Origin of the sequence: Nocardiopsis sp. N85, assembly GCF_028882275.1 — a bacterium.
GTDB lineage: Bacteria > Actinomycetota > Actinomycetes > Streptosporangiales > Streptosporangiaceae > Nocardiopsis > Nocardiopsis lambiniae.
Map to the genome: position 1 here is coordinate 1 of NZ_JARBUT010000025.1, position 91,643 is coordinate 91,643.

Consider the following 91,643-nt stretch of genomic DNA (forward strand, 5'->3'; position numbering starts at 1 on the left):
GGCTTCCAGGACGCGCTGTTCAAGCTGCGTCTGCCCTACGCCTCCCGGAGCGCCGTGGAGTTCCTTAGCTAACAACTTCTATAAATTTTTGGAACTCTATCAAATTTCTTTGCTTTTTTAGTGGGCTGTCAAGTTAGGATAAGTATCCTAATGCCACTTTTGGCGTCTCATTAAAGTTAGGAAAATGGCAATGGGCGATGAGGGTCGGGGTAAATCACCCAGGGGCCAAGTAAATCCTATTCGAAAGGAGGAGAGTAAGCGAGGATCGGAGCGCGTGGAGGGCGCACGGAAGGTTCTACCGGCGACGGCTGCGCCACCTCCTATCGTTCCCAAAAAGACGAAAAGCAAGTCGGAAGACGGAGAGGAAAAATAAGCCGTGCCAGGAACCCCCACTGCTGTATTGATATTTATTCTCCTCGTAGTTCCAGGTATCGTATTCGTCTTAAGGAAAGAGGCGCTGCATCCGACTGAAGAAAAATCAGCATTTCGAGATATGGCGACCATAGCGCTGGTTAGCGTTGTCGTAAACAGCTTGATGTTCTCAATATTGATGCTAGCGGGGTTGCTTTTTTCTGGATTGGCGGCAGCGGTAAATTCTCTATTCCTAGACCCCGGGGGGTATGCATCCGATAACTTTTCGCTCCTGTGGTGGTGGTGCGTTGGTCTGATGTTGGTGTCGATTGTGATTGCTTTTTTTGCGGGCGGCATGGACAGCTATGCCGCGAGAAAACGCATATGGTGGCGATGGACACGGGGGCCATATGACGCGTCTTCGTCAATTTGGTCAAGAGTTTTTCGCCAGCATCGCGACAATGGCTCCGTGGGGGACGTAAAGTACTTTGTTGATTGTATTATGGTGAACGGGTTTTATTATCGGGGCATCTGCGAGTTCTACAATCCCGGACTTGATGAAACTGGGGATCGCGACATACTTCTTCAGTCGCCGCTCGAAGTAAAGTACTCAGACTCGGATTGCTTTATCAAATTTCGAGATGAGGCGCAAGTGATTCTGAGTTCAAGGAATATTATTTCTATTCATGTGACGGCCATTTTCGGAGAAAGTGAAATAGCTCTTGCTTCAGATTTAGACGAGAGTGGAACCGAGGGGGAGGTGGAGAGGGAGGGGTAGGTTGGATTTGGTGTTGGATTTTCTATTTAATTTCTTGATTTCTTGCTGTACTTACTCCAAAGGGCCTGAATTTAAAAGATTCAGGCCCTGGGTTTGTTATTTCCTATCGGTTGTTTATTTTCTCTGTGCGAGCGTCGTCGGCGTCTTCCCAGGCGCGGTCCATGGACCGCTTGAGGACTTCGACGTGGTCGAGGACGGGTTCCACCCCGAAAGAACGCAGCAGAAGTGCCGCCGCGTGTTCCGGGGCCGGGTCGGTCTGGTTGATCGGCCGGACGCCCTCCTCACGGAGCAGCTCGCGGACCTGCCGGAGCAGGCGGTCACGGTCGTAGGTCTGGTACATGGTCACGCCTCCCAGGTCTTCCCGGTGAGCCTCTCATACACCTCGATGTAGCGGGCGCGGGTGGCCTCGACGATCTCGTCCGGGATCTCCGGGCCCGGGGGAGTGCGGTCCCAGTCGGTGATGGTGCTGGACCAGTCCCGCACGAACTGCTTGTCGAAGGCGTGCTGCGGCCGCCCCGGCTGCCAGTCGTCTGCCGGCCAGAACCGGGACGAGTCCGAGGTGAGCACCTCATCGGCCAGCATCAGCGTGCCGTCGGCGGCCCGGCCGAACTCCAGCTTGGTGTCGGCGATGATGATGCCGCGCTCGGCCGCGATCTCGGCCCCGCGCTTGTACACCTCCAGAGTGACCTCCCGCAGGTGGTCGGCGGTCTCTTTGCCGATCTCCTGGACGACGTCGTCGAAGGTGATGAACTCGTCGTGCCCCTCGGTCGCCTTGGTCGTCGGGGTGAAGATCGGCTCAGGGAGCTTGGACGCCTCAACGAGCCCCTGCGGCAGGCGGATGCCGGAGACGGTGCCCTGCTTCTCGTACTCCTTCAGCCCCAGCCCCGCCAGGTAGCCGCGGGCGATCCACTCCACAGGGAGCATGGTGAGCTTGCGGCAGCGCACCGCGCGCCCCGCCCACTCCTCCGGGATGTTGGTTGCGGAGACAACGTGGTTGGGCACCACGTCCGCGAGCTGGTCGAACCACCACAGCGAGAGCTGGGTGAGGATCTTGCCCTTGTCCGGGACGGGGGTGGGCAGGACGACGTCGTAGACGCTCACCCGGTCGGAGGCGACCAGGATGAGGTCGTCGCCGTCCGCGTAGACGTCGCGCACCTTGCCCGAGTGCACCAGTTCCATTTCGCTCCCTACCTGGAGATCTCGTAGTTGTAGGTGGACCACCGGCGGGCGATCGACACGGACTGCCCGAACTCGATCACCTCGCCGCCGGCCTCGTACACCCAGTTCTGCTTGCGCAGCACGGGGGACCCCAGCGGGATGCGCAGGGCCTCGGAGTCCTCGTCCCCGGCGATGTCGGCGCGGACCTGGTCCTTGCCAGAGACCGCAGTGAGGGAAGAAGTCTCCTCGATGTACTTCGGGGTGCCCTGGGGAAGCCGTTCGGCCACCAGAAGCAGGGGGGAGGTCTCGGCCAGCTCGCCCTTGAACCAGGAGGTGCTGGCGGAGGAAGGGACGTCGTCTCGGAAGGTGACCCGGCGGCGCCGGATGGCCTGGGATCCCTTCGGAGCGTTCAGGGCCTCGGCGATTTCGTCCGGGGCCTCGACCAGTTCGGCGACCTGGATCTCGGCGCGCTCGTTGGCCGGGTAGATCTTGCCGCCGATGCTTCGGACGACGCGGTCCTTGGCGCTGGCGGCAGAGTTCCCGAGTGACACGACGGTGCCGACGCCGGGCACACTCCGCACCAGGCCTTCGGCCTTGAGAGCCCCCATGGCCTTGGTCGCCGTTGCCAGGGAGATGCCCCACTTGGCGCTGATCTCACGGACCGAGTCGACCCTGTCTTCGTCCTTGAGGGTCCCGGACTCGATCTCGGCGCGGATGTGCTTGACGACCTGCATGTACGGCGGGTCGGGGCGGTGAATCTCGGGGGACACGGTGTCTCCTTCGCTGACGAACACGAACAGTGTACTAGTACATAACGGGCGCAAGCCTGTGAGCTGCCACTCTTCCTGCCTGTGGCTTCCGTGAAAGTAAGACTATGCGATCTGTACTAGTACACCGCAGAGCGGCGTGCTATAACAGTGTCACGGCGGTTCACCGCAACCGCCGACCGGAGACGGAAGACCGGTGTCCAGGGGTGATCCCTGCTCACCGTGAGGCCGCCCCGGGCCGGCTCCCCACCTGGTGATCGGGGGTCCTCCTTCCTCAATAGCGCGCACGCCCCGACCCCATCCCGAGCTTCCAAGGGACGGCGAACGGCACCGGCCACGGCACCCAGACCTCGTGCTCCGCCTTCACCAGGGCGGTACGGAATGGCCGCATCCTCCGCACCCCTGGGGTGCCCGTCCGGTCCTCACTCTGCTGGCACAACGCGGCGGATCGAGGACTGGGCGGGGACCACCCGGGTCCACTCCCACACCTTCCACAACACGGAGGAAACCCATGTCGAACACGTTGCCCGTGGGCGCCGACTACGCCCGCCGGATGCTCGCCGAGGACCTGGCCGCCGGTCGCATCACCGACGCCGAGGCCGCCGTGATCGAACGCCGGCTCGACGCCGACCAGGCGCAGATGCTCTCCGGCCTGCGCCCCGACCTGAACCGCTGACCCGCCGGCGCCTGTCCGGCCCTGGACACCCGCTGCCGCCCGTCCTGCGGTGGCGCGGCACTCGGGGCCGGGTGGGGACCGACCGGTCCGCCACCCTCCACTCCACAAGGAGACCCACCCATGCGCCGCTTCTTCGACGCCGTCCTGCTCTTGGTCGGTACCGGCCTGCTGATCGCCGGGATCCTCACCTACCCGAACGTGCCGTTGGCCGTCCTGGCCGGGGCCCTGGTGATCGGCGTGCTCCTGGTCCTGCCCACCCCGAACCGCACCACCAAGGCCACACCGGTGCGCGGAACCGACCGGGTCGGTGCCGGCCGATGACGCCTCTCACCCTGCTGGTCGCGTTCACCGCGCTGGGGTTGGCCGCCACTGCGGCCGCCCTGGCGTGGGGCCTCATCCGCCTATTGGCCCTGAACCCGCGGCAGGACCTCGACGCGATCGCGACCGTCCGCCGACTGCGCACCCGCCCCACCAACCGCACTCGCTGACCTGCCGGTGCCCGTGCGCTCCCACCACCCCGCGGGGTGGGTGGGGAGCGGGCGGGGACCACCTGGTCCACCCCACCTCTACCGAGGAGAACCGATGGTCATGGACGCGCTGGCCAAGATCCGCGAGTGGCTCGATGAGCCCTCCACAGGCATCAGCGACCGGTATATGACGGCCGAACAGCAGGCCGAGGCGGCCCGGATCCGCCAGGAGTTGGCCGATCTGGAAGAGCGCAGGAAGCACTACGGAGAGAGCGTCCGCAGCCCCTGGTACGTCCGGAAGCTCGCCTACCTCAACGACGAACTCGACTACGTGCTCGAACGGGGCCACTACGAGCGCTGACCCCGTGTGCTGCCGGTGCCGCCCCTCGGGGCGGTGTCGGGACCACACGGTCCCCACCCGACCGGACCGGAGCCCACCCACCGTCGGCCCCGGGCACGCTCACCGTGCCCGGGGCCGCACTGATTCCTGGAGCCCTTATGACGAACACCCCGACCATCTGCGAGGCCCCTTTGGTCGACCCGTGGCTGGAGTTGCTGGCCGAGCTGGGAGCCCAGAACCTACCTGGCGAGGACGGCATGGAACGGGCTGCACGTGAGGCCGCTCGCTCCGACATCCTCGACACCCTGTTGGAGACCCGGGCGATCGCCCACCCCACCCTGGCTAGCCCGATCACCGCCCATCCGGACGGGATCCGTACCGGTGTGGAGGAGACATCGGCCGCCATCCACGACCTGGTGAACACCCACGCGGCCTTGGCCGCCGCCCTGATCGAGGAGCACGACGTGAGGGCGAGGGCGGCATGAACCACACCCACACCACCGCCGCCGCGCCGACCTGCTGCGGAACGCCGATGACCTGGGAGACCTGGCTCGGAGCGTGGCTGTGCGCGATCTGTGAGGCCCGCGGATGAACGACCGACCTTCACCGCCCGAGCCGCGTATGACCGACGCCGCCTTCCACGCCGCCACCTGCTCGGCGTGCAAGAAGGGCCTGGCCTGCAAGACAGCCGACATGATCGGCGGTCGCTGAACCCGCACAGAAAGGAAGGCCCCGCATGGACTTCGAGAAGGCGATCTCTGGCTTCGGTCTGTTCGTCCTGGCCCCGGCCGTGCTCATCGCCATCGTGCTGATGACCGTCCACGGCGGATGACCGCATCTCACCATCGGAGACGACGAGGCCCCCGGCACCAGGAATGCCGGGGGTCTCGCCTGTTCCCACCCAATCACACACCCGAGCTTTGAAGGGAGGCGCATGATGCGCCCGATCCGATGGGGCAAGGAGCAGACCTCCAACGCCCCCGAACCCGACACCACCATCCCCTCCCCGCTACCGACCGCGCCCGTCCCCGAACCGGACGACCCCACCACGCCCCCACCGGCTCCGACCCCGAAGCGAGCGGCCACGCGTTCGACCCGGCCGCCTGTCTCCCGCATGGCCGCGTTCGCCGCGTGGGCCACCCCGACCCGGTTGATCGTCGGTGCGGCCGCGATCCCGTCGGTGTTGTCGCTGATCTGGACCGCGACCTCGGTCGCGGACATGATCACCATCGGCGCCCCGATCGTCCCGCTGGCCGTCGGTGTCGTGCTGGATCTGGCCCTGGTCGGCGGGGTGCTGATCGCCTGGGTCGCCCCTGAGATCCGCCGCACCGCGAGCAACGCCTCCTGGATCCTGGCCGCCATCGCCGCCGCCGCGATCGGCTACCACCACTGGGGCCAGGAGGCCGTGATCTTCGCGGTGGTTCCGCTGATCAGCAAGCTGTTGTGGCACCTGGCCTTGGCCGCTCGCACCGCTTGGGAGCAGCGCCGCGACGCCGCAGCCCGCGCCCTGGCCGAACAGGAGGCCGCCGAGCGCCGTAAGGCCGAGCAGACCGCCCGGGACGCCGAGCAGGCGACCTTGGCAGAGGCCGAGCGGGCACGCGAGCGCGCCGAGGCACTGTCCACGGACCTGACCGAGGCAGAGGAGGCCGAGCACGCCGAACTACGGCGCAAGGCCCGCCGTATCCGGGCCCGGGCCGAGGCCGAGCGGGAGGTCATCCAGGCCGAGGCCGAAGCCGACCGCATCCGCCAGGAGGCCACCGCCGAAGCCGAGCGCGTCCGCCAGGAGACCGAACACCGGATGCGCCAGGACGCGATCCGCCGCCGGGTGGACGAGGAGATGGCGATCCAGAAGGCCGACGCCGACCTGCTCAAGCAGCGCTTCGCCCTGGAGCGCGAACTGCGGCTGATCCGCCCCTATGAGCTGACCGACGCCGATCCCGCCGCGCGGGTGCCCGACGACGTCTCCGCACTCACCCCGACCGGTGGCCCCACCACCGGGTTCGACGGGTTCGGCGATCGGAACGGGCACCCCTCGGTGAGCGAGGCCGAACGCAACCGCTGTCTGGTCGACGACGCCCGCCAGGCCCTGCTCGCCGATGACCGTGAGGTCACCATCGGCGCGCTGGCCCGCCACACCGGGCTGAGCGAGCGCACCGTGGGCCGCCACCTCAAGGCCCTGACCGACCCGTCCTGACCCCGCCACCCCGGCACCCCGGCACCTTCCCCGACCTGGAGGTGCCGGGGTGCCGCCCTGCCCTGATCGGCGGGTGCCACAGCCCACCGGACCTTCGGGTGCCGGTGGGCTGTGGCACCACTCCGACCGGCGCCGCGCGAACCATCGCCACCTCGCCCGCGGGGTGAAGTGGTGCCGCGCGAACCGGCCCTCGGTGCCGTACCCGCCCGCCCCCTTCAGTGAAGGAGAAGCGATCCCACGAACACGACGATGCCCCCGCGCCCCACCCGGCGCGGGCGTTCACCTCAATCGGTCGGGCCGCCGCCCTTGATGGACGGCGGCCCGACCCGCTCTCCGAAGGAGGCTCTGCGTGTCCCGTTTCCTTGACCGCGATGGGTCCCGTTACGGGATCCCGACCTACCCCCGCAACCTCGCTCCTGCCGGACTGGCCACCCGCACGCAGCTCCGCTCGATGGGGTTGCGCCCCGGTGGCCAAGAGCCCGTCGCCCAGCTGATGTGGCGATCCACCTGCGGTGGATCCCGCGACGGGACTCGGGTCGCCTACCTGTACCGGGTCGACCTGGCACTGCCGGTGCGGCCCATGACTCCCGCCAAGCAGGCCGCCCTGGACAAGGCCATGCAGGCGCGGCGGACCTGCTGTGACTGCGGCCTCGAACACCCCTACTGCCTGCCCACTTCGCTGGGGCGCACCTGCCCGCCCGGGGTCGGATGCGCCACCACTGTCGACCTGGCCGCGTAGGCCGGAACGGAGAACACCGTGAACCCGAAGAAGAAGCCCCTGATGATCGCGACCGTCGCCGCCTGTGTGCTGTTGGGCGGAGCGGTCCTGGTCGGGGCCGGCGACCTGGTCGTCTACCCCCTGGCCTTGGCGGCCGTGGCCTCCGTCGGTGGCTTGATCTACCTCGCCCGCACCGTCGGGCGCTGACCTCTGACCCAACGACACCCCGGGCCTGCCGCCCGGGGTGGAAAGGACCCCATCCCATGGACGCCTTCCTGGCCGCCGTCATGTTCGGGGCCGCCTGGTGGATCAACAAGCAACACTTCAGGAAGTCCGGCTTGATCGCCCTGGTGGTCGCGTTCGGCGGCTCGATGCTGCTCTACCGGTCCCCGGCCTCCCAGACCCTGCTCGGGTGGGCCAATGACACCCTTGTCGGCTCCCTGACCGGAATGGTCGGCGGCATGCTCGGCGACCCGCTGCCCACCACCGTGGTCTGGGCGGTGATCTGCATCGCCGGATTCGCCGTGACCATCGTGGACCTGTGGAAGAACCACAACTACAACGGGGCCGCCATCTTCGCTCTGGTCATCACCCCGATCGCCGCCCACGGAGCCGGATCCGGTGCCCTGCCCGCCCTGATCGACGGCCTGCACACCGGCGGCGCCGGTCTGGTCGCCGGCATCGTCGGCGGCGTCGTCGGATCCTGACCGGTCCATCCACCTTCTTCCATCGTCTGCGGGGGCCGTCCGGCATGCCCGGCCGGCCCCAGCACCCGACCTCTTCCCAGGAGTGACCCGTGTCAGAGACCACCCGCACCCACCGGCACCTGCGGGTCGTGCCCGACGACCCCACCGAGGACATCCCCACCGGGGTGACCTGGGACGCCGACACCGACCCCACCGCCTCCGCCGATCAGGAGTCGCCGTCCGCTCCCGGCACTCCGCTGGAGGCCACCTACGTCTACACCGACACCGAACCCGATGGAGCCCTCACCCCTGCCCAGGCCACCAAGGCCGATCTCACCGACCGGCTCAAGGCGTCGATCTCCGCCACGCACACCTACGCCCTGTTCGCCTGGTCGCGCCGGTGGGAGACCTCCATGGGCTACGTCATGGACCCCGCCCTGCGTCAAGAGATGATCGACGCCGCCGACGAGGACTTGGACCAGCGCCGCCGTCAGGCCGCGAAGAAGGCCAAGAAGGCACTGACCCCCGAGGACCAGCGCGCCACCAAGCGCACCCTGGAACGGCTGGAGCGCCGCACCGTCTCGGAGCTGGAGGTCGACGCCCGCGTGCTGCGGGCTCGCGCCGCCCGGCTCGCGGGCCGGTGCGCGATCCCCGCCGCGGTCATCGTCGGCCCCGTCCTGTTGGCCGCGTCCGGGGTGTGGGCCGGCCTGCTGATCTGGCCCCTCTCCTGGGGATGGCTCGCCCTTCAGGGGCGGGCCCTGGCCCGCGCGGAAGCGGTCATCACCGCCACCCCGGTCGACGACCGGACCCTTCCCGCCACCCCGGCACCTACCCCGGCACCCCGGGCAGCACGAGGCCCGAGTCCGGCGAAGGTCCTCGGCGCGACTCCGGCGGAGACAGCCGTCATCCAACGCCTGGACCCCGCCTACTGGGCCGCGAACGCGCGCGAGCGCGGCCTGGACGGCCTGGAGCCGGACACGCCGACCTTGGGCGTCACCGGGATCTCGGTCCGGATGCGGCTCGGCGGCAAGTGGACCCCCGCCACGTTGCGCGCCAAGTCCGACACCCTCAAGGCCATGCTCGCCCTCCCCGAGGGAGCCGGAGTGCAGGTCATGCCCGGCGAGACCGGCGATCTCGCGGTGGTGCGCATCCGCACCCGTACCCCTGACATCGACGTGGCCTGGAACCCCGACCGGGTCGGGATCGGGATCGTGCCCGAGACCGGTCGAGTCGTGGACCTGAACGCCTACGGTCATCGCGTGGTCGCCGGGGTCACCGGTGCGGGCAAGAGCACCGGCATGCGTCCCTGGATGGCGTCGGTCGTGCTCAACCCCTTGGCCGCGCTGGTCTTCGTGGACCCAAAGGGACAGGAGGCCGGGCTGTGGGAACACTGCGCCCGCACCGTCAAGGGCGTGGGGCCGAGCGGGTACGCCCGCATGTACGTCGTGATCAACGAGGTCGTCGACGAACTCCAGTGGCGCCAGGAACACGCCGAGGGCACCGACTGGGTGCCGACCGAAGACCACCCCGAGCTGGTCCTGGCCATCGACGAGGGCGCCGCCCTGGTACGGATGTCCAAGGAGAAGGAGTACCGCGACGTCCTGACCAAGATCGAGTACATCGCCTCACAGGGGCGCGCGGGCAAGGTGTGGATCCACTGGGCCACCCAGTACCCGACCAAGGAAGGAGGCATCCCCGCCCAGGTCGTCGAGAACATCGTGGCCCGCCTGGCCCTGCACACCGCCAGCCCGCAGGCCGACCGGGTGGTCTTCGACGAGCAGGCCACCGCGACCGGGTGGACACCCTCCGAACTGGACCTTCCGGGATGGGGGATGCTCCGGGTGGGCCCCAAGGACGTCCCCGAGCACATTCGGCTCTGGTATGCCACCGACGCCCAGGTCCAGGCCCTGCCCGCCCGCACCCCTTGGAACCGCCCGGACTCCTCCCGCACCGATCCGGCACCTGAGTCGGGCGAGGCCGGCGGGGGCGGGAACTGGATCGGCGCCCAGGGCGCCGTCATCGACATGCTCCGCCGTCAGGGACCGCGGACCCTGGCCCAGATCGACGCCGAACTCGACTTCTCCAAGTCGATGATCGACCGCGCACTCAAGGAACTTCAGGCCGCCGGCAGGGTCGCCAAGACCGGCGGCTACGGCTCCGCCTGGAAAGCACTGTGAGTGACCACGATGGGGAACTTCCACTTGTCCACCCGACAGGCGACCCCTCCCTCTCACGCACAGTGAACAGCGAAAACGCCACCGGGTCGGTGTGCGCCCCGATGCAGTGGACGAGTGGACATCCGCCACGTATTCGCAGTTCAGGGCGATGGAATTCGGTGGACTTCCCCGGTGGGAAAGCGAGTGGAAGTCCACCGATGAAATCCACCTCGGTGGACATCACCGAACGTCACGAAATCCGGGGGTGCGGCGAAGCTCGCCGCACCCCCGGAACCTTCGTCCGCCGGGCGCTGGCCCGGCCCTCGCACCCGGTGTGCGGGGGCCGGGGGACCGCCCGGTCCACCCTCCACCCCACACGGAAGGACTCCCTCCCATGAACACCAGTGGCCGCCCGATGACCGTCGCCCGCCTGCGGGCCGTGCTCGACTCCATGCACGACGACACCCAGATCACCAACGCCTTCGGGATGTCCCTCACGAGCGCTGTTCCCTACGACGACGTCTTGGGACTGGCCTTCGAGCCGCTCCACAGCGGGGCGATCAGCAACGCCATCCACGCCACCGGCCCCGTGTCCGGGGTGATGCAGGTCGGCGACTTCCACGGCGATCTGCACATGTGACCCCTGCCCTGAAGCGGTCCGCCCGTAGCGCGGGCCGTCTGCCCTGACACACGTGAGGGGCACCCGCCGACCCATACACGGCAGGTGCCCCTCCTGTGTTTCTACCACCGAAGGGGATCCCACTCATGAGCGGCACCACGAAAGCGACGCGCACCACCACACTCTCCGGGGCGGCCGGGCACCTGGCCGAACAGATCGGCTGGATCGCCTCCCACCTGCCCACCCGCCCCGCCATCCCGATCCTGACCGGGATGCGCCTACAGACCACCGACGACGGGTGGGTCAACGCCCACGGCACCGACCACCGCGTGTGGGCCGTGGCCGACCTGGACACCGACACCGACGGTCCCCTCGACGTGGTGGTCCCCGGGCGGCTGCTCGCCTCCCTGTTGGTCACCCTGCCCCGCCACCTCATCGTCACGCTCGCCATCGACCCCGACCAGGTCCGCATCGCCTGCGGGCCCACCCGTGCCAGCATCCGCACCCTGCCCGCCGAGGACTACCCCGAAGCCCCGGCCTGGCCCGAGCCGGTCGGTGTCCTGGACGCCACCCACCTGGCCGAAGCCGCTTCCCGCATCGTCGGGGCGGCCACCACCGACGAATCCCTGCCCATGTTGCAGGGCATCCACCTCACCTTGGCCGCACAGGGCGCGATGCTGGCCGCCACCGACCGGTACCGGTTCGCCGTCGCGACCGCCCCCTGGACACCGACCCTGGACGGCGAGGAACGGGAACGCACCGCCCTGGTCCCCGCCCGCACGCTCCACCAGGCCGCCAAAGCGCTCGCCCGAAGCGAGACGGTCACCGTGGGCCTGAACGAGAAGGGCGACATGATCGGCCTGTCCGGTGACGGCCGTCGCATCACGACCACGCTGATCGACCACGAGTTCCCCACCTGGGAGCGCACGCGCAAGCTGCTGCCCGAGACGGACGTGGAGGTCGACGCCGACATCACCGACCTGATCGAGTCGGTCAAACGGGTCTCGCTGTTCGCCGAATCCGCCACCCCGGTCCGCATCACCATCACCGAGCCCGGCCTGGTCGTGCGCGCCGGCACCGACGAGATCGCCGCCGCAGCCGCCGACGTGGACGCCCGTGTGGAGGCCGACCACGAGCTGGTCATCGCAATGAACCCGACCTTCCTGGCCGAAGCGCTCACCTCTCTGCCCGGCAGCCGGGTCCGGTTCAGCATCGGCCCCGCCGACCGGGCGGTCCTGATCCGGCCCGCCGATGAGGAGGAGACGGGCCTGATGTGGATGCTCATGCCCGTGCGGCAATGACCCTCCGGGCGCGCTCTGCCCACCAGCCCACCCCTTTGGATCGGGTGGTCTGGTGTGCGGAGGGTCCGACTGGACCGCAACAGTCCACCCCGAGCCAGGAGAGAAAGACGTGCGCGGCGAGTACGCCGAGACCGCCGATGAGGTCTTCGTGCCTGCGGCCTACCCCGACCCCAGTGTGTACAGCGCCCATGTCCTGGAACAGCGCGGAGACCGGGTGCTCATCTGCTGGATCAGCTACCCGAGGACCGGTTCCACTCAGGAGGTGAGCGCCGATTGGGTGTTCACCACCATGGCCGCCGCCCGCGCGGCCCACTGAACTGGGACGGGCTCGGAACCGCATCGGTCCCGAGCCCGCCTCGTGCAGGGCTCTCCCGGGATGTCCTTGGCCGGACCTGGGCGGGCCCTTTGACTCCCTACAGCGAAGGAGCACCACCAGTATGAACGCCGAACTGATCGAGGGCTTGCGCAACCAGGCCGAGGGCTACACCGCCCCCACGGCCGCCGTGGAACTGCTCATCGACCACGACGTGTGGCTGCGCCGCCCCGACTTCGTGAACCGGTACGTCCACCAGGTCCCCGCCTCGGAGTTGTTCGAGCCCGACCGGCCCCTCGCGCACATCGACTGGGACAAGGTCGCCAAAGCCCTGAACCGGCAGGCCTTCCCCGCGTCCTCCTCCGAGATCGCCATGCTGCGCATCGCCGCCTCCCTGGCCGAGGACCACCCGGTCAAGCTCCGGGACGCTTTGGTCGGCATGGACGCGACCACCACCACGGCGGTGCTCACCGCGATCGCCGCCGTCACCGGCCACCGCGACCGCATCACTCTCACCCTGACCGCCCGTAACCGGCCCGACTGGCTCTGACCAGGATGCTTGGAAGCGGCCTGAACCGGCGCAAGTCAACTTTGCAACATTCCCCTGGGGGCCTTCAGGCATCGAGAACCCGTGGGGAAGGATGGCACTCATCCATAAGCCGAGCACGACCGAGGGGAACGAGGCGCGGGATGTCGCAGCCACTACGTGACACGGACATTCGCGAGGTGTTGACCGCAGACCTCAACGCCCGCTACGCCGGTGACTCTCAGACCCTGATCAGGCATGAACTGGGGTTGTGCGCTGGAGAGCGTCGGGTGGACCTCGCTGTGATCAACGGTGAAATGGTCGGCTATGAGATCAAGAGCGATGTTGATCGGCTTGATCGGCTGCCAGAGCAAGCAGAGGCTTATGGGAAGGTCTTCGATCGCATGGTGATCGTGACCACGGATCGCTACCTGGCCGATGCCGTTGCCATGCTCCCAACCTGGTGGGAAGTGCTGTGCATCCGACAAGGTCAGAAGGGAGTGTCGTCGGAGCAGGTGCGAGCCGGTAAGCCGAACAAGGGGCAGGACCCCTTCGCGCTCGCCCAACTGCTCTGGCGTGAAGAGGCCCTGGAGGAGCTCAGGAGCCGTGGTCTTGCCCGGGGGCTGTCGAAGAAGAGGCGCTGGATCATCTGGCAGCACCTCGCGCAGGCAGTGCCCGTAGCAGAGCTCGGAGACGTGGTTCGCAGGCGGCTTAAGGCTCGCCGAGAGTGGCCAGTCGATGTTTGACCACCTCAATATGGCGGGACCTGCCCAGCGCCACCCATTTCGCAGCGTTCCCCAAGCCTTCATAAGTTCGGGCACCCCTGGAAATCATCTTGTCAGCCCATGAGAAGTTCTCGCCTTCCCAACGAGGATCGTTCACTATCGATTGGCAGATTTCGTAGAAAGGGGAGTTCTCCTGCTCTCGGTGAGCTTTCTTACGATGGATGATCCACTCTTGCCCTCGCGCGTACCGAAGGTTGGGTAGAGACCTCCAAGGTCCGGCCCCTGATGCAAGCGCAGGGTGGTTGGTGGCGTAGTCCCCGTAGTGCAGTTCGATTTCCTGGGGGGAGTGCGAGGAAACCGCGCGCCATAGGCTCACTTCGTGCCTCGTGAGCCGGTGCTCATGGTCGACCTTGAAGCCGGAGATCGAGGCGGGAAAAGCACCCGAAAGCAGGGTCACGCTTCTCCACCTGCGGCGCGCGGCCCACTCCACCGCTAGGCGGGCGCTGGGTGTGACGCGCTCGACCTCTCGCTCGGAATCCACCTCGCCGTAGTCCAACACGAGGTCGACCTCCCCAGGATCCGCCCCGAGGTTACTCAGGAGCAAGGGGACTTCGGACTCGGCTTCTGCCACATCGGGGTCTGATTCAGAGGAGCCCAAACGCAGCAGGTACCCGCTCTGGTACTTCTCGTTGAGCCGTTGGAAGACATCCAGACTGGCGTAGCCATCGCCGTAGCGGATGACGGGGACCACGGAGATGGTCCACGGGGGAAGCAGCGAGTCCGAGAACTCCCCCCCGAGCCGAAGAATCTCCTCGACCTCTGAAAGCGCCTCGCTTCCTCCGGGGCCTCCGTCCACGGCGACTGTGGTGCCGCTAGGGAGCTTCTTCAGATTCTTCCCTAACTTCTGACTTCCTCCTTCTTCTGCTCCCACTACTTCCAGAAGAGGGAAGACAGATTGAAAGTTGGAGAGGTTCCACAAGGCTTCCATCTCGCCCAGTTTCCCTTTGAGGGCAGGAACGTATTTAAGCAAGAAAGACTCCCATTCCTTCGGAAGAGATATTTCCCCTTTCGATGTTTCCATTGAGTTGCCAGAGAGGTCTAGGGAGGCCCCGACACGGGTCTCTGGCGAAAGAGACACATGAGTGTCACCTTGCCGGTGATTGAAAAACGAGAGAGGTACTGACCATGCCCGGAAACTTTGCCCTAACCGACTACGCCTTGGCCGCCGCGCGTCGAGGCTGGCCCGTCTTCCCCCTCACCCCCAACAGCAAGAAACCCCCACTCGTGCGGGATTGGGAGAAGGCGGCGACCACCGAGCCCGACCGGATTCGCGCCTGGTGGCGGCAGTGGCCGAACGCTAACTACGGCATCGCCACCGGCCCCGCGGGCCTGGTCGTGGTCGACCTCGATGTCCCCAAACCCGGGCAGGCCCCGCCCTCGAAATGGGCGCTGCCCGGTGTGCGCGAGGGGGCCGATGTGCTGGCGGTCCTGGCCGAACAAGCCACAGAGCCACTGCCGCTGGACACCTTCACCGTCCGCACCCGCCGTGGTGGCACCCACCTGTACTTCACCCACCCCGACGGACCCCGGTTGGGCAACACCAGTGGCGACCAAGGGGCGGGTCTCGGGTGGTTGATCGACACCCGCGCCCACGGCGGATACGTCGTCGGGCCCGGCTGTCCCGTCACCGCCCCCGACGGCAACGGCACATACGAGGTCACTCACCGCGAAGACCCCGAGCCACTGCCCTGGTGGATTCATAGGCGCCTGCTTCGCAGGCCCGATTCCCCGGATCGGTTGACCACCCGAGCGAACACCACCCCGGGGCCCGTGACCGGCGACCTGTCCGGGGTCCTCACCGACGACCGCAGGCGTGCCGCGTACGCGCGGGCCGCGATCAAGGGGGAGCTGGCCAGGGTTCGGGACGCCCTACCCGGAACCCGCAACGAGAACCTCTACATCGCCGCCGTCAGCCTCGGACAACTCGCCCGCGAAGGCCTGCTCGATGCCGTCTGGGTCGCCGACGCGCTGCGCAACGCCGCCCAGGAGGCCAACGCCGCCGGTGACCCCAACCCCGTGCGGGAGATCGACGCCACGATCCGCTCCGGCCTCGCCAAGGGCCTGCGAGAGCCCCGCCGCACCAAGCCACGACCAGGAAGGACGGCCGCTTAGATGAGCGGGAACAGCGACGAGAAGAGGCCCTCCCAGGCCACGCTGCTGATCGAGATGGCCGACCGGCACGTCGACGTCGTGGCCGGGGCCGACGGCAAGATCTACGCCGTTCGACGAGGCGGGCCCCGGATCGCGTTCCCGCTACTGCGCAAGGACGGCCTGCGCCCCCAGTTGGCCCGCCGCTACTACGACGAACACCACTCCGTCCCCTCCCAATCGGCGCTCACCGACGCCATCTCGGTACTGGAAGGGAGGGCGATGGACCAGGACCCACAGGACATCCACCTACGGTTGGCCACCCACCGAGCCGAGAGCGGAGCCCAGGTCGTGGTGATCGACCTGGGCACCCCCGACGGAAGGTGCGTGGTCGCCGGCCCCGACGGCTGGCACATCACCGACCAGAGTCCAGTGCTGTTCCGCCGCACCAAACTGACCAGCCCCATGTCCGAACCCGGACCGGCCGGACAGACCGACCGCGGACTGGCCGCCCTGCGCGGTCTGCTCAACGTGGACGAACCCTCCTTCCGGCTCATCGTCGGATGGATGGTGGCCGGGTTGATGCCCGACCTGCCCCACCCGATCCTGGGAGGCAAAGGAGAGCAGGGCACCGGCAAGTCCACCGCGCTGGAGATGCTGATCAACCTGCTCGATCCCTCACCGGCCGCGCTACGGTCCCTGCCTCGGGACATCAAGACCTGGGCCACCGTCGCCTCTGCCTCGTGGGCGGTGTGCCTGGACAACGTGTCCACCATCCCGATGTGGCTGTCGGACACGCTGTGCAAGGCGGTCACCGGTGACGGTTTGGTGGATCGGGCCCTGTACTCCGATGACGATGTGTCCGTCCTCAGTTTCCGACGGTTGATCGCACTGACCTCGATCGACACCGGCGCCCTGGCCTCGGACCTGTCCGAGCGGATGCTGACGGTTGAGTTCCTGCCCATCAAGAAGGAACAGCGCCGACCCCACAACGAGATCGCCGCCGCCTACGCCCGAGACGCGCCCGCCATCCGAGCCGCCCTGCTGGATCTGCTGTGCCGGGTGCTGGCCGAGCTACCCAGCACGCACCTGGCCGAGTTGCCCCGCATGGCCGACTTCGCGCGCATCCTCGGGGCCTTGGACACGGTCATGGGGTGGAACACCCTGGACACCTACCTGACCGCCTCCCAGGTGACCACCGCCGACCTGCTGGACGCCAAGCCGTTCACAAGCGCGGTGGCCGACTTCGTCGATGAGCAGGGGGAGTGGACGGGGTCCATCAGTCAGCTCTTGGACCTGCTCGCCGCCCCGGACCCGCGTCCCCGCTCCTGGCCGGTGGACGCCACCCGCGCCTCCGGTCAGCTCAAACGGGATGCCCCGGTGTTGCGCAGCATCGGCATCACCGTGACCGAGGCCGGGCGCTCCCAGGACCGCCACCGCCGCCAGCTCTACACCTTCACCGCCCACACCCTCGACCGGGAGCCTCCGCACACCGAACCGGCCCTCGCCGCAGCAGTGAACAGCGCAAACGCTCTCTTCTCCGCCTTTGGCACCGGTTCCGGCGGTGCGGAGGCTACGAACACAGACTCCGCAGCCTCCGCTCTAGCCTCCTTGCAAAACCCCAGTTCACGCGGGATGGCGGAGACTGCGGGGTCTGCGGAGGCTGTCTTCACCCAACTCTCTAATCAGGCCCCCGCCTCGATGGAGGAAGGCCCGTGCGTGCGCTGCCGGGCCGCGTTCCGCCGGTTCGAGGTCACCGATCACCCGAAGGTGTGTACCTCGTGTGCCCGGCACGCCAGACGTACCTGAACCCGTCCATGAAGCGGCCCCGGCCTGATGCCTGCGAAGCCCTGGCCGGGGCCACCCACCCAACCCGAAGGAAAGGCACCACCAGCATGCCCGAACACCGCAAGGCCCGCCTGGAGCCGGCCAAGGTCCGCGTGATCGGACCGCCCGAGATCGTCGCCCAGGTGGTCGACACGATCACCGCCGCGCTGCCGGCCGCCGCACCCTCCAAGCCCTACCCCAGCCGCAAGACCCCCGGCCACGTCCGCGTCTACCTGGAGGTCACCCCCGAATGAGCACCGGAACGCGAACCGACAGGCCGTCCTCCTTCCTCACGGTCAAGGAAGTGTGTGAGGAACTCCGCATCTCACGCAGCACCTGGGACCGGATGGTCCGCCTCGGCCAGGCCCCGAAGATGAAGCGGATGGGTGGCCGCCGCGGCGAGATCCGCATCCGCCGGAGCTGGCTCGACACCTGGCTGGAAGAGGGCGGCGCCTGATGCCCATGACCTATGACGTGCAGTTCTACAAGCTCCGAGACCGAGGCAGAGGGGCCCGGCCCTACCAGGCGCGGTGGCGCACGGCGGAGAGGGTCCACCCCCGATCCTTCCTCACCGCCGAACTCGCCGCGAACTGGGTGTCGGAGCTGCGGGAGGCCGCCCGCAAGGGCGAGATGTTCGACGTCGAGACTGGCCTGCCCCAGACCAAGCTCCGCCAGCTCCGGGACGTCTCCTGGTTCACCCACGCCCGCGAGTACGTGGCGGAGCGGTGGCCCGGCATGGCGGGCAACACCCGGGTGAGCACGATGGAGGCCCTGATCGCGGTCACCCCCGTTCTGGTGAACGACACCCCGGGCGCGCCGGATGCCGACTCCCTCCGCCGGGCGCTTCGCGACTGGGGCTTCCGGATGGAGCGCGACGGCTCAGGGAAGTGGGTCTTCCCGGAGCCGCCGCCCCGACCCGGGAGGTGTTCGCCTGGCTGGAGAAGGCCTCCATCCCGGTGAGCGAGGTCGCGGACACCCGCCATCTGGGGGCCGCCGTCCGCGCGTGCGGCCGACTGCTCGATGGAGGAGAGGCGGCGGCCGACTACTTCAGCCGCCGTCGGCGCGGCTTCTCGGCGGTGCTCGGCCACGCAGTGCTGCTCAAGCGGCTCTCCGAGAACCCATTGGGGAAGAGGGACCTGCCGACGGACTGGCGACCGCCGAAGGCGGAGGAGGAGGTGGACCCCCGCTCGATCGGGAACCCGATCAGGGTCCGGCAGACGCTCGCGATGGTGAGCTACGTCGGCCGCCGCCAGGGCCCGCGGTTCGCCGCCTGGTTCGGCTGCATGTACTACGGGATGATGCGCCCCCAGGAGGTGGCCAACCTCCGCCGCTCCGGCTGCGAGCTGCCCGCCGAAGGATGGGGCAAGCTCACCTTCTCCGAGAGTTCGCCGGCCCCGGGGAAGAAGTGGACGGACTCCGGGGCCTCGCACGAGGAACGGGGCCTGAAGGGCCGCAAGAAGGGGAAGGGCCGAGGGAAGAGCCCGTCGCGGACCGTCCCCATCCCGCCCGCACTGGTGGCCCTGCTGCGGGAGCACATCGAGCGCTACGGCGCCGGTCCTGACGGGCGGCTGTTCCGGAGTGAGCGGGACAACCCCATCCAGCCCTCCACCTACTGGCGCGTGTGGGACCGTACCCGCCAACTGGCGATGACGCCGGAGGAGTACGAGGGACTGCTGCTGAAGCGCCCCTACGACCTCCGGCACGCCGGTATTACCTACCGGCTCAACTCCGGGGTCCCGGCGACCCAGGTGGCCAAGTGGGCCGGGAACAGCGTTGAGGTGTTGCAACGGGTCTACGCGCAGGTGTGGACCCAGATGGACGAGGTGTGGATCGACCGGATGGGCGATCACGGGTGACCCAGATCACATGCTGGTGAAGTGTCAAGGGCGGGGGCTCCGAGTGTTTTCGGAGCCCCCGACCTTTTTGTCGTTTATGCCCGGTCCACCAGTGGTCCACAGACGGTCCATGGGTGGTCCACAGAAGCTCGGTGAGCATGGTGCGCGATGACATCACCTGACATACGAAGAGACGCCGCTCGCCAGGTGTCGTTCCTGGTCAGTGCGGCGTCTGCGCTCGTCGGTGTTCTGTGCCCCCTGCAGGATTCGAACCTGCGCACACGGCTCCGGAGGCCGTTGCTCTATCCCCTGAGCTAAGGGGGCTGGCTTGCGTGAACAACTGTAGCAGGGGCTCTGCGCGCTTCGTCCACTCGTTTGCGGGGGGCCGCGGATCGGCGGATTCCGGTGGTGCCCCCTCCCCTCGCAGCGGTAGTGTCGCGCCGTGAACGCCTCGCCAGCACGGGTTCTCGTCGTCGAGGACGACGACGTGATCCGGGAACTGATCCGCCTCAACCTCGAACTGGAGGGGTTCGAGGTGTTCACAGCCGTGGACGGCCAGGACTGCCTCGACCGGATCGGCTACATCGATCCGCACGTCATCACCCTCGACGTGATGATGCCCCGGCTGGACGGCTGGACCACCGCCGAGCGACTGCGCTCCGAGGAGTACACGCGGACCCTGCCCATCGTGCTGGTCACCGCCCGCACCCAGGAGGAGGACGTGCGGCGCGGCGAGCGGATCGGTGTGGACGCCTACGTCACCAAGCCGTTCGACCCGGACGCGCTCATCGACGTCATCCGCGATCTGCTCGACCGCGGGGGGCGCGTGTGACCCCCGCCGATCTGGAGGTGGTCCTCCGGGAGACGGCGGCCCGTGTCTTCGACCTGCCCGTCGAGCGGGTCCCCTTCGTGTGGCCGCGCGGAGACCAGGCCGCCGAGGGCGCCGACGCGGCGAGCGCGCTGGCCCCCCGCATGGTGGGGCTGCTGGGCGACCGCCTGCCCGAAGGGACGGACCGACCGCCCCGGCGGGTGGCCGGACGGATCGTCGACGGACTGGCGGAACTGCGCGACCGGGGACGGTTCCCCTGCGCCGGGCTGCGCGCCGACGACCGGGGCTTCGTGAACCTGACGCTGGGCGCGCACCAGCGTGAGGAACTGCTGCGGGCGGCCGCCGACGGACCGCGCTTCCTCACCGGGCGGGCGTGGGACGGGGCGGGGGAGTGGCCGCGCACCGGACTGCACGAGGCCGGGCCGGTGGCCCAGGCCCGCCGGTGGGCGCGGGCCGACGCGCGCGCCCGCGTCGCCCTGGCGGTGGGCGGCCAGGCCCCGCCCCCCGGCCCTCACGGTGAGGTCTCCTGGCGCGACCCCTATCTGGACGGGGGACGCGACGGGCTGTTCACCCCGGCGGCGAAGGCGTTGGGCGCGATCGGTGAGGACAACGCCCGTATCGCGTTCTGCCGGTCCGTCCCCGAGCGGCCGCGTGAGACCGAGACCACCGGCCGGGATCTGCCGGTGCTGCCGTCGGCCGAGTACCCCGGCGCCTGGGCCCGTCTCACCGACGCCAACCCCGCCTTCCGGTTGCGCTACGCCCACGCGCACGCGCTGTCCCGGGTGCGGTGGGTCGGGGAGGGCGGGCCCCGGCACGAGGCGTGCGAGCGGCACACCGCGCCCGTGCGCCGGTCCCTGGTCGACGGCCCCAGCGCGCTGGACGGGGCCGCCCGCCGAGAGGAACCCCATATCCTGGTCCGATACCTGGAAACGCTGGCCGGTGCCTACGATGAGTGGCGGACGTGTCCCTCCGCGGCCACCGCGCCGGCGGAGCACACCACCGCCGACCCGACGCTGCCGTCCGCGGTGGCCGGGATCCTCCGCACCGGGCTGTTCCTGCTCGGGGTGTCCGCGCCCACAAGGTTGTGACACCACCCGTCCGGGCCCTTGCCGTGACCCACGCCCGGACATCGCGCCGCCCGGTGGGGCGAACCCGACCCCTGCGTTCCGATCGGACAAGTGGACAATGGGGAGGGGTGCCGTCCCTCCAGCCACGCCCTTCCAGCCGAAAGCCCGTTATGAGCCGCTACGCCCACCCTGCCGGATCCCGTCACGCGGAGATCCTTCCCGAGGACAACCCGCCGCTGCCGCCCGAGGACCTCAACTCCCTCGACCCGCGGGTGTGGCCCGCCACCGCACGTCGTCAGGACGGCGAACTGATGGTGGGCGGTATCGGTGTGCGCGAACTCGCCACCACGTACGAGACGCCCCTGTTCGTCATGGACGAGGAGGACTTCCGGGCGCGGGCCCGCGACTACGCGACCGCCTTCGCCGGCTCCGACGTCTACTACGCGGGCAAGGCCCTGCTGACCAAGGCGGTCGCCCGCTGGGTGATCGAGGAGGGGCTCAAGCTCGACGTCTGCTCGGGCGGCGAACTGGCCGTGGCGCTGGCCGCGGGGGTGCCCCCCGAGAGCATCGGCATGCACGGCAACAACAAGTCCGAGCGCGAGCTCCACCGCGCGGTCGAGGTCGGGGTCGGCCGGATCATCATCGACTCCTTCGACGAGATCGAGCGCCTGGAGCGCGTCGCCGCCTCCCTGGACCGGACCCCCGCGGTGCTGATCCGCGTCACCACCGGCGTGGAGGCCCACACCCACGAGTTCGTCGCCACCGCCCACGACGACCAGAAGTTCGGGTTCGCGCTGAGCACCGGCGCCGCCGCCGAGGCGGTCCGCCGTGTGCTGGAGGCGCCCCACCTGGAACTGGTCGGTCTGCACTCGCACATCGGCTCCCAGATCTTCGACACCTCCGGTTTCGAGGTGGCCGCCCGCCGGGTGGCCCGCTTCCTCACGGGGATCCACCACGACCTGGGCGTCACCCTCGCGGAGCTGGACCTGGGCGGCGGCCTGGGCATCGCCTACGTTTCCGGCGACACCCCGCTGGACCCCAAGACCATCGCCGACGGCCTCACCTCGATCGTGCGACGCGAGTGCGAGGAGGCCGGTCTGCCGGTGCCGCGCATCGCCGTCGAGCCGGGCCGCGCCATCGCCGGTCCGCCCGGGATCACCGTCTACGAGGTCGGTACGGTCAAGGACGTCGAGGGCATCCGCACCTACGTCAGCGTCGACGGCGGGATGAGCGACAACATCCGCACCGCCCTGTACGGCTCGGAGTACACCGGCCGCCTGGTGTCGCGGGAGAGCGACGCCGAACCGATGCTGTCCCGGCTGGTGGGCAAGCACTGCGAGAGCGGCGACATCATCGTGCACGATCTGTACCTGCCCGCCGACCTGCGTCCCGGCGACCTGGTCGCGGTCGCGGCCACCGGCGCCTACTGCCTTTCCATGGCGAGTAACTACAACCATCTGCCGCGACCGGCCATGGTCGCGGTCCGGGACGGTGCCGCCCGCGTGATCGTGCGTCGGGAGACGGAGGAGGACCTCCTCCGCCTGGACGTCGGCTGACCGGTCCGCGAGTACGACGAAAGACGTCAAGAGGACACGAGAGAACTGGGAGTCACGCCCAAATGGCGATGAAGGTGGCGCTGCTCGGATGCGGCGTTGTGGGTTCGCAAGTCGTTCACCTGGTCGACGAGCAGTCCGAGGAGCTGGCCGCACGGATCGGCACGCCGATCGAGATCGGCGGAATCGCGGTGCGGCGCATCGACCGCGCCCGCGGTGTCGATCCGTCGCTGCTGACCACCGACGCCATGGCCCTGGTCACCCGGCCCGACATCGACGTCGTCGTCGAGGTCATCGGGGGGATCGAACCGGCCCGTTCGCTGATCCTGGCGGCGATCGGCGCGGGCAAGTCCGTGGTCACGGCGAACAAGGCGCTGCTGGCCGAGGACGGACAGACACTGCACGCCGCCGCCCGCGAGGCCGGTGTCGACCTGTACTACGAGGCGTCCGTCGCGGGCGCCATCCCGTTGCTGCGCCCGTTGCGCGACTCGCTTGCCGGCGACCGCGTCAACCGGGTGCTGGGCATCGTCAACGGCACCACGAACTACATCCTCGACCGGATGGACTCCCAGGGGGCCGGGTTCACCGAGTCCCTGGAGGAGGCCCAGGCCCTGGGGTACGCCGAGGCCGACCCGACCGCCGACGTCGAGGGCTTCGACGCCGCCGCCAAGGCCGCGATCCTGGCCCGGTTGGCCTTCCACACCCAGCGTGTGACGGCGGCCGACGTGCACCGCGAGGGCATCACGGGGGTGACCGCCGCAGACATCGCCAGTGCGAAGGCGATGGGCTGCGTGGTCAAACTCCTGGCGATCTGCCAGCGTTCGGAGGACGACAAGTCGGTGGGCGTGCGCGTCCACCCGGTGATGCTGCCGGTCGAGCACCCGCTGGCGAGCGTCAAGGAGGCCTACAACGCGGTGTTCGTCGAGGCCGCGTCGGCGGGTCGGCTGATGTTCTACGGCGCCGGCGCCGGCGGCACCCCGACCGCGAGCGCGGTCCTGGGCGACATGGTGGCGGTGGCGCGCAACCGCCTGGCCGGCACCTCGGTGGCCGAAGGCGGACACGACACCGGTCTGGCGGTCCACGACATGGGCGAGACCATCACCAGCTACCACGTGGCGCTGGACGTGGCGGACCGGCCGGGCGTGCTCTCCAAGGTCGCCGAGATCTTCGCCCGGCACCAGGTGTCCATCAAGAACGTGCGCCAGGAGGGACGCGGTGAGGACGCCCAGCTCGTGCTGGTCAGCCACCCCGCGCCGGACGCCGCGCTCAGCCGCACGGTCGACGACCTGCGTGGCCACGACATGGTCCGCGAGGTCGCCAGCGTCATGCGCGTGGAGACCTTCTCGGACTGACCCGGCCCGGGGCCCGGGGCGGGACGCGATGCCCGCCCCGGGCCCCGGTACACCGAGTTCATCTCGAAATATGAGACGCAAGGATCGCGATTCGAGATAACTTCGGGCGGGTCATAGACTCGTACCAGGTGAGGGCACCGACCCCGGTGTCGGAAGGTCCCACCTTTCCATCGCGCGTCAAGCGGAATCGCATCCACCCGAAAGGGACACAGTCGTGAGCATGGCACGGGCGTGGCGAGGCATCGTCGAGGAGTACCGCGACCGCCTCCCCGTCAACGAGAACACCCCCGTCGTCACCCTTCAGGAGGGCGGCACGCCCCTGCTGCCCGCCACGCGCGTATCCGAGCTCACCGGATGCGAGGTCTTCCTCAAGGTCGAGGGCCTCAACCCCACCGGTTCCTTCAAGGACCGGGGTATGACGATGGCCATCACCAAGGCCGCCGAGGACGGCGCCAAGGCCGTCATCTGCGCCTCCACCGGCAACACCAGCGCCAGCGCCGCCGCCTACGCCATCCGCGCCGGCATGACCTGCGCGGTCCTGGTGCCCCAGGGCAAGATCGCCATGGGCAAGCTCGCCCAGGCCCTCGTGCACGGCGCCCGCCTGCTCCAGGTCGACGGCAACTTCGACGACTGCCTCGAACTCGCCCGCAAGCTCAGCGTCGATTACCCGGTCGCCCTGGTCAACTCGGTCAACCCCTACCGCCTCCAGGGACAGAAGACCGCCGCCTTCGAGATCGTCGACGCCCTCGGGGACGCCCCGGACGTGCACTGCATCCCCGTCGGCAACGCCGGCAACATCTCCGCCTACTGGATGGGCTACACCGAGTACCACCGGGACGGGATCTCCGCCCGTAACCCCCGCATGCTCGGCTTCCAGGCCAGCGGATCCGCCCCGATCGTCAACGGCGCCCCGGTCACCCACCCGAGCACCATCGCCACGGCCATCCGCATCGGCAACCCGGCCTCCTGGAAGCTCGCCGAGCAGGCGCGCGACGAGTCCGGTGGGATCATCGACAAGGTCACCGACCGCCAGATCATGGCCGCCTACCGGCTCCTGGCCGCCGAGGAGGGCGTGTTCGTCGAACTGGCCTCCGCCGCCTCCGTCGCAGGCCTGCTCCAGGCCGTCGAGGCCGGACAGGTCGAGCGCGGCAGCCGGATCGTGTGCACGGTCACCGGCAACGGCCTCAAAGACCCCGACTGGGCTCTGGCGGGCGCCTCCTCGGCCACCACCGTCCCGGTGGACGCCTCGGCCGCGGCCCGCGCCCTCGACCTGGCCTGAGGGCCCTCCCGCGGGGGCGTCCGCGCCCCCCGGGAGAGCCCCGGCCCACCGTGAACACGGAAGAAGATCCCCACCATGACCCCACCGCGCCCCGACCGGGTGTCCGTCCGGGCCCCCGCCACCAGCGCCAACCTGGGCCCGGGCTTCGACGCGCTCGGACTCGCGCTGTCCCTGTACAACGACTTCGAGGTCGTCCTGCGCGACGACGACGAACTCCGGGTGGAGGTGAGCGGTGAGGGCGCCGGCGACGTCCCCGGTGACCACCGCCACCTCGTCGTCCGGTCCATGGCCACGGCCTTCGAGCGGGCCGGGGAGAAACTCCCCGGTCTCACGCTCACCTGCGCCAACGGCATCCCGCACGCGCGGGGTCTCGGTTCGTCCTCGTCGGCGATCGTCGGCGGCGTCGCCGCTGCGGCCGCCCTGCTCGGGCGCGCCACGCCCGACGGCGACCTCGACCGCGACTGGATCTACCAGGTCGCCGCCGACATCGAGGGGCACCCCGACAACGTCGCCCCGTGCGTCTTCGGCGGATACACCATCGCCTACCGCGACGGTGAACGCTGGGGTGCCGCGGCCCTCGCCCCGGACGCCCGCCTGATGCCGGTGCTGTGCGTCCCCGAGTGGCGGCTGTCCACCGAACGGGCCCGCGGGCTGTTGCCCGAGACCGTCCCCCACGCCGACGCGGCCTTCAACGCCGGCCGCGCCGCCCTCATGACCGCGGCCGTTTGTGGCCATCCCGAAACCCTGTACGCGGCCACCCGGGATCGGCTACACGAGGCCTATCGCGCCCCCGCCATGCCGAGGACCCTTGAACTCATCCGCGACCTGCGTGACCAGCGGGGATTGCCCGCCGTGGTCTCCGGGGCGGGTCCCACGGTCCTCGTGCTGTGCTCTGTGGCCGAAGGGAGGGCCGAGGTCGATTCGCCGGAAATCGTCGGGGCGATTGATTCAATCCGTCGGAGTACGGGTAATGATTGGGACATACGCCCCCTGCCCGTCGAGCAGGTGGGGGTGCGGTCCCCATCTCCCCATCCGTAGCACCATGTGTCGAGGAATAGCCGTGGCCTCCGGTGATGTTAGGCTAGGTGAAGCACCAGATGCCCCGTTGCGGGGTGAGTGCTCATCCGCCACAGCGGCCTTCGCATCCCATACTCCGGTGGTCCGGTCCCACGACCGTCCGGAAGCGGTGGCCGATGTGTCGATTCCGCGGTCTGCCCGCGACTGTGCCGAAGTCTCCGTTGTCCGCTCCTCCACCCCGGATGAGCGTGCCGCCACGGTCGACCGGTATCACCACCGAGCCATCCGCCCCGACGTCTGGCTGTACCCAGAGCCCGCCGCGATCGGGTAGGGGACCGTCTTCTCGCCGGTTTCCGACATCCACGTGGGGCACGCCCTACCCGGCCCAGCCGGTTCGCACCACCGGGCCGGCCGCTCCAGCACCCGCTGACGGCCGAAGCCCGCTCCTTGGGAAGGACCCTTAGTGAGCGACACCACCGAACTCCACACGGACGCGGCGGTCGACAGCAAGAACAGCACCGGCGCATCCGGAGCGGAGGTCGGCGACACCTCGGCCACGGGCACGTCGCCGGCCCGGTCCCGCGCTGCGGCGCGCGGCACCGGTCTCGCCGCCTTGAAGCTCCCCGAGCTGCAAAAGCTCGCGTCGAGCCTGGGTATCACCGGCACGGGGCGTATGCGCAAGAGCGACGTCATCGCCGCCATCGAGACCAAGCAGGGCGGACCCGTCGGCGGCCCCGCCAAGACCAAATCCGTGAAGAAGGCCGACACCGTGCCCGAGGCCGGTAAGGTCGAGGCAACCGACAGCCGGTCCCAGGAGCCGTCGGGCTCGGACGAGGCGCGTTCACGCGCCGCCGACCGGTCGTCGGACCAGGCCGTGACCGACTCTCAGGGGCGGGGCGAGAAGGCGTCCCGTGGCCGGCGTTCCTCCCGCAGGCGCGGAGAAGAGGCCGGCGACCAGCCCCGATCGGTGGACGGCGCCGAATCCTCTACCTCCGCGAGCAGCGTGACCAAGACATCCAGCACCCCCCAGAAGACCGGCTCCGACACCTCCGAGGACCGCGAAGGCCGGTCCGGGCAGGGTCGCGAGCGTCAGCGCAACCGTCGTAACCGCAACCGCGACGACCAGGGCACCGGCTCCGCCCCGCAGCAGCAGGGCGGTGGCCAGCAGCAGGGTCGTGGTGGCGGCAACCCCGACGACGACGAGTTCGGCGGACGCCGCCGTGGTCGCCGTCGGGACCGTCGGGACCGGCGCGGTGGACGCGGTGGCCAGGAACCCGAACCGGTGATCGGCGAGGACGACGTCCTGCTGCCGGTCGCGGGCATCCTCGACATCCTGGACAACTACGCCTTCGTCCGCACCACCGGCTACCTGCCCGGCTCCAGCGACGTCTACGTCTCCCTGGCCCAGGTGCGCAAGCACGGTCTGCGCAAGGGCGACCACATCATCGGCGCGGTCCGCCAGCCCCGTGACAACGAGCGCAAGGAGAAGTTCAACGCCCTGGTCCGCCTGGACTCGGTCAACGGCATGTCGCCCGACCAGGCCCGGGGCCGTCAGGAGTTCTCCAAGCTCGTCCCGCTGTACCCGCAGGAGCGCCTGCGCCTGGAGACCGAATCGAGTGTGCTGACCACGCGCATCATCGACCTGGTCGCCCCGATCGGCAAGGGCCAGCGCGGCCTGATCGTCTCGCCGCCCAAGGCCGGTAAGACGATGGTGATGCAGGCGATCGCCAACGCCATCACCGAGAACAACCCCGAGTGCTACCTGATGGTGATCCTCGTGGACGAACGTCCCGAAGAGGTCACCGACATGCAGCGCACGGTCAAGGGCGAGGTCATCCACTCGACCTTCGACCGCCCGGCCGAGGACCACACGGTCGTCGCCGACCTGGCCATCGAGCGGGCCAAGCGCCTCGTCGAGATGGGCATGGACGTCGTCGTCCTGCTGGACTCCATCACCCGTCTGGGCCGCGCCTACAACCTGGCCGCCCCGGCCAGCGGGCGCATCATGTCCGGTGGTGTGGACTCCACGGCGCTGTACCCGCCCAAGCGCTTCTTCGGCGCCGCCCGCAACATCGAGGGCGGCGGCTCCCTCACCATCCTGGCGACCGCGCTGGTGGAGACCGGCTCGCGCGCCGACGAGGTGATCTTCGAGGAGTTCAAGGGCACCGGCAACATGGAGCTCAAGCTCAGCCGCTCCCTCGCCGACAAGCGCATCTTCCCGGCCGTCGACGTGGACGCCTCCAGCACCCGCAAGGAGGAGATCCTCATGTCGCAGGAGGAGCTCAGCGTGGTCTGGAAGCTGCGTCGGGTCCTGCACGCGCTCGACACCCAGCAGGCCATCGAGCTGCTCCTGGACAAGATGAAGCAGTCCAAGAGCAACGCCGAGTTCCTGCTCCAGGTGCAGAAGACCACCTGATCGGGTGACCGTGACACGGCGGCCCCTTCCCCACGCGGGGGAGGGGCCGCCGTTCGTCGTCGGGGGTCGGTACCGTTCCGCCGTCGTTCTCCGCCTGCCTCGCGAAGACCGGGGTCGGCCCCGAGCGCTCGTCCAAGGAACCGGCACCGACCCCGACGAGGGCCGAATGGGGAACGACACCACCCCCTCCTCCGGGAGGGGGCGACGTGTCCCATGATCCGGAAGTACAGCGCCGCCGGACGAAAAAGGTCACCGATGTGTCGCAGGTCACCCATGGGGCCCGCCTCGGGTGAGGGAGACGATCCAGGGTCGGGTCGGTCGAGTATCCTCCGCCTCCGGGGAGCCCTCCACACGGACGGTCTCGCCCTGCTCGGCCTGCTCGCACTCACCCCGGTCGTCGCCGGCGTCCTCCCCGTCGGACTCCGCGTCCCCGTCATGTACGCCGTGCCCGTCGGTTGCGGGGTGGTCGTCCTCATCGCCGTCACCGCGTGGTCGCGATCGCCGCCCCCACCGTCCGGGCCCGATCCTCGTGGCTCGGCCACCGCTTCTCCGGGTGTGAAGACCCCCGCCCCTGTCCGCGACCTGGTCGAGAACCGAGGACTCGCCCGCGCGATCTCCGACGCCGGGTGGCGGGAGCCGCGGTCCATGTCGGAGTACCGGTGCGCGCGGTACGGAGGAGACCTGACCGTGGTGGACCCGTTCTTCCCCTCCACCCGCACCCGTGCCGACCGTGGCCGGGTCACCGAACGCCTGCCGCCGCACGTCCGGGAGCGGACGCGCGTGTGCGGGACCGTGCGCGACCGCGATGTGAACGCTGCCAGGACACCACGAGCCGCCGGGCCGGCGGCGCTCGCCGGCGGAGACGATGCGCGACCTCAACGGGAGTCCTTCCCCGCCGGGCGGGCGTCGATGAAACAGGAGACGCGGCGGGCGACCGCCGGGCCCTCCCACCGTCGAGGCGGGGAGGAGGTCATCGGCCGCACGCACCGCGACTTCTCCTCCGGTCACGGGGGCGTGGTGCCTCGCCCTCTTCTCCGCCCTGGCCATGACCGTTCCCCTCGTTCCGGCGGCGCCCTGGTGCCGCTCACCGGTCCGGCGGTGCACCTGCGCAGGTCCGACGCGCGTCGCGCAGCGAACGGGGCCGAAACGGAGAAGAGGGAATAGACACCGGTCACGGCACGGTTGTGGTTCTGGCAAACTGGTACCGGGGATACGGCCCGCCCTCCTCCATGAGGACCCGCCGCCCCTTACCTGGATCGCCGCGACACCGGTTCGCGCATGCCCGTGACGACGCCCCACCAGTGCGGTGGTGCGTCCGGCGTGCGTCCGGCGGTCGCGCCTCAACAAGGAGACGCACCATGAAGGCCGACATCCACCCCGAGTACGTCGCCACCGAGGTGACCTGCACCTGCGGTGCCCAGTTCGTCACCCACAGCACGGTGGCCGACGGCAAGATCCGCGCCGAGGTGTGCTCCGAGTGCCACCCGTTCTACACCGGCAAGCAGAAGATCCTCGACACCGGTGGCCGGGTCGCCCGCTTCGAGAAGCGCTTCGGCAAGCGCACCAAGTAGCGGCGCCCGTTCCTTCCCGTGGCGCCGGAGCACCGGCGCCACGGGACCCACGGCCCCCTCGGGGGGCGACAGGCAGGCGAGGCACGCGAATCAAGACGGGGTGGCACAAGTGAAGCTGGACGACCTCCTGGGGGAGTACTACGAGCTGGAACAGCAGCTCGCCGACCCGGAGGTGCACGCCGACCAGAGCCGGGCGCGCACACTGGGCAAGCGCTACGCGCAGCTCACCCCCATCATCGAGACCTACCGCGCGCTCAAGGAGACCGAGAGCGACATCGAGGCCGCTCACGAACTCGCCGCCGAGGACTCCTCCTTCGCGGAGGAGGCCGAACGCCTCACCCGGGACGCCGAACGGCTCACCGACCGGCTGCGCTTCCTGCTCGTCCCGCGCGACCCCGCCGACGACAAGAACCTCATCATGGAGGTCAAGGCCGGTGAGGGCGGCGAGGAGTCGGCCCTGTTCGCCGCCGACCTGGTCCGCATGTACCTGCGTTACGCCGAACGCCAGGGCTGGAAGACCGAGGTCATCGACACCACGCTCTCCGACCTGGGCGGCTACAAGGACATCACCATCGCCTTCAAGAACAAGGGCACCCCCGGGCCGGGGGCCGGCGTCTGGCCGATGCTCAAGTTCGAAGGCGGTGTGCACCGGGTGCAGCGCGTCCCCGTGACCGAGTCGCAGGGCCGCATCCACACCTCCGCCGCCGGCGTGCTGGTGGTCCCCGAGGCCGAGGACATCGAGGTCGAGATCCACGAGAAGGATCTGCGCATCGACGTCTACCGCTCCTCCGGGCCCGGTGGCCAGAGCGTCAACACCACCGACTCGGCGGTGCGCATCACCCACCTGCCCACCGGCATCGTGGCCTCCTGCCAGAACGAGAAGAGCCAGCTCCAGAACAAGGAGCAGGCCATGCGCATCCTGCGGTCCCGCATCTACGCCGAGGCCCAGGCCAGCGCGGACGCCGAGGCCGCGGCCGAGCGCAAGAGCCAGGTCCGCACCGTGGACCGCTCCGAGCGCGTGCGCACCTACAATTTCCCGGAGAACCGCATCTCCGACCACCGGGTCGGCTACAAGGCCTACAACCTCGACCATGTCCTCGACGGGGAACTGGACGGCGTCATCAAGGCCCTCGTGGACGCGGACACCAAGGAGAGGCTCGAAGCGGCCCAGGGATCATGAACCTTCTTCTCGACGAGGTCGCCCGCGCGACACTGAGACTCGCGGAGGCGGGCGTCGCATCGCCTCGCACGGACGCCGAAGAACTCGCGGCGTTCGTGCACGGTGTCCGTCGAGGGGAACTGCACACGGTCGCCGACACCGACTTCGACGCCCGGTACTGGGAGTGCGTCTCCCGGCGCGAGGCCCGCGAACCGCTCCAGCACATCACCGGTCGCGCCTACTTCCGCTACCTGGAACTCCAGGTCGGGCCCGGCGTGTTCGTCCCCCGGCCGGAGACCGAGATCATGGTCGACTGGGCGATCGAGACCCTGCGCGCCATGGACGTCGCCGACCCGCTGGTCGTCGACCTGGGCGCCGGCTCGGGCGCCATCGCCATCTCCATCGCCCAGGAGGTGCCGCGTTCGCGCGTGCACACCGTGGAGATCGACCCGGTGGCCCTGGGGTGGACCCGGCGCAACATCGACGCCAGCGGTCACGCCGACCGGGTCACCCCGCACCTGGGCGACATGCGCACCGCGCTGCCCGAGCTCAACGGCCGGGTCGACCTGCTCATCAGCAACCCCCCCTACGTGCCCACCCGGGAGGCCGACGCCATCCCCCCCGAGGTGCGCAACTACGACCCCGCCCCCGCCCTCTGGTCGGGCGAGGACGGTCTGGACATGATCCGTGACCTGGAGGCGGTCGGCCGCAGACTGCTGCGTCCCGGCGGTGCCATGGCCGTCGAACACCACGACGGCCAGGGCATCGACATCCCCTGGCTCTTCCCCGAGGACAAGGGATGGCGCGACGTCCTCAACCGCAAGGACCTGGCCCGCCGCGACCGCTTCGTGGTCATGCGTCGGGCCGACCACGAGGACTGACGGCCCCGGTGGTCACGACCCGCCCCGGACCGGCGCAGCCCGGTCGACTTGTTCGAGAACGAGGTGAACGCACGTGAGCCGCATCTACGACTGCGCGGACGAGACCGCTCGCAAGGACGGCGTCGCCGACGCCGCGTCCGCGGTGCGCCGAGGTGAACTGGTGGTGCTGCCCACCGACACCGTGTACGGCATCGGCGCCGACGCCTTCAGCCCCAAGGCGGTGGCGAACCTGCTGGCCACCAAGGGCCGGGGCCGCGAGATGCCCCCGCCCGTGCTGGTCGGCTCGACCCGCGCGGCGATGGCGCTCATCGACGAGCTGGGCGACCACGGCCGCGACCTGATGGACGAGTTCTGGCCCGGCCCGCTCACCCTGGTCTGCGCCGCCACCCCCAGCCTCTCCTGGGACCTGGGCGACACCAAGGGCACCGTCGCGGTGCGCATGCCGATGGACCCGGTCGCCCTGGACCTGCTCAAGGAGACCGGCCCGATGGCGGTCAGCAGCGCCAACAAGTCAGGGAGCCCCGCCGCCACCAAGGTGGCCGAGGCCATCGAACAACTCGGCGAGGAGGACATCGCCGTCTACCTCGACGGCGGCGCCACCGAGTCCTCGGTGCCCTCCACCATCGTCGACCTCACCTACGCGGTGCCGCGCGTGCTGCGCAGCGGTGCCATCCCCATCGAGCGTTTGCGCGAGGTGTGCGGCACCGTCATCGGCGAACTGCGCAAGGGTCCGGGGCGCCCGGTCGGTCCGCGGACCGACTCCGCCGCGACCGCGGTGCCGACCGACACCGCCGCGACCGCGGTGCCGACCGACCCCGGCGCGACCGCCCCGGATCAGGTCGAGGCCGCGGAGCCGACCGCCGAGACCCCCCACAACGACCGCGACTAGGTCCTGTTCCGCGGGTGCCCCCGTCGCGAGGGGAACGCCGTCGGCCGCGGGCCGTTCGTCGAGGGCTGTGGAGGGCGGCGGGCGTGCCGGGGCGTCGCGCGGCAGGGTGGGCATCCGCGGGACACGATCTAGCCGACCAGAGGACAGAAGGGCCAGGCAGTGCGGGAGTACGCGCTCACCTTCGTCATCGCCGCGGCGGTGACCTACCTGCTCGTTCCGCTGGTGCGCAAGTTCGCGATCGCCTTCGGCGCCACGCCGCCGGTGCGCGATCGCGACGTGCACACCGAACCCATTCCCCGGCTGGGCGGGCTGGCCATCTACGGCGGGTTCGCCGTCGCGCTGCTGCTCTCGGCCCAGTTGCCGCATCTGCAGAACGTGTTCGTCGCCGACACCTGGATCGGCCTGCTCCTGGCCGGCGGCCTCATCACCGTCATCGGTGTCATCGACGACCGGTGGGGAATGGGGCCCGTCAGCAAACTCGCCGGACAGGTCGCGGCCGCCGGGATCCTCGTCGCCAAGGGCGTGCAGTTGCTGTGGCTGCCGCTGCCCGGCACCCAGCTCTCGCTCGGCCCCTGGCTGGGCGCGCTGGTGTCGGTACTGCTCATCGTGGTGACCATCAACGCGGTGAACTTCGCCGACGGGCTGGACGGGCTGGCCGCCGGCATCGTCGGCATCTCGGCCTTCGCCTTCTTCGCCTACTACTACGTGGTCGCCGTGGAGCAGGGGTTCGTCCGCCAGTCGTACCCGGCGATGATCGCGATCATCCTCGCCGGGACCTGTGTCGGATTCCTCTGCCACAACTTCCACCCGGCCAAGGTGTTCATGGGCGACACCGGGTCCATGCTGCTCGGCCTGCTGCTCACCTCCATCACCATCACGGTCACCGGCCAGTTCGACGCCAACACCGCCCGCGAGGAGTTCAACTCGGGTCTGGTGGTGTTCCTCCCCATCGCACTGCCGCTGCTGGTCATCGCGTTGCCGCTGGCCGACCTGGTGCTGGCGGTGCTGCGCCGCACCCTGGCGGGCAAGTCCCCGTTCGCCCCGGACCGGGGACACCTGCACCACCGCCTCCTCGACATGGGGCACAGCCACGTGCGCGCGGTGCTGCTGATGTACCTGTGGGCGGGGATCGTGGCGTTCGCCGCGGTGGCGCTGTCGGTGTTCGACTCCGCCGTGGTGGTGCTGACGGTGACCGCCCTGGTGGCGGTCTGCGCGGTCGGGCTCATCGCCCTGCCCCGGTTGCGGCGGCGTGGCCTGCTGCCCTGGGGTCGCGCCCGCGCGGTCCGTGCGAACGATGGTGTGAAACCGTGAGAAGCCTGTGACCGGCCTCGGGGTCCGGGTCCCTTTCGGACGGTGTCACGAGAGGACCGGAAGGGGCCTCGGTGGCGGCCGAGGCGGGTGTGGCCAAGGTGACACAAGGCCCGAAGATCCCCCGGAGCGGGCGTTTCTCAAGGCGTTAAGGTCGCGTTAAGGAACCCCCGGATCCAGCACCGAAATCCTTGTGATAGCTTTCACGAGCAGGCAACCACTGAACCTCACGGAGCTTTTCTGATGCAGGAACACGACGCCCGGACCCTCCGCGGCGCCGCGATTCCAACGGCGCTCGTCGGCGTGGTCGCGTTGATCGCGGGTTTCGCCGTAGCCGGGATCCAGGGACTCCTCGGCGCCCTCTTCGGGGTCGCCTTGGTGATCGGCGCGTTCGCCAGTTCGGCGTTCGTCATCTCCTGGACCGGCGGCCGACGTCCGGATCTCCTCCTCCCGGTCGCCCTCCTCGTCTACACGACCAAGTTCGGCATCCTGCTGGCCGTCCTCATGGTCTTCCGGGGCACCGAGGCCCTGGACACCAGGGTCTTCGGCTGGACGGCGCTGGCCTGCGTCATCGCGTGGTTGGCGGCTCAGTCCGTGGCGGTCAAGCGGAGCAGGCAGCCGACCATCGTCCCCGCGAGCGAGGGCGGATCCGAGTCCGAGGACAGTGAGGCGCACCGGTGAACCCGTTGACGCGGGGCGGTGTGCCGAGTCTGATCACCTACTGCTATCTTCCGGAGCGAGAGCATGAGTCGGACGAGTGCGAAGAACGACGAACGGTCGTCCAACGCCAACGCCACCGCTCTCATCTCGTACCTGCTGGGAGGGCTCGCCTTCTGGGGCGCCGTGGGTTGGGCCGTGGATCGGGCGCTGGGCTTCTCCGGCCTCTTCCTCCCCATCGGTCTCGGCGTGGGTCTGGTGGGCTCGATCTACCTCATCTACGCCCAGTACGTCCGTTCCTGACCGAACACTCGGGTGCGTCCGCCCCCGCCGTGGGCAGGGGCGTCCCGACCAGAGAACCAAGGATTGAGTTGCGTCACGACGAAAGGGATCGCCGTGGGTGCTGACGTGAGCGTCGTCGCGGCGTCCGAATCAGGCTGCCACCTCTTCGGGGATGGCTGTGGTTTCGAGGCTCCTACTGTCGGGAGCCTCTTCTTCCCGACGCCGTGGGTCGACTTCGGCCTGGCCGGTACCTCCGGGTTGACCAAGTACTACCTGGTGGCGGTGGTCGCACTGATCGTCGCCGCCTCCTTCTGGTACTTCACCACCCGTAGGGCCAAGGTCGTTCCGGGCCGCGGTCAGAGCGTGGCCGAACTGCTGGTCGGCTTCCTGCGCGACCAGGTCACCCGGACCACCATGGGCAAGGAGGGGGACAAGTACCTCCCCCTGATGGTGACCCTGTTCCTGTTCATCTTCTGCATGAACGTCATGGGCATCATCCCCGGCCTCCAACTGCCGGTGACCTCCAACCTGGCCTTCCCCGCGGTACTGGCCCTGTTCATCTTCATCCTGTGGAACGTGGTCGGCATCCGCCGCCACGGAGTCGGCGCCCACTTCAAGGCCCGCCTCGTCCCCGGCGGTGTCCCCGGGTGGATCCTGCCGGTCGTGGTGCCCATCGAGGCACTGTCGAACTTCGTCATCCGTCCGGCCACGCACATGATCCGTCTGTTCGCGACCATGTTCGCCGGGCACCTGCTGCTCGCACTGTTCGCGGCCGCCGGTTTCTACATGTTCAACCCGACCTCCCCGATGGGTCCGCTGTTCGGCGCCATCTCGGTCGGTTACTCCGGTATCGCCCTGCTCGGCTTCCTGGTCTTCACGGCCTTCGAGCTGTTCATCATGGCGGTTCAGGCCTACGTCTTCGTCCTCCTGTCCTCCATCTACCTCGGTGAGGCCATGGAGGGCGCGCACTAGGAGAGGCCCCCGTGGTCCCTCCCGGTACGCACCGCAAGACCTATTCGGTTCATCACGTTCGTCCGACGACGTCCATGATCGTCGGCCTGTAGTAAAGGGAATATCAATGGATCTCGCCGCCATCGAAGGTAACCTCAACAGCATCGGTTACGGCCTCGCCGCCATCGGCCCCGGCATCGGTGTGGGTCTCGTCTTCGGTCTCGGTGTCCAGGCCATCGCCCGCCAGCCTGAGGCCCGTGGCGTCCTCCAGGGCCAGATGATCTTCGGCTTCGCCGTCATCGAGGCCCTGGCCATCCTCGGCTTCGTGCTCGCGTTCGCCGTCTAGTAGCACCTGGTCATAGAGAACGCGAAGGGGATGCCAACCGTGTATTTGGCAGCTGAAGAAAACGTCCTGCGGATTCACTGGGACGAGTTCACCTTCGGCCTCATCGCCTTCCTCATCATCCTCGGCGTCGTCTACAAGATGTGGCCGCGGTTGACGAAGGCGCTGGACGAGCGTGCCGACCAGATCGAGGGTGGCATCGCTCGCGCTCAGAAGGCCGAGGCCGAGGCGGACGAGATCCGCCAGCAGTACCGCGAGAAGCTCGAAGAGGCCCACCGCGAGTACGCCCAGGAGCTGGAGAAGGCCAAGGAGCAGCGCGCGGCGATCATCGCCGAGGCGCGCGAGGAGGCCCAGGTCGAGGCCCGCCGCATCATCGATGCGGCCCACGCCCAGATCGAGGCCGACCGCCAGCAGGCGTTCGTCCAGCTCAAGGGTGAGATCGGCACGCTCTCCACCGAGCTCGCCAGCCGGATCGTCGGCGAGAGTCTCAGCGACAGCGCCGCTCAGAACCGCGTCATCGACCGGTTCCTGGACGAGCTGGAGCAGAGCGAGGGCAAGCAGCAAGCCGAGGTGCGCTGATGCGTGGTATCAGCCGCACGTCGCTGACAGAGGTGACCCGGCGCCTGGACGAGAACGTCCTGGCGTCGGCCGGCACCGCCCAGAGCGGTGTCGCGTTGGGCGGCGAGCTGTTCCAGGTCGTCGGCCTGCTCACCGAGGAGCACTCGCTGCGCCGCTGGCTCGCCGACCAGGCGAACCCGTCCGAGGCCAAGACCGGCCTCATCGGGCATCTACTGGAGTCCAAGGTGTCGCCGTCGGCGGTCCTCGTGGCCTCCGACGTCGTCTCGGCCAAGTGGTCGAGCGCCCGCGACCTCGTGGACGCCCTGGAGCGGATGGCGGTCTACACGACCATCGCCTCCCTCCAGAGCGCCGCGGCCCTGGACGGGCTGGAGGACGAACTGTTCCGCTTCGAGCGGATCGTCGCCGCCCAGCCGCGACTGCGCGACGCCCTGACCCGTGACGGGGTCTCCCGCGAGCACAAGCTCTCCCTCCTGGAGGACCTGCTCTCGGGCAAGGTGGACTCCGCGACGCTGACCCTCGTCGGCCAAGCGGTCACCCGACCCCGGGGACGTACCCTGGAACAGGCGCTGGACAACTACGGTCGGATCGTCGCCGAGCGCGCCATGCGCTACGTCGCGGTCGTCCGCAGCGCCGTCGCCCTGAGCGAGGACCGGCAGTCCCGGCTGGAGGCCGCGTTGTCGCGGGCCTACGGCCGCGACATCCACCTGAACATCGAGGTCGTCCCCGAGATCGTGGGTGGCCTGTCCATCCAGGTGGGGGACGAGGTCATCGACGGGACCATCGCCGGGCGTATCGCCGAGGCCCAGCGCCGTCTGGCCGGCTGAAGAAACGCAAGGCAAGCACGCACGGCGCCGGTCAGGCGCCACTTGAGAGCAAGGACAACGTAGAGATGGCGGAGCTGACGATCCGGCCGGATGAGATCCGGGACGCGCTGCAGCGCTTCGTCCAGTCGTACGAGCCTGAGACCACCCGCGCGGAAGAGGTCGGTACCGTCACCTACTCCGGTGATGGCATCGCCCGCGTCAGTGGCCTTCCCTCGGCGATGGCGAACGAGCTGCTGAAGTTCGAGGACGGAACCCTGGGCCTGGCCCAGAACCTCGAAATCGGCGAGATCGGTGCCGTTGTGCTGGGCGACTTCACCGGGATCGAAGAGGGGCAGAAGGTGCGTCGCACCGGCCGCCTCCTCTCGGTGCCGGTGGGTGACGACTTCCTCGGCCGTGTGGTGGACCCCCTGGGCACCCCCATCGACGGCAAGGGCGAGATCGCGTCCACCGAGCGCCGTGAGCTGGAGTTGCAGGCCGCGACCGTGATGGAGCGCAAGCCCGTTCACGAGCCGCTTCAGACCGGTATCAAGTCGATCGACTCGATGACCCCGATCGGCCGCGGCCAGCGCCAGCTGGTCATCGGCGACCGGCAGACCGGCAAGACCGCGGTCTGCGTCGACGCGATCATCAACCAGAAGGCGAACTGGGAGTCGGGCGACCCTGACAAGCAGGTGCGCTGCATCTACGTCGCGATCGGCCAGAAGGGCTCCACCATCGCCAGCGTGCGAGGTGCCCTCGAAGAGGCCGGCGCGATGGAGTACACCACCATCGTCGCGGCCCCCGCGTCCGACGCGGCGGGCTTCAAGTACCTCGCCCCCTACACCGGTTCGGCCCTGGGCCAGCACTGGATGTACGAGGGCAAGCACGTCCTCATCGTCTTCGACGACCTGACCAAGCAGGCCGAGGCCTATCGCGCGGTCTCCCTCCTGCTGCGCCGCCCGCCGGGCCGTGAGGCCTACCCGGGTGACGTCTTCTACCTCCACTCCCGGCTCCTGGAGCGCTGCGCCAAGCTCTCCGACGAGCTGGGCAAGGGCTCGCTGACGGCGCTGCCGATCATCGAGACCAAGGCGGGCGACGTCTCGGCGTACATCCCCACCAACGTCATCTCCATCACCGACGGCCAGGTCTTCCTGGACTCCGAGCTGTTCAACCAGGGCCAGCGCCCGGCCATCGACGTCGGTATCTCGGTCTCCCGTGTCGGTGGCGCGGCCCAGACCAAGGCGATGAAGAAGGTCTCCGGTACCCTCCGTCTGGGCCTGGCCCAGTACCGCGAGCTTGAGGCCTTCTCCGCCTTCAGCTCCGACCTGGACGCGGTCTCCAAGCAGCAGCTGGCGCGCGGCGCCCGCCTGATGGAGCTGCTCAAGCAGGGCCAGTACTCCCCGTTCGCGATGGAGAAGCAGGTCGTCTCCATCTGGATGGGCACCACCGGCCGCATCGACGACGTGCCCGTCGAGGACGTGCGCCGCTTCGAGGAGGACTTCCTGGACTTCCTCGACCGCGAGCACACGAGCGTCCTCGACGACATCCGTGAGAGCGGGAAGTTCGAGAGCCAGACCGAGCAGGCCCTGGAGGGCGCGCTCGACAAGTTCAAGCAGGGCTTCCAGACCTCAGCGGGCACGCTCCTGGGCACCGAGGCCGAGGCCGAGGCGCTCGAAGAGGAGAACGTCGGCCAAGAGACCATCAAGGTCGCCAAGGGCGGGAAGTAACCCATGGGTGCACAGCTTCGCGTCTATCGCCGGAGGATCCGCGCGACGAAGTCGACGGCGAAGATCACCCGTGCGATGGAGCTCATCGCCACGACGCGCATCACCAAGGCGCAGCGTGCGGCTGAGGCTGCCGGACCCTACGCGCGGGAGATCACCAGGGCGGTCTCGGCCCTGGCGAGCCGGGTGTCCGACCACCCGCTGCTGACCGAGGCCGAGAACCCCACCCGTGCCGCCGTCCTGGTCATCACCAGTGACAAGGGCCTGGCCGGCGCCTTCTCGTCCAACGTCCTCAAGGAGGCCGAATCCCTCGCTCAGCTCCTCAAGGAGCAGGGCAAGGAGGTCGTCACCTACATGGTGGGCCGTAAGGGCATGGCCGCCTACAGGTTCCGCGACCGCAAGGTCGAGGACCAGTGGGAGGGCATCACCGAGCGTCCGACCTACGCGCACGCCCAGGAGATCGGCACCGCGCTCATGGAGAGGTTCGCCCAGGACACCTCCGAGGGCGGCGTTGACGAGATCCACGTGGTTTCGACCGAGTTCGTGTCGATGCTGACCCAGCGCGCGGCCGCCACGCGGGCGCTGCCGCTGGAGGTGGAAGAGGTCGACGAGGCGGAGCTCGAAGCCGCGCACGGCGGGCAGGCCCTGCCGCTGTACGAGTTCGAGCCCTCCGCCGAGGAGGCGTTGGACCGGCTGCTCCCGCAGTACGTGACCAACCGCATCTACTTCGCCCTCTTGGAGTCCGCGGCATCCCAGCAGGCGTCCCGTCGCGCGGCCATGAAGGCCGCCACCGACAACGCCGAGGAACTCGCCAAGAACCTGACCCGTCTGGCCAACCAGGCGCGGCAGGCCGAGATCACCAACGAGATCAGTGAGATTGTCGGCGGTGCCGACGCGCTCTCTGCTGCAAGCGCGGGAAGTGAGTAAGAAAAGTGACTGCGACTGTTGAAGAGACGACCGGTGCCGGCACCGCCACCGGTCGTATCGCCCGGGTCACCGGCCCGGTCGTCGACGTGGAATTCCCCGTCGGCTCCATCCCTGGTATCTACAACGCCCTCCACACCGACGTGACCGTCGGTGGCGAGACGAAGGTCATCACCCTGGAGGTCGCCCAGCACCTGGGTGACAACCTGGTGCGGGCCATCTCCCTCGCCCCGCAGGACGGTCTGGTCCGTGGCGCCGAGGTGCGCGACACCGGCGAGCCCATCAGTGTGCCGGTCGGCGACATCGTCAAGGGTCACGTGTTCAACACCCTGGGCGAGTCCATGGACGTGCCGATCGCGGAGCTCAACGTCACCGAGCGTTGGCCGATCCACCGCAAGCCGCCGGCGTTCGACCAGCTTGAGTCCAAGACCGAGATGATGGTCACGGGCATCAAGGTCATCGACCTTCTCACCCCGTACGTGCGCGGTGGAAAGATCGGTCTGTTCGGTGGTGCCGGTGTCGGCAAGACCGTGCTGATCCAGGAGATGATCACCCGTATCGCCCGCAACTTCGGTGGTGTGTCCGTGTTCGCCGGTGTCGGCGAGCGCACCCGTGAGGGTACGGACCTCTTCCTGGAGATGGACGAGATGGAGGTCCTCCAGGACACCGCTCTCGTCTTCGGCCAGATGGACGAGCCCCCGGGCACCCGTCTGCGCGTGGCGCTGTCGGCTCTGACCATGGCGGAGTACTTCCGCGACGTTCAGAACCAGGACGTGCTCCTGTTCATCGACAACATCTTCCGTTTCACCCAGGCGGGTTCCGAGGTCTCCACGCTGCTGGGCCGTATGCCCTCCGCCGTGGGTTACCAGCCCAACCTGGCCGACGAGATGGGTCAGCTCCAGGAGCGGATCACCTCGACCCGGGGTCACTCGATCACCTCCATGCAGGCGATCTACGTCCCCGCGGACGACTACACCGACCCGGCTCCGGCGACCACGTTCGCCCACCTGGACGCGACGACCGAGCTCTCCCGCCCGATCTCGCAGAAGGGCATCTACCCCGCGGTGGACCCGCTGGCGTCGACCTCCCGCATCCTCGACCCGCAGTACGTGGGTCAGGAGCACTACCAGGTCGCGCAGCGGGTCAAGGAGATCCTCCAGCGCAACAAGGACCTCCAGGACCAGATCGCCATCCTCGGTATGGACGAGCTGTCCGAAGAGGACAAGATCATCGTCAACCGCGCGCGTCGCATCGAGCGCTTCCTGTCGCAGAACATGTTCGTGGCGGAGAAGTTCACCGGTACGCCGGGTGTGTTCGTTCCCCTGGAGGAGACCATCGCCTCCTTCAAGGGTCTGTGCGACGGTGAGTACGACCACCTGCCCGAGCAGGCGTTCCTCGACGTCGGCAACATCGACATGGTCGTCGAGAAGGCCAAGAAGCTCCAGGGCTGAAACCGCGCGGAGCGTCCGTCGAGGTGATGGCGGGCGACGGGCGGGATAGTTCTCAGTTCTCGGTCGGGGCCGGCCGCCGTCATGGTGGTCGGCCCCGCCGAATCCAATCGCTGGCCGAGGAGTTCAGGCAGTGTCGAAGAAGCTTTTCGTCGAGATCGTCTCGCCCGAGCACGAGGTTTGGGCCGGCGAGGGCGACATGGTCATCGCGAAGACCGTCGAGGGTGAGATCGGTATCCAGCCGGGGCACATCCCCGTGCTGTCGCTGCTCGCCGAGGACGCGGTCGTCCGCGTGCTGGGCGCGCGGGAGAACGGAGAGGTCCGGGCCGCCGCGCACGGCGGGTTCATCTCGGTGTCGGGCGAGGGTCGGATCTCCATCCTCGCCGAGACCGCGGAGCTGGCCGAGGACATCGACGTCGACCGTGCCCGCACGGCGCTGAAGAAGGCGACCGAGGCGGACGACGACGCCGCCCTGGTGCGCGCTCGCAGCCGCCTGCGCGCCGCCGGTGAGGACGTCGCCTAGGGCGCGTTCCGTGGGCGCCGCCCGCCGCTCGGCAGTGTGAGCGGCCGGAGGGACACGCCCTGGTTCTACCGACCGAAAGACGGGGGTGGTATGGAACAACCTCTGGAGTTCCTACGGTGGGCGCTCCTCGCCCTCGTCCTGTGCGCGGTGGCGGTGGTGTGCGCCGGTCTGCTGCGCCGCCGGCTCCTCCTGCGGCGCGGTGGCACGGTGGAGTGTCATCTCCGTTCCCCGGGCATGAGGGGGCGCCGGGGCTCCTGGCGGATCGGCCTGTGCCGGTACGGCTCGGAGAACCTGGGCTGGTTCCCCGCCTTCTCGATCAGACCGCGGCCGACAGCAGAGCTGTCGCGCCGCGGTCTCGTCATTGTGGGGCGCCGATCGCCGGAACCGGCGGAGCACCTGCCCTCGGACGTCACCGTCGTGCAGGTGGGCTGGGCCGCCCAGGACGGACGTGAACCGAAGACGGCCGAGATGGAGATCGCCATGAACGACGCGACCCTGACCGGTTTCCTGTCCTGGATGGAGTCGATGCCGCCCGGCACCCGCTGGGAGGCCTGAGCGGTGTCCCCGCCCTCCTCCCGGCCGGCCCGGTGCGCCGCCGCCACGGCGGGCGAGCGGCATGGCAGGATGCGTGTCCATGGTCTCATCGCGGTTGCGGGGCCTGACGGCCCTCGCCCTTCTCAGCCCGTTCATCGTCGCCTGCCAGCCGCCCGGTGGTCATGTCGCCGCGGTCGCCACCGGACACTTCACCGCCGGGCACCGGTTCCCGGTCGTCATGATCACCTGGTGCGGTGAGGAACCTCCCCGCCAGATCGACCTGCTCGGCGAGGAACAGCGAAGACATCTGGTGGCCACCCGCGCGTTCGAGGGCGACTCCATCGAGGTCGACCTGTCCGCCCCGGGGGAGGACTGGCGCATCGTCGACGACGACGGCCGCGCGGTCTACCGGATGGGCCCCGACTCCCCCCAGGAGGAGTACCTGTTGGGGGTGGGCACCGCGGAGGCCGAGCCCGGTGAGGAGACCGAGCACGACATCGCCGTGCTGCGGTTCACCACCGAGGCCCTGGCCTCCGAACAGGGCGTGTACGCGAGCGTCTCCCGTGAGGGTGAGGCCGAGTACACCGATCCGGGTGCGTTCCCCCCGGCCTGCTGATCCCGGCCGCCCTCAGGGGATCAGCGCTCCCCGCCGGGCTTCCACAGGACCTCGTCGCCCTCCTCCGCCACGTACCGACCCAGGATGAACAACAGGTCGGAGAGGCGGTTGAGGTACCGCGCGGTGAGCGGGTTGACGGTGTCGCCGTGCTCGGCGATGGCCGCCCACACACCGCGTTCGGCCCGGCGCACCACGACCCGGGCGGTGTGCATCAGGGCGACGGTGGGGGATCCGCCGGGGAGGATGAAGCTCCGCAGGGTGGGCAGGTCGGCGTTGTAGGTGTCGCAGGCCTCCTCCAGCCGGGTGACGTACTCCGGCAGGACGCGCAGTGGCGGGTACCCGGGGTCGGGCACGATGGGTGTGGACAGGTCGGCCCCGAGGTCGAACAGTTCGTTCTGCACGCGGGAGAGCAGTGTCCGCACGTCCTCGGGGACCTCGCCGAAGGTGAGCACGGAGCCGATGGCGGCGTTGGCCTCCTCGGTGTCGGCGTACCCGACGATCCGCGAGTCGTTCTTGTCCGTGCGGCTCATGTCGCCGAGCGCCGTGGTGCCGGCGTCCCCGGTGCGCGTGTAGATCTTGGACAGCACGACCGGCTTGTCCGTGTCCCGTTGAGTCATGCCCCCACCCTAGGCCTGTTCGGCGGTTCGTTCCGGTTCGCGGTCTCCGGACCGCCGCTCGCCGCGCGGTCCGGACGCGGACGGCCAGACCCGCGCCGGTCGTCTTGAGAGAGGTCGCGCTCATCGGAGGGCGATGGTAACGGAGAATAACCATTCGGTATCGGGGGGTGAGGGGTGATGTGGCTCACTGATACCTTATGGAGTGAGGGAGCTACTCAACGTAGTCCCGGGGTGGTGCTCGCGCACCGTACCCGAGCGGAGTCATGAGGGGGGCCGCTCGGGCGCGTGCGAGGGGGAGGCACCGCGAGGGGGCGGACGGGCGTGAAACCGGGGGGTTCACGCCGTCCGCCCCCTCTTCCTCGTTCGGGGCCTCCCGTCAGATGACCCAGTCGTGTCCCAGACGCGAGAACTCCGCGGCGGCCTGGGCGCTCAGCACACCGTTGACCGGCAGCGTGCTCGCGGCGAGGAACTCCACGCCGTGCGCGCCCGCGGCGGCCAGCTCGGCGACCGAGTCCCAGTTGACGTTCTCCAGGGTGTCGTCGGGCGTGTGGTAGTACGGGTCGAACTGCTCACCCGCGGTGCCGCCGTACCACTCCACCTGCTCCTCGCTCTTGACACCGTCGGCGCCGCTGAACAGTCCGCCCGACGGGATGCCCGCTTCCATGAAGGCGCGGTAGTCGCTACGGCCGCTCAGCACACCCGGCTCGCTGACCTGGTCCTGGGCCGCGAAGTAGTCCTCGAACACCTTCGCGATCGCACCCGAACCGGAAGGGGCGCCGGACGAGCCCGGCAGCTCCATCCGGCCGTCCAGGACGAGCCGGGCGTAGTTGTGGGAGCCGATCATGTCGAAGTTCAGGTACAGCGCGATGTCGTCGAGCTCGCCGTCGGTCAGGCCGGTCACGTACTCCGTGGACCCGATCAGGCCCTCCTCCTCGGTCCCCCAGAACGCGAAGCGCACCTTGTTCTTCGGGGCGGGCAGGTCCGCCAAGCGGATCGCGGTCTCCAGGACGAAGGCCGTACCGGACCCGTTGTCGTTGATGGCCGGACCCTCTTCGACGCCGTCCAGGTGGGCGCCCACGACCACCACGTTGTCCGCACGGCCGCCGGCGGTCTCGGCCAGCACACTGAACGAGGACTCCTCCACGACGGTCGCGTCCACCTTGACGCGCAGCTCCAGACCGTCGGCCGCGATCAGGTCGGCCCCGGTGACACCGGAGACGCCCAGCGCCGGAATGGCCGAGAGCGCGCTGACGGTACCGGAGAACACCTCGTCCGCGTTGTTGACCACCAGGGCGGCGGACGCGCCGGCGTCCGCGGCGTTGGCGACCTTCTGGGCGAACGGGCAGGTACCGCGCAGCGTGATCGCGATCGCGCCCTCGGGGAAGGCGGCGAAGTCGTCGGGCGAGCAGCCGCTCGCGGCGCTGCCGGTGTTGACCGCCACCGCCGGAGCCGTCACGTCACCGGCACCGGAGTACGACATGGTCCGGAAGTCGGTCCCGTCCTCGTACACGGCCTCCCCCGGCGCGGTCTGCGCCAGGACCGCGTCGGACTGCTCGCGCCACAGCTCGTAGTCGTACTCGTGTCGGTAGGTCGTGTACCCGGCCCGCTTGAGCTGGTCCTCGATGTACAGGGCGGAGACGTCGTAGCCGGGCGTGCTCGTCGCCCGGTTGCCGCCGTTGTACTCGGCGATCGTGTTCAGGTTCTCCATGTGCGCCTTGATGGCGTCGGCGGTCACCAGCTCCGACAAGGCCGGGTCGGTCGGCTCCTGAGGCTGCGCCGGGACGTTGGGGCGGACCGGCTTCTCGGGCCGGACCGGCCGCTTGAGCCAGTCGGGGGCCTCGACCTCACCGGCGCCACCGCGGGCCTCCGGTGCGGTGGTGTCGGCGTGGGCGGGGGAGGCCGCGAGGGTGCCCGCGGTCATCAGCAGGGCGGCGAGACCCGCGGTCGCCGCCCGTCGTCTCTGTGGGGTGCGCAACGATGTTCCTCCGTGTACGGGGGAGTCCATCGCTCCGAAGTGTCGGGGGATGGACACCCGGGGTAGGCGAGGTATCGATGCAGACTGGCACCGACCGGGTGCCCGGAGCAAGCATCGGCGCACAGGTTGCCACAATCAGCCACGGGCCTTACCTTCCGGCGGCCACTGTGATTGGATCGACGGCCCGAAACGCTCCGAACGTCTCGCGGGAGCGCGGGCGTCGTCCGGGTCAATCCTCGATCTCGCCCTGTTCCTTCTGGTGCTTGCGCCTGCGGTAGTCCACACCCACGCCGCCCATGAGGGCGATGCCGCGCACGTGCACGATGGGCGCCCCGGGGTCGACCACGCTCGGGGTCCCGCCGCCCACGCCGAAACCGCCCATGAACGGCAGGCCGTGGACGCGCACCTGCACGTCGTCGGGCACGAGGATGCCGATGCCGCCCATGATGGTGTTGGTCCAGATCGTGGTCTCGCGGTGGGTGAACCGGGCCTCGCGCAGGTCCAGTTCCACACCGCCCATGAGGGCGAACGCGAAGAAGTTCTCCGGGACCACCCAGCTCCCGGAGCGGTCGGCGCCGCCCATGACGGCGATCGCGACGGTGCTCGTCGGCGGCTGGTCGACGATCCGTCCCGCGCCGTAGAGCGGTCGCGGGGAACGGAAGTCGCCGGGCGCGGGAGCCGCCGGGGCTCCGGTGCCGGTGGGGGCGGGCAGGTCCCGGGTGAGGGGGACGAGTTCGCCGATGGTCTTGGCGCGGTAGACCGCGTCGAGCCGCTCGCTGTGCTCGTCGGGGTCCAGGCGGCCTTCCGCGAAGGCGTCCTGGAGTCGGTGCGCCACGGCGTCGCGGTCGGCGTCCGAGGCGCGCATTCGACCGGGGTCGGGGGGAGTGATCTCGCTCATCGTTTCCACCATATGTCGATTCTGTCCGGGGGGCACCCTCCGGTGCATCGGGGAGGAACCCCGGTGTCACCCCGGGATGGAGCCGTTCAGGCCCCGGGGAGCAGACCCCGTCGGATGGCCCGGCTGACGGCCGAGGTCCGGTCCCCGACACCGAGTTTCTCGTACACCCGCATCAGGTGCGTCTTCACCGTGGTCGCACTGATGTGCAGGGTCCGTCCGATCGCGGCGTTGGTCAGTCCGTCGGCCGCCAGGCGCAGTACCTCCACCTCGCGTGGGGACAACCCGGGTGCGGCGGGCGCGGCACGGTCGCGCATTCCGGTGACGAGTTTGCCCGCCAGCCTCCCGCTCAGGACCGTCTCCCCGCGTGCGGCCGCCCGCACCGCCTCGACCAGTTCGGCGCGCGGGGTGTCCTTGAGCAGGTAACCGGTGGCCCCGGCCTCCACCGCCCGCAGGATGTCGGTGTCGGTGTCGTAGGTGGTGAGCACCAGGACGTGGGTGCCGGGGTGTTCGGCGCCGATGCGCTCGGTGGCCGCGACCCCGTCCCCACCGGGCATGCGCAGGTCCATCAGGACCACGTCGGGGCGCAGCTCGGTGACCCGGGCCACCGCCTCGGGGCCGGAGGCGGCGTCGCCGACGATGTCGAGGTCCGCCTCGGCGGAGAGCATGCCCCGGATGCCCTCGCGGACCACGGGGTGGTCGTCGACCAACAGGACACGGATCACGGTGCCACCTCCTCGGGTTCGGGCAGGGCCAGGCGGACGGTGGTGCCCCTCCCCGGGGCGGTGTCGATCTCCAGGGACCCCTCCAGGCTCTGCGCGCGATGGCGCATACCGGGCAGGCCGTTGCCGGTGCCGGGCACGGTGGGGTCGAAACCGCGTCCGTCGTCGGTGACGGTGAGCAGGGTCCCCGCGTCGCTGTGGGCCAGGGCGAGCGAGACCCGATCGGCGTCGGCGTGCTTGCGGATGTTGGCCAGTGCCTCCTGGGCGGTGCGCAGCAGGCACACCTGGAGGTCGCCGGGCAGTTCTCGGGGGCCGCCGAGGACCTCGACGGTGACCGGGATACCCAGTTCGGTGCCCAGCCGCGCACCGATCCGGCGCAGCACCGCCTCCAGGGTGTCCTCACCGAGCCGTGCGGGGCGGCGGGCGGCCACCATGGCCCGTGCCTCGTCCAGGTTCTCCGCCGCCGTCTCCCGCATCAGCGCCAGGTGTCGGCGGGCCAGGGCGGGATCGGTGTCCAGTTCCGACTCCACTGCCTGGGTGAGGGTGATGATGCTGGTGAACCCTTGGGCGAGGGTGTCGTGCAGCTCGCGGGCCAGGCGTTCGCGTTCGGCCAGCGCGCCGCCCTCCTCCGACAGGCGGGCGGCCTCGGCCCGGCTCTCCCGCAGTTCGCGGATGAGTTCGGCGCGTTCGTAGCTCTCCTCGACGACCTTCTCGAACCAGCGGCCGAACCACAGGGAGAAGCCGATGATGATCAGATGGATCCCGGTGCCCACGAGGGCGTCGAGGGTGTCGATGTCGCCCCGCCACCAACCGGTGAGGGTGGGCAGCAGCAGGATCATGCCGACCGAGACGGTCCCGTACACCGCCCCGGCCGTCATGAAGCACATGGGGGCGACCACGAACAGGCAGAAGGTCAGGACCGGATCGAGGTGGACGGCCACGGTGACCAGGGCCGCCACGGTCAGCGCGAAGACACCGGTGATCGGGGTGCCGTATCGGTCCTGGAGATAGAGACTCCGGCCGTAGGACAGGTACAGCGCGGCGACCACGCCCAGGAGGGCGGCGCCCGCCCAGCCCCGGACGCCGGGCTGGGAGAGGACGCCGATGACGGCGATCAGGACCATCGATCCGGACAGGTACAGGTACCAGGCCGGTCCCAGGTCCCAGGCGTGCCGTTCCCCGCCGGGGGGCTCCGGCGCCCGCTCCTCCTCCGGAGCCCGCGTCGCCACGACCATCACCCGTCCTTTCGCGTCTTCCACCGGAACGTCAGCAGAACCAGGACCAACCCCACCACACACCAGGCGCCCAGGGCCAGGGCGACCAGGTGCAGGTCCCACGCTCCGGAGGGTTCGAACGTCGCCATCGCGTCGGGGTGGAAGGCGGCCCGCATGCCCTGCGCCATCCACAGCAGCGGGAACAGCGACGCGAAGGTCAGCACCCAGTCGGGCAGCACGGTCACCGGGACGAACACCCCGGAGGTGAACTGCAGGACCAGGAACGGCACCACCACGATGGTCGACGCCGCCTGGGCGGTGCGGGCCAGGGAGCTGACCGCTATGCCCAGCAGGGAGCAGGCGATCGTGCCCAGGACGAGCACCCAGGCCACCGTGAGCCAGTCGGCGGCGGAACCCGGCAGGGTCGCGTCGAAGACCAGCGCGGAGACCCCGAGCAGCAGGACGGCCTGTCCGGCGGCGAGGAAGAACACCAGTACCGTCTTGCCGATGAAGTAGGCGGCGGGCGGCATCGGGGTGCCGCGCAGCCGGCGCAGCCCGCCCTGGTCGCGTTCGGTGGCGATACCGGCGCCCAGGGTCTGGAAGCTGACCGACATCAGGCCCATGGCGAACAGGCCGGGCAGGTAGTGGTCGACGGCGGGCATGCCCATGTCGAACAGGCCGTCGAAGATCGACGCGAACATCGTCAGGATCAGGGCGGGCAGGGCGAACGTGAAGACGACGCTCTCCCACTCCCGGGTGAAGGAGCGGATCTCCAGCCATCCCCGGGACAGGCCCAGGCGGAGCGTGCCGGGGAGTCGGGCGTCGGTGAGGGTGCTCATGCCACGGCCTCCGGCTGCTCGGTGCGGGTTCCGGTGCCCTCGGCGTCGCCGATCAGCTCCAGGTAGACGTCCTCCAGGGTGGGGCGGTGCACGCGCAGTTCCGGGATCTCCCCCGGGTGGACCGCGGCCAGCTCCGTGATCACGCGGGTGGGCTCGTCGGTGCGGATCTCGCGTCGCACGCCGTCCTGTGACCAGTGCACCGTGGCCTGCGCCGTGGCCCGACCGCCGAGGGTGGCGGGGGAGTCCAGCGCGCGGACCCGCCCCTCGGCCAGGACGCACACCCGGTCGGCGAGGGCCTCGGCCTCCTCCAGGTAATGGGTGGTGAGGACGACGGTGGTGCCCTCCCTCGCCAGGTTCCGGATCAGCTCCCAGAAGTCCCGCCGGGCCTTGGGGTCGAAACCGGTGGTGGGCTCGTCCAGGAACAGGAGTTCGGGGCCGCCGATGATGCCCAGGGCCACGTCCAGACGGCGTCTCTGGCCGCCGGACAGGGACTCCGGGAGGGCGCGGGCCTTCTCCGTCAACCCGACCAGTTCCAGGACCGCGTCGGAGTCGCGGGGGCGGGGATGGTGGCCGGCGAAGTGCCGGACGACCTCGCGCACCGGCACCTTGGGCAGCAGCGTCTCGCCCTGCCAGACGATGCCGATCCGGGTCCGCCAGGACCGGTCGGCCTTCTCGGGGTCGACGCCGAGCACCCGGACGACCCCGCCGTCGCGCCGACGGAAACCCTCCAGGATCTCGATCGTGGTCGACTTGCCGGCGCCGTTGGGGCCGAGCAGGGAGAAGATCTCGCCCTCGGGGACCGACAGGTCCACCCCGGCGACGGCCCGGTGCCCGCCGTACTCCTTGACGAGGCCGGTGACCTCGATGACCGTTTCGCTCATGAACCGAGCCTCGCGCGGCCCGGGGCCGGGCGGTATCGGGCGAACGGTCGGTCCGGTGTCCTCCGAGTGGAGGACACCGGTCAGAACAGGCGGAGGACGTCCGGCTCGATGCCGCGCAGTTCGTCGTAGTCCAGGACCACGCAGGAGATGCCCCGGTCCTCGGCGAGCACGCGCGCCTGGGGCTTGATCTCCTGGGCGGCGAAGACGCCCCGCACCGGGGACAGGTTGGGGTCGCGGTTGAGCAGCTCCAGGTAGCGGGTGAGCTGTTCGACGCCGTCGATGTCGCCGCGCCGCTTGAGCTCCACGGCCACGGTCCGGTTCTCTCCGTCCCGGCACAGGATGTCGACCGGCCCGATCGCGGTCGGGTACTCGCGTCGGATGAGGGTGTAGCCGTCGCCGAGGGTGGTGATGTGCTCGGCGAGCAGTTCCTGGAGGTGGGCCTCGACCCCGTCCTTCTGCAACCCGGGGTCCTTGCCGAGTTCGTGGGAGGAGTCGTGCAGGACCTCCTCCACGGTCAGCACCAGCTTCTCGCCGGACTTGCCGTGGGTGACGGTCCAGACGTCGGGTCCGTCCTCGACGGTCTCCTCTCGGAGTTTGCACGGGGGGTTCATCCAGTTGAGGGGCTTGAAGGCCCGATCATCGGCGTGGATGGACACGCTCCCGTCGGCCTTGATGAGGACCAGCCGCGGGGCCATGGGCAGGTGGGCGGTGAGCCGGCCGACGTAATCGACGCTGCACCGAGCGATGACGAGACGCACGAAACGTCACGTTACCGCCTTCCAGGGGTGCCCGCCGCAGAACGGCCGAACCGGCCGACCGGTCCCCGAGGGCAGGTCCGATCACCCCGGGGGCAAGGACTTTGTGGCTTTCACGCCCCGTGACCGGAACGGGGTCGGGCGCTTAACGTCTCCAGAGAACGCGCGGTGCGGGTCGCCGAGGCCCGCGTGGACGGACCGCGCGGCCCGCCCGCCCCGGGAGGGGAGGGGCGGGACCGCCGCCCATCGTGGCGGCGGTCCCGCCGGGCATGTCCCGACATCGTGTTACCCGTGAGTACGGCCAAGGGGGCCCTGCGGGCGGTACGGGTCGTCGGGCCGTCTAGGCTGGCCTCATGGTGCAGGAATTCAAGAAGGTCGGTGTCGTCGGACTCGGCACGATGGGCGCGGGCATCGCCGAGGTGTTCGCCCGAGCCGGTTTCAACGTCATCGGGGTCGAGATCGACCAGGCCGCCCTCGACCGCGGCCGTGGCCATCTGGACAAGTCGCTCGGGCGCGCCGTCGCCAAGGGCAAGCTCACCGAGGAGGAGCGCTCCGCGATCGAGGAGCGACTGACGTTCACCACGTCCCGTGAGGACCTGACGGACGCCGACCTCGTCGTGGAGGCCGTTCCCGAGCGGATGGACCTCAAGCGCGACGTGTTCGGCGATCTGGACCGGATCTGCAAGCCCGAGACGATCCTGGCGACCAACACCTCCTCGCTGTCGGTCACCGAGATCGCGGCCCTCACCGGACGCCCGGAGAAGGTCGTCGGTCTGCACTTCTTCAACCCGGCCCCGGTCATGAAGCTGGCCGAGGTCATCACCACGGTCTCCGCCTCCGCCGAGACCGTCGACATCGTCACCGAGATGGCCAAGCGCATCGGCAAGACCCCCGTCACGGTCGGGGACCGCGCCGGGTTCGTCGCCAACGCGCTGCTGGTGCCCTACATCAACGACGCGGTGCGCCTCTACGAGCGCGGGGTCGCCACCCGCGAGGAGATCGACGAGTCGGTCAAGAAGGCCGCCGGCCTGCCGATGGGCCCGCTCGCCCTGGCCGACATGGTCGGGATCGACGTGTGCCTGGCCGTCATGGACGTGCTGTGGGACGAGTACCGAGACCCGCGTTACGCCGCGGCCCCGCTGCTGCGCCGCATGGTCGCCGCCGGTCACTACGGCCGCAAGGCCGGCAGGGGCTTCTACGCCGGTCGTGACGAGGCCCCCGAGCCCCGTCCCGCCGGCCGCTACGCCGAGATGATCCGCGAAGAGGAGACCCTCGACCTGGGTGAGATCCTCATCGCACCGCAGATCGACGACGCCATGCGGATGATCGGCGACGGCTACGCCACCGCCCAGGACGTCGACACCGCGATGCGTTTCGGCTGCGGTTACCCCAAGGGCCCGACCGAGCTGCTCGACGAGCGCGGCGCCGAAGCCGTGGTCACCACCCTGGTCGCCATGGGCGAGTACGGGTTGACCACCATCGCGGTCCCCGCCCCGCTGCTCATGGACCGGCTTCCCGACACCCCGGAGGAAGAGGGCCACGGCGGCTGCGCCTGCCACGCCTGATCTCTCCGAGAACACCCCGGTGGCCGTCGCCGCAGTACGTCTGTGGCGGCGGCCACCGCCCGTTCTCTCCTACCCTGGACGGGTGAGCCCGCGTCGTAATTCCTCCCGCCGTAAGTCCTCCCGAGGCGGCCGCGCCCCCGGAGGCGGCCCCGAAGCCGAGGACGCCCTCATGCTCCGGATCACCGGCGGCCAGAGCCGTGAGGCCGGACCCGACGGCGAATGGATCATACGGCGCGTCATCGGCGCGGCCGCGGTGAAGGTCTACCGCTGCCCCGGCTGCGCCCAGGAGATCCCCGTCGGGATGGCCCACGTCGTCGTCTGGCGCCCCTACGGCGACGGCGACGACCGTCGGCACTGGCACTCCTCCTGCTGGGAGCGCCGCTCCCGGCGCGCACCCCGATACTGAGCCCCGACCACCGAGAACCGGACCGAGGAGCCATGGAGATCCGAGCCACCACGGTGCTGCCCGCCGTGCGACGTCCCATCACCCTGCACACCGCCGACGGGCTGGAGCTGATCGGCGAACTGGCCCTGCCCGAGGACGGCGACCCGGTCGCGACCCTGGTGTGCCTGCACCCGCTGCCCACGGCCGAGGGCATGATGGACAGCCACGTCCTGCGCAAGGCGTCGTTCCGGCTGCCCGCGCTGGCGAACATCGCGGTGCTGCGCTTCAACACGCGCGGTACCACCTCCCGCCACGGCACCAGCCAGGGGGAGTTCGGCGAGGGCGAGACCGAGAAGCACGATGTGCTCGCCGCCATCGAGTTCACCGAGTTCGAGGGGCTGCCCCGGCCGTGGCTGCTCGGCTGGTCGTTCGGCACCGAACTGGCCCTGAAGTGGGGCGCCGACCCGCAGATCGAGGGCGCCCTGCTGCTGTCGCCGCCGCTGCACCGGGCCACCGAGGCGGACATGGAGAACTGGCGGGTCACCGGCAAGCCCGTGGTGGCGCTGGTCCCCGAACACGACGACTACCTGCGCCCCGAGGAGGCCCGGGAACGGTTCAAGCCGCTCACCCAGGCCGAGGTCATCGGCGTGGACGGCGCCAAGCACCTGTGGGTCGGGGAACCGTACGTGCGCCGGGTCCTCGACGAGATCGTCAAGCGGGTCAACCCCGACGCCCACCCCTTGCCCACCGAGTGGGACGGTCCCCACGAGAAGGACGTCCAGGCCCTGGGCTGAACATCGGCGGACCGGACGCGGTCGACCGCTCCCGTACGCGAGAACGAGGGCCCGCCTCCCCCCTTCAGGGGAGGCGGGCCCTCGTCACGTCACGACCGCGGGGCCCGAGGGTCCGGGGTGACTACTCCTGCCACCAGTCCTCGTCGTCCGCGCCCTTGCCGGAACGGGCCGGCTGCTTGGCCTCCTCGGCCGGGGCGGCCTCGGCGATCGCCGGGGCCGCGGGAGCGGCGGCGACGGGAGCGGGGGCCGGGGCGGCGGGGGCCGCGGCGGCCGCGTTCGGGAGGGCACCGCCACCGAGCAGCTGACGCAGCTGCTGGAGGTGCGACTGGATGCTGTCGCGCTGGCGGTTGAGCTCGTCGACCTCCTTCTTGGCGGCGGTCAGGATGCGGTTGGCCTCGCTCTTGGCGTCGCTGAGCTGGTGCTCGGCCTTGGACTTGGCCTCCGACTCGATCTGGCCGGCGTTCTTCTTGGCGTTGCCGACCAGCTGCTTGGCGTGGTTCTCGGCGTCGCGGCGGGTCTGCTCGGCCTGCTGGCTGGCCTGCTTGGCGTGGTGGTCGGCGCTGGCGGCGCGCTCCTCCGCCTCGGACACCATCTTCTGAGTGGCGGCCTGGGCGGCGGCCAGACGCTCGGCGTCCTGACGCTCGGCCTCGGCCCGCCGGTCGGCGAGCTGGAGCTCGAACTGGTCCTCAAGCTCGGTGCGGCGGGCCTCGGACTCGGCGTAGGCGCGCTCGGCGTTCTTGCGGAGTTCCTCGGCCTGGCTCTTGGCGGCCTGAATGGTCTCGTCGCGCTCGCGCTTGGCGGCCGCGCGCGCCTGGGCGCACTCGCGCTCGGTGGTGGTGCGCAGCTTGGCGATCTCACCCTCGAAGGTCGCCCGCTTCTCGGCGATCTCGTGGTCGACCGCGGCGCGCTTCTTCTGGACCTCGCGCTCGGTGGTGGCGGACAGCTCGTCGGCCCGGCGGCGGGCGCTGGTGGAGATCTCCTCCGCCTCGGCCTCGGCGCTCTGGCGGGACTCGTCGGCCTCGCGCTGGGCGAGGGTGCGCACCTCGGTGGCCTCGGACTCGGCCGCGGCCCGCATCTCGGCGGCCTCGATCTTGGCGGCCGACCGGATGTCGTTGGCGTCGATCTGGGCGCTCTGGACCAGCTCGTTGGCCTGCTCCTCGGCCAGCCGCAGCAGCTCCTCGATGCGCGAGCCGAGCCCGGCGTAGGAGGGGCGCTCCCGCTCCTGGAGCTGGCGGTTCTTGGCGCTGAGCTCGGCCTTGAACTTCTCGACCTGCTTGGTGGTCTGCTTGACCTCGTTGCGCAGGCCGTCCAGGTAGTCCGTCACCTGGGTGCGGTCATAGCCACGCAACACCACGTCGAACTCGGGTGGGGTGTTGTCCTCGTCGAAGATGTTGTTGAGTTGGGTGTCGATGTTGTTTGACGGCATGTGGCGGAATCCTGAACGGGTGCGAGACGGCTACTTGCGAACGACCGGGGACCGCGTTCTGGGCGGTGTCGGGGACCCCGGGGGACGGGCGTGCTTTCCGGTCCGGGTGCGGACTCGGGTATGGAGCGGCGTGACGAGGTCGCGACCGGCCGACCGTCGCCGACGCCGTCGGTGCGCTCCACCCGTCTTGGCCCGCCACGGTGTGGCGCGACGGGGCGGTGGCGCTGCCGACCCGGTTGTCGAACCACCGGATCGTGAGACGTGGATCGACGCCGGAGATTCACATCCGGTGGCCAACCGACTTTATCAAGCGGGGAACCCCTGGGAAGAGGGTTTCGGGTAACTTCCGGCGGGGTTTGAGTCCGGTCACGCCCGCGGTGTGTGAGATGTGATGTGTCCGGAACGCCCCCGTGACGTTGGGGGCGATCCGGGCACTCCGGTCAGTGGGCGCTCTGTACGAGTTCGGTGAGGACGCCTCCACAGTCCTTGGGGTGCAGGAACACGATCCGCGAGCCGGCGGTGCCCCGGCGCGGCTCCGCGTCCAGGACGCGCACGCCACGGCCCCCGACGCCCGCCGCGAGGCCGGCGACGTCCCCGGTGCCGAACGCGATGTGATGCACGCCCTCACCGTTGCGCTCCAGGAACCTGGCGACCGGGGAGTCGGGACGGGTCGGCTCCAGCAGTTGCAGATACGTGGCGCCCCCGTCGTCGGCGCCGTTGACCCGGAGCATCGCCTCGCGCACGCCCTGCTCCTCGTTGACCTCTTCGTGCTCCACCTCGAAACCGTAGGTGGACCGGTAGAACTCGATCGAGGCGTCCAGGTCCCGGCAGGCGATGCCGACGTGGTCGAGACGGGTCGCGGCGGGGACGGGGGCGGCGCGATCAGGGGCGTTGCTCATCGGATGAACCTCTCGACGGCGGCGAACGGCTGTGTGGGTATCGTTGCAGACCAGGTGCGTCATCGATCACTTGGAGGCCAGTTACGATGCCCGGTTCCGTCATCGTCGGTGGGGCACGGACCCCCACCGGACGACTCCTCGGCTCCCTCGCCGGGTTCTCCGCCGTCGACCTCGGTGGCTTCGCGATCAAGGGCGCGCTCGACAGCGCCGGTATCGGCGGCGAACAGGTCGAATACGTGGTCATGGGCCAGGTCCTCCAGGCCGGCGCCGGACAGATCCCGTCGCGTCAGGCCGCCGTCAAGGCCGGTATCCCCATGAACGTCCCCTCGGTCACCATCAACAAGGTGTGCCTGTCCGGCCTGGACGCCATCGCCCTGGCCGACCAGCTCATCGCCGCAGGCGAGTTCGACATCGTCGTCGCGGGCGGCATGGAGTCCATGACCAACGCGCCGCACCTGCTGCCCAAGTCCCGGCACGGGTACAAGTACGGGGCGATCGAGGTCCTCGACGCCACCGCGCACGACGGCCTCACCGACGCCTTCGAGGGCGACTCCATGGGCGCCTCCACCGAACGGCACAACGCCAAGCTCGGCATCGGCCGCGAGGAGCAGGACGCGTTCGCGGCCCGGTCGCACCGGCGCGCCGCCGAGGCCGCGGAGCGGGGCCTGTTCGACGCGGAGATCGTCCCCGTGGAGATCCCCCAGCGCAAGGGCGACCCGATCGTGTTCCGCCACGACGAGGGCGTCCGTCCCGGCACCACGGCCGAGAGCCTGGCCAAGCTGCGCCCGGCCTTCGACCGCGACGGCACCATCACCGCCGGCTCCTCCTCGCAGATCTCCGACGGCGCCGCCGCCGTGATCGTGATGAGCCGGGCCAAGGCCGAGGAACTGGGCCTGCCGGTCCTCGCCGAGATCGGCGCGCACGGCAACGTCGCCGGCCCGGACAACTCCCTGCACTCCCAGCCCTCCAACGCGATCGCGCACGCGCTGGGCAAGGCCGGCAGGGAGGTCTCCGACCTCGACCTCATCGAGATCAACGAGGCGTTCGCCGCGGTCGGCCTCCAGTCCATGAAGGACCTGGGCGTGGACGCGGACATCGTCAACGTCAACGGCGGCGCCATCGCGATCGGTCACCCGATCGGCGCCTCCGGCGCCCGCATCGCCCTGCACCTGATCCACGAGCTGCGCCGCCGCGGCGGCGGTCTGGGCGCGGCCGCCCTCTGTGGCGGCGGCGGTCAGGGCGACGCGCTGCTGTTCTCGGTACCCGCCGAGTAGCGGTCACCCCCTCCCTTCGGGGCGACGCCGGGTCTCGGGAGATCCCCGGTCCGCCCGCGCGCCGCGCCCGGAGGGACGTTCATCCTCGAAGACACTGTGTACCCGGGGCCGGACCCGGCCCCGACCGGAGTACGACGCACCTGGTGAGAACGGCGGGGCGGCGGTCACGAGCCGCCGCCCCGCCGCATGCGCACGGAAGGAGCCGCATGGACACCCCCCGACTGGTCGAGAAGCTGCTGAGGGGGGATCGCCGGGCCCTGGCCCGCGCGATCACCCTGGTGGAGAACGGCTCCCCCGAACTGCGCGAGATCATGGCCGGCCTGGCCCCGCACACCGGCCGGGCCCGGACCGTCGGTTTCACCGGGTCGCCCGGCGTGGGCAAGTCCACCACGACGAACGCGGTGGTGCGCGCCGCCCGCGCCCGCGACCTGAGCGTGGCCGTGCTGGCCGTGGACCCCTCCTCCCCGTTCACCGGCGGCGCCCTGCTCGGGGATCGGGTCCGCATGCAGGAGCACGCCACCGACCCGGGCGTGTACATCCGTTCCATGGCCAACCGCGGGCACCTGGGCGGTCTGTCGTGGGCCACCCCGCACGCCCTGCGCGTCCTGGACGCAGCCGGGTTCGACGTGATCCTGGTGGAGACCGTCGGCGTCGGCCAGGCCGAGGTGGAGATCGCCGGGCAGGCCGACACCACCGTGGTGCTGTGCGCCCCGGGCATGGGCGACTCCGTGCAGGCCGCCAAGGCCGGCGTGCTGGAGGTCGCCGACGTGTTCGCCGTCAACAAGGCCGACCGCGACGGCGCCAGGTCGACCCTGCGCGAACTGCGGCAGATGGTCGCGATGAAGGACCGCGCGGACGACGAGTGGAAGCCGCCGATCGTCATGACGGTCGCCGTCCGCGATGAGGGCGTGGACGAGCTGTGGGACTGCCTGGACGGGCACTTCGCGCATCTGGGGGACACCGGTGAACTGGCGGAGCGCCGTCGTCGCCGGGCCCGGGAGGAGGTGCAGGCGATCGTCCTGGACCTGCTGCGCTCCCGGATCGCCGTCGGCGACGACGGCGCCCTGGAATCGGCGGCCCGCGAGGTGGCCGAGGGGATCCGCGACCCCTATGCCGCCGCCGACCTCGTCATCAAGGAGCTGGGCGCCTAGGACAGGACGCGACGCAGGACCTCGGCGAAGCCCCTCGGGTCGTCCTCGAAGCCGCCGTGCCCGCCGGGGAACATCACCGGCTCGACGCCCAGCGCCTTCGCCAGGGCCCGGGAGGTCCGGTCGGTGAGCAGCATCGCCGACTCCACGCCGAGGCCGACCACGACCCGCGCGGGACCGTCGCGCAGGGCCTCGACGTCGGGGACGTGCCGGGTGGTCCCCCGCAGCTCGTGGGCGAAGAAGCGGTGGGCGTCCGCCGACTCCTGTTCGCCGGGCTCCTGCTCCGGGGGCGCCTGGCCCTCCCCCTCCCCCTCCTCCGGCAGGGGGAACCCGGCGTTGACCATGAACGCCCCGAAGGCGGCCATGATCCCGTCCCGGTGGTAGGTCGCGATGATCTCCTCGGTGCTCGCGCGCTGCTCGACGGCGTCGGGCAGCAGTTCCAGCAGGGGAGGCTCGTGCGCGACGATCGTGCCGAACCTGCCGGGGTGGCGCGTGGCCGCAGCGAGGGTGGTCACCGCCCCGCCGCTGGAGCCCAGCAGGTCGGCGCGTTCCACGCCCACCGCGTCCAGCAACGCCACCAGGTCGTCGGCGCGCAGCTCCGGCGTGGAGTCCTGGGCGGGGTCGTCCAGAGGACTGCGCCCGATACCCCGGGGATCGTGGGTGATGACCGTGCGCTCGGTCGCCAACAGGTCCGCGAGCGCCTCGAACGGCCCCGCGTCCATGGGCGCCCCGGTCAGCACGACGGCGGGCCCGGAGCCCCGGACCTCGTAGTACAGGGTGCCGTCAGGGGTCTTCAGGGTGTGCGTCTCGGCCATGGCCGTTCCTCTCGCTCGGGTCTCACCGGTACAGACCCGGCGCTCCTGCGGAAATCATCGCCTCCGCCGCACCTTTTTCGGCGACGCCGCGCCCGGCCCCCGAACACGACGTCGGCGGCGCCCCCTGGCACGGGGCGCCGCCGCAGGGTCCCGGTCACGGACCGGGACCCTCATCGGTGTCGGTCGGTGTCGGTGGTCAGCCGAGCGTCGAGTCGATGGCCTCCATGAGGGTGCCGTTCGCGTCGTCGCCGTCGATGGACCAGATCATCACGCCGCCGAGTCCCCGGTCGACCGCCCACTGCGTCTTCTGGGCGATGGAGATCTCGTCGTCGTAGGTCCAGAACGTGGAACCGTTGTACAGCCACGCGGTGCCGGAGGCGTCGTCGCGGTGCAGGGTGTACCCGTTCAGGTTCTTGATGACCTTCCAGTCCTCGATGCCCTGCTCGTAGCTGCCGCGGGCGGGGCCGGTGGAGGTCTGGAACAGACCGTCGCCGCTTGGCCCGGCGGGCACGCCCGTCCAGCCGCGGCTGTAGAACGGCACGCCCAGGACCATGTCGGCCGGGTCCACGCCCAGCTCCAGGTAGCGGTCGATGCTCACCTCGGCGGCGAAGATCCGCGGACCGGGGTCTCCGGGGGTGACGAGCAGGTTCGACTGGTGGTTGGTGGTGGACTCCCAGGCCCCGTGGTAGTCGTAGCCCTGCACCGTGATGAAGTCGAAGTCCGTCATGAGCTCGTCCATCTCGAAGCCCAGGTCGATCTTGTCGGGGTCGGCGGGCAGGAACGCGGTCAGCTCGAACTCGCGGTCGGTCTCGGCCTCCAGGGCGTCCAGCTGGTCGCGGAACTCCTGGACCAGGGCGGTGAAGTTCTCCCTGTCCTCGGGGCGGACCACGTTGTGCTCGTGCCCCTCGGAGGCGGGCCACTCCCAGTCGAGGTCGATGCCGTCGAAGACGCCGTAGGCGGCGCCGGTGCCGCCCGCACCGTCGAAGAGCGGCAGGTTGCCGCGCAGGTACAGGTCGATGCAGGACGAGACCATGCGCTCGCGCGACTCCGGGGTCAGCGCGGCGTCGGAGAAGTACCGCGACCAGGTCCAGCCGCCCAGGGAGATGTTGACCTTCAGGTCGGGGTGCGTCTCCTTGAGCTTGCGCAGCTGGTTGAAGTTGCCGCGCAGGTCCTGGCTCCACACGTCGCCCACGCCGTCGACGCTCTGGGCGGCGGTGAACGAACGGCCGTAGTCGGCCCAGGCGTCGCCCTGGCCGAGCTGGTTGGCCATGAAGCACTGCCCGCCGGCGTTGACGTTGCCGAACGAGTAGTTGATGTGGGTGAGCTTCTCCGCGGTGTCGGAGGTCTCCAGGTTCTTCACCAGGTAACCGCGGTCGTAGATGCCCCACTGGGTGAAGTAGGCCACGCGACGGCCCTCCGTGGGCGGGACGACGACCTGCTCGTCGGTGGTCGCGCTCACCGAGGCGCTCTCGCCGCCCCGGTTGTTGGAGGTGTCGTAGGCCCGCACGGTGAACCCGTACGTGGTCTCGGGGGTGAGCCCCGAGACGGTGGCGGTGGTCCCGGAGACGGCGCGGACGACCTCGCCGCCGGACAGGACCTCGTAGCCGGCGACCGCGACGTTGTCGGTGGCGGCGTTCCAGCTCAGGGCGACCGTGGTGGCGGTGGTCCCGGTGACGGTCAGACCGCCGGGGGTCGAGGGCGGCTCGGTGTCGGGTTCGCCGGGTTCACCCGAACAGGGGGACCCGTTGACCAGACAGTTCACCGGTGTGGTGTCGGATCCGGCACCGGTGGTGCCGTTGAAACCGATGCCGTAGGTCCCCCCGGCGGGGACGGCGGCGCCCCAGGAGGGCGGGGTCAGGGTGTAGGAGTTCCCCGACCGGGTCAGGGTGGCGTTCCACAGGCTGGTGATGGCGGTGCCGGAGGGCAGGTCGAACTCGATGGTCCAGTCGGTCAGCGCCGACGTGCCGGCGTTGCCGACGGTGAGCTGGCCGCCGTACCCGGTGCCCCAGTTGCCGGTCTCGACGTAGGTGACGGTGACGTCGGAGGTGTCGGCGGAGGCGGGGGCGGGGGACAGGGCGAGGGGGATGAGCAGTACGGCCGCGACCAACGCCGCGAGCCTGGATCGTCGTGCTCTCAACTTCGGTGCTCCTGGTGCGTGAGCGGGTGTGGGGGGTCGCCGTCCGGGTGCGCCCGTTGCGGGGCGGGCCGGGGGCGACGGTGGGTGTGCGCCCGAGGAGTCGCGGGGTGCGAAGTCGATGGGCGAGAGGGGCGGTGCACGGGGCATGGCGGGCCTCGAAAGTGGAACGGAGGGGCGGGGGGTCGGAGTGTGCGAGCCGGTGGTGTGCGAGATGAGGAGAGGCCGGTGCGAACCGTCGCACATCGGTCCGCACCGGCCGTGGCGGCGATGCTCCCCGGATCAGAGCATCGACGCCGCTCGGTTCCCGGTCGGCGGTGGGAAGGGCGGTGGACCGCCGACCGGGAGGCTTCGGGTCAGTTCGTTCGCAGCGCCTCGTCGATGGCCGCCAGCAGGTCGCCCTGCGCGTTGTCGCCGTCGATGGCCCAGATCATGACGCCGGAGTAGCCGTTGTCCAGGGCCCATTCGGTCTTCTGGCCGACCGCGATCTCGTCGTCGTAGTTCCAGAAGGTCTCGCCGTCGTAGATCCAGGCGGTGCCGGCGGCCTCGTTGCGGAAGAGCTCGAAGTCACCGGAGGCCGCCTTCTCCTCCAGGAAGCGGTACTCCTCGGTGCCCGTCGCGTAGGTGCCCCGAGCCGGGCCGGCGGCGGGCTGGAAGATGCCGTCGCCCTCGGGGCCGGCTTCGACACCGGTCCACCCCTGGCCGTAGAAGGGGATGCCCAGGACGATCTTGGCCGGGTCGACCCCCCGGGAGACGTAGGCGTCGCGGATGAGCTCGGCCGAGATGACCGGCTCGGGGTCGCGGGCGTCCGTCACCAGGTTGGACTGGTGGTTGGTGACGCTCTCCCAGGTGCCGTGGTAGTCGTAGCCCTGCACCATGACGAAGTCGAAGTTCGGCATGAGCTCGTCGAGCTCGTAGCCGGAGTCCAGGCGCCAGCCGCCGGCGGGCACGAACGCGCTCAGCTCGAAGTGGCGGTCGGTCTCGTCACCGAACTCGTCCAGCTGGTCGCGGAACTCCTGGACCAGGGCGGTGAAGTTCTCCTTGTCCTCGGGCCGGACCACGTTGTGCGGGTTGCCGTCGGTGCCCGGCCACTCCCAGTCGAGGTCGATGCCGTCGAAGACGCCGTAGGCGACGCCCTCGCCGCCGGCGTCGTTCAGTTCGGGCAGGTCGCCGCGCAGGTACAGGTCGACGCAGGACTCGACGAGACGCTCGCGGGACTCCTCGGTCAGGGCGGCGTCGGAGAAGTACCGCGACCAGTTCCACCCGCCCAGCGAGACGCTGATGCTCAGGTGGGGGTTCTGCTCCTTGAGCTTGAGCAGCTGGTTGAAGTTGCCGCGCAGATCCTGGCCGGGGTCGTCGCCGACGCCGTCGACGCTCTGGCCGGCGGGGACGGTGTGCCCGTAGTCGGCCAGGGCGTCGCCCTCGCCCTCGTCGTCGGTCATGAAGCACTCGCCGTCGGCGCTGACGTTGCCGAAGGCGTACTGGATGTGCGTGAGCCTCTCGGCGCTGCCGCTCCCCACCAGGTCGGCGACGTGGTAGTCGCGCTCGCGGGCGCTCCACTGGGTGTAGTAGGCGACGCTGAGGTGGTCGTGGTCGGGCCCGGTGCCGCCGTCGTCGCCGGAGCAGGGTGCCCCGTTGACGGTGCAGGAGACGAGGTCGGTGGAGCCGTCGGTGTGCAGGCCGTTGAACCCGAAGGAGTAGGTGCCGCCGGCCGGGACCGAGGCGCCCCAGTGCGGTGGCGTGACGGTGTAGCCGGCGGGATCGCCGGAGAGGGTGGCGTTCCAGAGCTGGTGGATGCGGCTGCCGTCGGGCAGGGAGAACTCGATCGTCCAGTCGCTCACGGGGGTGCCGGAGGCGTTGTGGACGACGATCTCGCCGCTGTAGCCGGTGTTCCACCGGGCGGATTCCACGTAGGTGACGGTGAGGCCTGTGGCGGGCGTCTCTTCCGCGGCGGCCGGGAAGGCGGCCACCATGAGCGGCGCCACCAGCACGGTCGCGGCCGCGCACGCCGCCATCCGGTTCCTGAAGGGTCGTGCTCTCACGTCGTGGACTCTCCTGCGGTCGGAGGGTGTCTGGCTGGGCCTGACCTGGGGGGATAAATTTTTAGGAAACTTAACTAATAATTACAGGGGTCGTCAACGGTCCGGATGGAACTTTCCGGCGGGGGAGTGGGTTCCACTTTCGGGTCCATCCGGATCTTTCGAGCTGACGGGCCGTACCAGTGGCGGGCGGGGTCATCTGTCCCCTTGTGGCCACGCCGAATCCTTGACTCGTGTCCTGGTCTCGGCTACTCGCGCTCAGGGCGGGACGCGGTCCTTCGACGGGCCCCATAGAGTGACGGCGTGGGAAACCCTTTGAACCTTCCGTTCGACCCGATCGAGCGCGCACACGACAACTGGACGCGCAGATGGGGGCCCTCGCCCGCGATGGCCGCCGTCACCTCGGTCATGCGCGCCCAGCAGATCCTCATCGGTGAGCTGGACGGCGCCCTCAAGCCGTTCGGTCTCACCTTCGCGCGCTACGAGGCGCTCGTCCTGCTCACCTTCAGCGCCTCCGGGTCGCTGCCGCTGGGCAAGATCGGCGAACGCCTCATGGTCCACCCGACCAGCGTCACCAACACCATCGACCGGTTGGAGGGGCAGGGCTTCGTGCTCCGCCGCCCCAACCCCAGCGACGGCCGCGGCGTCCTCGCGGAGATCACCGACACCGGCCGCGAGGTCACCGAGCGGGCCACGCGCTCCCTGCTCGACATGGACTTCGGGCTGGGCTGCTACTCCGACGAGGAACTGTGGGAGATGCACCGCGTGTTCACCCGCCTGCGCGTCGACTTCGGTGACTTCCCCGAGCCCGTCACGGGGTCCGTCGAAAGCCGCTGAGTCCGCGCCGGGGACCCGCCGGTCGGACCCGGACCGAGAGTCCGGGAGGTGACGCGGCTCCCCGTTCTGTACATATTTAGTTGGACGTCCTACTATCCAGGTATGGCGAACACCACGAACGGCACCACCGACGGCGGCGGTGCCGAGGAGATCGAGGCCGGGCGCGAACGCTGGCAGCGCCGCTACGACGCCGCGCGCAAGCGCGACACCGACTTCACCTCACTGTCCGGGCGACGACTGGAACCGGTCTACGGTCCACCGCCCGGCTCGGAGGTCCCCGGCTTCGAGCGCATCGGCTGGCCCGGCGAATTCCCCTTCACCCGCGGGCTGTACCCCACCGGCTACCGCGGCCGGGCCTGGACCATCCGCCAGTTCGCCGGGTTCGGCAACGCACGCCAGACCAACGAGCGCTACAAGATGATCCTCGCCTCCGGGGGCGGCGGGCTCTCGGTCGCCTTCGACATGCCCACCCTCATGGGACACGACTCCGACTCCCCCCACGCGCTGGGCGAGGTCGGACACTGCGGCGTGGCCATCGACTCGGTCGCCGACATGGACCTGCTCTTCGAGGGGATCCCCCTGGGCGAGGTCACCACGTCCATGACCATCAGCGGCCCGGCCGTGCCCGCCTTCTGCATGTACCTGGTGGCCGCCGAGCGCCAGGGTGCGGACATCGGGATCCTCAACGGCACGCTCCAGACCGACATCTTCAAGGAGTACATCGCCCAGAAGGAGTGGCTGTACCCGCCCGAGCCCCAGTTGCGGCTCATCGGCGACCTCATGGAGTACTGCGCGGAGAACATCCCCGCCTACAAGCCCCTGTCGGTGTCGGGTTACCACATCCGCGAGGCCGGGGCCACGGCCGCACAGGAGCTGGCCTACACCCTCGCGGACGGGTTCGGCTACGTGGAGCTGGGGTTGTCCCGGGGGATGGACGTCGACACGTTCGCCCCCGGCCTGTCGTTCTTCTTCGACGCCCACATCGACTTCTTCGAGGAGATCGCCAAGTTCCGCGCCGCCCGCCGGATCTGGGCCCGGTGGATGCGCGACGTCTACGGGGCCGAGACGGAGAAGGCCCAGTGGCTGCGCTTCCACACGCAGACCGCCGGGGTCTCCCTCACCGCCCAGCAGCCCTACAACAACGTCGTGCGCACCGCGGTCGAGGCGCTCTCGGCGGTCCTGGGCGGCACCAACTCGCTGCACACCAACGCCCTCGACGAGACGTTGGCACTGCCCACCGAGCAGGCCGCCGAGATCGCCCTGCGCACACAGCAGGTGATCATGGAGGAGACCGGCGTCATCAACGTCGCCGACCCGCTCGGCGGCTCCTGGTACGTCGAGTCGCTCACCGACGAGATCGAGGCCGAGGCCGAGCGGATCTTCGCGCACATCCGGCACATGGGCGGCGGCGACGACGTCGAGCACGCGATCGGCCCGATGACCTCGGGCATCCTCGCCGGCATCGAGAACGGCTACTTCGGCTCGGAGATCGCCGAGTCCGCCTTCCAGTACCAGCAGGCGCTGGAGAAGGGCGAGAAGCGGATCGTCGGCGTCAACCGGCACACCGCCACCGTCTCCGGCGAACTCGACATCCTGCGCATCGGTCACGAGGTGGAGCGCGAACAGCGACGGGTGCTCGCCGAACGCCGAGAGGCCCGCGACGGCGCCGCGGTGGAGCGGACGCTGGCCGCGCTGCTCGAAGGGGTCCGGTCGGGAGGGAACCTCGTGCCGCTCATCATGGACGCCGCCCGTGTCGAGGCCACCCTCGGCGAGATCTGCGCCACCATGGGCGAGGAGTTCGGGACCTACACCGAGGCGCCGCGGTTCTGAGTCCGCGTCCCACGCGGTGAGGACGCGGGCCGGCACTCGGTCCGCGTCCTCACCGCGTATACGGCAGGATGGACACATGCAGCCTTCGGACTTTTCCCCGAACAGTGCCGTCGACCTCGGTGCGCGCAAGGCGGCCATGGAACGCGAGGCCAAACAGCGCGCCGCGGAGTCGTCGGGTCGATCCAACCCTTACGCCGTCAACGTCGACGAGACGAACTTCCAGGCCCAGGTCCTGGAGCGGTCCATGGCCGTTCCGGTCGTCCTGGCCGTGCTGACCGGCTGGTCCGAGCAGTCCGAGCAGGTGGAGAACACCCTGGACAAGCTCTCCGCGGCCTCCGGCGGCAACTGGTTCCTCGCCAAGGTCGACGGTGAGGCCAGCCCACAGCTCGTGCAGGCGTTGCGGGTGCCCACCGCCCCGATGATCATCGTGGTCGTGCAGGGTCAGCTCCTGCCCGGCCCGGCGGGTCCCGTGCCCGAGGACCAGCTCACCGGCTGGCTGGTCGAGGCCTTCGCCGCGCTCAAGGAACAGGGCGCCCTTCCCCCCGACCACCCCGGCACCCTGTTCGGCGAGGACGGCCCGGAGCCGGTCGAGCCCGTCGGGGAGCAGGCCGCCGCCGACGTCCGCCCGATCGACGCGGAGGCACAGGAGTCCTTGGAGCGGGGCGACTTCGACGCGGCCGAGGCGGTCTACGCCAAGGCGGTGGAGGCCGACCCCAAGGACACCGAGTCCAGGAGCAAGCTGGCCCAGGTCCGCCTGGTCCGACGACTGCGCACGGTGGACATGAACACCGCCCGCCAGGCCGCCGCCGACACCCCGGACAACGTGGACGCCCAGCTCACGGTCGCCGACCTGGACATGTACGGCGGCAAGTTCGAGGACGCCTTCGAGCGGCTCATCGCCACCGTCAAGCGGACCCGCGACGACGACCGGAACAAGGTGCGCGCCCACCTGTTGGAGCTGTTCGACCTGCTGCCCCCGGGCGACCCGCGGGTGACCTCCGCCCGGCGCCGGCTCACCTCGGCACTGTTCTAGAGGTCGGAGAACGGGTGGGAAGGGATCCGGAGTGGGGGATGTCCCATTCCGGATCCGACACTTCCTACCCATCGGTAATAGGACAAAGCGGTAAAACTGCCTGTTCTTCCGTGTTCTTCGGCGCGGGCGGATAGGGGAGCCGGCGGTGGGTACAACCGGTCCAAGGAACGGGCGCCACGGCCCGTCCATCTCCCCGGCAGGTGTCCCATGACCAGTGAGGCGCCCCCTCCGCGCAAAGCGATGCGCGGACCCGTCGTCACGATCTCGGCGACCTACGGCGCGGGCGGCGGTGTCGTGGGCCCGGCGGTCGCCGCCGCCCTCGCCGTCGCCTTCCTCGACCGGGCCGTGCCCGGCGCCGTCGCCGGTCGGATCGGATGTTCCCTCGACGAGGCGCTGCAACGTGACGACCGGGCGCCCGGCGGCCTCGAACGGCTGCTCGCCGGTGCCGTCCGCCTCCCCACGGTCACCCTGGGCAGCGTCGACACCGCCTTCGTGGGCACGGTCAACGACGAGGGCCGGTTGCTCTACGACCACGAGTTCGTGGAGCAGACCGAACTGGTCATCGGTGAGGTCGCCCACACGGGCGGTGTCGTCCTGGGGCGGGCCGGTGCGATCGTCCTGGCCGACCACCCCACCGCTCTGCACGTGCGTCTGGACGGGGACCGCGAGGCGCGGTTGCTCCTGGCCCGGGAACTGTGGGAGGCCGGGGGCTCCACCGAGGGCGGCGGGTCCACGGCCGGCCCGCCCACGGCCCGCGCCCGCGACGACAACGACCGGGCCCGCGCCGCCTACGTCCGGCGCTTCTACCGCACCGACGCGGCCGCCCCGCGTCACTACCACGTCATGCTCGACAGCACCCTGCTCTCCCTGGAGGCGTGCACCGACATCATCGTCCGGGCGGCCCGGGACCGGGCCGCCGGGAAGAGCTCCTGACGCTCCGGCGTTATCGTGATGCCACTCCGGATCCGGTGGGAAATTCATCGGTTTTTCACCGAAGCGATAATTGTCGCCTTGTACTGACTCCAGTGGCTTGACTCGGGTAGGGTGAGGCGACTCTGTCGCGACGCCCCCCCGGCCGCGAGCCGAGATCCGCCGCGGTGCCACCATGGGGACACCGCACATCCGATGCCCCGCCGCGCACCGACGACGTCGCGCCCGGGGGCGTCCGCACGTCCGGACGCAGAAGCACAGGCAACACCCGAGGAGCAATACGTGGCCACCCTTCCCAGCGTTTCGTACTCCATCACCGTCCGCCTCGAACTGGACGCGGGAAGCACGGCCGTGGGCAGCCTCACCACCGCGGTCGAGCAGGTGGGAGGCATGATCACGGCGCTGGACGTGGCCGCCGCCGGACACGAGCGCATCCGTATCGACGTCACCTGCGCCGCTCGCGACACCGAGCACGCCCAGGCCATCGTCGACGCCCTGGGCGCCATCGACGGCGTCATCGTGCACAAGGTCAGCGACCGCACCTTCCTGATGCACCTGGGCGGCAAGATCGAGATGAAGTCCAAGGTGCCGCTGCGCAACCGCGACGAACTCTCCATGGCCTACACCCCCGGCGTCGCCCGCGTCTCCCAGGCCATCGCCGCCAACAAGGACGACGCACGCCGCCTCACCATCAAGCGCAACAGCGTCGCCGTCGTCACCGACGGCTCCGCGGTCCTGGGCCTGGGCAACATCGGCCCCGAGGCCGCCATGCCCGTCATGGAGGGCAAGGCGGCCCTCTTCAAACGCTTCGCCGACATCGACGCCTGGCCCATCGCCCTGGACACCCAGGACGTCGACGAGATCGTCCGCACCGTCCAGGTGATCGCCCCCGGGTTCGGCGGCATCAACCTGGAGGACATCTCCGCGCCCCGCTGTTTCGAGGTCGAGGCCCGCCTGCGCGAACTCCTCGACATCCCCGTCTTCCACGACGACCAGCACGGCACCGCCATCGTCGTCCTGGCGGCCCTGCGCAACGCACTGCGCGTGGTCGGCAAGAAACTCGACCAGGTCCGCATCACCATGTCGGGCGCGGGCGCGGCCGGCACCGCCATCCTCAAGCTGCTCATGCACGCGGGGGCCCGCGACGTCATCGTCTGCGACATCCAGGGCGCCGTGCACGCCGGCCGTGAGGAGCCGGACCCCAACCTCCGGTGGATCGCCGAGCACACCAACCGGGACGGCTACACCGGCGACCTCAAGGGCGCCGTCGCCGGATCCGACGTGTTCATCGGCGTCTCCGCCCCCAACCTGCTGGCCGGCGAGGACGTCGCCGAGATGAACGACGACGCGATCATCTTCGCGCTGGCCAACCCCGACCCCGAGATCGACCCGGACGTCGCCCGTCTGCACGCCTCCGTCGTCGCCACCGGCCGCAGCGACCACCCCAACCAGATCAACAACGTGCTGGTCTTCCCCGGGTTCTTCCGCGGCCTGCTCGACGCGCAGAGCCACCACGTCACCTCCGACATGATGGTCGCCGCCGCCGAGGCCCTCGCCGACGTCGTCACGGAGGACGAGCTGGGCCCCAACTACATCATCCCGAGCGTGTTCCACGCCGACCTTTCGGCGCACGTGGCCACCGCGGTCCGCGAGGTCGCCCAGCGCGACCAGAAGGGCCGCCGCGACCTCGGTTGACCGACGACGTCCCCGGACGGCCGGGACACGGGTTCCGGGCCTGTTCCGGGGTATGTGCTCAGGCATGGACCAGCCGATGACCGGGCGGCTGCTGGTGGCCGCCCCGCTGTTGCAGGAGGACTCGTTCCGCCGTTCGGTGGTGTTCGTCGTGGACGACACCGCCGACGGCACTCTCGGGGTGATCCTCAACCGCCCTCTCGGCCTTCCCGTGACCGACGTGGTGGTCGACTGGGGCGCCCTGGCCAGCGAACCTGCCGTCATGTTCTCCGGTGGTCCGGTCGGTGTCGGTTCGGGCATCGCGCTCGGCGCGGCCGGCCCCGACGGGCCGCCGCCCGGCTGGTCGCCCCTGGAGGTGTCGGCCCCCGCCTCGGCGTTGACGGGGATCGGGGTGGTCGACCTCGAAGGTCCCGCGCCGATCCCGGGCACCGCCCTGGGCGGTTTCCGCGTGTTCGCCGGGTACGCCGGGTGGAGCGTCGGTCAGTTGGCGGAGGAGATCGCCGACGGGGCCTGGTACGTGGTGGACGCGGTCGCGGCCGACGTGTTCACCACCGACCCCCGGGGACTGTGGTCGCGGGTGCTGCGCCGCCAGGGCGGCGACCTGTCGCTGTTGTCGACCTACCCGGACGACCCCACCATGAACTGAGTCGGGGCCGGGCCGCGGCACCCTATACCGTGGAACGCAGACTTCGAAAGGTGAGAACGATGTCGATGGACGTCCTCAACAAGGTCCTGCCGGACAGCGATACCAAGCCGGACACTTCGCACGATGGTGGGGACCGCGAGCGGTTCTCCCACTACGTCCAGAAGGACAAGATCACGGAGAGCGCCGTCACCGGCAACCCGGTGATCGCCTTGTGCGGCAAGGTGTGGGTACCCAACCGGGACCCGAAGAAGTTCCCGGTCTGCCCCGAGTGCAAGAAGATCTACGAGGAGATGATGGCCTGACCCGCGGCCGTCCGAGGGCCCCGGTGCGCGTCGCGCACCGGGGCCCTCGTGTGTTCTCTCCGGAACTCCGCCCCGCTTCGGGCCGTGCGGGGCCGCTCGGGAACGGGAACCCCCGCCGGGGTGACTAGACCTCGGCGTCCCCGCCGTTCTCATCGGTAGCGGTCGTGCGGCGGCGGGACGCGGCCACGGCCACGCCACCGGCGCCGACGGCCACCGCGGCGGCCGCGATCAGACCGGCCAGGGCGGCACCGGTGTTGGGCAGACCGGGATCGGTACCTCCGTCACCGCCACCGTCGCCCCCACCGGTACCACCGTCGCCGCCACCGTCGCCGCCGCCGGGGACCTCGACGTCCTCGTCGACGCTGACGGTCAGGGTGATCGGGTCGAGCCGCTCACCCTGGGCGTAGAAGTCCGCGAAGGCGGGCACGCCCTCGGCGCTCAGGGTGGCGGGGATCGGCTCCCAGCTCAGGATCCCGCCGGTCAGGTCGTACTGCACACCGGACAGGTCGAGGTCGGCGAACGCGACGTCCTCGTAGGCGACCAGCTCGGCGTTGGACAGGGACTTGCTGACGACGTCGGCGTAGAGGGTGCCCTCGCCGCCGTCGATGACCACGCGCGGGTCCTTGACGGTCATGTGGAGCAGCGGGTCGGCGTCGCCGTGGACGTGACCCTCGAACAGGACCGTGCCCTCGAAGTCGATCTCGGCGGTGGCCTCGGTCAGGTCCACCTGGCCCGAGCCGTTGGTGAAGGCGAAGGTACCGTCCTCGTTACGGGTGGCGCCGTCCTTCGCGGTGATCTCGCCCTTGGCGATGCCGCCCACGATGTAGTCGCGGAAGGACTCCTTGACGCCCCAGTCGGCGCGGCCGTTCCGGACGGTCAGCGGACCCTCGGGGTCGGTCGGGTCGGCGGGCTCCTCGGTCGGTTCCTCGGTGGGCTCCTCGGTGGGCTCCTCCTCGGTCGCGAAGGAGATCGGGGTCCACACGTCCTGATCCCGGTTGGCCAGGTCGTTGCGGTCGTTGAAGACCGCGACGTAACACCGGGTCTCGACGCAGTCGTAGTCGGTGCCGCCCTTGGCGAAGGCGCCCACGACGTCGAGCGGGGTGCTGAACGCGCCCTGGGCGTCCGGGGCGGTGGCGTCGCGCAGCCACACCCCCGAGCCGTGCCAGTGGGCCGGGTGGGAGTCGGCGGCCTGCGGAATCGCGGTCAGCGCGACGTAGACGCCCGCGCCGGGCCGGAAGCCGGTGCCCGTGACGGTGACGACGTCGCCCTCGGGGTCCAGATCGGCGGTCGGGGTGACCGTGACCCGGGGGTCGTGCACCGGGTCGGGGTTCCCGCCGACCTCGTCGATGCCCGCGGTGAAGGACAGCGGGTCCATGGGGCTGCCCGCGGCGTAGAAGCCGGCGAACGGTTCGACCGCGTCGGCGTGCAGGGTGCCGGCGCTGGAGGTGAAGACCAGGTCCTCGCCGTCGACGTCGACCTCGACGCCGGTCAGTTCGGTGACGGCGACCTCGCCGTACCCGATCAGGTCGCCCGGGGGCAGGGTCGGGTTCGCGCCGTGGAACTCGCGGCTGGTGACGTCGGCGTACACCGTGGCGGTGTCGTCCTCGAACACCACGCGCGGGTCGGTCACCCGGATCTCCAGCACGGGGCCCTGGCCGTAGTCGTGACCGGTGAAGACCACGCTGCCGGCGAAGCTCACGTCACCGGAGGCGTCCTCCTTGGAGACCGCGCCGCCGGCGGTGGGGAAGTCGATGAGGCCGTTGGAGAGCCTGGTCGCGCCGTCGCCGGCCTCGTAGCCGCCGTGCGCGATCGGGCTGCCGACGTAGGTGCGGAAGGACTCCTTGACGCCCCAGACGGCGGAGCCGCCGGAGACCGGCGCCTCCTCGGCGGAGGCGGCGGAAGCGGAGCCCACGATGAGGGCCGCGCCCAGGGCGGTCGCGGCGGCGGTCGAGGTGAGGGCGCGGAACGCGCGGCGGGTCGTGGCGGAGCCACGGGTGATCGTCAGGGCCATGGTTCGTCGATTCCGATCATCGAGAGGAGAACGGTGACCGTTCCCGGTGATCCGGGACCGGGTCGGCGGATGGAGCCCGCGGGCCGCCGCCGGTGAGGGCACCGGCCCGCCATGGAGAGTGGGGGGTTCGTGGATCAGGCTGCGGCGTTCCCGGCGGCGTCCTCCGGGGCGGTGCGGCGGCGCCGCGTGGCCAGGAGGGCGAAGGCGCCGGTCGCGGTCGCCACGGCGGCGGCCAGGACCAGGACGGTCAGATCGATGCCGGTACGGGGCAGGGTGGGAGTGGGGCCCGAGCCCGAGCCACCGGAACCACCGCCGCCCGAGCCGCCTGCACCGTCGTTGCCGGAGCCGGAGCCGGAGTCTCCCGACCCGGACCCGTCGCCGAAGCCCACCGGAACGAAGTGGTCCTGGCCGCGGTCACTGGACCGGGTGTGGTCGTTGCGGGTGACCACGGCGCACTTCACACCGGAGTCGTCGCAGTCGGTGGTGCCGTCGTCGGCCTTCACCGTGATCTGAACGCTGAAGCCGCCGTCGGTGCCCGAGCCGGTATAGGCGACGGCCAGGCCCTCGCCGTAGGGCGGCGGGTTGCTGGAGATCCAGGCGGAGGAGCCGCCCGAGCCGTCCATGTCCACGCCGCCGATGCACGGTGACGGGGCCTGCGTGGCGCTCGCGTTCGCGGTGTCGCACAGCGCGACGTAGATGCCCTTGGAGGTGTCGTAGCCGGTACCCGTGACGGTGACGGTCTCACCGTTCGGATTCAGCCCCGTCGTCTTGGACACGGTGATCTTCGGGTCTCCCGGAGTCCGGGGCACGGGCGCCTGCGGGGCCGCGGCCTGGGTCTGGGGGGTGGTCCGCGGGCGCGACTCCGGGGCGGCCACGGGTACGGCGAAGCCGACCGGAACGCTGCCCACGACGGCGGTGGCGACGGGTGCCGTCGGGACCACGACGGGGGCGCTCATCCCGGCGCCGGGGGACTCGACGAGTTCCGCGACGTCCTCGTTGACGTCCTCGTCGGCGTCCTCGTCGGCGTCCTCCTCGGCGGGGACGTCAACGCCCCAGGTACCGGTGACGACGTCCTCGACGCTCTCGACGTCCTCGGCCGCCGCGACCTCCACGAGGCGGATCTCGAAGGCGTCCTCGGCCGCGTCCAGGCCCGCCTCGGCGGCGAAGCCCGCACCGGTGACGAAGATGACGCTGAACGTGCCGCGCACGCCGACCTCGACCGTCACCGCGTTGTCGGCGTCGGTCACGGCCTCGTCCTCGGCCGTCTCGTCGTCGACCACCTCGGCCGGGACGGCCCGGGTCGCGATCTCGATGGCGGAACCGGGGGTGTGACCGACCCCGGAGACGGTGACGGTGTCACCCTCGGGGTCCAGCCCCTCGGTCCGGTTGACGGTGGTGATCCGGGGGTGTCCGGTCTCCTCGTTCGAGGCGACCGGTTCTGCGTTCGCCGTGGCGGGCGGCGCGGTGGAGATCATCACCGCGGCCGCTACGACGGCCAGGGGAGGGAAGGGCCCGCCCCGGTGCCGCCCGGTGACCGGGCGGGGGGAAACCGCTGCTTGCATCAGAGGCCTTCGGGTCGACGCGGGCCCGTTCGTGAAGAGGGTGACCCGCGTGGTGTGCGGATTCGAATTTAGGTTACGCTTACCTTTGCTAAGTGAGGCTTACCTAACCCGGATCCGTGCCGGAACAGTTGAACACCGAACCATCGGGGTTGTCAAGATGGTGACGAGGTGTCATATAAAAGGCGATGGCGTCCTCCCCCGACGACATCCGCACTCCGGTACCGGACCGACCGAAAGCGATCCCCATGCCCCACGCCGACCCTCGGCCCCACTCACGCGCACGCCGCGGCCCCCGGCGCGGTGGCCGCGCACTCGCCGCCCTCTGCGCCCTCGCGCTCGGCCTCACCGGCTGCTCGGGAGGGACGGGGACGCCCGCGGAGAGCGCCTCGGCCGCCGGTACCGGTGACATCCCCGACTTGGCCGAGAACCGGCTCCAGGTACTGGAGGAGACCTTCGAGCGGCGACTCCCGGTGACCGTCGACTCCGTCGTCCTGGACCCCTACCGCACCGCCTCCGACCCCCTCGAATACGAACGGGTCGAGGTCACCGACACTTCGAGGATCCTGCCCCTCACGGGGAGCCTGGCCGAGATCGTCTTCACCCTGGGGCTGGGCGACGGCGTCGTCGGTCGCGACGTCGCCGCGACCTTCGACGAGGCCGCCGACCTGCCCGTCGTCACCAGCGGACACGAGGTCTCCGCCGAGAGCGTCCTGGCCCTCGAACCCACGGTGATCCTCGCCGACACCCAGACCGGGCCGCCCGAGGCGATCGAGCAGATCCAGCGCTCCGGCATCCCGGTCGTCATCATCGAGGAGGCCTGGTCCTTCGACGAGATGTATCCGCGCTTCGAACGGGTCGCCCGGGCACTGGGCGTCCCCGACGCCGGTGCCGCACTGGTCGAACGCACACGCGTCCAGATGACCGACGTGCGCGAAGGCTCCGCCGACGCCGTCGACGAACCCCTCGTCGCCTTCCTCTACCTGCGCGGCACCGCGGGCGTCTACCTCATCGGCGGTCCCGGCTCGGGGGCCGACGCCCTACTGGCCGAGATCGGCGCCCGCGACGCCGGTGTCGAGATGGGCCTGACCACGCCCTTCACCCCGATCACCGCCGAAGCGCTCATCGCAGCCCGCCCCGACGTGCTGCTCGTCATGACCAAGGGGCTGGAGTCGGTCGGCGGCGTCGACGGCCTCGTCGAGATCCCCGGTGTCGCCCAGACCCCCGCCGGGCGGAACCGGGCCGTCGTCGACTTCGAGGACGGGGTGCTGCTCAACTTCGGCCCCCGCACCCCGCAGGTCATCGCCGCGCTCGCCGACGAACTCGCCGGACTCGGCGGACCGGAGGCGTCGTGACCGCCGTCGGGACGCCCCCGGTCGAAGCACCCGCGCCGACCGTCCCCGGCACCGGTGACGCCCGGTGCCGCCTGCGCGCCGTGTTCCTGCTCACGGGTACGACCCTCGCCCTGGCCGTGGTCTCCGTGGTCGCCGCCGGAGTCGGGGCCTACCACATCCCACCCGGCCAGGTCGCCGCCTCCCTCCTGGACGCCATCGGCATCCGGGGGGTGGGCCCCCTGCCCGACCGGGTCGCCTCCACCGTCCTGTGGGACGTGCGCCTGCCCCGTGTGATCCTCGCGATCACGGTCGGCGCCGCCCTGGGCGTCGCCGGCGCCATGATGCAGGGCATCTTCGGCAACCCCCTGGCCGAACCCGGTGTCATCGGTGTCTCCTCGGGGGCGGCCGTCGGCGCCATCGTCGTCATCTTCACCGGGCTCACCGTCCTGGGGCACTGGACGATCATCGCGTCCGCGTTCGTGTTCGGCCTGGCCACCACGCTGTTCGTGTACGTGTTCGCGCGCTCGCGCGGTCGCACCGAGGTGGTCACCCTGCTGCTCACCGGCATCGCCGTCAACGCGATCGCCGGTGCCGCCATCGGCCTGATGACCAACTTCTCCCAGGACGCCGAGATCCAGACCATCACGTTCTGGCAGCTGGGCAGCGTCGCCACCGCCACCTGGTCCAAGGTCGCCGTGATCGTGCCCTGTCTCCTCGCCGGCCTGACCGTCATCCCGATCTACGCGCGCCGCCTGGACCTGCTCTCCCTCGGCGAGGGCCCCGCCCGCCACCTGGGAGTGGACGTCGAGCGCATGCGCCTGGTCCTCATCGCGGCACTGGCCCTGCTCACCTCGGCCGCCGTGGCCTTCGCCGGGATCGTGTCGTTCATCGGCCTGGTCGTGCCGCACATCATCCGGATGGTCACCGGACCCGGCCACCGCGTCCTGCTGCCCGCCAGCGCCCTGGGAGGCGGCCTGCTCCTGCTCGCCGCCGATCTGCTGGCCCGCACCGCCGCCGCCCCGGCCGAGATCCCCCTGGGCGTGGTCACCGCCGCGCTCGGCGGTCCGTTCTTCTTCTACCTCCTCTACCGGACCCGCGCGAAGCAGGGAGGCTGGTCGTGATCTCGAACACGCTCCGGCGAAGGGCCCGTGCGGCCCTCGCCCCCCTGTCCCGACCGCCCCTGCGCCCCGTGCCCGTCCCGGCCGGGGAACCCGTCGTGCGAGCCGAGGGGGTCACCGTGCGCAGGGGCGGTCGGGTCCTCCTGGACGGGGTCGACCTCACCGTCCGCGCCGGCGAACTGCTGGCCCTGGTCGGACCCAACGGCGCGGGCAAGTCCACCCTGCTCTCCGCCGTGTCCGGAGACCTCACCGCCTCCGCCCGTGACGGCGCCGACGGCGGGAGCGTGCGGCTCTTCGATCGGGAACCCACCTCGTGGAGTCCGCCCGAACTCGCCCTGCGACGCGCCGTCCTGCCCCAGGAGGCGGTCGTCGGCTTCCCCTTCTCCGTCGCCGAACTCGTCGCGATGGGCCGCGCCCCCTGGGCCGGTGTCGGCGATCCCGCCGAGGACGACCGGATCGTCGCCGCCGCCATGGCCGGGACCGGTGTCTCCCACCTGGCCGACCGTCGCTTCCCGACCCTGTCCGGCGGCGAACGCGCCCGGGTGATGTTCGCCCGCGTCCTGGCCCAGGACACCCAGCTGCTCATGCTCGACGAGCCCACCGCGGCCCTCGACATCCACCACCAGGAACTCGTGTTGACCATCGCGCGTACACTCGCGCGGAGCGGCGGTGCGGTTATCGTGGTCCTGCACGATTTGGGGCTTGCGGCGGCCTACGCCCACCGTGTGGCGATACTCTCCCAGGGACGGGTCGCCGCGCAGGGTCCCCCCGGTGATGTGTTCACCGCACCGCTGCTCAGCGACGTCTACCGTCACGAGGTCGAGGTCCTGCCGCACCCGAGAACCGGGATCCCGCTGGTCGTGCCCCTCCGGTAGGTCCACGGAGCACACGCGAGCGTCCACAGGAGTAGGTCGTATTGGTGTCCACAACGGAACGACAGCCACAGGATGACCCCGGGACCGGGGAAGGGCGCAGGCGCGCCTCCGGCGGCCGGCGCCGCAAACCCCCCCAGCGCGGCCGCCGCACCACACCCGGGGACGTGGTGCGCGGTTTCGTCCGCTTCGTCGGCGAGATCCTGTTGACCGCCGGTCTGCTCATGCTGTTCTACGCCGGATACGAGGTGTACGGCTCCCAGTGGGAGACCGACCGCGAACAACAGGAACTCGCCCAAGGGCTGGAGGAGGTCTGGGCCGCCACGGAGGAGAGCGGACCCGACTCCGAACCGCTGCCCGGCAGCGCCGACAGCCGGCTGTACATCCCCTCCCTCGACCTGGACTGGATCGTCGTCAGCGGCACCACCCAGCAGGACATCCTCTACAGCCCCGGCCACTACACCGAGTACCCGAGCAGCCCCGGTGAGGCCGGGAACTACGCCGTCGCCGCGCACCGCACCCCGGGCCTGTTCTGGGACATCGACCTGCTGGACAACGGTGACGTCCTGGTGCTGGAGGACGCCGAGAACTTCTACACCTACGAGGTGTTCTCGGAGGAGACGGTCCTGCCCACCGACGTGTGGGTGATCGAACCCGACCCGTTCGACGACGTCGAGGGCGCGGGCGAGACCGACCCGGAGAGGGCCATCATCACCCTCACCACCTGCGCGCCCAAGTTGGACAACACGCACCGCCTCATCGTGTGGGGCGAACTCGTCGAGACCACGCCCAAGTCGGAGGGCATGCCCGAGTCCATCGCGCACATGGCCCCCGACGCCGACGAGAGCGAGTGAGGAACCCCGAATGTACGGCCTGATCTGGCGCATCCTGCCCGGACCCTGGATCTCCAAGTTCATCATGGCGCTCGGCCTCCTGGCCGGCACCGCCGCCCTCCTGTGGTTCTTCGCGTTCCCGGCGATCTCCCCGTACATGCCGTTCAACGACGGAGCCATCGATGTCGGCGGGGCCGGTGGGGGAGCCGGGGCCGAAGGGGCCACCGACTCGGGTGAGGCTCCCGTCACCTCCGACGCGCCGGAGGAGACCGAGACCACCGAGTGACGTCTCGCGCGCGACCCGCGCCCCGTGGGCACTTCCGGCGAGGGGCCGGGCCCGCGGGGCGCGCGTGTGCGCGGCACCACTGGCCACCGACACTGTTCGGTCGGGTCGGGCCGCTAATCTCGACCAGGTGAGTATCGGGGGACGAATCGCATGACGGTGACGCAGACCACGACCGAGGACCGCCTCGTCGGACTCCGGGCCTGGCAGCGGGAGGCGTTCGACGAGTACTGCCGCCGGCAACCGAGGGACTTCCTGGCGGTCGCCACACCGGGTGCCGGAAAGACCACGTTCGCGCTCACCCTGGCGAGCGAACTCCTGCAACGGCACATCGTGCGCTCCATCACGATCGTCTGCCCCACCGAGCACCTCAAGAAGCAGTGGGCCGAGGCCGCCGCGCGGTTCAACATCCCCATCGACCCCGAGTTCCGCAACGGTCAGGGCGCGCTGGGCCGGCAGTACCTCGGCGCCGCCGTCACCTACGCGCAGGTCGCCGCCCACCCCGCGCTGCACCGCAACCGCACCGAGGCCCGCAAGACCCTCGTCATCTTCGACGAGGTCCACCACGCCGGCGACGCCCTGTCCTGGGGTGACGCCGCACGGGAGTCCTTCGAACCGGCGACCCGGCGGCTCTCCCTGACCGGAACGCCGTTCCGCTCCGACATCAACCCCATCCCGTTCGTGGACTACGTCCAGGACGCCGCGGGGGTGCGGCGCTGCTCGTGGGATTACAGCTACGGGTACGGCCCGGCGCTGGCCGACGGCGTCGTGCGCCCCGTCATCTTCATGGCGTACTCCGGTGAGATGCGCTGGCGGACCCGCGCCGGCGACGAACTCGCCGCCCGCCTGGGCGAACCCCTCACCCAGGACGCCCTCTCCCAGGCGTGGCGGGCCGCCCTGGACCCCAAGGGCGACTGGATCAAACGGGTCCTCCAGGCCGCCGACCGCCGCCTGACCGAGGTCCGCAAGACCCACACGGACGCGGGCGGACTGGTCATCGCCAGCGACCACGAGAACGCCCGCGCCTACTCGCGGATCATCCGCCAGATCACCGGCAAGAGCGCCACGGTGGTGCTCTCCGACGATCCCACCGCGTCCAAGAAGATCAGCCGGTTCGCCGCCGGCGACGACCGGTGGATGGTCGCGGTGCGCATGGTGTCCGAGGGCGTGGACGTGCCCCGGCTGATGGTCGGCGTCTACGCCACCTCGACCAGTACCGCCCTGTTCTTCGCCCAGGCCATCGGCCGGTTCGTGCGCGTGCGCCAACGCGGCGAGGTCGCCTCGGTGTTCCTGCCCTCGGTGCCCAACCTGCTGGAGTTCGCCGGGGAGATGGAGCGCGAACGCGACCACGTCCTGGACCGGACCCCCGCCGAGGACGACGAGTACCCCGAGGACGACCTCCTCAACGAGGCGCGCAAGAAGCGCGACACACCGGACGCGGGGGAGGAGCTCCCCTTCGAGACCATGGAGGCGTCGGCCGAGTTCGACCGCGCCCTCTACGACGGTCACGAGTACGGCGGCGTCCCCGGCTCCAGCGAGGAGGAGGACTTCCTCGGCCTGCCCGGCCTGCTCGAACCCCAACAGGTCGCCCAGCTCCTGCGCAAGCGCAAGGACGACATCAAGGCCGGGGAGATCCGCGCCCGCAAGAAGGAGGAGCCCGCCCAGGAGGAGGGGCCCACCCATGAGGTCCTGGCCGAGCTGCGCCGCGAGCTCAGCGGACTGGTCGGTGCCTGGCACCACCGCACGGGCAAACCGCACGGCGTGATCCACAACGAACTGCGCCGCGCCTGCGGCGGGCCGCCGGTCGCCCAGGCCACCCCCGACCAGATCCGCGAACGCATCACCAAACTCCGTTCGTGGGCCATCGGCGGCCGCTGACGGTCCCCGGCCGTCGTGGAACCGCACGGATCCGGGCAAACACTTCGCAAGTTCGCGCACGGGCGCTCGGACGATACGTGTTCATTTCATTACAGTCCGTGAAGTGATTGGACGAAACGCACGCGGCACGACGACCGCGCTCTGGACCGGACTGGTGATGTGCGGGCTCGCCCTGACCGGAGCGGTCGCGAGCACCCTGCCCGACCCCACCGGGAGCGGACCCGAACGGACGGCCGCCGTCGCGGAACCCGAATGTCCGCCGGGCACCGTGGCCCGCCTCGCCGACCCGGGTGCCGGTGCCGTCCCCGACAGCGGGGAGCTCACCCCGGAACAGGCCGCCCGCTACCACGGGGAACTGCGCGCCGCCCTGCGGTCCCTGCGCTCCCACGAGATCGCCCCGCCGCCCAACACCGTCCCGGTCGTCGTTCACGTCATCTCGGCCACCGACGGTCGCGGCCACGTGAGCGACGCCCGGGTCGACGCCCAGATCGACGTCCTCAACACCGCCTACTCCGGCGGATACGACGAGGTCGGCGCCGACACCGGTTTCCGCTTCACCCTCGCCGAGGTGACCCGCACCGAGGACGACGCCTGGTTCTCCGACTTCTCCGGGCACCGGGATGCGATCCGCGCCCGGTTGCGCCGGGGCGGCCCCGAGACGCTCAACATCTACACCGCCGACCTCGGCTCCGGCCTGCTCGGCTACTCCAGCTTCCCGCAGGACTACGCCGCGGCGCCCGAGAGGGACGGCGTCGTCATCGCCCACGACACGCTTCCCGGCGGTGACCGCGAACGCTTCGACCTGGGACACACCGGCACCCACGAGGTCGGTCACTGGCTCGGCCTGTTCCACACCTTCCAGAACGGCTGCCTCACCCCGGGCGACTACGTCCACGACACCCCCTACGAGCGCGAGGCCGCCGCGGGTTGCCCGAAGGGACGCGACTCCTGTCCCCACCGCCGTGGCCTCGATCCCATCGCCAACTTCATGGACTACAGCGACGACGACTGCATGACCCACTTCACCCAGGGCCAGGCCCGTCGCATGGCCGAACACTGGACGGCCTTCCGCTCGCCCCGGAACCCGTGACCGCTCAGCGCGAGCAGCCTGCGCGGGAGCGGACCCATCCGGAACAGCGCGGTGTCCTCGACCACACCGGAGAGCCGTTCCGGACGGAGCGGCTCTCCGGTGTGGAGATCCTCGCGCCTCGCATGGCCGATTTCCTTCGACCGGAAGGGCCCGGCTCGACCTCCACGCGCGTCGGGCTCTCCCGACGCTCACGTGTCAACGGCACCACCATGACCACGGGTGGGTTCGAGTCGGGCCACGGCCGGGCGCTGACGATGAGGACCGGCCGGCACAGTGCTCGCCCGGGTCGGCCATGCGGACCTCGCCGCGCCTCACCGGGCGTCCTCCGCCGTCCACGCGTCGCCCTCGGGGCCGGCCGGCTCGTCGGCGCGCGTCCGGTCCGCCGGGTGCGCCCGCCTCTCGTCGGTGGACGGATCCTCCTCAGGGCGACGTACCTCCCTCCAGAACCCCGGTTCCCCGGCCTCGTCCGAGGCGCGTTCGATCGCCGGGACCACGGTGGTGTACTCCCGTTCGGCGCGTCCACCGACGCGATCGCGCGGAGCTCCGACCTTGGTGGTGGTATCCGTGGAAGCCGTACCCCCGGTACGCCTTTTCCCGGCACCCGATGGCGAGTGGTGGGGGGCATGAAATCCCGCCTTAGGCTTAGGGCATGGCAGCCAACACCTACCTGACCGGGATCAAGCCCACCGGTGATTTCCACCTGGGCAACTACATCGGCGCGATCAAACCCGCGCTCACGGCCGCGGACCTCTACGGCACCTATTACTTCGTGGCGGACTATCACGCGCTCAACACCGTCAAGGACGCGGATGAACTCCGTCACAGCATCCGGTCCGGGGCTGCCACCTGGCTGGCGTGCGGACTGGACCCCGACAAGACGGTCATCTACCAGCAGTCCAAGATCCCCGAGACCTTCGAGCTCACCACGATCCTCACCGCCCTCACCCCCAAGGGCCTCATGAACCGCGCGCACGCCTACAAGGCCGCCCGCGACCGCAACAACGAGGCCGGGATCACCGACCTGGACGCCGGGGTCAACATGGGGCTGTTCAACTACCCCATCCTCATGGCCGCGGACATCCTCATCATGGAGTCCACCCACGTCCCCGTGGGCCGGGACCAGTCCCAGCACATCGAGTACACCGCCGACATCGCCGGATACTTCAACAACCGCTACGGCGAGGGGGAGCAGGGGTACTCCTTCCCCCTGCCCAAGGGCGTCATCGACGACAGCGAGGCGAGCATCCTCCCCGGTGTCGACGGCCGCAAGATGAGCAAGTCCTACGACAACCACATCCCGCTCTTCCTGGCGGAGAACAAGCTCAAGAAGGCGATCCGCCGCATCCCCACCGACTCCACCCCGGTGGAGGACCCCAAGGACCCCGACACCTCGGTGCCCTTCCAGCTCCTCACCCACTTCGCCGACGCCGACAAGGTCGCCGACGTCCGCAAGCGTCTGGAGCAGGGCGGCATGGGCTGGGGAGAGCTCAAGAACGAGCTGTTCGAGGCGGTCAACACCGAACTCGGCCCCAAGCGCGAGCGCTACGAGGAGCTCATGGCGAACCCGAAGGAGATCGAGGACATCCTCGAAGCCGGCTCGGACCGCGCCCGAAAGCGCGCCCGTGAGGTCCTGGACCGCGTCCGCGCCGCCATCGGCGTCGCCTGATCCACCGGGGCGGCGGGATCCTCCCGCCGCCCCTTCGCGTGTCCCCGGAGGACCGTCGCCGGCGTCCTCCGAGCGCGTGCGGCGAACCCGGAGCCGACCGACCCGCCCCGGCGCGGGGCCGGGGTCAGCCGACCTTCGGCTCGCCCTCCAGGGTCACACCCGCCTCGGCCAGCCGCGCCAACGCCGCGTCCACGGTCGGCCGCGCCACACCCGCCGTCAGGTCGAGCAGCACCCGTGTGCGCAGTCCCTCCGACACGGCGTCCAGCGCGGTCGCCCGCACACAGTGGTCGGTGGCGATGCCCACCACGTCCACCTCGTCCACGCCCCGCTCGCGCAACCACGCGGCCAGCGTCGTCTCTCCGTCCTCGGCGGTCCCCTCGAAACCGCTGTAGGCCGCCGTGTACCGGCCCTTGCTGAAGACCTCCTCGGCCAGCGAGGCGTCGAAACCCGGGTGGAACTCCACACCCGGCGTGCCCACCTCGCAGTGGCGCGGCCAGCTGTCCACGAAGTCGGGCTCCTCCGAGAAGTGCCCGCCCGGGTCGATGTGGTAGTCGCGGGTGGCCACCACGTGGTCGTACCCGCCCACCCGGGTGTGCTCGGTCACCGCGGCCGCCGTCGCGGCCCCGCCGGTCACCGCCAGACTCCCGCCCTCACAGAAATCGTTCTGCACGTCCACCACGATGAGCGCCCTGGTCATGTCGGCACCCCTTTCTCCGCGTCTTCGCGGTACGTCCTCGGAAAGGACCCCGGTCAGTGGAACACCGTCGGCAGGGCGGCCTCGCCCCGCGACATCCGCAGCGCCTGCTCGGGCAGCTCGGCCACCACCGCGCGGTGCCGCTCCCGGGCCTCGTGCACGCTCTCGCGCCCGATCACCTCGCCGTCGGCCACCAACGGACGCAGCAGCGGACGCACGTTCACCGCCGCCTCCGGCACGTGCGGGAAGACCTCTTCGGCGATCGCGATCCCCTTGTCGTCGAGGCGGCGCATCGCCCACTTGCGACCTCCCCGGCTGGGCTTGCCCACCGAACGCTTGGCCACCGGTTCCAAAGGCGTCCCCGCCGCCAGGTCGCGCGCCCGCGCCACCAGCTTGTACACCAGCGACACCGTCGGTGCGCCCGAGCCCGTCACCAGGGACGTACCCACCCCGTAGCCGTCCACCGGGGCGACGGCCAGCGCCTGGATGGAGAGTTCGTCGAGGTCGCCGGTCACCACGATCCGGGTGTCGGAGGCGCCCAGCGAGTCCAACTGCGCGCGCACCCGGGTCGCGGTCGCGGCCAGGTCGCCGGAGTCGATGCGCACCGCGCCCAGTTCCGGCCCGGCCAGGTCGACGGCGGTGCGCACGGCCCGCTCCACGTCGTAGGTGTCGACGAGCAGCGTCGTCCCCTTGCCCAGGGAGTCCAGCTGCGAAGTGAAGGCGTGCCGTTCGCTGTCGTGCAGCAGCGTGAAGGCGTGCGCCGCGGTGCCGCCGGTGGGCACCCCGTACGAGCGCCCGGCCTCCAGGTTCGAGGAGGTCGCGAACCCGGCCATGTACGCGGCTCGGGCCGCCGCCACCGCGGCGCCCTCGTGCGTGCGGCGCGACCCCATCTCGATGAGGGGCCGTCCGCCGGAGGCCACGACCATCCGGCTCGCCGCGGAGGCGATCGCGCTGTCGTGGTTGAACACCGACAGCGCGAGGGTCTCCAGGAGCACCGACTCGGCGAACGTGCCCTCCACCACCAGGATCGGGGACCCGGGGAAGTAGGCCTCCCCCTCGCCGTAGCCCCACACGTTCCCGGAGAAGCGGTACTCCGAGAGCCACCGCAGGGTCGTCTCGTCCACGACGCCGTTGTCGGAGAGGAAGTCCAGGTCCTCGGTGCGGAACCGGAACCGCTCCAACAGGTCCAAGAACCGCCCGGTCCCGCCCACGACGCCGTACCGGCGGCCCTCGGGCAGACGCCGGGCGAACATCTCGAACACCGAAGGCCGTGCGGCCGCGCCGCTGTGCAGGGCGGCCTGCACCATCGTCAGTTCGTAGTGGTCGGTCAGCAGCGCACTGCCGCCATGCTCGTTCATGGGCACGAGCCTATTCCGTGGCGGTTCACGGTCGGCCGCCGACCTGCCCCTCGCCGCCCCGGGCCGCTTCCGCGGTGACCTCGGGCGACACTAACAATACCCATTCGGTTGGTAGGTAAATTTGTTCCGATACCCTGGGGGCATGCTGAGGATTGATCGCTCGATCTACGACCAGATCGTCGCCCACGCCCGCCGTGACCACCCGGACGAGGCCTGTGGCATCGTGGCCGGCCCGGTGGGCTCCGACCTCCCCGAGCGGTTCGTCGAGATGATCAACGCCGAGCGCTCTCCGACCTTCTACCGGTTCGACTCCCTCGAACAGCTGAAGGTCTGGCGGGAGATGGACGACCGCGACGAGGAACCCGTTGTGATCTACCACTCCCACACGGCCACCGAGGCCTACCCCTCGCGCACCGACGTCTCCTATGCCTCCGAGCCCAACGCCCACTACGTGCTCGTGTCCACCAAGGACCCCGAGAGCGCGGAGTTCCGCTCCTACCGCATCCTGGACGGCGAGATCACCGAGGAAACGGTCGAGATCGTCGACGCCGAGACCCGACGGTAGGGTCCGGCCACCGGCCCGGCGGGGCCCGCGGAATGGTCGCGGGAGGTCCCCTGTTGGGAATGTACGCACATCAACCACGCTCACGGGAAGACACACCTATGGCCATCGAGGTCCGCATCCCCACCATCCTGCGCAACCTGACCGGCGACGCCAAGGTCGTCGAGGGCAACGGCGACACCCTCGGTGAACTGTTCGCCGACCTGGACGCCCGTTACCCGGGCATCGCCGAGCGGCTGGTGGACGGCGGCAAGCTGCGCCGCTTCATCAACGTGTACCTCAACGACGAGGACGTGCGGTTCGTCGGCGGCCTGGACGCGAAGCTCTCCGACGGCGACAACGTCACGGTCCTCCCGGCCGTGGCCGGCGGAAGCCGCTAGGCCCGTCCCATGCGTTACGACTCCCTGCTCGACTCCCTCGGCGGCACGCCCCTCGTCGGCCTGCCCCGGCTCTCGCCCTCGCCGCGGGTCCGGTTGTGGGCGAAGCTGGAGGATCGCAACCCGACCGGGTCCATCAAGGACCGCACCGCCTTCTTCATGATCGAACAGGCGGAGAAGGACGGACTGCTCTCCCCCGGCTGCACCATCCTGGAGCCGACGTCGGGGAACACCGGGATCTCCCTGGCCATGGTCGCCAAACTGCGCGGTTACCGCATGGTCTGCGTCATGCCGGAGAACACCTCCGCCGAGCGCAAGCAGCTCCTCGCCATGTGGGGAGCGGAGGTCCACTTCTCCGAAGCGGCCGGTGGCTCCAATGAGGCGGTCCGGGTCGCCAAGGAGATGGCGGTCGCCAACCCCGACTGGGTGATGCTCTACCAGTACGGGAACCCGGCCAACGCCCGGGCCCACTACGAGACGACCGGGCCCGAGATCCTCGCCGACCTGCCGGAGATCACCCACTTCGTCGCCGGCCTGGGCACCACCGGAACGCTGATGGGCGTGGGGCGCTACCTGCGCGAGCACAAGCCGGACGTACGGATCGTCGCCGCCGAACCGCGGTACGGCGAGCTGGTGTACGGCCTGCGCAACCTCGACGAGGGGTTCGTTCCCGAGCTCTACGACGAGTCGGTGCTCACCACACGGTTCTCCGTCCCCTCCGACGCCGCGCTCAAGCGGACCCGGGAACTCCTGGACAAGGAGGGCATCTTCGCCGGGGTCTCCACCGGCGGTGCCCTGCACGCCGCGCTGGGCATGGCGCGCAAGGCGGAGAAGGCGGGGGAACGCGCCGACATAGCGTTCATCATCGCCGACGCCGGGTGGAAGTACCTCTCCACGGGGGCCTACGAGGGCACCCTGGAGGAGGCCGAGGAACGCCTCGACGGTCAACTCTGGGCCTGACGGCCGTCCCCGGACCCGGTGGCGGGCTCCGGTGTCGGAGACGCGTTCGAGGGCGGTGTCCACGGGGCGCCGCCCTCCGTCGTGTCGGCACCCCGCGCCGCGGGGACGGAAGGGACGTGAGAGGCGTGTGAGCCTCATGGTCCGGGTGAGTGACGCACCGTCCCCCACCGCTCCGGTAGCGGGGTCGTAATACGGCGGGAACGAATCAGTCGGAACGTGTCATTCGGTGTGAAAAATTCACACGTGATAGAGGTCGCGTGAGATGCAGGACACATTTTGTACCACCCGGGCGGGCATTGGGGTAGACCCGTAACAACGGGACAACCGCTGAACCAGCCGCCATCCGTACTCCGAGCACACGGTCGAGGGAGTGCCACGGAGCCGCGCGGCCCATCGAGAAGGCGATGACGACGTGCGACTCACGATTATCGGCTCCTCCGGGAGCTTCCCGGGCCCGGACAGCCCGGCCTCCTGTTACCTGGTCGAGGCCGACGGCTTCCGTCTGCTGCTCGACATGGGCAACGGCTCGCTCGGCGCCCTGCAACGGCACATCGACATCTACTCCGTCGACGCGGTCTACCTGAGCCACCTGCACGCCGACCACTGCTTCGACCTGTGCTCGTACTGGGTCGCCCGCATGTTCCATCCCGAAGGCGTCAAACCGAGGATCCCCGTCTACGGACCCGGCGGCGTCGCCCACCGCGTCGCCGAGGCCTACGGCCTGGAGCCCGACCCGGGCATGACCGAGGTCTTCGACTTCCACGAGCTCACCCCCGGTTCCTTCGGGATCGGACCGTTCTCCGCCCGTGTCGACCACGTCAACCACCCGGTGGAGGCCTTCGGCATCCGGCTGGAGCACGACGGATCGAGCATGGTCTACTCCGGGGACACCGGCGCCTGCGACTCCCTCGTGGAGCTGGCCGCCGACACCGACCTGTTCCTGTGCGAGGCCGCCTTCCAGGATCACCTCGAACACCCCAAGGACATGCACCTGACCGGCAGCGAGGCCGGCGATCACGCCGACCGTGCCCGAGCGCGCAGCCTCTTGCTCACCCACCTGGTGCCGTGGAACGACGACGAGATCACCCTCGCCGAGGCCCGGTCCACCTACGCGGGTCCCATCGATCTGGCCCGCAGCGGCCGGACGCACACCATCGGGCGCTGAGGAGCGCGTACGGCGGAGGGAACGCGGGTGGGGGCGTGCGAGTGACCAGGGCGTGGTGGGCGTCCCATCCGCGTGCGGCTTCCCCGCTCCCGCCCCCCGTGACGACCGCGCACGTATACGCTCTTGTCCATGGCCCGACCTGACGGACGAGTTCCGACACAACTCCGCCCCGTGACGATCACCCGCAATTGGCTCCGCCAGGCGGAAGGCTCCGCGCTCATCGAGTTCGGGGACACCCGCGTGCTGTGCGCCGCCACCGTCGAGGACGGTGTCCCGCGCTGGCGCCGAGGCACCGGCGAAGGGTGGGTCACCGCCGAGTACGCGATGCTGCCCCGAGCCACCGACACCCGGGGCACCCGGGAGTCGGTGCGCGGCAAGATCGGCGGACGCACCCACGAGATCTCCCGCCTGATCGGCCGCTCCCTGCGCGCGGTCGTCGACTTCAAGGCGATGGGGGAGCACACCATCACCCTCGACTGCGACGTGCTCCAAGCAGACGGGGGGACCCGTACCGCCGCCATCACCGGCGCCTACGTGGCGCTCGCCGACGCCACGAAGTGGCTGCGCAAGCGGCGCAAGCTCAAGAACAACCCGCTCACCGGCTCGCTCGCGGCCGTGAGCGTCGGTGTCGTCCAGGGCCAGCCCCGGCTGGACCTCAATTACCTGGAGGACTCCGTCGCCGACACCGACATGAACGTCGTGGTCACCGGTGACGGCAGGTTCATCGAGGTACAGGGCACCGCCGAGGGCGTCCCGTTCGACCGGGAACTGCTCGACAAGCTGCTCGACATGGCCGTCGGCGGCTGTGAGGAGTTGACCGCCATCCAGAAGAAGGCTTTGGCGGAGTGACCGTATCCAAGGACATCCGGATCGGCGGCGTGACCGGAGAAGGGGGAACCGTGAAGATCGTCCTCGCCACCCGCAACGCCAAGAAGGTCCCGGAACTGCGGGCCATTCTCGCCGAGGCGGGCGTCACCGCCGAGGTCCTGGCGCTCGACGCCTTCCCGGACGCCCCCGAGGTCCCCGAGACCGAGCCGTCGTTCGTCGGCAACGCGCTCCTCAAGGCGCGGGCGATCGCCGCCCACACCGGCCTGCCGGCGGTGGCCGACGACTCGGGGTTGAGCCTCGACGAACTCCGCGGGATGCCGGGTGTGCTCTCCGCCCGCTGGGCGGGCCGCCTCGGCGGGGGAGACCAGGACCGCGCCAACCTGGAGTTGGTCCTGGACCAGCTGGCGGACACCCCGCCCGAACGGCGTGGCGGTGCCTTCGTGTGCGCTGCCGCCCTGGTCCTGCCCGACGGCACCGAGGTGGTCTCGGAGGGGGAGATGCGCGGCCGGGTGCTCCGGGAACCCCGGGGGGAGAACGGGTTCGGCTACGACCCCGTGTTCGTCCCGGAGGGGGAGTCCCGCACGACGGCGGAGCTGTCCCCGGAGGAGAAGAACGCCATCAGTCATCGGGGGATCGCCTTCCGGAGACTGGCGGCGGAGATCGCCGCGATGATCTGAGGGACCGGAGCCCCGGGCCGAGGGTCCCGGGGCCCGAGCTTCCCGGGGCCACGGCGACCCGTGACGACGAGGGCGACCCCATGGGGTCGCCCTCGTCGTGGGCGGGGTATCGAGGAGACTCCCCGGACATCGAGAACACCCTCCCCGACCTGCGGTGGAGCGGATCCGTGCCAAGAAGTTCGGTTCAAAGTGGTTTGCGGCCTCGGGAAGCGGGGAGGACGAAGCCACATCCGACGAAACGGCCGCGAAGAACCACGGTCCCCGGTGTGGGGGATCGGATCCACAACGCGGCATCGCCTGTGAACAGGGGTTTTCCGCCCTGCCAAGCGGGTGATTTGACGTCGCAGAAGCTGTTGCCTACACTCGAACGAGTCGCTGCGGGACGGCGAGACCCCTTCTGGGAGTGCTCGGAACCGGACCGTGAACAAGCGCCATACTCTC

The 91,643-nt window shown here is 70.0% G+C and carries 96 protein-coding genes and 1 tRNA gene; 74 read left to right on the plus strand and 23 right to left on the minus strand.

Annotated elements, in window-relative coordinates; genetic code table 11:
- Window positions 1–376: 376 nt before the first annotated feature.
- The gene (locus PWG71_RS25440; RefSeq protein WP_274812541.1) at window positions 377–1,129 is read left to right on the plus strand and encodes a DUF6338 family protein; all 753 of its coding nucleotides are present in this window, start codon (window positions 377–379) and stop codon (window positions 1,127–1,129) included.
- A gap of 103 nt (window positions 1,130–1,232) precedes the next feature.
- On the opposite strand, the gene PWG71_RS25445 is transcribed toward PWG71_RS25440, so the two are convergent.
- From PWG71_RS25445 to PWG71_RS25455, 3 genes are read right to left on the minus strand one after another with little or no spacing between them, the layout of a single operon-like run.
- Window positions 1,233–1,469, minus strand: a complete 237-nt coding sequence (locus PWG71_RS25445) for a hypothetical protein (protein ID WP_274812632.1) — start codon at window positions 1,467–1,469, stop codon at window positions 1,233–1,235.
- 2 nt (window positions 1,470–1,471) lie between these two features.
- Window positions 1,472–2,308: a phosphoribosylaminoimidazolesuccinocarboxamide synthase gene (locus PWG71_RS25450; protein ID WP_274812542.1), complete on the minus strand. Its 837-nt coding sequence runs from the start codon at window positions 2,306–2,308 to the stop codon at window positions 1,472–1,474.
- 8 nt (window positions 2,309–2,316) lie between these two features.
- Window positions 2,317–3,057 carry a GntR family transcriptional regulator gene (locus tag PWG71_RS25455; protein WP_274812543.1) on the minus strand — a complete coding sequence of 247 codons (741 nt, stop codon included), beginning with the start codon at window positions 3,055–3,057 and terminating at the stop codon, window positions 2,317–2,319.
- A gap of 508 nt (window positions 3,058–3,565) precedes the next feature.
- Between PWG71_RS25455 and PWG71_RS25460 the strand changes: the two genes are divergently transcribed.
- The 16 genes from PWG71_RS25460 to PWG71_RS25535 all read left to right on the plus strand — a co-directional run bounded on the left by PWG71_RS25460 (window position 3,566) and on the right by PWG71_RS25535 (window position 13,796).
- Window positions 3,566–3,730, plus strand: a complete 165-nt coding sequence (locus PWG71_RS25460; RefSeq protein WP_274812544.1) for a hypothetical protein — start codon at window positions 3,566–3,568, stop codon at window positions 3,728–3,730.
- Between the two features lie 120 nt (window positions 3,731–3,850).
- Window positions 3,851–4,051 carry a hypothetical protein gene (locus PWG71_RS25465; protein WP_274812545.1) on the plus strand — a complete coding sequence of 67 codons (201 nt, stop codon included), beginning with the start codon at window positions 3,851–3,853 and terminating at the stop codon, window positions 4,049–4,051.
- Window positions 4,048–4,218, plus strand: a complete 171-nt coding sequence (locus tag PWG71_RS25470; RefSeq protein ID WP_274812546.1) for a hypothetical protein — start codon at window positions 4,048–4,050, stop codon at window positions 4,216–4,218. The genes PWG71_RS25465 and PWG71_RS25470 overlap by 4 nt, the downstream gene beginning before the upstream one ends.
- Before the next feature lie 94 nt (window positions 4,219–4,312).
- Window positions 4,313–4,558, plus strand: coding sequence for a hypothetical protein (locus PWG71_RS25475; RefSeq protein WP_274812547.1), 246 nt, complete (start codon window positions 4,313–4,315; stop codon window positions 4,556–4,558).
- Between the two features lie 137 nt (window positions 4,559–4,695).
- Entirely contained in the window at window positions 4,696–5,022 is a 327-nt protein-coding gene (locus tag PWG71_RS25480; protein WP_274812548.1) for a hypothetical protein, read from the plus strand.
- A gap of 103 nt (window positions 5,023–5,125) precedes the next feature.
- Complete coding sequence (locus PWG71_RS25485) at window positions 5,126–5,248, plus strand: hypothetical protein (protein WP_274812549.1); 123 nt, start codon at window positions 5,126–5,128, stop codon at window positions 5,246–5,248.
- Between the two features lie 223 nt (window positions 5,249–5,471).
- The gene (locus PWG71_RS25490; protein ID WP_274812550.1) at window positions 5,472–6,731 is read left to right on the plus strand and encodes a hypothetical protein; all 1,260 of its coding nucleotides are present in this window, start codon (window positions 5,472–5,474) and stop codon (window positions 6,729–6,731) included.
- Between the two features lie 349 nt (window positions 6,732–7,080).
- Window positions 7,081–7,470 carry an RRQRL motif-containing zinc-binding protein gene (locus tag PWG71_RS25495; protein WP_274812551.1) on the plus strand — a complete coding sequence of 130 codons (390 nt, stop codon included), beginning with the start codon at window positions 7,081–7,083 and terminating at the stop codon, window positions 7,468–7,470.
- 18 nt (window positions 7,471–7,488) lie between these two features.
- Window positions 7,489–7,656 carry a hypothetical protein gene (locus tag PWG71_RS25500; protein ID WP_274812552.1) on the plus strand — a complete coding sequence of 56 codons (168 nt, stop codon included), beginning with the start codon at window positions 7,489–7,491 and terminating at the stop codon, window positions 7,654–7,656.
- Window positions 7,657–7,712: 56 nt separating this feature from the next.
- Complete coding sequence (locus PWG71_RS25505) at window positions 7,713–8,156, plus strand: hypothetical protein (RefSeq protein WP_274812553.1); 444 nt, start codon at window positions 7,713–7,715, stop codon at window positions 8,154–8,156.
- A gap of 89 nt (window positions 8,157–8,245) precedes the next feature.
- On the plus strand, window positions 8,246–10,312 hold the full coding sequence (locus tag PWG71_RS25510; protein WP_274812554.1) for an FtsK/SpoIIIE domain-containing protein: 2,067 nt from the start codon (window positions 8,246–8,248) through the stop codon (window positions 10,310–10,312).
- Between the two features lie 373 nt (window positions 10,313–10,685).
- Window positions 10,686–10,931 carry a hypothetical protein gene (locus PWG71_RS25515; protein ID WP_274812555.1) on the plus strand — a complete coding sequence of 82 codons (246 nt, stop codon included), beginning with the start codon at window positions 10,686–10,688 and terminating at the stop codon, window positions 10,929–10,931.
- A gap of 125 nt (window positions 10,932–11,056) precedes the next feature.
- On the plus strand, window positions 11,057–12,211 hold the full coding sequence (gene dnaN / locus PWG71_RS25520) for a DNA polymerase III subunit beta (RefSeq protein ID WP_274812556.1): 1,155 nt from the start codon (window positions 11,057–11,059) through the stop codon (window positions 12,209–12,211).
- A 109-nt stretch (window positions 12,212–12,320) separates the two neighbouring features.
- A complete protein-coding gene (locus tag PWG71_RS25525; RefSeq protein WP_274812557.1) occupies window positions 12,321–12,527 on the plus strand; it encodes a hypothetical protein in 207 nt (68 codons plus the stop codon).
- A gap of 121 nt (window positions 12,528–12,648) precedes the next feature.
- Window positions 12,649–13,074: a hypothetical protein gene (locus tag PWG71_RS25530; protein ID WP_274812558.1), complete on the plus strand. Its 426-nt coding sequence runs from the start codon at window positions 12,649–12,651 to the stop codon at window positions 13,072–13,074.
- A 176-nt stretch (window positions 13,075–13,250) separates the two neighbouring features.
- Window positions 13,251–13,796: a sce7726 family protein gene (locus PWG71_RS25535; protein WP_274812559.1), complete on the plus strand. Its 546-nt coding sequence runs from the start codon at window positions 13,251–13,253 to the stop codon at window positions 13,794–13,796.
- Here PWG71_RS25535 and PWG71_RS25540 read toward each other — a convergent pair.
- Window positions 13,762–14,913, minus strand: a complete 1,152-nt coding sequence (locus PWG71_RS25540; RefSeq protein ID WP_274812560.1) for a beta family protein — start codon at window positions 14,911–14,913, stop codon at window positions 13,762–13,764. The genes PWG71_RS25535 and PWG71_RS25540 overlap by 35 nt on opposite strands.
- Window positions 14,914–14,960: 47 nt before the next feature.
- On the opposite strand from PWG71_RS25540, the gene PWG71_RS25545 reads away from it, so the two are divergent.
- The 6 genes from PWG71_RS25545 to PWG71_RS25570 all read left to right on the plus strand — a co-directional run bounded on the left by PWG71_RS25545 (window position 14,961) and on the right by PWG71_RS25570 (window position 19,606).
- Window positions 14,961–15,947 (plus strand): bifunctional DNA primase/polymerase, encoded by a 987-nt coding sequence (locus tag PWG71_RS25545; RefSeq protein WP_274812561.1) that lies wholly within the window; start codon window positions 14,961–14,963, stop codon window positions 15,945–15,947.
- Window positions 15,948–17,732 (plus strand): ATP-binding protein, encoded by a 1,785-nt coding sequence (locus tag PWG71_RS25550; protein ID WP_274812562.1) that lies wholly within the window; start codon window positions 15,948–15,950, stop codon window positions 17,730–17,732. It begins immediately after the preceding gene.
- An 86-nt stretch (window positions 17,733–17,818) separates the two neighbouring features.
- Entirely contained in the window at window positions 17,819–18,004 is a 186-nt protein-coding gene (locus PWG71_RS25555; RefSeq protein ID WP_274812563.1) for a hypothetical protein, read from the plus strand.
- The gene (locus PWG71_RS25560; RefSeq protein ID WP_274812564.1) at window positions 18,001–18,207 is read left to right on the plus strand and encodes a helix-turn-helix transcriptional regulator; all 207 of its coding nucleotides are present in this window, start codon (window positions 18,001–18,003) and stop codon (window positions 18,205–18,207) included. Before PWG71_RS25555 ends, PWG71_RS25560 begins: the two co-directional genes overlap by 4 nt.
- Window positions 18,207–18,710, plus strand: a complete 504-nt coding sequence (locus tag PWG71_RS25565) for a hypothetical protein (RefSeq protein WP_274812565.1) — start codon at window positions 18,207–18,209, stop codon at window positions 18,708–18,710. Before PWG71_RS25560 ends, PWG71_RS25565 begins: the two co-directional genes overlap by 1 nt.
- Window positions 18,638–19,606: a tyrosine-type recombinase/integrase gene (locus PWG71_RS25570; RefSeq protein WP_274812566.1), complete on the plus strand. Its 969-nt coding sequence runs from the start codon at window positions 18,638–18,640 to the stop codon at window positions 19,604–19,606. The genes PWG71_RS25565 and PWG71_RS25570 overlap by 73 nt, the downstream gene beginning before the upstream one ends.
- 231 nt (window positions 19,607–19,837) lie before the next feature.
- On the opposite strand, the gene PWG71_RS25575 is transcribed toward PWG71_RS25570, so the two are convergent.
- A tRNA-Arg gene (locus tag PWG71_RS25575) sits at window positions 19,838–19,909 on the minus strand.
- A 118-nt stretch (window positions 19,910–20,027) separates the two neighbouring features.
- On the opposite strand from PWG71_RS25575, the gene PWG71_RS25580 reads away from it, so the two are divergent.
- From PWG71_RS25580 to PWG71_RS25695, 25 genes are all read left to right on the plus strand, one after another.
- Entirely contained in the window at window positions 20,028–20,417 is a 390-nt protein-coding gene (locus PWG71_RS25580) for a response regulator (RefSeq protein ID WP_274812567.1), read from the plus strand.
- Window positions 20,414–21,502: a DALR anticodon-binding domain-containing protein gene (locus tag PWG71_RS25585; protein ID WP_274812568.1), complete on the plus strand. Its 1,089-nt coding sequence runs from the start codon at window positions 20,414–20,416 to the stop codon at window positions 21,500–21,502. The genes PWG71_RS25580 and PWG71_RS25585 overlap by 4 nt, the downstream gene beginning before the upstream one ends.
- A 149-nt stretch (window positions 21,503–21,651) precedes the next feature.
- Window positions 21,652–23,037, plus strand: coding sequence for a diaminopimelate decarboxylase (gene lysA / locus PWG71_RS25590; RefSeq protein WP_274812569.1), 1,386 nt, complete (start codon window positions 21,652–21,654; stop codon window positions 23,035–23,037).
- Between the two features lie 62 nt (window positions 23,038–23,099).
- On the plus strand, window positions 23,100–24,386 hold the full coding sequence (locus PWG71_RS25595; RefSeq protein WP_274812570.1) for a homoserine dehydrogenase: 1,287 nt from the start codon (window positions 23,100–23,102) through the stop codon (window positions 24,384–24,386).
- A 220-nt stretch (window positions 24,387–24,606) separates the two neighbouring features.
- Entirely contained in the window at window positions 24,607–25,665 is a 1,059-nt protein-coding gene (gene thrC / locus PWG71_RS25600; protein ID WP_274812571.1) for a threonine synthase, read from the plus strand.
- 75 nt (window positions 25,666–25,740) lie between these two features.
- Window positions 25,741–26,703 (plus strand): homoserine kinase, encoded by a 963-nt coding sequence (gene thrB, locus PWG71_RS25605; protein ID WP_274812573.1) that lies wholly within the window; start codon window positions 25,741–25,743, stop codon window positions 26,701–26,703.
- Window positions 26,704–27,145: 442 nt separating this feature from the next.
- A complete protein-coding gene (gene rho / locus PWG71_RS25610) occupies window positions 27,146–29,098 on the plus strand; it encodes a transcription termination factor Rho (protein WP_274812574.1) in 1,953 nt (650 codons plus the stop codon).
- A 435-nt stretch (window positions 29,099–29,533) separates the two neighbouring features.
- Entirely contained in the window at window positions 29,534–30,262 is a 729-nt protein-coding gene (locus PWG71_RS28885; RefSeq protein ID WP_446725100.1) for a zinc ribbon domain-containing protein, read from the plus strand.
- Between the two features lie 194 nt (window positions 30,263–30,456).
- Entirely contained in the window at window positions 30,457–30,669 is a 213-nt protein-coding gene (gene rpmE / locus PWG71_RS25615; protein ID WP_274812575.1) for a 50S ribosomal protein L31, read from the plus strand.
- A 109-nt stretch (window positions 30,670–30,778) separates the two neighbouring features.
- Window positions 30,779–31,849, plus strand: a complete 1,071-nt coding sequence (gene prfA, locus PWG71_RS25620) for a peptide chain release factor 1 (RefSeq protein WP_274812633.1) — start codon at window positions 30,779–30,781, stop codon at window positions 31,847–31,849.
- Window positions 31,846–32,709, plus strand: a complete 864-nt coding sequence (gene prmC / locus PWG71_RS25625) for a peptide chain release factor N(5)-glutamine methyltransferase (RefSeq protein WP_274812576.1) — start codon at window positions 31,846–31,848, stop codon at window positions 32,707–32,709. Before prfA ends, prmC begins: the two co-directional genes overlap by 4 nt.
- Window positions 32,710–32,782: 73 nt before the next feature.
- Entirely contained in the window at window positions 32,783–33,598 is an 816-nt protein-coding gene (locus PWG71_RS25630; protein ID WP_274812577.1) for an L-threonylcarbamoyladenylate synthase, read from the plus strand.
- A 159-nt stretch (window positions 33,599–33,757) separates the two neighbouring features.
- A complete protein-coding gene (locus PWG71_RS25635; protein WP_274812578.1) occupies window positions 33,758–34,909 on the plus strand; it encodes an MraY family glycosyltransferase in 1,152 nt (383 codons plus the stop codon).
- 240 nt (window positions 34,910–35,149) lie between these two features.
- Window positions 35,150–35,587 carry a hypothetical protein gene (locus tag PWG71_RS25640; protein ID WP_274812579.1) on the plus strand — a complete coding sequence of 146 codons (438 nt, stop codon included), beginning with the start codon at window positions 35,150–35,152 and terminating at the stop codon, window positions 35,585–35,587.
- Window positions 35,588–35,650: 63 nt separating this feature from the next.
- Entirely contained in the window at window positions 35,651–35,866 is a 216-nt protein-coding gene (locus PWG71_RS25645) for a hypothetical protein (protein WP_274812580.1), read from the plus strand.
- A gap of 93 nt (window positions 35,867–35,959) precedes the next feature.
- On the plus strand, window positions 35,960–36,817 hold the full coding sequence (gene atpB / locus PWG71_RS25650; RefSeq protein WP_274812581.1) for a F0F1 ATP synthase subunit A: 858 nt from the start codon (window positions 35,960–35,962) through the stop codon (window positions 36,815–36,817).
- A 106-nt stretch (window positions 36,818–36,923) separates the two neighbouring features.
- A complete protein-coding gene (gene atpE / locus PWG71_RS25655) occupies window positions 36,924–37,142 on the plus strand; it encodes an ATP synthase F0 subunit C (protein WP_220562989.1) in 219 nt (72 codons plus the stop codon).
- A gap of 30 nt (window positions 37,143–37,172) precedes the next feature.
- Window positions 37,173–37,718: a F0F1 ATP synthase subunit B gene (locus tag PWG71_RS25660; protein ID WP_274812582.1), complete on the plus strand. Its 546-nt coding sequence runs from the start codon at window positions 37,173–37,175 to the stop codon at window positions 37,716–37,718.
- Window positions 37,718–38,542, plus strand: coding sequence for a F0F1 ATP synthase subunit delta (locus PWG71_RS25665; RefSeq protein ID WP_274812583.1), 825 nt, complete (start codon window positions 37,718–37,720; stop codon window positions 38,540–38,542). Before PWG71_RS25660 ends, PWG71_RS25665 begins: the two co-directional genes overlap by 1 nt.
- 65 nt (window positions 38,543–38,607) lie before the next feature.
- Window positions 38,608–40,248: a F0F1 ATP synthase subunit alpha gene (atpA, locus tag PWG71_RS25670; protein ID WP_274812584.1), complete on the plus strand. Its 1,641-nt coding sequence runs from the start codon at window positions 38,608–38,610 to the stop codon at window positions 40,246–40,248.
- Between the two features lie 3 nt (window positions 40,249–40,251).
- On the plus strand, window positions 40,252–41,172 hold the full coding sequence (locus PWG71_RS25675; RefSeq protein ID WP_274812585.1) for a F0F1 ATP synthase subunit gamma: 921 nt from the start codon (window positions 40,252–40,254) through the stop codon (window positions 41,170–41,172).
- A gap of 5 nt (window positions 41,173–41,177) precedes the next feature.
- Window positions 41,178–42,620, plus strand: coding sequence for a F0F1 ATP synthase subunit beta (atpD, locus tag PWG71_RS25680; RefSeq protein WP_274812586.1), 1,443 nt, complete (start codon window positions 41,178–41,180; stop codon window positions 42,618–42,620).
- Between the two features lie 130 nt (window positions 42,621–42,750).
- Window positions 42,751–43,140: a F0F1 ATP synthase subunit epsilon gene (locus PWG71_RS25685; protein ID WP_274812587.1), complete on the plus strand. Its 390-nt coding sequence runs from the start codon at window positions 42,751–42,753 to the stop codon at window positions 43,138–43,140.
- A gap of 90 nt (window positions 43,141–43,230) precedes the next feature.
- Window positions 43,231–43,695 carry a DUF2550 domain-containing protein gene (locus tag PWG71_RS25690; protein ID WP_274812588.1) on the plus strand — a complete coding sequence of 155 codons (465 nt, stop codon included), beginning with the start codon at window positions 43,231–43,233 and terminating at the stop codon, window positions 43,693–43,695.
- Between the two features lie 79 nt (window positions 43,696–43,774).
- On the plus strand, window positions 43,775–44,290 hold the full coding sequence (locus PWG71_RS25695; protein ID WP_274812589.1) for a hypothetical protein: 516 nt from the start codon (window positions 43,775–43,777) through the stop codon (window positions 44,288–44,290).
- 20 nt (window positions 44,291–44,310) lie between these two features.
- On the opposite strand, the gene PWG71_RS25700 is transcribed toward PWG71_RS25695, so the two are convergent.
- The 8 genes from PWG71_RS25700 to nucS form a co-directional block, all read right to left on the minus strand.
- Window positions 44,311–44,907, minus strand: a complete 597-nt coding sequence (locus PWG71_RS25700) for a cob(I)yrinic acid a,c-diamide adenosyltransferase (protein ID WP_274812590.1) — start codon at window positions 44,905–44,907, stop codon at window positions 44,311–44,313.
- A 376-nt stretch (window positions 44,908–45,283) separates the two neighbouring features.
- Window positions 45,284–46,912: a M28 family peptidase gene (locus tag PWG71_RS25705; RefSeq protein WP_446725101.1), complete on the minus strand. Its 1,629-nt coding sequence runs from the start codon at window positions 46,910–46,912 to the stop codon at window positions 45,284–45,286.
- 199 nt (window positions 46,913–47,111) lie between these two features.
- Window positions 47,112–47,792 carry a DUF1707 SHOCT-like domain-containing protein gene (locus PWG71_RS25710; RefSeq protein WP_274812591.1) on the minus strand — a complete coding sequence of 227 codons (681 nt, stop codon included), beginning with the start codon at window positions 47,790–47,792 and terminating at the stop codon, window positions 47,112–47,114.
- A 74-nt stretch (window positions 47,793–47,866) separates the two neighbouring features.
- Complete coding sequence (locus tag PWG71_RS25715; protein WP_274812592.1) at window positions 47,867–48,502, minus strand: response regulator; 636 nt, start codon at window positions 48,500–48,502, stop codon at window positions 47,867–47,869.
- Entirely contained in the window at window positions 48,499–49,734 is a 1,236-nt protein-coding gene (locus PWG71_RS25720) for a sensor histidine kinase (RefSeq protein ID WP_274812593.1), read from the minus strand. The genes PWG71_RS25715 and PWG71_RS25720 overlap by 4 nt, the downstream gene beginning before the upstream one ends.
- Window positions 49,734–50,552, minus strand: coding sequence for an ABC transporter permease (locus PWG71_RS25725; protein WP_274812594.1), 819 nt, complete (start codon window positions 50,550–50,552; stop codon window positions 49,734–49,736). The genes PWG71_RS25720 and PWG71_RS25725 overlap by 1 nt, the downstream gene beginning before the upstream one ends.
- Window positions 50,549–51,433, minus strand: coding sequence for an ABC transporter ATP-binding protein (locus PWG71_RS25730; RefSeq protein ID WP_274812595.1), 885 nt, complete (start codon window positions 51,431–51,433; stop codon window positions 50,549–50,551). The genes PWG71_RS25725 and PWG71_RS25730 overlap by 4 nt, the downstream gene beginning before the upstream one ends.
- Before the next feature lie 80 nt (window positions 51,434–51,513).
- On the minus strand, window positions 51,514–52,191 hold the full coding sequence (gene nucS, locus PWG71_RS25735) for an endonuclease NucS (protein ID WP_274812597.1): 678 nt from the start codon (window positions 52,189–52,191) through the stop codon (window positions 51,514–51,516).
- A gap of 350 nt (window positions 52,192–52,541) precedes the next feature.
- Between nucS and PWG71_RS25740 the strand changes: the two genes are divergently transcribed.
- From PWG71_RS25740 to PWG71_RS25750, 3 genes are all read left to right on the plus strand, one after another.
- Window positions 52,542–53,753 carry a 3-hydroxyacyl-CoA dehydrogenase gene (locus PWG71_RS25740; RefSeq protein WP_274812598.1) on the plus strand — a complete coding sequence of 404 codons (1,212 nt, stop codon included), beginning with the start codon at window positions 52,542–52,544 and terminating at the stop codon, window positions 53,751–53,753.
- A gap of 82 nt (window positions 53,754–53,835) precedes the next feature.
- Entirely contained in the window at window positions 53,836–54,159 is a 324-nt protein-coding gene (locus PWG71_RS25745; protein ID WP_274812599.1) for an ATP/GTP-binding protein, read from the plus strand.
- A gap of 32 nt (window positions 54,160–54,191) precedes the next feature.
- Window positions 54,192–54,932 (plus strand): alpha/beta hydrolase, encoded by a 741-nt coding sequence (locus PWG71_RS25750; RefSeq protein WP_274812600.1) that lies wholly within the window; start codon window positions 54,192–54,194, stop codon window positions 54,930–54,932.
- Between the two features lie 121 nt (window positions 54,933–55,053).
- Here the strand turns inward: PWG71_RS25750 and PWG71_RS25755 are convergent, their stop codons facing one another.
- Window positions 55,054–56,358: a DivIVA domain-containing protein gene (locus tag PWG71_RS25755; RefSeq protein WP_274812601.1), complete on the minus strand. Its 1,305-nt coding sequence runs from the start codon at window positions 56,356–56,358 to the stop codon at window positions 55,054–55,056.
- Window positions 56,359–56,798: 440 nt separating this feature from the next.
- Window positions 56,799–57,257 carry a methylmalonyl-CoA epimerase gene (gene mce / locus PWG71_RS25760; RefSeq protein ID WP_274812602.1) on the minus strand — a complete coding sequence of 153 codons (459 nt, stop codon included), beginning with the start codon at window positions 57,255–57,257 and terminating at the stop codon, window positions 56,799–56,801.
- Window positions 57,258–57,343: 86 nt separating this feature from the next.
- Between mce and PWG71_RS25765 the strand changes: the two genes are divergently transcribed.
- Both PWG71_RS25765 and meaB read left to right on the plus strand, forming a co-directional pair.
- Window positions 57,344–58,531, plus strand: coding sequence for an acetyl-CoA C-acetyltransferase (locus PWG71_RS25765; protein ID WP_274812603.1), 1,188 nt, complete (start codon window positions 57,344–57,346; stop codon window positions 58,529–58,531).
- 206 nt (window positions 58,532–58,737) lie between these two features.
- Complete coding sequence (meaB, locus tag PWG71_RS25770; protein ID WP_274812604.1) at window positions 58,738–59,682, plus strand: methylmalonyl Co-A mutase-associated GTPase MeaB; 945 nt, start codon at window positions 58,738–58,740, stop codon at window positions 59,680–59,682.
- Here the strand turns inward: meaB and PWG71_RS25775 are convergent.
- The 3 genes from PWG71_RS25775 to PWG71_RS25785 all read right to left on the minus strand — a co-directional run bounded on the left by PWG71_RS25775 (window position 59,679) and on the right by PWG71_RS25785 (window position 64,670).
- A complete protein-coding gene (locus PWG71_RS25775) occupies window positions 59,679–60,494 on the minus strand; it encodes an alpha/beta fold hydrolase (RefSeq protein WP_274812605.1) in 816 nt (271 codons plus the stop codon). The two genes, meaB and PWG71_RS25775, sit on opposite strands and share 4 nt — an antisense overlap.
- A gap of 196 nt (window positions 60,495–60,690) precedes the next feature.
- On the minus strand, window positions 60,691–62,631 hold the full coding sequence (locus tag PWG71_RS25780; protein ID WP_274812606.1) for a glycosyl hydrolase family 18 protein: 1,941 nt from the start codon (window positions 62,629–62,631) through the stop codon (window positions 60,691–60,693).
- Window positions 62,632–62,984: 353 nt separating this feature from the next.
- Window positions 62,985–64,670, minus strand: a complete 1,686-nt coding sequence (locus tag PWG71_RS25785) for a glycosyl hydrolase family 18 protein (RefSeq protein ID WP_274812608.1) — start codon at window positions 64,668–64,670, stop codon at window positions 62,985–62,987.
- A 312-nt stretch (window positions 64,671–64,982) separates the two neighbouring features.
- On the opposite strand from PWG71_RS25785, the gene PWG71_RS25790 reads away from it, so the two are divergent.
- The 7 genes from PWG71_RS25790 to PWG71_RS25820 all read left to right on the plus strand — a co-directional run bounded on the left by PWG71_RS25790 (window position 64,983) and on the right by PWG71_RS25820 (window position 71,937).
- Window positions 64,983–65,504 carry a MarR family winged helix-turn-helix transcriptional regulator gene (locus PWG71_RS25790; RefSeq protein WP_274812635.1) on the plus strand — a complete coding sequence of 174 codons (522 nt, stop codon included), beginning with the start codon at window positions 64,983–64,985 and terminating at the stop codon, window positions 65,502–65,504.
- A gap of 102 nt (window positions 65,505–65,606) precedes the next feature.
- A complete protein-coding gene (locus PWG71_RS25795; RefSeq protein WP_274812609.1) occupies window positions 65,607–67,334 on the plus strand; it encodes an acyl-CoA mutase large subunit family protein in 1,728 nt (575 codons plus the stop codon).
- Between the two features lie 76 nt (window positions 67,335–67,410).
- Window positions 67,411–68,367 (plus strand): tetratricopeptide repeat protein, encoded by a 957-nt coding sequence (locus tag PWG71_RS25800; RefSeq protein ID WP_274812610.1) that lies wholly within the window; start codon window positions 67,411–67,413, stop codon window positions 68,365–68,367.
- A gap of 207 nt (window positions 68,368–68,574) precedes the next feature.
- Window positions 68,575–69,300, plus strand: a complete 726-nt coding sequence (locus PWG71_RS25805; protein WP_274812611.1) for a cytidylate kinase-like family protein — start codon at window positions 68,575–68,577, stop codon at window positions 69,298–69,300.
- Window positions 69,301–69,579: 279 nt separating this feature from the next.
- Window positions 69,580–70,992: an NAD-dependent malic enzyme gene (locus tag PWG71_RS25810; RefSeq protein ID WP_274812612.1), complete on the plus strand. Its 1,413-nt coding sequence runs from the start codon at window positions 69,580–69,582 to the stop codon at window positions 70,990–70,992.
- A 64-nt stretch (window positions 70,993–71,056) separates the two neighbouring features.
- On the plus strand, window positions 71,057–71,635 hold the full coding sequence (locus PWG71_RS25815) for a YqgE/AlgH family protein (protein WP_274812613.1): 579 nt from the start codon (window positions 71,057–71,059) through the stop codon (window positions 71,633–71,635).
- A 59-nt stretch (window positions 71,636–71,694) separates the two neighbouring features.
- Entirely contained in the window at window positions 71,695–71,937 is a 243-nt protein-coding gene (locus PWG71_RS25820) for a DUF3039 domain-containing protein (protein ID WP_274812614.1), read from the plus strand.
- 124 nt (window positions 71,938–72,061) lie between these two features.
- On the opposite strand, the gene PWG71_RS25825 is transcribed toward PWG71_RS25820, so the two are convergent.
- Together PWG71_RS25825 and PWG71_RS25830 are read right to left on the minus strand one after the other, a co-directional pair.
- Window positions 72,062–73,948 carry an HtaA domain-containing protein gene (locus PWG71_RS25825; protein ID WP_274812616.1) on the minus strand — a complete coding sequence of 629 codons (1,887 nt, stop codon included), beginning with the start codon at window positions 73,946–73,948 and terminating at the stop codon, window positions 72,062–72,064.
- Window positions 73,949–74,082: 134 nt separating this feature from the next.
- Window positions 74,083–75,510, minus strand: coding sequence for a cell wall protein (locus PWG71_RS25830; RefSeq protein ID WP_274812617.1), 1,428 nt, complete (start codon window positions 75,508–75,510; stop codon window positions 74,083–74,085).
- Window positions 75,511–75,755: 245 nt separating this feature from the next.
- Here PWG71_RS25830 and PWG71_RS25835 point away from each other — a divergent pair, with 245 nt between their 5' ends.
- The 7 genes from PWG71_RS25835 (at window position 75,756) to PWG71_RS25865 (ending at window position 82,915) form a co-directional block, all read left to right on the plus strand.
- A complete protein-coding gene (locus PWG71_RS25835; RefSeq protein WP_274812618.1) occupies window positions 75,756–76,862 on the plus strand; it encodes a heme/hemin ABC transporter substrate-binding protein in 1,107 nt (368 codons plus the stop codon).
- Window positions 76,859–77,962, plus strand: a complete 1,104-nt coding sequence (locus PWG71_RS25840; RefSeq protein ID WP_446725102.1) for a FecCD family ABC transporter permease — start codon at window positions 76,859–76,861, stop codon at window positions 77,960–77,962. The genes PWG71_RS25835 and PWG71_RS25840 overlap by 4 nt, the downstream gene beginning before the upstream one ends.
- Window positions 77,959–78,834: a heme ABC transporter ATP-binding protein gene (locus PWG71_RS25845; RefSeq protein ID WP_274812619.1), complete on the plus strand. Its 876-nt coding sequence runs from the start codon at window positions 77,959–77,961 to the stop codon at window positions 78,832–78,834. The genes PWG71_RS25840 and PWG71_RS25845 overlap by 4 nt, the downstream gene beginning before the upstream one ends.
- Window positions 78,835–79,001: 167 nt before the next feature.
- Window positions 79,002–79,685, plus strand: coding sequence for a class E sortase (locus PWG71_RS25850; RefSeq protein WP_274812637.1), 684 nt, complete (start codon window positions 79,002–79,004; stop codon window positions 79,683–79,685).
- A 10-nt stretch (window positions 79,686–79,695) separates the two neighbouring features.
- Window positions 79,696–79,950, plus strand: coding sequence for a hypothetical protein (locus tag PWG71_RS25855; protein ID WP_274812620.1), 255 nt, complete (start codon window positions 79,696–79,698; stop codon window positions 79,948–79,950).
- Window positions 79,951–80,100: 150 nt separating this feature from the next.
- Window positions 80,101–81,825: a DEAD/DEAH box helicase gene (locus PWG71_RS25860; protein WP_274812621.1), complete on the plus strand. Its 1,725-nt coding sequence runs from the start codon at window positions 80,101–80,103 to the stop codon at window positions 81,823–81,825.
- 157 nt (window positions 81,826–81,982) lie between these two features.
- Complete coding sequence (locus PWG71_RS25865; RefSeq protein WP_446725103.1) at window positions 81,983–82,915, plus strand: zinc metalloprotease; 933 nt, start codon at window positions 81,983–81,985, stop codon at window positions 82,913–82,915.
- Between the two features lie 311 nt (window positions 82,916–83,226).
- Here the strand turns inward: PWG71_RS25865 and PWG71_RS25870 are convergent, their stop codons facing one another.
- Complete coding sequence (locus PWG71_RS25870) at window positions 83,227–83,409, minus strand: hypothetical protein (protein ID WP_274812623.1); 183 nt, start codon at window positions 83,407–83,409, stop codon at window positions 83,227–83,229.
- 155 nt (window positions 83,410–83,564) lie between these two features.
- Between PWG71_RS25870 and PWG71_RS25875 the strand changes: the two genes are divergently transcribed.
- A complete protein-coding gene (locus tag PWG71_RS25875) occupies window positions 83,565–84,581 on the plus strand; it encodes a tryptophan--tRNA ligase (RefSeq protein ID WP_274812624.1) in 1,017 nt (338 codons plus the stop codon).
- 124 nt (window positions 84,582–84,705) lie between these two features.
- Here PWG71_RS25875 and PWG71_RS25880 read toward each other — a convergent pair whose 3' ends face one another.
- Window positions 84,706–85,278 carry an isochorismatase family protein gene (locus PWG71_RS25880; protein ID WP_274812625.1) on the minus strand — a complete coding sequence of 191 codons (573 nt, stop codon included), beginning with the start codon at window positions 85,276–85,278 and terminating at the stop codon, window positions 84,706–84,708.
- Window positions 85,279–85,331: 53 nt separating this feature from the next.
- Window positions 85,332–86,633 (minus strand): nicotinate phosphoribosyltransferase, encoded by a 1,302-nt coding sequence (locus PWG71_RS25885; protein WP_274812626.1) that lies wholly within the window; start codon window positions 86,631–86,633, stop codon window positions 85,332–85,334.
- Between the two features lie 142 nt (window positions 86,634–86,775).
- Here PWG71_RS25885 and PWG71_RS25890 point away from each other — a divergent pair, with 142 nt between their 5' ends.
- The 6 genes from PWG71_RS25890 to rdgB all read left to right on the plus strand — a co-directional run bounded on the left by PWG71_RS25890 (window position 86,776) and on the right by rdgB (window position 91,202).
- Window positions 86,776–87,198: a M67 family metallopeptidase gene (locus PWG71_RS25890; protein ID WP_274812627.1), complete on the plus strand. Its 423-nt coding sequence runs from the start codon at window positions 86,776–86,778 to the stop codon at window positions 87,196–87,198.
- A gap of 98 nt (window positions 87,199–87,296) precedes the next feature.
- Window positions 87,297–87,575: a MoaD family protein gene (locus PWG71_RS25895; RefSeq protein WP_274812628.1), complete on the plus strand. Its 279-nt coding sequence runs from the start codon at window positions 87,297–87,299 to the stop codon at window positions 87,573–87,575.
- Window positions 87,576–87,584: 9 nt separating this feature from the next.
- Window positions 87,585–88,532: a PLP-dependent cysteine synthase family protein gene (locus tag PWG71_RS25900; protein WP_274812629.1), complete on the plus strand. Its 948-nt coding sequence runs from the start codon at window positions 87,585–87,587 to the stop codon at window positions 88,530–88,532.
- A 412-nt stretch (window positions 88,533–88,944) separates the two neighbouring features.
- Window positions 88,945–89,697 carry an MBL fold metallo-hydrolase gene (locus PWG71_RS25905; RefSeq protein ID WP_274812630.1) on the plus strand — a complete coding sequence of 251 codons (753 nt, stop codon included), beginning with the start codon at window positions 88,945–88,947 and terminating at the stop codon, window positions 89,695–89,697.
- A 129-nt stretch (window positions 89,698–89,826) separates the two neighbouring features.
- Window positions 89,827–90,546 (plus strand): ribonuclease PH, encoded by a 720-nt coding sequence (gene rph / locus PWG71_RS25910; protein ID WP_274812631.1) that lies wholly within the window; start codon window positions 89,827–89,829, stop codon window positions 90,544–90,546.
- Window positions 90,547–90,596: 50 nt separating this feature from the next.
- Entirely contained in the window at window positions 90,597–91,202 is a 606-nt protein-coding gene (gene rdgB / locus PWG71_RS25915) for an RdgB/HAM1 family non-canonical purine NTP pyrophosphatase (RefSeq protein WP_274812638.1), read from the plus strand.
- Window positions 91,203–91,643: the final 441 nt, after the last annotated feature.

What these genes read in the sequence shown, in the direction of transcription:
- PWG71_RS25865 (WP_446725103.1), top strand. Translation starts at nt 81,983, where the DNA reads ATGTGCGGGCTCGCCCTGACCGGAGCGGTCGCGAGCACCCTGCCCGAC.
- PWG71_RS25645 (WP_274812580.1), top strand. Translation starts at nt 35,651, where the DNA reads ATGAGTCGGACGAGTGCGAAGAACGACGAACGGTCGTCCAACGCCAAC.
- PWG71_RS25675 (WP_274812585.1), top strand. Translation starts at nt 40,252, where the DNA reads ATGGGTGCACAGCTTCGCGTCTATCGCCGGAGGATCCGCGCGACGAAG.
- PWG71_RS25805 (WP_274812611.1), top strand. Translation starts at nt 68,575, where the DNA reads ATGACCAGTGAGGCGCCCCCTCCGCGCAAAGCGATGCGCGGACCCGTC.
- PWG71_RS25795 (WP_274812609.1), top strand. Translation starts at nt 65,607, where the DNA reads ATGGCGAACACCACGAACGGCACCACCGACGGCGGCGGTGCCGAGGAG.
- PWG71_RS25860 (WP_274812621.1), top strand. Translation starts at nt 80,101, where the DNA reads ATGACGGTGACGCAGACCACGACCGAGGACCGCCTCGTCGGACTCCGG.
- PWG71_RS25565 (WP_274812565.1), top strand. Translation starts at nt 18,207, where the DNA reads ATGCCCATGACCTATGACGTGCAGTTCTACAAGCTCCGAGACCGAGGC.
- PWG71_RS25720 (WP_274812593.1), bottom strand. Translation starts at nt 49,734, where the DNA reads ATGGTCGTGGCGACGCGGGCTCCGGAGGAGGAGCGGGCGCCGGAGCCC.
- PWG71_RS25730 (WP_274812595.1), bottom strand. Translation starts at nt 51,433, where the DNA reads ATGAGCGAAACGGTCATCGAGGTCACCGGCCTCGTCAAGGAGTACGGC.
- PWG71_RS25695 (WP_274812589.1), top strand. Translation starts at nt 43,775, where the DNA reads ATGGTCTCATCGCGGTTGCGGGGCCTGACGGCCCTCGCCCTTCTCAGC.
- PWG71_RS25725 (WP_274812594.1), bottom strand. Translation starts at nt 50,552, where the DNA reads ATGAGCACCCTCACCGACGCCCGACTCCCCGGCACGCTCCGCCTGGGC.
- PWG71_RS25825 (WP_274812616.1), bottom strand. Translation starts at nt 73,948, where the DNA reads ATGGCCCTGACGATCACCCGTGGCTCCGCCACGACCCGCCGCGCGTTC.
- PWG71_RS25480 (WP_274812548.1), top strand. Translation starts at nt 4,696, where the DNA reads ATGACGAACACCCCGACCATCTGCGAGGCCCCTTTGGTCGACCCGTGG.
- PWG71_RS25755 (WP_274812601.1), bottom strand. Translation starts at nt 56,358, where the DNA reads ATGCCGTCAAACAACATCGACACCCAACTCAACAACATCTTCGACGAG.
- PWG71_RS25880 (WP_274812625.1), bottom strand. Translation starts at nt 85,278, where the DNA reads ATGACCAGGGCGCTCATCGTGGTGGACGTGCAGAACGATTTCTGTGAG.
- PWG71_RS25595 (WP_274812570.1), top strand. Translation starts at nt 23,100, where the DNA reads ATGGCGATGAAGGTGGCGCTGCTCGGATGCGGCGTTGTGGGTTCGCAA.
- mce (WP_274812602.1), bottom strand. Translation starts at nt 57,257, where the DNA reads ATGAGCAACGCCCCTGATCGCGCCGCCCCCGTCCCCGCCGCGACCCGT.
- PWG71_RS25530 (WP_274812558.1), top strand. Translation starts at nt 12,649, where the DNA reads ATGAACGCCGAACTGATCGAGGGCTTGCGCAACCAGGCCGAGGGCTAC.
- dnaN (WP_274812556.1), top strand. Translation starts at nt 11,057, where the DNA reads ATGAGCGGCACCACGAAAGCGACGCGCACCACCACACTCTCCGGGGCG.
- PWG71_RS25875 (WP_274812624.1), top strand. Translation starts at nt 83,565, where the DNA reads ATGGCAGCCAACACCTACCTGACCGGGATCAAGCCCACCGGTGATTTC.
- PWG71_RS25700 (WP_274812590.1), bottom strand. Translation starts at nt 44,907, where the DNA reads ATGACTCAACGGGACACGGACAAGCCGGTCGTGCTGTCCAAGATCTAC.
- PWG71_RS25900 (WP_274812629.1), top strand. Translation starts at nt 87,585, where the DNA reads ATGCGTTACGACTCCCTGCTCGACTCCCTCGGCGGCACGCCCCTCGTC.
- PWG71_RS25740 (WP_274812598.1), top strand. Translation starts at nt 52,542, where the DNA reads ATGGTGCAGGAATTCAAGAAGGTCGGTGTCGTCGGACTCGGCACGATG.
- PWG71_RS25485 (WP_274812549.1), top strand. Translation starts at nt 5,126, where the DNA reads ATGAACGACCGACCTTCACCGCCCGAGCCGCGTATGACCGACGCCGCC.
- PWG71_RS25820 (WP_274812614.1), top strand. Translation starts at nt 71,695, where the DNA reads ATGTCGATGGACGTCCTCAACAAGGTCCTGCCGGACAGCGATACCAAG.
- PWG71_RS25750 (WP_274812600.1), top strand. Translation starts at nt 54,192, where the DNA reads ATGGAGATCCGAGCCACCACGGTGCTGCCCGCCGTGCGACGTCCCATC.
- PWG71_RS25465 (WP_274812545.1), top strand. Translation starts at nt 3,851, where the DNA reads ATGCGCCGCTTCTTCGACGCCGTCCTGCTCTTGGTCGGTACCGGCCTG.
- PWG71_RS25450 (WP_274812542.1), bottom strand. Translation starts at nt 2,308, where the DNA reads ATGGAACTGGTGCACTCGGGCAAGGTGCGCGACGTCTACGCGGACGGC.
- PWG71_RS25475 (WP_274812547.1), top strand. Translation starts at nt 4,313, where the DNA reads ATGGTCATGGACGCGCTGGCCAAGATCCGCGAGTGGCTCGATGAGCCC.
- PWG71_RS25515 (WP_274812555.1), top strand. Translation starts at nt 10,686, where the DNA reads ATGAACACCAGTGGCCGCCCGATGACCGTCGCCCGCCTGCGGGCCGTG.
- PWG71_RS25705 (WP_446725101.1), bottom strand. Translation starts at nt 46,912, where the DNA reads ATGGACTCCCCCGTACACGGAGGAACATCGTTGCGCACCCCACAGAGA.
- PWG71_RS25445 (WP_274812632.1), bottom strand. Translation starts at nt 1,469, where the DNA reads ATGTACCAGACCTACGACCGTGACCGCCTGCTCCGGCAGGTCCGCGAG.
- PWG71_RS25815 (WP_274812613.1), top strand. Translation starts at nt 71,057, where the DNA reads ATGGACCAGCCGATGACCGGGCGGCTGCTGGTGGCCGCCCCGCTGTTG.
- PWG71_RS25665 (WP_274812583.1), top strand. Translation starts at nt 37,718, where the DNA reads ATGCGTGGTATCAGCCGCACGTCGCTGACAGAGGTGACCCGGCGCCTG.
- PWG71_RS25545 (WP_274812561.1), top strand. Translation starts at nt 14,961, where the DNA reads ATGCCCGGAAACTTTGCCCTAACCGACTACGCCTTGGCCGCCGCGCGT.
- PWG71_RS25505 (WP_274812553.1), top strand. Translation starts at nt 7,713, where the DNA reads ATGGACGCCTTCCTGGCCGCCGTCATGTTCGGGGCCGCCTGGTGGATC.
- PWG71_RS25890 (WP_274812627.1), top strand. Translation starts at nt 86,776, where the DNA reads ATGCTGAGGATTGATCGCTCGATCTACGACCAGATCGTCGCCCACGCC.
- atpA (WP_274812584.1), top strand. Translation starts at nt 38,608, where the DNA reads ATGGCGGAGCTGACGATCCGGCCGGATGAGATCCGGGACGCGCTGCAG.
- PWG71_RS28885 (WP_446725100.1), top strand. Translation starts at nt 29,534, where the DNA reads ATGTACGCCGTGCCCGTCGGTTGCGGGGTGGTCGTCCTCATCGCCGTC.
- thrC (WP_274812571.1), top strand. Translation starts at nt 24,607, where the DNA reads ATGGCACGGGCGTGGCGAGGCATCGTCGAGGAGTACCGCGACCGCCTC.
- PWG71_RS25640 (WP_274812579.1), top strand. Translation starts at nt 35,150, where the DNA reads ATGCAGGAACACGACGCCCGGACCCTCCGCGGCGCCGCGATTCCAACG.
- rpmE (WP_274812575.1), top strand. Translation starts at nt 30,457, where the DNA reads ATGAAGGCCGACATCCACCCCGAGTACGTCGCCACCGAGGTGACCTGC.
- PWG71_RS25835 (WP_274812618.1), top strand. Translation starts at nt 75,756, where the DNA reads ATGCCCCACGCCGACCCTCGGCCCCACTCACGCGCACGCCGCGGCCCC.
- PWG71_RS25775 (WP_274812605.1), bottom strand. Translation starts at nt 60,494, where the DNA reads ATGGCCGAGACGCACACCCTGAAGACCCCTGACGGCACCCTGTACTAC.
- prmC (WP_274812576.1), top strand. Translation starts at nt 31,846, where the DNA reads ATGAACCTTCTTCTCGACGAGGTCGCCCGCGCGACACTGAGACTCGCG.
- PWG71_RS25885 (WP_274812626.1), bottom strand. Translation starts at nt 86,633, where the DNA reads ATGAACGAGCATGGCGGCAGTGCGCTGCTGACCGACCACTACGAACTG.
- PWG71_RS25830 (WP_274812617.1), bottom strand. Translation starts at nt 75,510, where the DNA reads ATGCAAGCAGCGGTTTCCCCCCGCCCGGTCACCGGGCGGCACCGGGGC.
- PWG71_RS25555 (WP_274812563.1), top strand. Translation starts at nt 17,819, where the DNA reads ATGCCCGAACACCGCAAGGCCCGCCTGGAGCCGGCCAAGGTCCGCGTG.
- PWG71_RS25690 (WP_274812588.1), top strand. Translation starts at nt 43,231, where the DNA reads ATGGAACAACCTCTGGAGTTCCTACGGTGGGCGCTCCTCGCCCTCGTC.
- PWG71_RS25490 (WP_274812550.1), top strand. Translation starts at nt 5,472, where the DNA reads ATGATGCGCCCGATCCGATGGGGCAAGGAGCAGACCTCCAACGCCCCC.
- meaB (WP_274812604.1), top strand. Translation starts at nt 58,738, where the DNA reads ATGGACACCCCCCGACTGGTCGAGAAGCTGCTGAGGGGGGATCGCCGG.
- PWG71_RS25855 (WP_274812620.1), top strand. Translation starts at nt 79,696, where the DNA reads ATGTACGGCCTGATCTGGCGCATCCTGCCCGGACCCTGGATCTCCAAG.
- PWG71_RS25560 (WP_274812564.1), top strand. Translation starts at nt 18,001, where the DNA reads ATGAGCACCGGAACGCGAACCGACAGGCCGTCCTCCTTCCTCACGGTC.
- PWG71_RS25710 (WP_274812591.1), bottom strand. Translation starts at nt 47,792, where the DNA reads ATGGTGGAAACGATGAGCGAGATCACTCCCCCCGACCCCGGTCGAATG.
- PWG71_RS25460 (WP_274812544.1), top strand. Translation starts at nt 3,566, where the DNA reads ATGTCGAACACGTTGCCCGTGGGCGCCGACTACGCCCGCCGGATGCTC.
- PWG71_RS25550 (WP_274812562.1), top strand. Translation starts at nt 15,948, where the DNA reads ATGAGCGGGAACAGCGACGAGAAGAGGCCCTCCCAGGCCACGCTGCTG.
- rph (WP_274812631.1), top strand. Translation starts at nt 89,827, where the DNA reads ATGGCCCGACCTGACGGACGAGTTCCGACACAACTCCGCCCCGTGACG.
- lysA (WP_274812569.1), top strand. Translation starts at nt 21,652, where the DNA reads ATGAGCCGCTACGCCCACCCTGCCGGATCCCGTCACGCGGAGATCCTT.
- PWG71_RS25895 (WP_274812628.1), top strand. Translation starts at nt 87,297, where the DNA reads ATGGCCATCGAGGTCCGCATCCCCACCATCCTGCGCAACCTGACCGGC.
- thrB (WP_274812573.1), top strand. Translation starts at nt 25,741, where the DNA reads ATGACCCCACCGCGCCCCGACCGGGTGTCCGTCCGGGCCCCCGCCACC.
- PWG71_RS25800 (WP_274812610.1), top strand. Translation starts at nt 67,411, where the DNA reads ATGCAGCCTTCGGACTTTTCCCCGAACAGTGCCGTCGACCTCGGTGCG.
- atpE (WP_220562989.1), top strand. Translation starts at nt 36,924, where the DNA reads ATGGATCTCGCCGCCATCGAAGGTAACCTCAACAGCATCGGTTACGGC.
- PWG71_RS25765 (WP_274812603.1), top strand. Translation starts at nt 57,344, where the DNA reads ATGCCCGGTTCCGTCATCGTCGGTGGGGCACGGACCCCCACCGGACGA.
- PWG71_RS25470 (WP_274812546.1), top strand. Translation starts at nt 4,048, where the DNA reads ATGACGCCTCTCACCCTGCTGGTCGCGTTCACCGCGCTGGGGTTGGCC.
- PWG71_RS25660 (WP_274812582.1), top strand. Translation starts at nt 37,173, where the DNA reads ATGCCAACCGTGTATTTGGCAGCTGAAGAAAACGTCCTGCGGATTCAC.